Origin of the sequence: Klebsiella sp. C283 (genome assembly GCF_048822555.1) — a bacterium.
In the GTDB taxonomy this organism is placed as follows: Bacteria; Pseudomonadota; Gammaproteobacteria; order Enterobacterales; family Enterobacteriaceae; genus Klebsiella; species Klebsiella quasipneumoniae.
Genome location: NZ_JBMEZS010000015.1, coordinates 1 through 83,634, shown reverse-complemented (window position 1 = coordinate 83,634; position 83,634 = coordinate 1). Strand labels below are relative to the sequence as shown.

At 57.6% G+C, this 83,634-nt stretch carries 76 protein-coding genes, 5 tRNA genes and 1 pseudogene; 61 read left to right on the top strand and 21 right to left on the bottom strand.

Annotated features, from left to right (window positions below):
• The first annotated feature begins 49 nt into the window (after positions 1-49).
• Positions 50-125, top strand: a tRNA-Trp gene (locus ACOI7Z_RS24270).
• Positions 126-233: 108 nt separating this feature from the next.
• Here the strand turns inward: ACOI7Z_RS24270 and hdfR are convergent.
• Entirely contained in the window at positions 234-1,055 is an 822-nt protein-coding gene (hdfR, locus tag ACOI7Z_RS24265; protein ID WP_065883598.1) for an HTH-type transcriptional regulator HdfR, read from the bottom strand.
• 118 nt (positions 1,056-1,173) lie between these two features.
• Here hdfR and ACOI7Z_RS24260 point away from each other — a divergent pair, with 118 nt between their 5' ends.
• A complete protein-coding gene (locus ACOI7Z_RS24260) occupies positions 1,174-1,512 on the top strand; it encodes a DUF413 domain-containing protein (protein ID WP_004886877.1) in 339 nt (112 codons plus the stop codon).
• A gap of 24 nt (positions 1,513-1,536) precedes the next feature.
• Here ACOI7Z_RS24260 and ACOI7Z_RS24255 read toward each other — a convergent pair whose 3' ends face one another.
• Entirely contained in the window at positions 1,537-3,057 is a 1,521-nt protein-coding gene (locus ACOI7Z_RS24255) for a YifB family Mg chelatase-like AAA ATPase (RefSeq protein ID WP_032454493.1), read from the bottom strand.
• A gap of 354 nt (positions 3,058-3,411) precedes the next feature.
• Here ACOI7Z_RS24255 and ilvL point away from each other — a divergent pair, with 354 nt between their 5' ends.
• From ilvL to ilvA, 7 genes are all read left to right on the top strand, one after another.
• A complete protein-coding gene (gene ilvL, locus ACOI7Z_RS24250; RefSeq protein ID WP_001311244.1) occupies positions 3,412-3,510 on the top strand; it encodes an ilv operon leader peptide in 99 nt (32 codons plus the stop codon).
• Positions 3,511-3,594: 84 nt separating this feature from the next.
• Positions 3,595-3,648, top strand: coding sequence for a peptide IlvX (gene ilvX, locus ACOI7Z_RS24245; protein ID WP_201281575.1), 54 nt, complete (start codon positions 3,595-3,597; stop codon positions 3,646-3,648).
• A gap of 2 nt (positions 3,649-3,650) precedes the next feature.
• Positions 3,651-5,297, top strand: coding sequence for an acetolactate synthase 2 catalytic subunit (gene ilvG, locus ACOI7Z_RS24240; protein WP_023291544.1), 1,647 nt, complete (start codon positions 3,651-3,653; stop codon positions 5,295-5,297).
• Complete coding sequence (gene ilvM / locus ACOI7Z_RS24235; protein ID WP_004886870.1) at positions 5,294-5,551, top strand: acetolactate synthase 2 small subunit; 258 nt, start codon at positions 5,294-5,296, stop codon at positions 5,549-5,551. Before ilvG ends, ilvM begins: the two co-directional genes overlap by 4 nt.
• A gap of 16 nt (positions 5,552-5,567) precedes the next feature.
• Positions 5,568-6,497: a branched-chain-amino-acid transaminase gene (gene ilvE / locus ACOI7Z_RS24230; protein WP_002883171.1), complete on the top strand. Its 930-nt coding sequence runs from the start codon at positions 5,568-5,570 to the stop codon at positions 6,495-6,497.
• A 60-nt stretch (positions 6,498-6,557) separates the two neighbouring features.
• Positions 6,558-8,408: a dihydroxy-acid dehydratase gene (gene ilvD / locus ACOI7Z_RS24225; RefSeq protein WP_023291545.1), complete on the top strand. Its 1,851-nt coding sequence runs from the start codon at positions 6,558-6,560 to the stop codon at positions 8,406-8,408.
• 2 nt (positions 8,409-8,410) lie between these two features.
• Positions 8,411-9,955, top strand: a complete 1,545-nt coding sequence (gene ilvA, locus ACOI7Z_RS24220; RefSeq protein WP_017899412.1) for a threonine ammonia-lyase, biosynthetic — start codon at positions 8,411-8,413, stop codon at positions 9,953-9,955.
• Here the strand turns inward: ilvA and ilvY are convergent.
• The gene (gene ilvY, locus ACOI7Z_RS24215) at positions 9,952-10,842 is read right to left on the bottom strand and encodes an HTH-type transcriptional activator IlvY (protein ID WP_012543253.1); all 891 of its coding nucleotides are present in this window, start codon (positions 10,840-10,842) and stop codon (positions 9,952-9,954) included. The genes ilvA and ilvY overlap by 4 nt on opposite strands.
• Before the next feature lie 152 nt (positions 10,843-10,994).
• On the opposite strand from ilvY, the gene ilvC reads away from it, so the two are divergent.
• Positions 10,995-12,470, top strand: coding sequence for a ketol-acid reductoisomerase (ilvC, locus tag ACOI7Z_RS24210; protein ID WP_023291546.1), 1,476 nt, complete (start codon positions 10,995-10,997; stop codon positions 12,468-12,470).
• A 203-nt stretch (positions 12,471-12,673) separates the two neighbouring features.
• On the opposite strand, the gene ppiC (ACOI7Z_RS24205) is transcribed toward ilvC, so the two are convergent.
• Both ppiC (ACOI7Z_RS24205) and ppiC (ACOI7Z_RS24200) read right to left on the bottom strand, forming a co-directional pair.
• Entirely contained in the window at positions 12,674-12,955 is a 282-nt protein-coding gene (gene ppiC, locus ACOI7Z_RS24205) for a peptidylprolyl isomerase PpiC (RefSeq protein ID WP_004886861.1), read from the bottom strand.
• 50 nt (positions 12,956-13,005) lie between these two features.
• Positions 13,006-13,287: a peptidylprolyl isomerase PpiC gene (ppiC, locus tag ACOI7Z_RS24200; protein WP_032454495.1), complete on the bottom strand. Its 282-nt coding sequence runs from the start codon at positions 13,285-13,287 to the stop codon at positions 13,006-13,008.
• 112 nt (positions 13,288-13,399) lie between these two features.
• Between ppiC (ACOI7Z_RS24200) and rep the strand changes: the two genes are divergently transcribed.
• Positions 13,400-15,424, top strand: coding sequence for a DNA helicase Rep (gene rep / locus ACOI7Z_RS24195; RefSeq protein WP_004886858.1), 2,025 nt, complete (start codon positions 13,400-13,402; stop codon positions 15,422-15,424).
• A gap of 51 nt (positions 15,425-15,475) precedes the next feature.
• Here the strand turns inward: rep and gppA are convergent, their stop codons facing one another.
• Together gppA and rhlB are read right to left on the bottom strand one after the other, a co-directional pair.
• Positions 15,476-16,966: a guanosine-5'-triphosphate,3'-diphosphate diphosphatase gene (gppA, locus tag ACOI7Z_RS24190; protein ID WP_023291549.1), complete on the bottom strand. Its 1,491-nt coding sequence runs from the start codon at positions 16,964-16,966 to the stop codon at positions 15,476-15,478.
• Positions 16,967-17,083: 117 nt separating this feature from the next.
• Entirely contained in the window at positions 17,084-18,349 is a 1,266-nt protein-coding gene (rhlB, locus tag ACOI7Z_RS24185; RefSeq protein WP_023291550.1) for an ATP-dependent RNA helicase RhlB, read from the bottom strand.
• Positions 18,350-18,691: 342 nt separating this feature from the next.
• Between rhlB and trxA the strand changes: the two genes are divergently transcribed.
• The 19 genes from trxA to ACOI7Z_RS24090 all read left to right on the top strand — a co-directional run bounded on the left by trxA (position 18,692) and on the right by ACOI7Z_RS24090 (position 35,764).
• Positions 18,692-19,021 (top strand): thioredoxin TrxA, encoded by a 330-nt coding sequence (gene trxA, locus ACOI7Z_RS24180; protein WP_002883224.1) that lies wholly within the window; start codon positions 18,692-18,694, stop codon positions 19,019-19,021.
• 331 nt (positions 19,022-19,352) lie between these two features.
• Positions 19,353-20,612, top strand: a complete 1,260-nt coding sequence (gene rho / locus ACOI7Z_RS24175; protein WP_002883293.1) for a transcription termination factor Rho — start codon at positions 19,353-19,355, stop codon at positions 20,610-20,612.
• A gap of 240 nt (positions 20,613-20,852) precedes the next feature.
• Complete coding sequence (wecA, locus tag ACOI7Z_RS24170; protein ID WP_004886849.1) at positions 20,853-21,956, top strand: UDP-N-acetylglucosamine--undecaprenyl-phosphate N-acetylglucosaminephosphotransferase; 1,104 nt, start codon at positions 20,853-20,855, stop codon at positions 21,954-21,956.
• A gap of 13 nt (positions 21,957-21,969) precedes the next feature.
• Positions 21,970-23,016, top strand: a complete 1,047-nt coding sequence (gene wzzE / locus ACOI7Z_RS24165; RefSeq protein WP_032429045.1) for an ECA polysaccharide chain length modulation protein — start codon at positions 21,970-21,972, stop codon at positions 23,014-23,016.
• 56 nt (positions 23,017-23,072) lie between these two features.
• Positions 23,073-24,203 (top strand): non-hydrolyzing UDP-N-acetylglucosamine 2-epimerase, encoded by a 1,131-nt coding sequence (gene wecB, locus ACOI7Z_RS24160; RefSeq protein ID WP_071997580.1) that lies wholly within the window; start codon positions 23,073-23,075, stop codon positions 24,201-24,203.
• Positions 24,200-25,462, top strand: coding sequence for a UDP-N-acetyl-D-mannosamine dehydrogenase (gene wecC, locus ACOI7Z_RS24155; RefSeq protein ID WP_087849103.1), 1,263 nt, complete (start codon positions 24,200-24,202; stop codon positions 25,460-25,462). Before wecB ends, wecC begins: the two co-directional genes overlap by 4 nt.
• Complete coding sequence (gene rffG, locus ACOI7Z_RS24150; RefSeq protein ID WP_044521750.1) at positions 25,459-26,526, top strand: dTDP-glucose 4,6-dehydratase; 1,068 nt, start codon at positions 25,459-25,461, stop codon at positions 26,524-26,526. The genes wecC and rffG overlap by 4 nt, the downstream gene beginning before the upstream one ends.
• A gap of 18 nt (positions 26,527-26,544) precedes the next feature.
• Complete coding sequence (gene rfbA, locus ACOI7Z_RS24145; protein ID WP_023291555.1) at positions 26,545-27,426, top strand: glucose-1-phosphate thymidylyltransferase RfbA; 882 nt, start codon at positions 26,545-26,547, stop codon at positions 27,424-27,426.
• The gene (rffC, locus tag ACOI7Z_RS24140) at positions 27,404-28,078 is read left to right on the top strand and encodes a dTDP-4-amino-4,6-dideoxy-D-galactose acyltransferase (RefSeq protein WP_023291556.1); all 675 of its coding nucleotides are present in this window, start codon (positions 27,404-27,406) and stop codon (positions 28,076-28,078) included. The genes rfbA and rffC overlap by 23 nt, the downstream gene beginning before the upstream one ends.
• A gap of 4 nt (positions 28,079-28,082) precedes the next feature.
• On the top strand, positions 28,083-29,213 hold the full coding sequence (gene rffA / locus ACOI7Z_RS24135; RefSeq protein WP_044521751.1) for a dTDP-4-amino-4,6-dideoxygalactose transaminase: 1,131 nt from the start codon (positions 28,083-28,085) through the stop codon (positions 29,211-29,213).
• Between the two features lies 1 nt (position 29,214).
• Complete coding sequence (gene wzxE, locus ACOI7Z_RS24130) at positions 29,215-30,465, top strand: lipid III flippase WzxE (RefSeq protein ID WP_048296402.1); 1,251 nt, start codon at positions 29,215-29,217, stop codon at positions 30,463-30,465.
• Positions 30,462-31,538 (top strand): TDP-N-acetylfucosamine:lipid II N-acetylfucosaminyltransferase, encoded by a 1,077-nt coding sequence (locus ACOI7Z_RS24125; RefSeq protein ID WP_048296403.1) that lies wholly within the window; start codon positions 30,462-30,464, stop codon positions 31,536-31,538. The genes wzxE and ACOI7Z_RS24125 overlap by 4 nt, the downstream gene beginning before the upstream one ends.
• Complete coding sequence (gene wzyE / locus ACOI7Z_RS24120) at positions 31,535-32,881, top strand: ECA oligosaccharide polymerase (RefSeq protein WP_086075722.1); 1,347 nt, start codon at positions 31,535-31,537, stop codon at positions 32,879-32,881. Before ACOI7Z_RS24125 ends, wzyE begins: the two co-directional genes overlap by 4 nt.
• 11 nt (positions 32,882-32,892) lie before the next feature.
• On the top strand, positions 32,893-33,633 hold the full coding sequence (gene wecG, locus ACOI7Z_RS24115; protein WP_023291561.1) for a lipopolysaccharide N-acetylmannosaminouronosyltransferase: 741 nt from the start codon (positions 32,893-32,895) through the stop codon (positions 33,631-33,633).
• Positions 33,634-33,839: 206 nt separating this feature from the next.
• Positions 33,840-35,225 carry a bifunctional threonine/serine APC transporter ThrP gene (gene thrP, locus ACOI7Z_RS24110; RefSeq protein WP_086075723.1) on the top strand — a complete coding sequence of 462 codons (1,386 nt, stop codon included), beginning with the start codon at positions 33,840-33,842 and terminating at the stop codon, positions 35,223-35,225.
• 102 nt (positions 35,226-35,327) lie between these two features.
• A tRNA-Arg gene (locus ACOI7Z_RS24105) sits at positions 35,328-35,404 on the top strand.
• Positions 35,405-35,459: 55 nt separating this feature from the next.
• Positions 35,460-35,535: transfer RNA gene (locus tag ACOI7Z_RS24100), tRNA-His, on the top strand.
• Positions 35,536-35,558: 23 nt separating this feature from the next.
• Positions 35,559-35,645 (top strand) — tRNA-Leu (locus ACOI7Z_RS24095).
• A 42-nt stretch (positions 35,646-35,687) separates the two neighbouring features.
• Positions 35,688-35,764, top strand: a tRNA-Pro gene (locus ACOI7Z_RS24090).
• Positions 35,765-36,226: 462 nt separating this feature from the next.
• Here ACOI7Z_RS24090 and hemY read toward each other — a convergent pair.
• Genes hemY through hemC form a run of 4 tightly spaced genes read right to left on the bottom strand, consistent with a single transcriptional unit; the run spans position 36,227 to position 40,308 of the window.
• On the bottom strand, positions 36,227-37,423 hold the full coding sequence (hemY, locus tag ACOI7Z_RS24085) for a protoheme IX biogenesis protein HemY (RefSeq protein WP_023291562.1): 1,197 nt from the start codon (positions 37,421-37,423) through the stop codon (positions 36,227-36,229).
• A gap of 3 nt (positions 37,424-37,426) precedes the next feature.
• Entirely contained in the window at positions 37,427-38,608 is a 1,182-nt protein-coding gene (gene hemX, locus ACOI7Z_RS24080; RefSeq protein ID WP_032454512.1) for a uroporphyrinogen-III C-methyltransferase, read from the bottom strand.
• A gap of 21 nt (positions 38,609-38,629) precedes the next feature.
• Positions 38,630-39,370 (bottom strand): uroporphyrinogen-III synthase, encoded by a 741-nt coding sequence (hemD, locus tag ACOI7Z_RS24075; protein WP_087849102.1) that lies wholly within the window; start codon positions 39,368-39,370, stop codon positions 38,630-38,632.
• Positions 39,367-40,308 carry a hydroxymethylbilane synthase gene (hemC, locus tag ACOI7Z_RS24070; protein WP_065883613.1) on the bottom strand — a complete coding sequence of 314 codons (942 nt, stop codon included), beginning with the start codon at positions 40,306-40,308 and terminating at the stop codon, positions 39,367-39,369. The genes hemD and hemC overlap by 4 nt, the downstream gene beginning before the upstream one ends.
• Positions 40,309-40,666: 358 nt before the next feature.
• Between hemC and cyaA the strand changes: the two genes are divergently transcribed.
• Complete coding sequence (gene cyaA / locus ACOI7Z_RS24065) at positions 40,667-43,219, top strand: class I adenylate cyclase (RefSeq protein ID WP_002883383.1); 2,553 nt, start codon at positions 40,667-40,669, stop codon at positions 43,217-43,219.
• A gap of 148 nt (positions 43,220-43,367) precedes the next feature.
• On the opposite strand, the gene cyaY is transcribed toward cyaA, so the two are convergent.
• The gene (gene cyaY, locus ACOI7Z_RS24060) at positions 43,368-43,688 is read right to left on the bottom strand and encodes an iron donor protein CyaY (RefSeq protein ID WP_023291566.1); all 321 of its coding nucleotides are present in this window, start codon (positions 43,686-43,688) and stop codon (positions 43,368-43,370) included.
• A gap of 138 nt (positions 43,689-43,826) precedes the next feature.
• Between cyaY and lptM the strand changes: the two genes are divergently transcribed.
• The 8 genes from lptM to corA all read left to right on the top strand — a co-directional run bounded on the left by lptM (position 43,827) and on the right by corA (position 50,741).
• Entirely contained in the window at positions 43,827-44,030 is a 204-nt protein-coding gene (lptM, locus tag ACOI7Z_RS24055) for an LPS translocon maturation chaperone LptM (protein WP_004886794.1), read from the top strand.
• A gap of 35 nt (positions 44,031-44,065) precedes the next feature.
• Positions 44,066-44,890, top strand: coding sequence for a diaminopimelate epimerase (gene dapF, locus ACOI7Z_RS24050; protein ID WP_002883394.1), 825 nt, complete (start codon positions 44,066-44,068; stop codon positions 44,888-44,890).
• A complete protein-coding gene (locus tag ACOI7Z_RS24045; RefSeq protein ID WP_048336565.1) occupies positions 44,887-45,594 on the top strand; it encodes a DUF484 domain-containing protein in 708 nt (235 codons plus the stop codon). Before dapF ends, ACOI7Z_RS24045 begins: the two co-directional genes overlap by 4 nt.
• Positions 45,591-46,493 (top strand): tyrosine recombinase XerC, encoded by a 903-nt coding sequence (gene xerC, locus ACOI7Z_RS24040; RefSeq protein ID WP_044521758.1) that lies wholly within the window; start codon positions 45,591-45,593, stop codon positions 46,491-46,493. Before ACOI7Z_RS24045 ends, xerC begins: the two co-directional genes overlap by 4 nt.
• The gene (yigB, locus tag ACOI7Z_RS24035; protein WP_087849101.1) at positions 46,493-47,209 is read left to right on the top strand and encodes a 5-amino-6-(5-phospho-D-ribitylamino)uracil phosphatase YigB; all 717 of its coding nucleotides are present in this window, start codon (positions 46,493-46,495) and stop codon (positions 47,207-47,209) included. Before xerC ends, yigB begins: the two co-directional genes overlap by 1 nt.
• 63 nt (positions 47,210-47,272) lie before the next feature.
• Positions 47,273-49,435, top strand: coding sequence for a DNA helicase II (gene uvrD / locus ACOI7Z_RS24030; protein WP_004886784.1), 2,163 nt, complete (start codon positions 47,273-47,275; stop codon positions 49,433-49,435).
• Positions 49,436-49,583: 148 nt separating this feature from the next.
• The gene (gene ysgD / locus ACOI7Z_RS24025; RefSeq protein ID WP_349815745.1) at positions 49,584-49,640 is read left to right on the top strand and encodes a YsgD/CorL family protein; all 57 of its coding nucleotides are present in this window, start codon (positions 49,584-49,586) and stop codon (positions 49,638-49,640) included.
• A 150-nt stretch (positions 49,641-49,790) separates the two neighbouring features.
• The gene (gene corA, locus ACOI7Z_RS24020) at positions 49,791-50,741 is read left to right on the top strand and encodes a magnesium/cobalt transporter CorA (RefSeq protein ID WP_002883400.1); all 951 of its coding nucleotides are present in this window, start codon (positions 49,791-49,793) and stop codon (positions 50,739-50,741) included.
• Between the two features lie 84 nt (positions 50,742-50,825).
• Here the strand turns inward: corA and rarD are convergent, their stop codons facing one another.
• Together rarD and yigI are read right to left on the bottom strand one after the other, a co-directional pair.
• Positions 50,826-51,722 (bottom strand): EamA family transporter RarD, encoded by an 897-nt coding sequence (rarD, locus tag ACOI7Z_RS24015; protein ID WP_087849100.1) that lies wholly within the window; start codon positions 51,720-51,722, stop codon positions 50,826-50,828.
• A gap of 48 nt (positions 51,723-51,770) precedes the next feature.
• Positions 51,771-52,235: an acyl-CoA thioesterase YigI gene (gene yigI, locus ACOI7Z_RS24010; RefSeq protein WP_087849099.1), complete on the bottom strand. Its 465-nt coding sequence runs from the start codon at positions 52,233-52,235 to the stop codon at positions 51,771-51,773.
• A 152-nt stretch (positions 52,236-52,387) separates the two neighbouring features.
• Here yigI and pldA point away from each other — a divergent pair, with 152 nt between their 5' ends.
• The 3 genes from pldA to rhtC all read left to right on the top strand — a co-directional run bounded on the left by pldA (position 52,388) and on the right by rhtC (position 55,824).
• The gene (gene pldA / locus ACOI7Z_RS24005) at positions 52,388-53,248 is read left to right on the top strand and encodes a phospholipase A (protein ID WP_004886777.1); all 861 of its coding nucleotides are present in this window, start codon (positions 52,388-52,390) and stop codon (positions 53,246-53,248) included.
• A gap of 67 nt (positions 53,249-53,315) precedes the next feature.
• Positions 53,316-55,142 (top strand): ATP-dependent DNA helicase RecQ, encoded by a 1,827-nt coding sequence (gene recQ, locus ACOI7Z_RS24000; RefSeq protein WP_032454515.1) that lies wholly within the window; start codon positions 53,316-53,318, stop codon positions 55,140-55,142.
• 61 nt (positions 55,143-55,203) lie between these two features.
• Positions 55,204-55,824 carry a threonine export protein RhtC gene (gene rhtC, locus ACOI7Z_RS23995; protein WP_023291572.1) on the top strand — a complete coding sequence of 207 codons (621 nt, stop codon included), beginning with the start codon at positions 55,204-55,206 and terminating at the stop codon, positions 55,822-55,824.
• Positions 55,825-55,868: 44 nt separating this feature from the next.
• Here the strand turns inward: rhtC and ACOI7Z_RS23990 are convergent.
• Together ACOI7Z_RS23990 and rhtB are read right to left on the bottom strand one after the other, a co-directional pair.
• A pseudogene (locus ACOI7Z_RS23990) lies at positions 55,869-56,793 on the bottom strand (Rpn family recombination-promoting nuclease/putative transposase).
• 162 nt (positions 56,794-56,955) lie between these two features.
• Positions 56,956-57,576 carry a homoserine/homoserine lactone efflux protein gene (rhtB, locus tag ACOI7Z_RS23985; protein WP_002883411.1) on the bottom strand — a complete coding sequence of 207 codons (621 nt, stop codon included), beginning with the start codon at positions 57,574-57,576 and terminating at the stop codon, positions 56,956-56,958.
• 109 nt (positions 57,577-57,685) lie between these two features.
• Here rhtB and pldB point away from each other — a divergent pair, with 109 nt between their 5' ends.
• The 3 genes from pldB to ACOI7Z_RS23970 all read left to right on the top strand — a co-directional run bounded on the left by pldB (position 57,686) and on the right by ACOI7Z_RS23970 (position 60,511).
• Positions 57,686-58,678: a lysophospholipase L2 gene (gene pldB / locus ACOI7Z_RS23980; RefSeq protein WP_008807942.1), complete on the top strand. Its 993-nt coding sequence runs from the start codon at positions 57,686-57,688 to the stop codon at positions 58,676-58,678.
• A gap of 44 nt (positions 58,679-58,722) precedes the next feature.
• Positions 58,723-59,523, top strand: coding sequence for a sugar/pyridoxal phosphate phosphatase YigL (gene yigL, locus ACOI7Z_RS23975; RefSeq protein ID WP_017899394.1), 801 nt, complete (start codon positions 58,723-58,725; stop codon positions 59,521-59,523).
• An 88-nt stretch (positions 59,524-59,611) separates the two neighbouring features.
• Entirely contained in the window at positions 59,612-60,511 is a 900-nt protein-coding gene (locus tag ACOI7Z_RS23970) for a carboxylate/amino acid/amine transporter (RefSeq protein ID WP_087849097.1), read from the top strand.
• Here ACOI7Z_RS23970 and metR read toward each other — a convergent pair.
• Positions 60,399-61,352 carry an HTH-type transcriptional regulator MetR gene (metR, locus tag ACOI7Z_RS23965; protein ID WP_032454519.1) on the bottom strand — a complete coding sequence of 318 codons (954 nt, stop codon included), beginning with the start codon at positions 61,350-61,352 and terminating at the stop codon, positions 60,399-60,401. The two genes, ACOI7Z_RS23970 and metR, sit on opposite strands and share 113 nt — an antisense overlap.
• A 231-nt stretch (positions 61,353-61,583) precedes the next feature.
• On the opposite strand from metR, the gene metE reads away from it, so the two are divergent.
• Entirely contained in the window at positions 61,584-63,848 is a 2,265-nt protein-coding gene (metE, locus tag ACOI7Z_RS23960; protein WP_072421466.1) for a 5-methyltetrahydropteroyltriglutamate--homocysteine S-methyltransferase, read from the top strand.
• A 59-nt stretch (positions 63,849-63,907) separates the two neighbouring features.
• Here the strand turns inward: metE and ACOI7Z_RS23955 are convergent, their stop codons facing one another.
• Complete coding sequence (locus ACOI7Z_RS23955; protein WP_023291577.1) at positions 63,908-64,720, bottom strand: dienelactone hydrolase family protein; 813 nt, start codon at positions 64,718-64,720, stop codon at positions 63,908-63,910.
• Positions 64,721-64,992: 272 nt separating this feature from the next.
• Between ACOI7Z_RS23955 and udp the strand changes: the two genes are divergently transcribed.
• The 9 genes from udp to tatD all read left to right on the top strand — a co-directional run bounded on the left by udp (position 64,993) and on the right by tatD (position 72,943).
• The gene (udp, locus tag ACOI7Z_RS23950; RefSeq protein ID WP_002883419.1) at positions 64,993-65,754 is read left to right on the top strand and encodes a uridine phosphorylase; all 762 of its coding nucleotides are present in this window, start codon (positions 64,993-64,995) and stop codon (positions 65,752-65,754) included.
• Between the two features lie 132 nt (positions 65,755-65,886).
• Entirely contained in the window at positions 65,887-67,335 is a 1,449-nt protein-coding gene (gene rmuC / locus ACOI7Z_RS23945) for a DNA recombination protein RmuC (RefSeq protein ID WP_087849096.1), read from the top strand.
• A gap of 70 nt (positions 67,336-67,405) precedes the next feature.
• Positions 67,406-68,161 carry a bifunctional demethylmenaquinone methyltransferase/2-methoxy-6-polyprenyl-1,4-benzoquinol methylase UbiE gene (ubiE, locus tag ACOI7Z_RS23940; protein ID WP_023291579.1) on the top strand — a complete coding sequence of 252 codons (756 nt, stop codon included), beginning with the start codon at positions 67,406-67,408 and terminating at the stop codon, positions 68,159-68,161.
• A gap of 13 nt (positions 68,162-68,174) precedes the next feature.
• The gene (gene ubiJ, locus ACOI7Z_RS23935) at positions 68,175-68,780 is read left to right on the top strand and encodes a ubiquinone biosynthesis protein UbiJ (protein WP_087849095.1); all 606 of its coding nucleotides are present in this window, start codon (positions 68,175-68,177) and stop codon (positions 68,778-68,780) included.
• Positions 68,777-70,417, top strand: coding sequence for a ubiquinone biosynthesis regulatory protein kinase UbiB (gene ubiB / locus ACOI7Z_RS23930; protein WP_087849094.1), 1,641 nt, complete (start codon positions 68,777-68,779; stop codon positions 70,415-70,417). Before ubiJ ends, ubiB begins: the two co-directional genes overlap by 4 nt.
• A 129-nt stretch (positions 70,418-70,546) precedes the next feature.
• Positions 70,547-70,798 carry a Sec-independent protein translocase subunit TatA gene (gene tatA, locus ACOI7Z_RS23925; RefSeq protein WP_002883425.1) on the top strand — a complete coding sequence of 84 codons (252 nt, stop codon included), beginning with the start codon at positions 70,547-70,549 and terminating at the stop codon, positions 70,796-70,798.
• Positions 70,799-70,801: 3 nt separating this feature from the next.
• On the top strand, positions 70,802-71,326 hold the full coding sequence (gene tatB, locus ACOI7Z_RS23920; RefSeq protein WP_023291582.1) for a Sec-independent protein translocase protein TatB: 525 nt from the start codon (positions 70,802-70,804) through the stop codon (positions 71,324-71,326).
• Positions 71,327-71,328: 2 nt separating this feature from the next.
• Positions 71,329-72,108, top strand: coding sequence for a Sec-independent protein translocase subunit TatC (gene tatC, locus ACOI7Z_RS23915; protein WP_004886745.1), 780 nt, complete (start codon positions 71,329-71,331; stop codon positions 72,106-72,108).
• Between the two features lie 43 nt (positions 72,109-72,151).
• On the top strand, positions 72,152-72,943 hold the full coding sequence (gene tatD / locus ACOI7Z_RS23910; protein ID WP_032454525.1) for a 3'-5' ssDNA/RNA exonuclease TatD: 792 nt from the start codon (positions 72,152-72,154) through the stop codon (positions 72,941-72,943).
• On the opposite strand, the gene rfaH is transcribed toward tatD, so the two are convergent.
• The gene (gene rfaH / locus ACOI7Z_RS23905; RefSeq protein ID WP_004886742.1) at positions 72,940-73,428 is read right to left on the bottom strand and encodes a transcription/translation regulatory transformer protein RfaH; all 489 of its coding nucleotides are present in this window, start codon (positions 73,426-73,428) and stop codon (positions 72,940-72,942) included. The genes tatD and rfaH overlap by 4 nt on opposite strands.
• 178 nt (positions 73,429-73,606) lie before the next feature.
• Between rfaH and ubiD the strand changes: the two genes are divergently transcribed.
• Both ubiD and fre read left to right on the top strand, forming a co-directional pair.
• Positions 73,607-75,082, top strand: a complete 1,476-nt coding sequence (gene ubiD / locus ACOI7Z_RS23900; RefSeq protein WP_023291584.1) for a 4-hydroxy-3-polyprenylbenzoate decarboxylase — start codon at positions 73,607-73,609, stop codon at positions 75,080-75,082.
• Between the two features lie 49 nt (positions 75,083-75,131).
• Positions 75,132-75,833: an NAD(P)H-flavin reductase gene (fre, locus tag ACOI7Z_RS23895; RefSeq protein ID WP_004886735.1), complete on the top strand. Its 702-nt coding sequence runs from the start codon at positions 75,132-75,134 to the stop codon at positions 75,831-75,833.
• A gap of 193 nt (positions 75,834-76,026) precedes the next feature.
• Here fre and fadA read toward each other — a convergent pair whose 3' ends face one another.
• Both fadA and fadB read right to left on the bottom strand, forming a co-directional pair.
• The gene (gene fadA / locus ACOI7Z_RS23890; protein WP_004886733.1) at positions 76,027-77,190 is read right to left on the bottom strand and encodes an acetyl-CoA C-acyltransferase FadA; all 1,164 of its coding nucleotides are present in this window, start codon (positions 77,188-77,190) and stop codon (positions 76,027-76,029) included.
• A 9-nt stretch (positions 77,191-77,199) separates the two neighbouring features.
• On the bottom strand, positions 77,200-79,389 hold the full coding sequence (gene fadB / locus ACOI7Z_RS23885) for a fatty acid oxidation complex subunit alpha FadB (RefSeq protein ID WP_087849093.1): 2,190 nt from the start codon (positions 79,387-79,389) through the stop codon (positions 77,200-77,202).
• Between the two features lie 191 nt (positions 79,390-79,580).
• Here fadB and pepQ point away from each other — a divergent pair, with 191 nt between their 5' ends.
• From pepQ to hemG, 4 genes are read left to right on the top strand one after another with little or no spacing between them, the layout of a single operon-like run.
• Positions 79,581-80,912 carry a Xaa-Pro dipeptidase gene (gene pepQ, locus ACOI7Z_RS23880; protein WP_087849092.1) on the top strand — a complete coding sequence of 444 codons (1,332 nt, stop codon included), beginning with the start codon at positions 79,581-79,583 and terminating at the stop codon, positions 80,910-80,912.
• Entirely contained in the window at positions 80,912-81,526 is a 615-nt protein-coding gene (locus ACOI7Z_RS23875) for an IMPACT family protein (RefSeq protein ID WP_004886726.1), read from the top strand. Before pepQ ends, ACOI7Z_RS23875 begins: the two co-directional genes overlap by 1 nt.
• Before the next feature lie 39 nt (positions 81,527-81,565).
• Positions 81,566-83,017 (top strand): Trk system potassium transporter TrkH, encoded by a 1,452-nt coding sequence (trkH, locus tag ACOI7Z_RS23870; RefSeq protein ID WP_004886724.1) that lies wholly within the window; start codon positions 81,566-81,568, stop codon positions 83,015-83,017.
• An 11-nt stretch (positions 83,018-83,028) separates the two neighbouring features.
• Positions 83,029-83,571, top strand: a complete 543-nt coding sequence (gene hemG, locus ACOI7Z_RS23865) for a menaquinone-dependent protoporphyrinogen IX dehydrogenase (protein WP_023291587.1) — start codon at positions 83,029-83,031, stop codon at positions 83,569-83,571.
• Positions 83,572-83,634: the final 63 nt, after the last annotated feature.

Genomic DNA, 83,634 nt, shown 5'->3' with positions numbered 1-83,634 from the left:
TTTAACATTAAGCCTGCTCAGATAGCAGGCTTAGTGGTAAGAAAACTTTAGGGGCGTAGTTCAATTGGTAGAGCACCGGTCTCCAAAACCGGGTGTTGGGAGTTCGAGTCTCTCCGCCCCTGCCATTTATAAGAATCCTTTGCTCAGGCAAAGGATTTTTTTTATCTCTACTCTCCATCTGCAATATCCCTGTTCAAAATACCTTGCTTCTCTCCGTCCATGGAGAGTACCGCTTATTTCAGGATAGGGCTTTTCAGGATCTCGTGGATCTGCGCCTGCTTATCGCTATTTTGTAACCAGATCGCATAGAGTGGGCGGGAAAGCGTAGCGCTGTCCATGACCGTATGTAACCCATGCTTCTCTTTGGCCCAGCGAACAGGTAGCCAACAGCAGCCGTTCAGGCGTGATAATTGCTGGTAGATCAATTCAGCTGAAGAGGTAGTGAGCAGCGGAACATCATCGCTTCCTATCAGACCCACTTCGTTTTGCTGAAAATCAGGCCCCCATTCAAGGCGCAAGTAATTCAATTCATTTCTGTTTTTTGCAGGCGATGCGCAATACAAGGCAAGGGTAAAATTACCCAACAGCTGGCTGCTTAATTCATCCATCTTCGGCGATTCGGTGGTGATCAGCAGATCCAACTGGCGTTCATGAAGCTGTTTAACCAGCGACTGCCGCTGTGCGATACGCGCTTCAAACTGGAGATTGTAAGGTGCGCTGTAGAGGGTGCCGAGCCAGCCGTTAAGCATGCATTCCCACAGCGAGGCGCTGGCTCCGATGGAGAATTCATTATGTCGCGAAGAGTGTGCGACCTCCTTGCGCGCAGCCTGCCAGGTATTCATTAACGTTTCGGCGTAAGGCAGGAGCTTTTCTCCGGCCGTCGTCAGGCGAATGTTATTACGATGTCGGGTGAACAGGTTCACACCAAGTTGATTTTCCAGCTGACGAATACGAAAGCTGACCGCTGACTGCGTCAGGTAAAGCGCCTCTGCTGCTCGCCCAAAGTGACGAGTTCTGCTCACTTCCAGGAAAGTCTTGAGCAATTCCGTATCCACACCGTTCTCCACAAAATTATTTGTCGTGATGATTTAAATGTTTTGTTTGACGCTCTGTCAAGCGTAACTAATACTCCGCGCCATAAATAGCTCGGCCAAAGAATCAGGAGCGTGTAGGATGGCGGAAAGCTTTACGACGACTAATCGTTTTTTCGACAATAAAAATTATCCACGCGGGTTCTCCCGTCACGGTGATTTCACCATCAAAGAGGCGCAACTGCTGGAACGTCATGGTTATGCCTTTAACGAACTGGAACTGGGTAAACGCGAACCTGTTACCGATGATGAAAAACAGTTTGTCTCGGTGTGCCGTGGTGAGCGTGAGCCGGTAACGGAAGCAGAACGCGTATGGATTAAGTATATGGCGCGCATCAAGCGGCCGAAGCGTTTCCATACCCTTTCCGGCGGCAAACCGCAGATGGAAGGCGCTGACGATTACACCGAAAGCGATGACTAAGAAAAAAGGGCGTAAGCCCTTTTTTTACGCCATCATTTTCTGCAGATGGTTTAGCATCCGGTCTATCGCCCGATAGCTGAGCGCCTCCTGCAAATGACGGCGTTCAATCTCTTCAGCCTCTGCCAGATCGGCAATGGTTCTCGCCACCTTTAACAGACGCTGCCAGGCTCGAATAGAGAGCCCCAACTGCGTTAGCGTCTGTTCCAGCCAGACAGCGTCCTCCCGCCGTAAGTGGCAGCAGCTCTTCATTTCACGATTCTCAAGATGAGCATTGAGCTTATTTTGCCTGAGCATTTGCCGTTCGCGCGCCGCCAGCACCCGCTGCCGGACCGTTGCGCTAGACTCTTCGCCCTGCGTGCCCTGGCTCAGTATCCCTGGCGGCGGCAGCGGGATCTCTAAGGAGAGATCGAAGCGGTCAAGGAAGGGGCCTGACAGACGTCCCAGATAACGTAATGTCTGCTCAGGCGATGTACGATTATGTTTGCCCTGATAATGCCCTGTCGGGCTTGGGTTCATCGCCGCGATAAGCTGAAAGCGCGCCGGATAGTCAATTTTGGCGCGCGAGCGTGATATGTGGATCTTGCCTGACTCAATGGGTTCGCGCAGCGCATCCAGTACACGCCGCTCAAACTCAGGCAGTTCATCAAGAAACAGCACGCCATTATGGGCCAGGGAAATCTCACCGGGGACCGGTATTGAGCCGCCGCCCACCATCGCTGCCAGCGAGGCGCTATGGTGAGGCGCGCGAAACGGCCTCTGACGCCACCGGGTCTTCGCGGTATGCAGATTGACCAGGCTCTGAATGGCGGTGCTCTCCAGTGCTTCCTGATTGCTTAATGGCGGCAGGAGACCGGGTAGCCGGCTGGCAAGCATGGTTTTCCCGGTGCCGGGCGGGCCTATCAGGAGCAGGTTGTGACCCCCGGCGGCCACAATCTCCAGCGCTCGTTTTCCCTGCTGCTGGCCGATAACATCGCGCAAATCTTCGCCGCGTTCATCAACAATAGGTGCCTCGGCAAGAGGCGGTGAAAGCGATGTCTGCCCCGCGAGAAAAGCGCACACCTCCTGCAGATGGTCGGCGACCAGGCAATCGCTGCCGCCGATCAGGCCGACCTCAGCCGCATTATCAGCGGAGACGACGATACGCCGGCCGGCTTTGATGGCCTCCATTGCGCTGGGGATCGCCCCTGGAACGCCACGTAACCCACCTGTGAGGGCGAGTTCGCCCACAAACTCATAGTGATTCAGTCGCGTCGTATTGAGCTGCTCTGAGGCGACGAGAAGCGCGAGAGCGATAGGCAGATCGTATCGTCCGCCCTCTTTAGGTAGATCCGCTGGCGCCAGGTTAATGGTTATTTTCTTCGCAGGGAAAGCGTAGCCGCTGTTGATCAGGGCGCTACGGACCCGGTCACGGGCCTCTTTCACGGTAGTCTCCGGCAGTCCGACCATAGTCAGGCCGGGCAGACCGTTGCTGAGATGAACCTCGACAGTAATCAATGGCGCTTCGATACCGAGCGCCGCGCGAGTATAGACGATGGCGAGCGACATAAAACCTCCTGTACCAGGCAGGATTATGGCTGACCTGTGGTAAAACGGGAGCGGTAATAGTGAGAATTTAGGACCATAAATCCATACTTTTCGCGCTATATCGTTACATTTAGCCGAAAATGGAATTTCGCTCGCAAAAGAGAGTGGCGTGGGAAAGGCACGCGCAAAAGCGCGCGTCAGGCGAGAGAAAACTGAATTTTTTTCATTTCTCATTTTTTTCATATAAAACAATTATTTTTGTCGAAACTGTTAGGCTGCTCAGCAACGGAGATATAAAAAAATCTTGTGTTTTATGTGATGTCTGTGGTACCTCTTTAGGTATTCCTTCGAACAAGAAGCCAGAAAGTACAGAAAATGACAGCCCTTCTACGAGTGATTAGCCTGGTCGTGATTAGCGTGGTGGTGATTATTATCCCACCGTGCGGGGCTGCACTTGGACGAGGAAAGGCTTAAGAATCAAGCCTTAACGAACTAAGACCCCCGCACCGAAAGGTCCGGGGGTTTTTTTATAACTGAAATAACCTAAGCGAGGAGCAGATGATGACTTTTAGCATAAAATTCTGTTTCTCCCGATTTATGACGGGGAACTAACTATGAATGGCGCGCAGTGGGTGGTACATGCTTTGCGGACACAGGGGGTCGACACCGTTTTTGGCTATCCGGGTGGCGCAATTATGCCGGTTTACGATGCACTGTATGACGGCGGCGTGGAGCACCTGCTGTGCCGGCATGAGCAAGGGGCAGCCATGGCGGCCATTGGTTATGCGCGAGCAACCGGTAAAACCGGAGTGTGTATCGCGACCTCCGGCCCGGGCGCGACCAATCTGATCACCGGCCTGGCGGACGCTTTGCTTGACTCCATCCCCATTGTCGCCATCACCGGCCAGGTGGCCGCGCCCTTCATCGGCACGGATGCGTTTCAGGAAGTAGACGTTCTCGGTTTGTCACTGGCCTGTACTAAGCACAGTTTCCTCGTGCAGTCTCTGGACGAGCTGCCGCGGGTCATTGCTGAAGCTTTCCAGGTGGCAAACTCAGGCCGTCCAGGCCCGGTGCTGGTTGATATCCCTAAGGATATTCAGATGGCGCAGGGCGATCTCGATCCCCATTTCTCTACGGTCGCCGATGAGATGGCATTTCCGCAGGCGGAAGTGGCTCAGGCTCTGCAGATGCTGGCTCAATCGCAGCAACCGATGCTGTATGTTGGCGGCGGGGTCGGCATGGCGCAGGCGGTACCGGCGCTGCGTGAATTTCTCGCCGTAACCCGGATGCCAGCGACCTGCACTCTGAAAGGGCTGGGCGTGGTGGACGCCGATTACCCGTATTATCTCGGCATGCTGGGAATGCACGGCACCAAGGCGGCCAACCTGGCGGTACAGGAGTGCGATCTGCTGATCGCCGTCGGCGCGCGCTTTGACGATCGCGTGACCGGCAAGCTCAATACCTTCGCGCCGCATGCCAAAGTGATCCATATGGACATCGATCCGGCGGAGCTGAACAAGCTGCGCCAGGCGCACATCGGTCTGACCGGCGACCTGAACCGCTTGCTGCCGGCGCTGCAGCAGCCGTTAGCTATCGATGGCTGGCGCGAGCGGAGTGCCGCGCTGCGTGCCGATCACGCCTGGCGTTACGATCATCCCGGTGAGGCAATCTACGCGCCGCTGTTGCTGAAACAGCTTTCCGACCGCAAGCCGGCGGACAGCGTGGTGACAACCGACGTTGGCCAGCATCAGATGTGGTCGGCTCAGCATATGACCTATACCCGCCCGGAAAACTTCATCACCTCCAGCGGCTTAGGCACCATGGGCTTTGGCCTGCCGGCCGCCGTTGGCGCCCAGGTGGCGCGCCCTAACGATACAGTGATCTGTATCTCCGGTGACGGCTCCTTCATGATGAATGTGCAGGAGCTGGGCACCGTTAAACGCAAGCAGTTACCGCTTAAGATCGTATTACTCGACAACCAGCGGTTAGGGATGGTTCGACAATGGCAGCAGCTGTTTTTCCAGGAACGTTATAGCGAAACCACTCTGACTGATAACCCTGATTTCCTCACGCTGGCCAGCGCCTTCGGTATTCCTGGCCAACACATCACCCGTAAAGACCAGGTTGAAGCGGCACTCGACACCATGCTTTCGAGCCAGGGGCCATACCTGCTTCATGTCTCAATCGACGAACTTGAGAATGTCTGGCCGTTGGTGCCGCCCGGCGCCAGTAACTCTGAAATGCTGGAGAAATTATCATGATGCAACATCAGGTCGCTTTACAGGCACGTTTCAACCCGGAAACCTTAGAGCGCGTGCTGCGCGTTGTCCGCCACCGTGGTTTCCAAATCTGCGCAATGAACATGGAAACCGCGGCGGACGCACAGAACATAAATATCGAATTGACCGTTGCCAGCCCGCGGCCCGTCGAATTACTGTTTAGTCAATTAAGCAAACTGGTCGACGTTGCCTGCGTCGAGATCCAGCAACCCACATCACAACAAATCCGCGCCTGAGCGCAAAGGAAGAAAAATGACGACGAAAAAAGCTGATTACATCTGGTTCAATGGCGAGATGGTTCCGTGGGGCGAAGCGAAAGTTCATGTGATGTCCCATGCGCTGCACTATGGCACCTCGGTATTCGAGGGCATCCGTTGCTATGACTCGCACAAAGGCCCGGTGGTGTTCCGTCATCGCGAACATATGCAGCGTCTGCATGATTCAGCCAAAATTTATCGTTTCCCGGTCTCCCAGAGCGTCGACGAACTAATGGAAGCCTGCCGCGAAGTCATTCGCACCAATAATCTGACCAGCGCTTATATCCGCCCGCTGGTGTTTGTTGGCGATGTCGGCATGGGGGTAAACCCGCCTCCGGGTTACAACACTGACGTGATCATCGCGGCGTTCCCGTGGGGAGCCTACCTCGGCGCAGAAGCGCTGGAGCAGGGGATCGATGCAATGGTCTCTTCCTGGAACCGCGCGGCGCCGAACACCATCCCGACGGCGGCGAAAGCCGGCGGCAACTATCTCTCCTCGCTGCTGGTTGGCAGCGAAGCGCGTCGCCATGGCTACCAGGAGGGTATCGCCCTCGATGTTAACGGCTATATCTCGGAAGGCGCAGGCGAAAACCTGTTTGAAGTGAAGGACGGCGTGCTGTTCACCCCGCCGTTTACCTCTTCCGCGCTGCCGGGCATTACCCGCGACGCCATCATCAAGCTGGCGAAAGATCTCGGTATTGAAGTCCGCGAGCAGGTATTGTCCCGTGAATCCCTGTACCTGGCGGATGAAGTCTTCATGTCCGGCACCGCGGCGGAAATCACCCCGGTACGCAGCGTGGATGGCATCCAGGTCGGCGCAGGCCGTCGCGGTCCGGTTACCAAACGCATTCAGGAAGCCTTCTTTGGCCTCTTCACCGGTGAAACAGAAGACAAATGGGGCTGGTTGGATCCGGTAAGTAAGTAATTAAAAATGGGACGGCACGCACCGTCCCATTTAATAAACACAGATGGGAGTAAAAAGAGCATGCCTAAGTACCGTTCCGCCACCACCACACATGGCCGCAATATGGCGGGCGCCCGCGCGTTGTGGCGCGCAACCGGGATGACCGATGCCGATTTCGGCAAACCGATTATCGCCGTCGTTAACTCCTTTACCCAGTTTGTTCCCGGGCACGTGCACCTGCGCGATCTCGGCAAACTGGTTGCCGAGCAGATTGAAGCCGCCGGTGGCGTGGCCAAAGAATTCAACACCATCGCAGTGGATGATGGGATCGCCATGGGCCACGGGGGTATGCTCTATTCACTGCCATCCCGCGAGCTGATTGCCGACTCGGTGGAGTACATGGTTAACGCCCACTGTGCGGATGCGATGGTCTGTATCTCCAACTGCGACAAAATCACCCCGGGGATGTTGATGGCTTCCCTGCGCCTGAACATTCCGGTGATCTTTGTGTCCGGCGGCCCAATGGAAGCCGGGAAAACCAAGCTGTCAGATAAAATCATCAAGCTCGACCTGGTGGATGCGATGATCCAGGGGGCGGATCCGAAAGTGTCCGACGAGCAGAGTAATCAGGTGGAACGCTCCGCCTGTCCGACCTGCGGCTCCTGTTCCGGGATGTTTACCGCCAACTCCATGAACTGCCTGACCGAAGCGCTGGGCCTGTCGCAGCCGGGTAACGGCTCTCTGCTGGCGACCCACGCCGATCGTAAGGAGCTGTTCCTTAACGCCGGGAAACGTATCGTTGAGCTGACCAAACGCTATTACGAGCAGGATGACGCTTCCGCGCTGCCGCGCAATATCGCCAGCAAGGCGGCCTTTGAGAACGCCATGACGCTGGATATCGCCATGGGCGGTTCCACCAACACCGTTCTGCACCTGCTGGCGGCGGCGCAGGAAGCTGAAATCGATTTCACCATGAGCGATATCGATAAGCTCTCCCGCAAAGTGCCGCAGCTGTGTAAGGTGGCGCCGAGCACGCAGAAATACCATATGGAAGATGTGCATCGCGCCGGCGGCGTGCTGGGCATTCTGGGCGAGCTGGACCGCGCCGGGCTGCTGAATCGCGAGGTTAAAAACGTCCTCGGCCTGACGCTGCCGCAGACCCTGGAACAGTACGATGTGATGGTGACTCAGGACGATGCGGTGAAAAAGATGTTCCGCGCCGGCCCGGCGGGCATCCGTACCACCCAGGCGTTCTCGCAAGACTGCCGCTGGGATACGCTGGATGACGATCGCGCCGAAGGCTGTATCCGTTCTCTGGAACACGCTTACAGCAAGGACGGCGGCCTGGCGGTGCTGTACGGCAATTTCGCGGAAAACGGTTGTATCGTGAAAACCGCCGGCGTGGACGACAGCATCCTGAAATTTACCGGTCCGGCGAAAGTATATGAGAGCCAGGATGATGCGGTTGAGGCCATCCTCGGCGGCAAAGTCGTTGAAGGCGACGTCGTGGTGATCCGCTACGAAGGGCCGAAAGGCGGGCCGGGGATGCAGGAGATGCTTTACCCCACCAGCTTCCTGAAGTCGATGGGGCTGGGCAAAGCCTGCGCGCTGATCACCGATGGCCGTTTCTCCGGCGGCACCTCAGGGCTCTCTATCGGTCATGTCTCACCGGAAGCGGCGAGCGGCGGCAACATTGCGCTCATTGAAGATGGCGACATGATCGCGATTGATATTCCGAACCGCAGCATCCAGCTGCAGCTGAGCGATGCGGAAATTGCGGCGCGTCGTGAAGCCCAGGAAGCGCGTGGCGACCAGGCGTGGACGCCGAAGCATCGCCAGCGTCAGGTCTCCTTTGCCCTTCGCGCCTACGCCAGCCTGGCGACCAGCGCTGACAAAGGCGCGGTTCGCGATAAATCGAAACTGGGTGGCTAATCATGGCGGATTCACAACCCCTCTCCGGCGCCCCCGAGGGCGCCGAATACCTGAGAGCAGTGCTGCGCGCGCCGGTTTATGAAGCGGTGCAGAAAACGCCGCTGCAAAAAATGGACAAACTCTCTTCTCGCCTGGATAACGTTATTCTGGTGAAGCGCGAAGATCGCCAACCGGTACACAGCTTTAAGCTGCGCGGCGCCTACGCGATGATGTCCAGCCTGACCGCGGAACAGAAATCCCACGGGGTGATCACCGCCTCGGCGGGCAATCATGCCCAGGGCGTGGCGTTCTCCGCATCGCGGCTGGGCGTTAAGGCGCTGATCGTGATGCCGGTAGCGACCGCCGACATCAAAGTGGATGCCGTTCGCGGCTTTGGCGGCGAAGTGTTGCTGCATGGCGCCAATTTTGACGAAGCGAAGGCGAGAGCGATTGAGCTGGCGCAGCAGCAGGGCTTTACCTGGGTGCCGCCGTTCGATCACCCGATGGTCATCGCCGGTCAGGGGACCCTGGCGCTGGAGCTGCTGCAGCAGGATGCCCACATCGACCGCGTGTTCGTCCCGGTGGGCGGCGGCGGCCTGGCGGCAGGCGTGGCGGTGTTGATCAAGCAACTGATGCCGCAGATTAAAGTGATAGCGGTGGAAGCGGAAGATTCGGCCTGCCTGAAGGCGGCGCTGGATGCCGGTCATCCGGTGGATCTGCCGCGTGTCGGCTTGTTTGCCGAAGGCGTGGCGGTCAAACGCATCGGCGATGAAACCTTCCGTCTGTGCCAGGAGTATCTGGACGACATCATCACCGTCGACAGCGACGCTATTTGCGCGGCGATGAAGGATTTGTTCGAAGATGTGCGGGCGGTGGCAGAGCCTTCCGGCGCCCTGGCGCTGGCGGGGATGAAGAAATATGTCGCCCAGCACAATATTCGCGGCGAGCGACTGGCTCACATTCTGTCCGGGGCCAACGTCAACTTCCACGGTCTGCGCTACGTGTCTGAACGCTGCGAGCTCGGGGAACAGCGCGAAGCGCTGCTGGCGGTGACGATCCCGGAAGAGAAAGGCAGCTTTCTGAAGTTTTGCCAGCTGCTGGGGGGGCGTTCGGTGACCGAGTTCAACTACCGCTTTGCCGATGCCAAAGACGCCTGCATCTTTGTGGGGGTGCGTCTGAGTCGTGGGCTGGAGGAGCGGAAAGAGATCCTCCAGTTACTGAACGATGGCGGCTACAGCGTCGTTGACCTTTCCGATGACGAAATGGCCAAGCTCCATGTGCGCTATATGGTTGGCGGCCGACCGTCCAAAGCGCTGCAGGAGCGGCTGTTCAGCTTCGAATTTCCAGAGTCCCCGGGGGCGCTGCTGAAGTTCCTGCACACCCTTGGCACCCACTGGAATATTTCGCTGTTCCACTACCGTAGCCACGGCACCGACTATGGTCGGGTTTTGGCGGCCTTCGAGCTGGGCGAGCACGAGCCGGACTTTGAAACTCGTCTCAATGAGCTGGGCTATGAATGTCACGATGAGACCCATAACCCGGCATTCCGCTTTTTCCTCGCGGGCTAGTGGTTCGGCAGGATTTTCCAGAAAGCATCAATAAGCGGCTCATGCAGCCGCTTTTTTTGTGCGCAAACGCCGAGCTCGAACGGGGTTTGCTCATCGCTGCGCTCCAGAATCATCACCCTGTTGCGTACCGGCTCCGGACTGTTCTCCAGCACCACCTCCGGCAGCAGCGCCACGCCGCATCCCAGGGCGACCATCGACACCATCGCTTCGTGGCCCCCGACGGTGGCGTAGATCGACGGATTGCTGATTTTATGCCGTCGAAACCACAGCTCGATACGCCGACGTACCGGCCCTTGATCAGCCATGATAAACGGCACTGTCGACCAGTCCGGACGCTCGACGGTCACCTGGTTGCGCACCGGGCAGGGAAGGGCCGGGGCAATTAACACCACGGCGAGGTTCTCCAGCATCGAAAACGCCACCGACCCTGGCAGGGTCTCCGGCTTACCGGCAATCGCCAGGTCGGCTTCGCCGGTGACCACCTTTTCCATGGCGTCGGCGGCGTCGCCGGTCGACAGCTTGATCTCTACCGAGGGATGCGCGGCGCGAAAGCGGTCGAGGATCGGCGGCAGATGGCTATAGGCGGCGGTGACAGAGCAGAAGATGTGCAGCTCGCCGGAGAGCGAAGGGCCCTGCTGATCGATGGCGTGGCGAAGCTGCTGATACTGCAGTAAAGTCTGCTGGGCAAAGGTGCGTAACTCTTCCCCGGCTTCGGTCAGGGTCACCGTGCGATTATCTCGCACGAACAGCGGCTGGCCGAGGTCCTCTTCCAGGCGCTGGATCTGGCGCGAAAGCGTCGACGGGCTGACGTGCATGGCCCGCGCGCTGCGGCCAAAATGGCGGCTTTCCGCCAGATGCAGAAAGGTTTTCAGATCGCGTAAATCCACGGCGCGTACTCCCCGGTTTTGTATTTCATAAAATGCAACGTGACGTTGTGAATATATCAATTTCCGCAATAAAATTCCTGTCATATAGTAAGTTCATTCTCGCAAAAGCGAACCGAACAATAAGCACGACACAACATCACGGAGTTACAGACATGGCTAACTACTTTAATACACTGAACCTGCGCCAGCAGCTGGCACAGCTGGGCAAATGCCGCTTTATGGCGCGCGACGAATTCGCCGATGGCGCAAGCTACCTTCAGGGTAAAAAAGTGGTCATCGTCGGCTGCGGCGCGCAGGGTCTGAACCAGGGTCTGAACATGCGTGACTCCGGCCTGGATATCTCCTATGCGCTGCGCAAAGAAGCGATCGCCGAGAAGCGCGCCTCCTGGCGTAAAGCGACCGAAAACGGTTTTAAAGTCGGCACTTATGAAGAGCTGATCCCACAGGCGGACCTGGTGGTTAACCTGACCCCGGACAAACAGCACTCTGACGTTGTGCGCTCCGTACAGCCGCTGATGAAAGACGGCGCGGCGCTGGGCTACTCCCACGGCTTCAACATCGTGGAAGTGGGCGAGCAGATCCGTAAAGACATCACCGTGGTGATGGTGGCGCCGAAGTGCCCGGGTACCGAAGTACGTGAAGAGTACAAACGCGGTTTCGGCGTACCGACGCTTATCGCGGTACACCCGGAAAACGACCCGAAAGGCGAAGGCATGGCCATTGCGAAAGCATGGGCAGCGGCGACCGGCGGCCACCGTGCGGGTGTCCTGGAATCTTCCTTCGTGGCAGAAGTGAAATCTGACCTGATGGGCGAGCAGACCATCCTCTGCGGCATGCTGCAGGCGGGTTCTCTGCTGTGCTTCGACAAGCTGGTGGCGGAAGGTACCGACCCGGCGTATGCAGAAAAACTGATTCAGTTCGGCTGGGAAACCATCACCGAAGCGCTGAAGCAGGGCGGCATCACCCTGATGATGGATCGCCTCTCTAACCCGGCGAAACTGCGCGCTTATGCGCTCTCCGAGCAGCTGAAAGAGATTATGGCGCCGCTGTTCCAGAAACACATGGACGACATCATTTCCGGCGAATTCTCCTCCGGTATGATGGCGGACTGGGCGAACGACGATAAGAAACTGCTGACCTGGCGTGAAGAGACGGGTAAAACCGCGTTCGAAACCGCGCCGCAGTATGAAGGTAAAATCGGCGAGCAGGAGTACTTCGATAAAGGCGTTCTGATGATCGCGATGGTGAAAGCAGGCGTTGAGCTGGCGTTCGAAACCATGGTCGATTCCGGCATCATCGAAGAGTCCGCTTACTACGAATCACTGCACGAGCTGCCGCTGATCGCCAACACCATCGCCCGTAAGCGTCTGTACGAGATGAACGTGGTTATCTCCGATACCGCTGAATATGGTAACTACCTGTTCTCTTACGCTTGCGTACCGCTGCTGAAAGAGTTCATGACCACCCTGCAGACTGGCGACCTGGGTACGGCGATTGCCGAAGGCGCGGTAGACAACGCCCAGCTGCGTGATGTCAACGAAGCCATCCGCAGCCACCAGATCGAGAAAGTGGGTCACAAACTGCGTGGCTATATGACCGATATGAAGCGTATTGCGGTTGCCGGCTAATTCCTCGCCGTCTTTCGACTGGCCGATGCGTTGGCTACGGTACGTACACCCCAGTCACATAGTAATCTATGTTCCTGGGGATGTACTTCCTGGCCGCCTTCCGGCAAGCCGAAATCCATAGAAGAATGAATTTGTTTAGTAGGCCTGATAAGCGAAGCGCCATCAGGCAAAAACCCGGAGATTAAGATCCCCGGGTTTTTTTATTATTTCCGGTACAGGACTTTGATGATGTGGTAGCCGAACTGGGTATGCAGCGGTCCGGTTGGCTCCAGCACCGGGCAGGAGAAGACTACTTTATCGAACGCCGGGACCATCTGGCCCTGGCGGAATTCACCTAAATCACCGCCGCGTTTGCCTGATGGGCAAATAGAGTGTTTCTTTGCCAGCTTACCGAAGTCGGCGCCGTTTTTAATCTGCTCCAGAAGATCCAGAGCCAGTTTCTCTTCTTTAACAAGAATATGCAGTGCTGCTGCTGTTTTTGCCATGATCGTGCCTTGAATAGGTTGAGATAAATCGGGGCGCAATATACCACGCGTCAGCGGCGATAAAGCACCTTAATGATATGGTAGCCAAACTTGGTTTTTACCGGACCGTAGGGCTTGAGAAGCGGGCAGCTAAAGACCGCCTGATCGAATGGGCCGACCATCGCGCCTTGCTGAAACTCGCCCAGGTCGCCGCCGTTGCGCCCCGACGGGCATTGGGAATAGCGCTTCGCCAGATGATCGAAGCTGACGCCCCGCTCCAGTTTGGCGAGGATCTCCTGGGCCAGTTTTTCTTCTTTGACCAGGATATGCAGGGCTGCTGCGGTCTTTTTCATGGTTCTGCTCTATGGGTTAATCGCGATTTCTTCACTTTACCATCAGTCGGTAAATCTCGGCTCCGCTTTCTGCTACAATCCCCACCCCGTTCGAAGATTGAGCAAGACTCCCATGCGTTTAAACCCTGGCCAACAACAAGCCGTCGAATTTGTAACCGGACCGTGCCTGGTGCTGGCGGGCGCCGGCTCCGGTAAGACCCGCGTGATCACCAATAAAATCGCCCACCTGATCCGCGGCTGCGGCTATCAGGCGCGCCATATCGCGGCCGTGACCTTTACCAACAAAGCCGCGCGCGAGATGAAAGAGCGCGTTGGGCAAACGCTGGGGCGCAAAGAGGCGCGCGGGCTGATGATTTCCACCTTCCACACCCTGGGGCTGGATATCATCAAGCGGGAATATGCCGCGCTGGGCATGAAGTCTAACTTCTCCTTATTCGACGATACCGACCAGGTGGCGTTGCTCAAAGAGCTGACCGAAGGGTTGATCGAAGATGACAAAGTGGTGCTCCAGCAGTTGATCTCGACGATCTCCAACTGGAAAAACGATCTGAAAACCCCGGCCCAGGCCGCCGCGGGTGCGAAAGGCGAACGGGACCGCATATTCGCCCACTGCTATGGACTGTACGATGCGCATATGAAGGCCTGCAATGTCCTCGATTTTGACGATCTGATCCTGCTGCCGACGCTGCTGCTGCAGCGCAACGAGGAGGTGCGCGAACGCTGGCAGAATAAGATCCGCTACCTGCTGGTAGATGAGTATCAGGATACCAACACCAGCCAGTATGAGCTGGTGAAGCTGCTGGTGGGCCAGCGGGCGCGTTTTACCGTGGTAGGCGACGATGACCAGTCGATCTACTCGTGGCGCGGCGCGCGGCCACAGAACCTGGTGCTGCTCAGCCAGGACTTCCCGGCGCTGCAGGTTATCAAGCTTGAGCAGAACTATCGCTCCTCCGGGCGTATTCTGAAAGCCGCTAACATTCTGATCGCCAACAACCCGCACGTTTTTGAAAAGCGTCTGTTTTCCGAACTGGGATACGGCGCTGAGCTGAAAGTGCTCTCCGCCAACAATGAAGATCATGAAGCGGAGCGCGTGGCCGGGGAACTGATCGCCCACCACTTTATTAATAAAACCAATTACAAAGACTATGCGATCCTTTATCGCGGCAATCACCAGTCGCGGGTCTTTGAAAAGATGCTGATGCAGAACCGCATCCCGTACAAAATCTCCGGCGGCACGTCGTTCTTCTCGCGCCCGGAAATTAAAGATCTGCTGGCCTATCTGCGCGTGCTGACCAACCCGGACGACGACAGCGCCTTCCTGCGTATCGTCAACACGCCGAAGCGCGAGATCGGCCCCGCGACGCTGCAAAAGCTCGGTGAGTGGGCGATGGGCCGCAACAAAGGATTGTTCACCGCCAGCTTTGATATGGGTCTTAGCCAGACGCTGACCGGGCGCGGCTATGAATCACTCACCCGCTTCACCCACTGGCTGCGCGAGATCCAGCAACTGGCCGAACGCGAGCCGGTCAACGCCGTGCGCGACTTGATCCGCGGGATTGACTACGAATCCTGGTTGTATGAAACCTCGCCCAGCCCGAAAGCCGCGGAAATGCGCATGAAAAACGTCAACCAGCTGTTCACCTGGATGACCGAGATGCTGGAAGGCAGCGAAATCGATGAGCCGATGACCCTGACGCAGGTGGTCACCCGCTTTACGCTGCGCGACATGATGGAGCGCGGCGAATCGGATGAAGAGCTGGATCAGGTGCAGCTGATGACCCTCCATGCCTCAAAAGGGCTGGAGTTCCCGTATGTTTACCTGGTGGGCATGGAGGAGGGATTGCTCCCGCACCAGAGCAGCATTGATGAAGATAACGTCGATGAAGAGCGCCGGTTAGCCTACGTGGGCATCACCCGTGCGCAGAAAGAGCTGACCTTTACGCTCTGTAAGGAGCGCCGGCAGTATGGTGAGGTGGTGCGCCCGGAACCGAGCCGTTTTCTGCTCGAGCTACCCCAGGACGATCTGATTTGGGAGCAGGCGCGCAAAGTGATTACCGCTGAAGAGCGAATGCATAAAGGACAGGCTAACGTGGCGAACATTCGCGCCATGCTGGCAAAAGCTAAAGAGAAAGGATAGCGATAAGCAGGCCGGGTAAGGCGAAGCCGCCGCCCGGCAATGTTCAGCGTATTACTTCACCTCAAGCATCCAGTGCACATAACTTTGCCACTGGCATTCCTGTTCGATCAGCTCAGCCCCAAGCGGGTGATTATCCAGCCAGTTTTCCGGCAGCGTCAGGGACAGTTTTTCATCATCGGCCACCAGATTGATGGCGGGCAGCAAATCGTCACGCCGCCGGCTGGCAAAGAGTATCGCCAGTCGCAGCAGGCGACAAAGATGTTCGGCAACCCGCGGCGGGACGGCGTTCTGCTGATGAAGCGATGAGAGGTCGATGGCGTTAGTCTGGTTAAGCAGCAGCGTCGCAATCAGCTTCTTCTGCGCTGGGGTAAAGCCGGGCAGGTCGAGATTATTGACCAGATAGGCCGCGTGCTGCGGCGCGCGCTTAAAATCCACGCTCAGGCCAATCTCATGCAACGCACAGGCGCTGAGGAGCAAATCGCGGCTCAGCGGATCCAGTTCCCAGCAGCCGTCCAGCTGGCTGAGCAGGTGGCTGGCAAGACCAGCGACGCGCTGGGCCTGTTCGGTGTCGATCATAAAACGACGCTGAATATTACGCAGAGTGCGGCTGCGGATGTCCTGTTCAACGGAGAGATGCAGCATGCCATACACCAGCCCTTCCCGTAATGCGCCGCCCGCGAGGGTCATACACTGAATATTCAGTTCGCTGAAGATAGCGATAAGGATCGCCAGCCCGCTCGGAAACACCAGCGCTCGCTCAAGGGTTAAGCCTTCGATCTCCAGCTCTTCCAGGCGTCCGCACTGGATGGCGCGCTGTTTAAGCTGCTGGAGTTTGGTCAGGGTGATCCGCTCATCCATCCCCTGCGCCATCATAATTTCCTGCAGCGCCTGAACGGTGCCGGAGGCGCCAACGCATACTTTCCATCCGTGATAGCGCAGCACATCGGCGATGGGCAGTAGCACCTCACGCGCGGCCGCCTCGGCAAGATCGAAATTCTCTTTCGTCAGGCTGCGGTCGGCGAAATAGCGTTCAAGCCAGGTCACACAGCCCATCGACAGGCTAAATAGCGAGGTCGTTTGCGCGCCGGTGCCGGTCACCAGTTCGGTGCTGGCGCCGCCGATATCGACCACCAGACGCTGATCGGCGCCGCCGGTGGTGTGGGCGACACCCTGATAAATCAAGCGCGCTTCTTCTTCACCGCTAATGACCTGTACCGGACTGCCGAGGATCTCCTGCGCTTTCGCCAGAAATTCGCCGGCATTGACGGCAAGACGCAGCGTGGCGGTGGCCACGACGCGGATTTGCGCCGGCGGAATATCCTGCAGGCGTTCGGCAAACAGGCGTAAGCACTGCCAGCCGCGCTCCATCGCTTCTGCGGAGAGCGTGTTGTCGCTATTAAGGCCGGCGGCCAGACGAACTTTGCGCTTAATGCGGCTCAGCGTCTGGATACTGCCAGCCACCTCGCGCACCACCAACATATGGAAACTGTTGGAGCCCAAATCAATGGCGGCATACAGCGAGGTGGAGCTCATGCTCTTCATCGTTCAGAAGGCTCCCTGGTCGACGGGGCGCTTGTGCCCAATCCGTGTAACTGAGCGGGTTGCCGGGGAAACGCGCCCTGGCAGATTCTGAATGATTGAGCGTATAGCATAGAGTTCTTAACCTGAACGACGACGATTGCGCGGTGGACCGCTGCGGCGCGGGCCGTTGCCTGGACGCGCACGGGTCAGGCGCAGCGGCTTAGGCAGGTCGGTCATCAGCGCGTCCGGGTTGTACTTGCTGACCGGAATTGAGTGACCAATATAGGTTTCGATAGCCGGCAGGTTCAGCGCATACTCTTCGCAGGCGAGGCTGATGGAGTGACCGCTGGCGCCAGCGCGACCGGTACGGCCAATGCGGTGAACGTAATCTTCGCAGTCGTCCGGCAGATCGTAGTTAAAGACGTGGGTCACGGCCGGAATGTGCAAGCCACGAGCGGCAACGTCAGTCGCGACCAGAATATCAAGGTCGCCGCGGGTAAATTCTTCGAGAATCCGCAGACGTTTTTTCTGCGCCACGTCGCCGGTCAGCAGACCTACGCGATGGCCGTCGGCGGCGAGATGGCCCCAGATATCTTCACAACGATGCTTGGTATTGGCGAAGACGATGGCGCGATCGGGCCACTCTTCTTCCAGCAGCGTCTGCAGCAGGCGCATTTTTTCTTCGTTGGACGGGTAGAAGAGCTCTTCTTTAATACGGTGGCCCGTTTTCTGTTCCGGCTCGACTTCAACGTACTCGGCGTTGTTCATTTGTTCGAACGCCAGTTCGCGTACGCGATAAGAAAGCGTCGCGGAGAACAGCATGTTCAGACGCTGAGTGGCCGGCGGCATGCGGCGGAACAGCCAGCGGATATCTTTAATAAAGCCGAGATCGTACATGCGATCGGCTTCGTCCAGCACGACGACCTGAATGGCGCCGAGGTTAATGTGGTTTTGCTTCGCGTAATCGATAAGACGACCGGTGGTACCGATCAGAATATCGACGCCGCTTTCCAGCACTTTCAGCTGCTTATCGTAGCCGTCGCCGCCGTAAGCCAGACCCAGCTTCAGACCGGTGGCCTGCGCCAGCGGTTCAGCGTCCGCGTGGATCTGTACCGCCAGTTCACGCGTCGGCGCCATAATCAGCGCGCGCGGCTGGTTAACCTGGCGATCGGCGATAGCCGGGTGAGAGAGAAGATAATGAAACGTCGACGTCAGGAACGCCATCGTTTTACCGGTACCGGTTTGCGCCTGCCCGGCGACATCGCGGCCTTCCAGCGTCAGCGGAAGGGCGAGGGCCTGAATAGGTGTGCAATTATGAAACCCTTTCTTTTCAAGGGCTTCAATGACTGCCGGGTGCAGGGCGAAGTCGGAAAACTTCTGTTCTGTTAAATGTGTTTTGCTCATAGTGTGGTAGAATATCAGCTAACTATTGCATTAAGAAAGCGTATCCGGTGAAATAACGTCAACCTTTCGTTGGCGGTGTACGAAATTATTCAAGGTACGTCTACGGTAACTGAACGAATCCAGGATAGCTTAGACCACTAAGCGAGCCGGGGGCGATAAATCTGCAATATGCAGTGCGCGTTCAGGTGACCCTGGCGTCAAAGGGTGGGTCCATGAGGGATCGCGCCAGTTGGCAGACCAGAGAATTGAGGTATCCTGAAGAATAGCGTGCATAACGTAGCCGCAGCGCGTCGTTGATGGCTACGACACCAACACACCAGGCTTATTCCTGTGGAGTTAAATATGAGCGATAAAATTATTCACCTGACTGACGACAGTTTTGACACGGACGTACTCAAGGCTGACGGGCTGACCCTCGTCGATTTCTGGGCAGAGTGGTGTGGTCCGTGCAAAATGATCGCCCCGATTCTGGATGAGATCGCTGAAGAGTATCAGGGCAAACTGACCGTAGCTAAGCTGAACATCGACCAGAACCCGGGCACCGCGCCGAAGTACGGCATTCGCGGCATCCCAACCCTGCTGCTGTTCAAAAACGGCGAAGTGGCGGCCACCAAAGTCGGCGCACTGTCCAAGGGTCAGCTGAAAGAGTTCCTCGACGCCAACCTGGCGTAAGCGAATTGCTGTTCCGGCGTCCAGATTCCTATTTTTTGCGGAACTCTGGACGCCCGGCTGGAGTCGTGCTAAGTTAATCCACAGACTTCGTTTTAAACATACCTTGTTTGAATCTTGTTTTACCCGAAGCATCCCGCAAAAAACGCGCGTGAAGCTATTAATTCCGGGCTTTTCACTCATTCCGTCTAGTCGTTTCAGTTCTGCGTTCTTTCCTGTGACCAGGCGACGTACAGACACGAGATGAAGGCCGTTAACAGGCATGGAAGTTCCTGCCATACCATTCACAACATTAAGTTCGAGATTTACCCCGAGTTTAAGAACCCACACCACTATGAATCTTACCGAATTAAAGAATACGCCGGTTTCTGAGCTGATTACTCTCGGCGAAAATATGGGGCTGGAAAACCTGGCTCGTATGCGTAAGCAGGATATTATTTTTGCCATCCTCAAGCAGCATTCGAAGAGTGGCGAAGATATCTTTGGCGACGGCGTACTGGAGATACTGCAGGATGGATTTGGATTCCTCCGCTCCGCAGACAGCTCCTACCTCGCCGGCCCTGACGACATCTACGTATCCCCCAGCCAAATCCGCCGTTTCAACCTCCGCACTGGTGACACCATTTCCGGTAAGATTCGTCCTCCGAAAGAGGGTGAGCGTTACTTTGCGCTGCTGAAAGTTAACGAAGTTAACTACGACAAGCCGGAAAACGCCCGTAACAAGATCCTGTTCGAGAACTTAACGCCGCTGCACGCGAATTCTCGTCTGCGTATGGAGCGTGGTAACGGTTCTACCGAAGACTTAACCGCTCGCGTACTGGATCTGGCTTCCCCGATTGGCCGCGGCCAGCGTGGTCTGATCGTCGCGCCGCCGAAAGCCGGTAAAACCATGCTGCTGCAGAACATCGCGCAGAGCATCGCTTACAACCATCCGGACTGCGTGCTGATGGTGCTGCTGATCGACGAACGTCCGGAAGAAGTGACCGAGATGCAGCGTCTGGTGAAAGGTGAAGTGGTTGCTTCCACCTTCGACGAACCGGCATCCCGTCACGTTCAGGTTGCTGAGATGGTTATCGAGAAAGCGAAACGTCTGGTTGAACACAAGAAAGACGTTATCATCCTGCTTGACTCCATTACCCGTCTGGCGCGCGCCTACAACACCGTGGTCCCGGCTTCCGGTAAAGTGCTGACCGGTGGTGTGGACGCCAACGCCCTGCACCGTCCGAAGCGTTTCTTCGGTGCGGCGCGTAACGTCGAAGAGGGCGGCAGCCTGACCATCATCGCCACGGCGCTGATCGACACCGGTTCCAAAATGGATGAAGTTATCTACGAAGAGTTTAAAGGCACCGGTAACATGGAGCTGCACCTCTCTCGTAAGATTGCTGAAAAACGCGTCTTCCCGGCTATCGATTACAACCGTTCCGGTACGCGTAAAGAAGAGCTGCTCACCACTCAGGAAGAGCTGCAGAAAATGTGGATCCTGCGCAAAATTATCCATCCGATGGGTGAGATCGACGCGATGGAATTCCTCATTAATAAACTGGCAATGACTAAGACGAATGATGACTTCTTCGATATGATGAAGCGCTCGTAAGGTAAAAAAAGCCAAAAACGCCACGCCTTTGCGTGGCGTTTTCATTTTGGGATTTGTATGATCCAGAGACAGAGAAAGCGGGACGAAAGTTGTCGTATAATGGCGCCGGACAGCAGGCGGAGACAGCTTTAACAGACTAAAATCTATACAATAAATTTGTAATGTTCTGCTTTTCCCCTTCTGGAGTTGGGGCATCATCGCTATACTTCCCGGATTAACTATGCTGAGAGCACATGCGTTGTGAATTTACTCACTGCTATTACTGAATTAATCAGTATTTTCTTATTCACGACCCTCTTTATTTTTGTCGCGCGGAAAGTGGCAAAAAAGATTGGGTTAGTGGATAAACCAAACTATCGCAAACGGCATCAGGGGTTGATTCCGTTGGTCGGTGGTATCTCAGTTTATGCAGGCATCTGTTTCACCTTCGCCATCGCCGATTATTATATTCCTCACGCCTCGCTGTATCTGGCCTGTGCGGGGGTATTGGTGCTGGTTGGCGCGCTGGACGATCGCTTCGACATCAGCGTGAAAATTCGCGCGGTCATTCAGGCCGCGATCGCCGTGATTATGATGATGGCAGGGAATCTGCATCTGAGTAGTCTGGGCTTTATTTTTGGCTCGTGGGAGCTGGTGCTGGGGCCTTTCGGCTTCTTCCTCACTCTGTTTGCCGTCTGGGCCGCCATCAACGCGTTTAATATGGTCGATGGGATTGACGGCCTGCTCGGCGGCCTGTCATCCGTCTCCTTTGCGGCGACCGGGATCATCCTCTGGTTTGACGGTCAGTACAGCCTGGCGATGTGGTGTTTTGCGATGATCGCCGCCATTCTACCCTATATTCTTCTTAATCTTGGCGCCCTCGGCCGCCGCTATAAAGTTTTTATGGGTGACGCCGGCAGCACCATGATTGGCTTCACCATCATCTGGATCCTGCTGGAAACCACACAAGGTAAAACGCATCCCATCAGCCCGGTCACCGCGCTGTGGATTATCGCTATCCCGTTGATGGATATGGTGGCGATTATGTATCGCCGCCTGCGTAAAGGCATGAGTCCTTTCTCACCGGACCGGCAGCATATTCATCATTTGATCATGCGCGCCGGGTTTACTTCCCGCCAGGCGTTCGTCCTGATCACCCTGGCCGCTGCCCTGCTGGCGCTGGTTGGCGTCGCGGCGGAATATACCCGCATTGTGCCGGAATGGGTGATGTTAATTCTCTTTTTGGTGGCCTTCTTCCTTTATGGCTACTGTATTAAGCGCGCCTGGAAAGTGGCGCGTCTGGTTAAGCGCATCAGACGCAGAATTCGGCGACACAGCGGCAATAATCCGAAACTAACCAAGTAAAGCTGGGGATGTGATGACTCAACCATTACCGGGAGCACAATCAGTGAACGTTGAGAACGAGCTGGATATTCGCGGGCTGTTTCGCGCTTTATGGGCAGGAAAAGGCTGGATAGTCGGCGGTGCTGTACTCTTCGCCGCTATCGTGTTGGTGTACACCTTCTTTGCTCGCCAGGAGTGGAGCGCCACGGCGATCACCGATCGGCCTACTGTCAACATGTTGGGGGGGTACTATTCCCAGCAGCAGTTCTTACGCAATCTGGATATCAAAGCCGACCTGGCCTCGGTGGATCAGCCTTCCGCCATGGATGAAGCGTATAAAGAGTTCATCATGCAGTTGGCCTCCTGGGATACCCGGCGTGATTTCTGGCTGCAAACGGACTACTACAAGCAGCGACAGTCGGGTAATGCTCGAGCCGATGCGGCGATGCTGGATGATTTAATTAACAATATCCAGTTTATGCCAGGCGATGCGGCCAAGAGCGTCAACGACAGCGTCAAACTGACCGCCGAGACCGGGCAGGATGCCAATAATTTGCTGCGCCAGTATGTGGCTTTCGCCAGCCAGCGGGCGGCCGGCCATCTTAACGACGAGCTCAAAGGCGCCTGGGCGGCGCGGACGGTACAAATGAAGGCGCAGGTGAAGCGCCAGGAAGAGGTGGCCGAGGCTATTTTCAACCGCCGGACCCACAGCGTGGAGCAAGCGCTGAAGGTCGCTCAGCAGCATAATATCTCGCGCAGCGAAACGGATGTTCCTGCCGATCAGTTGCCGGATTCAGAGCTATTTTTATTGGGCAGGCCGATGCTGCAGGCCAGACTGGAAAACCTGCAGGCCGTCGGACCGGAATATGACCTCGATTACGACCAGAATCGCGCCATGCTGAGCACGTTGAACGTCGGTCCAACGTTGGATCCGCGTTTTCAGACTTACCGGTATTTGCGAACGCCGGAAGAACCTGTAAAACGCGATAGCCCGCGCCGTGTATTTCTGATGGTGATGTGGGGGATTGTGGGTGCGCTCATCGGCGCAGGCGTGGCGTTATCGCGTCGTCGTGTCCTGTGATTGCGGCCTGTGGTGAAGGGCAAATGACCTTCATCGCCTAATCGAAGAGAATCGATGTGAAAGTACTAACTGTATTTGGCACGAGGCCGGAAGCCATCAAGATGGCTCCTCTGGTCCATGCGCTGGCAAAGGATCCTCATTTTGAGGCGAAAGTATGCGTGACCGCGCAGCATCGGGAGATGCTCGATCAGGTGTTGAAACTATTCTCCATCACCCCGGACTACGATCTCAACATCATGAAGCCGGGGCAGGGGCTCACCGAGATCACCTGCCGTATTCTTGAGGGGCTGAAGCCGGTTCTGGAGTCGTTTAAACCCGACGTGGTGCTGGTGCATGGCGATACCACCACCACGATGGCGGCGAGCCTGGCGGCGTTTTACCAGCGCATACCGGTGGGCCATGTAGAGGCGGGTCTGCGGACCGGCGATTTAAGTTCGCCGTGGCCGGAAGAGGGCAACCGTACGCTGACCGGGCATCTGGCGACGTACCATTTCGCCCCTACGGAAACCTCGCGGCAGAATCTGCTGCGGGAAAACATTGCCGACAGTCGCATCACGGTGACCGGGAATACGGTCATCGATGCCCTATTCTGGGTGCGCGATCGCGTTCTGGGCGATGAAGCGCTACGGGAGACCCTGCTGCAGCGCTATCCTTTCATTAGCCACGGTAAAAAAATGATTCTGGTTACCGGCCATCGGCGGGAAAGCTTTGGGCTCGGCTTTGAGCAGATCTGCCAGGCGCTGGCGGAGATAGCCCATACCCACCCTGAGGTGCAGATTGTCTATCCGGTTCACCTGAATCCTAACGTCAGCGAACCGGTGAACCGTATTCTCGGCCATATCGACAACGTGATGTTGATTGAACCGCAGGACTACCTACCGTTCGTCTGGTTGATGGATCGGGCCTGGCTCATCCTGACCGATTCCGGTGGTATTCAGGAAGAGGCGCCTTCCCTGGGGAAACCGGTGCTGGTCATGCGCGATATGACCGAACGTCCGGAAGCGGTGGCCGCCGGTACCGTCTGTCTGGTGGGCACCGACAGCCAGCGCATCGTGGCGGAAGTCACGCGACTGCTGGAGGATGATGCCGCATACCAGGCGATGAGCCGCGCGCATAATCCTTATGGCGATGGCGAAGCATGTCGTCGAATTTTGTCTGCACTTAAAAATAATCAGGTAACGCTATGAGTTTTTCTACCATTTCAGTGATTGGCCTTGGCTATATCGGGCTGCCAACCGCTGCCGCGTTCGCCTCCCGGCAGAAGCGGGTGGTCGGCGTTGATGTCAATCAACATGCCGTGGAGACCATTAACCGTGGAGAGATTCATATCGTGGAGCCGGATCTGGCGAGCGTGGTGAAGACCGCGGTCGAGCAGGGATATTTAAGCGCCACCACCACCCCGGTGGCAGCGGATGCCTACCTGATTGCCGTGCCGACGCCGTTTAAAGATCGCCACGAGCCGGATATGGTGTTTGTCGAGTCGGCGGCTAAATCCATTGCGCCGACGTTAAAGAAAGGCTCGCTGGTGATCCTCGAGTCCACCTCGCCGGTCGGGTCGACCGAACAGATGGCTGAGTGGCTGGCGGAGATGCGCCCGGACCTCAGCTTTCCCCAGCAGGTGGGTGAAGCGGCGGACGTGAATATCGCCTACTGCCCGGAGCGGGTATTGCCCGGCCAGGTGATGGTCGAGCTGATTAAAAACGACCGCGTTATCGGCGGCATGTCGCCGGTCTGCTCCGCTCGCGCCAGCGAGCTGTATAAAATCTTCCTCGAAGGCGAATGTGTGGTGACCAACTCGCGTACCGCCGAGATGTGCAAGCTGACGGAAAACAGCTTCCGCGACGTCAACATCGCTTTTGCCAACGAGCTGTCGCTGATTTGCGCCGATCAGGCCATTAACGTCTGGGAACTGATCCGCCTGGCGAACCGCCATCCGCGAGTGAATATCCTGCAGCCGGGACCGGGCGTCGGCGGCCACTGTATCGCCGTCGACCCGTGGTTTATCGTGGCGCAAAACCCGCAGCAGGCGCGTCTGATCCGCACGGCCCGTGAGGTCAATGACCACAAGCCGGAATGGGTTATCGAACAGGTGAAGGCGCAGGTAGCTGACTGCCTGAATGCCACCAACAAACGGGCCAGCGAACTGACCATTGCCTGTTTTGGCCTCGCCTTTAAGCCGAATATTGACGACCTGCGCGAAAGCCCGGCAATGGAAATTGCCGCGCAGATTGCCCGCTGGCACAGCGGCACGACGCAGGTAGTTGAGCCCAACATTCACGCGCTGCCGAAGAAACTCGACGGTCTGTGTACGCTGGCGGCCCTCGATGCGGCGCTGGCCAGCGCCGACGTGCTGGTGATGCTGGTCGATCACCATGAATTTAAAGCCGTTAGCGGCGACAGCGTCACCCAGGCGTATATCATCGACACCAAAGGAGTGTGGCGGTGAGAACCATTCTGGTCACCGGCGGCGCGGGCTTCATTGGTTCGGCGGTAGTGCGGGAGATTATCCAGCACACCGCCGATCGCGTGGTGGTGGTGGATAAACTGACCTACGCCGGCAATTTAATGTCGCTGGCGCCGGTGGCGCAGGATGCGCGTTTCGCCTTTGAACAGGTGGATATCTGCGACCGCGGCGAGCTGGACCGTATTTTCGTGCAGTATCAACCGGATACAGTGATGCACCTGGCGGCGGAAAGCCATGTCGATCGGTCGATTGACGGCCCGGCGGCATTTATTGAAACCAATATCGTGGGCACCTATACGCTGCTGGAGGCGGCCCGTAGCTGGTGGAATACGCTGGCTACGGCGCAAAAATCGGCGTTTCGCTTCCATCACATCTCTACCGATGAAGTGTATGGCGATCTGCACGGCAGCGATGATTTCTTTACCGAGACCACGCCCTATGCGCCAAGCAGCCCCTATTCGGCCTCGAAAGCCAGCAGCGACCACCTGGTGCGTGCCTGGCTGCGGACCTATGGCCTGCCGACGCTTATCACCAACTGCTCGAATAATTACGGCCCATATCACTTCCCCGAGAAGCTGATCCCGCTGACCATCCTCAACGCGCTGGCAGGTAAGCCGCTGCCGGTGTATGGCAATGGACAGCAGATCCGCGACTGGCTGTACGTGGAAGATCACGCCAGAGCGCTGTATCTGGTGGCGACCCGCGGCGAACCGGGCGAGACTTACAATATCGGCGGTCATAACGAGCGTAAAAACATCGAGGTGGTGGAAACCATTTGCGAATTGCTCGAAGCGCTGGCGCCGCATAAGCCGCAGGGCGTGGCGCACTATCGCGACCTGATCGCCTTTGTTGCCGATCGCCCGGGCCACGATCTGCGCTATGCCATTGATGCCTCGAAGATCGCCCGTGAGCTGGGCTGGACGCCGGCTGAGACCTTCACTTCCGGTATGCGTAAGACCGTGGCGTGGTATCTGGCGAACGAGACATGGTGGCGCCAGGTTCAGGACGGAAGCTATCAGGGCGAGCGTCTTGGACTGCAAGGCTAATCATCTCTGGGGGTAATGATGAAAGGTATTATTCTGGCGGGGGGGTCCGGAACGCGACTGCATCCCATCACCCGCGGCGTGTCGAAGCAGCTGTTGCCGATCTACGATAAGCCGATGATCTACTACCCGCTGTCGGTATTAATGCTGGCCGGGATCCGTGAGATCCTGATCATCACCACGCCGGACGATCTGCGCGATTTCCAGCGCCTGCTCGGCGATGGCTCAGAGTTTGGCATTGCGCTGCACTATGCCGTACAGCCGACGCCGGATGGTTTAGCCCAGGCGTTTATCATCGGCGAAGCCTTTCTTAACGGCGAACCGGCGTGCCTGGTGTTAGGCGACAACATCTTCTTCGGCCAGAGCTTCAGCCCCAAGCTGCGCAGCGTGGCTGCCCGCACGGAAGGGGCGACGATTTTTGGCTATCAGGTGATGGATCCTGAGCGCTTTGGCGTGGTGGAGTTTGATGACAACTTTCGCGCGCTGTCGCTGGAAGAGAAGCCGAAGCAGCCGAAGTCGAACTGGGCGGTCACCGGTCTCTATTTCTACGATGGCAAGGTGGCGGAGTACGCCAAACGGGTCAAGCCATCCGAGCGCGGCGAACTGGAAATCACCTCCATCAACCAGATGTACCTTGAAGATGGCGCACTGACCGTCGAACTGCTTGGACGCGGCTTTGCGTGGCTGGATACCGGCACCCACGATAGCCTGATCGAGGCCAGCATGTTCGTGCAGACCGTCGAGAAGCGTCAGGGCTTCAAAATCGCCTGTCTGGAAGAGATCGGCTGGCGCAACGGCTGGCTGGACGACGACGGCGTCAAACACGCGGCGAAGCGGTTGGAAAAAACCGGCTACGGCCAATATCTGCTGGATCTGCTCCGTGCCCGTCCGCGCCAGTATTGATCCCCTGGAGTGGGAGAACCGCTTCTTTGCCGTTAACAGCGCCGTCGTTCACTTTGACGAGCATGCGCCGCGGCTGACGCCTGAGGCGCTGGCGGGGTGGTCGCGAGTGCAGGCGAAGGTAGCCGCCAGCGACACCGTCCGGCTCGACGCGCTGCAGCAGCTGGGTTTTCAGCTGGTGGAAGGCGAGGTCGATCTGGCGCTACCGGTGGGCAACCCTGCGGATGCGGGCGCCGACGTCGCCGTGGAGGCGGATATTGCGCCACTGCGCGAGCAGGCGGCGCAGGCCTTTGCGATGAGCCGCTTTCGCGCGCCCTGGTATGCTGCCGACGCCAGCGGCCGTTTCTATGCCCAGTGGATTGAAAATGCGGTGCGCGGCACCTTCGATCATCAGTGCCTGATTTACCGCCATCCAGAGGGCGATATTCGCGCCTTTGTCTCCCTGCGCCAGCTCAATGCCACCGAGGCGCGTATCGGCCTGCTGGCCGGACGCGGCGCCGGGGCGCAGCTGATGCAGGCGGCGCGGTACTGGGCCGCTTCGCGCGGACTTTCTACACTGCGGGTGGCGACCCAGATGGGCAACACCGCCGCGCTTAAACGTTATATTCTCAGCGGTGCTAATGTGGAAAGCACCGCCTACTGGCTATACAGGTGACCCCATGATCCCATTTAACGCGCCGCCGGTGGTTGGAACCGAGCTTGATTACATGCAGTCTGCGATGAACAGCGGCAAGCTGTGCGGCGACGGCGGCTTTACGCGCCGCTGCCAGCAGTGGATGGAGCAGCGTTTTGGCACGGCAAAAGCCCTGCTAACCCCTTCCTGCACGGCTTCGCTGGAGATGGCCGCGCTGCTGCTGGATATCCAGCCGGGCGACGAAGTGATTATGCCCAGCTATACCTTTGTCTCCACCGCCAATGCCTTTGTGCTGCGCGGGGCGAAAATCGTCTTCGTCGATATCCGTCGCGATACGATGAATATCGATGAAACGTTAATCGAAGCCGCTATCACCGATAAAACCCGGGCGATCGTCCCGGTGCACTATGCCGGCGTAGCCTGCGAGATGGATACCATCATGGCCATCGCCGACAAGTACAACCTGTTCGTGGTGGAAGACGCCGCGCAGGGGGTGATGTCCACCTACAAGGGGCGCGCGCTGGGCACCATCGGCCATATCGGCTGCTTCAGCTTCCATGAAACTAAAAACTACACCGCCGGCGGTGAGGGCGGGGCGACGCTTATCAACGATCGCACGCTGGTGGAACGTGCGGAGATCATTCGCGAAAAAGGCACCAACCGCAGCCAGTTCTTTCGTGGCCTGGTGGATAAATATACCTGGCGGGACATTGGCTCCAGCTATCTGATGTCCGACCTGCAGGCCGCCTATCTGTGGGCGCAGCTGGAAGCGGCGGAGCGCATCAACCAGCAGCGTCTGGCGCTGTGGCAGAATTACTATGACGCGCTGCTGCCGCTGGCCCGCGCGGGACGTATTGAACTGCCGACGGTCCCGGCTGACTGCGGGCAAAACGCGCACATGTTCTACATTAAGCTGCGCGATATCGAGGATCGCAGCAGGCTTATCGCCTGGCTGAAAGAGGCGGAGATCCTCGCGGTATTCCATTACATTCCCCTGCACAGCTGTCCGGCAGGCGAACACTTCGGCGAATTCCACGGTGAAGACCGCTATACCACCCAGGAGAGTGAGCGCCTGGTGCGCCTGCCGCTGTTTTACAATCTGTCTGTGGTGAACCAGCGGACGGTGATTAACTCGCTGCTGAGCTACTTCTCCTGATATGTCGTTAGCAAAAGCCTCATTGTGGACGGCGGCCTCGACGCTGGTCAAAATCGGCGCCGGGCTGTTGGTCGTCAAGCTGCTGGCCGTCTCGTTTGGGCCTGCGGGCGTTGGTCAGGCCGGTAACTTCCGGCAACTGGTCACCGTGCTCGGCGTGCTGGCCGGGGCCGGGATATTTAACGGCGTCACGAAGCTGGTGGCTCAGCATCACGACGATCCCCCGCGCCTGAAGCAGGTGGTGGGCACCTCGTCGGCGATGGTGCTTGGCTTTTCCACGCTGCTGGCGCTGGTGTTTTTACTGGCGGCGGCGCCGATAAGCCAGGGGCTGTTCGGTCATACTCATTATCAGAATCTGGTACGGCTGGTGGCGCTGGTGCAGATGGGGATCGCCTGGGCGAACTTCCTGCTGGCGCTGATGAAAGGCTTTCGCGATGCGGCGGGAAACGCCTTCTCGCTGATTGCCGGCAGCCTGATTGGCGTGGCGGCCTATTATGCCTGTTACTACTTCGGTGGTTACCAGGGGGCGCTGCTGGGGCTGGCGTTAGTGCCGGCGCTGGTGGTGATCCCGGCGGGCATCATGCTCTGGCGGCGGGGTAATATTCCGCTGAACGCCCTGCGTCCGCGCTGGGATAACGGTCTGGCGGGACAGCTATCGAAATTTACCCTGATGGCGCTGATAACCTCAGTGACCCTGCCGGTGGCTTATGTGATGATGCGTAATCTGCTGGCGGCGCATTATGGCTGGGAGGCGGTCGGTATCTGGCAGGGGGTGAGCAGTATCTCCGATGCCTATCTGCAGTTTATTACCGCCTCGTTCAGCGTCTATCTCCTGCCGACGCTGTCGCGGCTGAGCGCCAAAACGGATATCACCCGCGAGATAGTCAAGTCGCTGAAATTCGTCCTGCCGGCGGTGGCGGCGGCGAGCCTGACGGTCTGGCTGCTGCGCGATTTTGCCATCTGGCTGCTGTTTTCCGATCGCTTTACCGCGATGCGTGACCTGTTCGCCTGGCAGCTGGTGGGCGACGTTTTAAAAGTAGGCGCTTACGTCTATGGCTATCTGGTGATCGCTAAAGCGTCGCTGCGTTTTTATATTCTGACGGAAATCAGCCAGTTCACGCTGCTGACCGCATTTTCACACTGGCTTATACCGGCGCACGGCGCGGTTGGCGCGGCGCAGGCGTATATGGCCACTTATATTGTTTATTTCGCCCTTTGTAGTGGCGTGTTTTTACTCTGGCGTAAACGGGCATGACAGCACTGATACATGTACTGGGATCGGATATCCCGCATCATAACCAGACCGTACTGCGGTTCTTTAACGACGAACTGGCCGCCGATCCGCAGGCCAGGAGATTTATGGTCGTCGGTGATGAGGCCAGCGTGCGTGATGGGTATCCGGCGCTGGACATCACCTGCTATCCGGGGAAGAAGTCGCTGGCGCAGGCGGTGATTGCGCAAGCCAAAGCCAACCGTCAGCAGCGCTTTTTCTTCCACGGCCAGTTCAATACCGGCCTGTGGCTGGCGCTGTTGAGCGGCGGTATCCGCCCATCGCAGTTTAACTGGCATATCTGGGGGGCGGATCTGTATGAAAACGCGACCAGCCTGAAGTTCCGCCTGTTCTATCCGCTGCGCCGCCTGGCGCAGGGGCGGGTAGGGCGCGTTTTCGCCACCCGCGGCGATCTTAGCTGGTTCGCTAACCGCCATCCGCGCGTTCCGGGCGAACTGCTCTACTTCCCGACCCGTATGGATCCGGCGCTGAATACCCTGGCCGAAAACGCGCCGCGCGGCGACACGCTGACCATTCTGGTGGGCAACTCCGGGGATCGCAGCAATGAACATATTGCCGCGCTGAAGGCTATCCATCAGCAGTTTGGCGATACGGTAAACGTCATCGTGCCGATGGGCTATCCGGCGAATAACGAGGCCTATATCAATGAGGTTCGTGAGGCGGGGGCGGCGCTGTTTAGTCGCGAGCATCTGCAGATCCTCAGCGAGAAGCTTGAGTTTCATGATTATCTGGCGCTGCTGCGCCGCTGCGATCTGGGCTATTTCCTGTTTGCGCGTCAGCAGGGGATCGGCACCTTGTGCCTGTTGATTCAGGCGGGCATTCCCTGCGTGCTCAACCGCGAAAACCCATTCTGGCAGGATATGACCGAGCAGCATGTGCCGGTGCTGTTCACCAGCGATGCGCTGGACGTCAGCGTGGTGCGCGAAGCGCAGCGCCAGCTGGCGAGCGTGGATAAGTCGGGTATCGCTTTCTTCCGGCCGAACTATCTGACGGGCTGGCAGCGGGCGCTACGGTTAGCGGCGGAGGGGCAGGCATGACGTTAATGCAATTTAGCGGGCTGCTGGTGGTCTGGCTGCTGTCGACGCTGTTTATCGCCACCGCCACCTGGTTTGAGTTCCGTCGGGTACGCTTTAACTTCAACGTCTTTTTCTCGTTGCTGTTTCTGCTGACCTTTTTCTTCGGTTTCCCGCTGACAAGTATTCTGGTGTTCCGCTTTGACGTCAACGTGGCGCCGCCGGAGATTTTGCTGCAGACGCTGCTGATCGCGGTGTGCTTCTACGCGATCTACTACGTGACCTATAAAACGCGGCTGCGTCCGGCATCGCGTGAGGTTACGCGTCGGCCGCTGTTTACCATGAACCGGGTGGAAACCCATCTGGCGTGGGGCATACTGATGGGGCTGGCGCTGCTGTGCGTCGGCATCTTCTTCGCCCACAATGGTTTCCTGCTGTTTAAGCTCAACTCCTACAGCCAGATTTTCTCTGCTGAAGTCTCCGGCGTGGCGTTGAAGCGCTTCTTCTACTTCTTTATCCCGGCGATGCTGGTGGTCTATTTCCTGCGCCAGGATTATAAGGCGTGGATTTTCTTCCTCGTCAGCACCGTGGCCTTTGGTCTGCTGACCTACGCTATCGTCGGCGGGACTCGCGCCAATATCATCATCGCCTTCGCCATCTTCCTGTTTATCGGCATTATTCGCGGCTGGATCAGCTTGTGGATGCTGGCTGCGGCGGGCGTGCTGGGCATCGTCGGCATGTTCTGGCTGGCGCTGAAGCGCTACGGGATGAACGTCAGCGGCGACGAAGCGTTTTATACCTTCCTCTATCTCACACGCGATACCTTCTCGCCGTGGGAGAACCTGGCGCTGCTGCTGCAAAACTATGACAAGATCGATTTCCAGGGGCTGGCGCCGATGATCCGCGACTTCTACGTCTTTATCCCCAGCTGGATGTGGCACGGTCGTCCGACGATGGTGCTCAATACCGCCAACTACTTCACCTGGGAAGTGTTAAACAACCATTCGGGGCTGGCGATTTCGCCGACGCTGATTGGCTCGCTGGTGGTGATGGGCGGCGTCTGGTTTGTGCCGCTGGGCGCTGTGGCGGTCGGGTTGATTATTAAATGGTTCGACTGGCTGTATGAGCTCGGCAACCGGGAGAGCAATCGCTATAAAGCGGCAATCCTGCATAGTTTCTGTTTCGGCGCTATCTTCAACATGATAGTGCTGGCGCGCGAGGGGCTGGATTCGTTCGGCTCCCGCGTGGTGTTTTTCCTCGTGATCTTTGGTATCTGCTTGCTGGCGGCGAAACTGCTGTACTGGTTCCTGGATAGCGTGGGACTGATTCATAAGCGCGTAAAACCGCTTTCGCAACCGCAAGTCTGAGAAGGATGGACATGACTGGGACCATTTCCGCGCCGTTGTACCTGTTAAGAGGGCTGCAGCTCATAGGCTGGCGCGATATGCAGCACGCTCTGGATTATTTATATGCCGACGGCGTTCTCCGGGAGGGGACGCTGGTGGCGATTAATGCCGAGAAAATGCTGGCCGTAGAGGATAACCCCGAGGTGCGGGCGCTGATTGAGGCGGCGGAGTTTAAATATGCGGATGGCATCAGCGTGGTACGTTCGCTGCGTAAAAAATATCCGCAGGCCCAGGTGTCCCGCGTGGCGGGAGCCGATCTCTGGGAAGCGTTAATGCAGCGCGCCGGCGCTGAAGGCACTCCGGTGTTTTTGGTCGGCGGTAAACCTGAAGTCCTGGCGCAGACGGCGTCCAGCCTGCGCCAGCGCTGGCAGGTGAATATCGTCGGCAGCCAGGACGGCTATTTTGCGCCTGAGCAACGGCAGGCATTGTTCGAACGCATTCGCGACAGCGGGGCGAAAATCGTCACCGTCGCCATGGGATCCCCGCGTCAGGAGATCTTTATGCGCGACTGTCGGCGCCTGTACCCGCACGCGCTGTATATGGGCGTCGGCGGCACTTACGATGTTTTCACCGGGCACGTTCATCGGGCGCCGAAGTTCTGGCAGGATCTGGGGCTGGAGTGGTTTTACCGCCTGGTTTCCCAGCCGAGCCGGATTAAAAGGCAGGCCCGGCTGCTACGATATTTACGTTGGCATTACACCAATAAACTCTAATATTCCTCTGCATTCTGGCGAGTTTGTGTCCATTTTCTGTTTAATGTCTTTACTCGCCTGATACTTTATTTGCCATTTCCATAAAATTCATTAACCATTCGCAGGCTTCATACGCGCGGGGGGAGACCTGCGCGTCGGCAAGGCTATGAGTTCAGTTAATAACAATAACCGGGAGTACCCGGAATACGGCAAACACAAGAGGATATATGACTGAGAAAAAAGCGGAGCTCCAGCGTGGACTGGAGGCCCGGCATATTGAACTGATCGCCCTTGGGGGGACGATTGGCGTGGGGTTGTTTATGGGGGCGGCCAGTACCCTGAAGTGGGCTGGGCCTTCCGTGCTGCTGGCGTACATTATCGCTGGCCTGTTCGTCTTTTTCATTATGCGCTCAATGGGCGAAATGCTGTTCCTTGAGCCCGTCACCGGCTCCTTCGCAGTGTATGCGCATCGCTATATGAGCCCCTTCTTCGGCTACCTGACCGCCTGGTCGTACTGGTTTATGTGGATGGCGGTGGGCATCTCTGAGATTACCGCCATCGGCGTCTATGTGCAGTTCTGGTTCCCGGAGATGGCGCAGTGGATCCCGGCGTTAATTGCCGTGGGGCTGGTGGCGCTGGCTAACCTCGCGGCGGTCCGGCTGTACGGTGAAATCGAGTTCTGGTTCGCCATGATTAAAGTGACCACCATTATCGTGATGATCGTCGTGGGCCTGGGCGTCATTTTCTTCGGCTTTGGCAACGGCGGCCACTCCATCGGTTTTGGCAACCTGACCGAACATGGCGGCTTCTTTGCCGGCGGCTGGAAGGGCTTCCTGACGGCGCTGTGTATCGTGGTCGCGTCCTATCAGGGCGTGGAGCTCATCGGCATTACCGCTGGTGAAGCGAAAAATCCGCAGGTCACACTGCGCAGCGCGGTGGGCAAAGTGCTGTGGCGGATCCTGATTTTCTACGTCGGCGCGATTTTCGTTATCGTCACCATCTTTCCATGGGATCAAATCGGCTCCAACGGCAGCCCGTTCGTACTGACGTTTGCCAAAATCGGTATTACCGCCGCGGCGGGGATTATCAACTTTGTGGTGCTGACGGCGGCGCTTTCCGGCTGCAACAGCGGGATGTACAGCTGCGGACGTATGCTGTACGCCCTGGCGAAGAACCGTCAGCTGCCGGCGGCGATCGGTAAGGTATCGCGCAACGGCGTTCCGGCCGTCGGCGTGGCGCTGTCTATTCTGATCCTGCTGGTAGGCTCCTGCCTGAATTACATCATTCCTAATCCGCAGCGGGTGTTTGTCTATGTCTATAGCGCCAGCGTCCTGCCGGGGATGGTGCCCTGGTTTGTGATCCTGATTAGTCAGCTGCGTTTCCGTCGCGTACATCAGGCAGCGATAGCCAGCCATCCGTTCCGTTCGCTGCTGTTTCCGTGGGCCAACTATTTCACCATGGCTTTCCTGATCTGCGTGCTGGTCGGGATGGGACTGAATGATGAAACACGGATGTCGCTCTTTGTCGGCATTATTTTCCTTGCTGCCGTTACCCTGATTTATAAGGTGTTTGGCCTCGGAAGGCAGGGGCAAGTCAATAATACGGCTGAATAAGCGCCAAAACGAACAAAGCATGAGCAAACGATAATTTTCTTTTAAAAGGCACTAGACAGCGGGGGAGGAAGTCCGTATTATCCGACCCCGCAACGGCGCTAAGCGCCCGTAGCTCAGCTGGATAGAGCGCTGCCCTCCGGAGGCAGAGGTCTCAGGTTCGAATCCTGTCGGGCGCACCATTAACCCGGTGCTGGAGCTGCGGTGGTTTTAATACCGCGTAAAAGGTTTGCAGTGGTGGCTATAGCTCAGTTGGTAGAGCCCTGGATTGTGATTCCAGTTGTCGTGGGTTCGAATCCCATTAGCCACCCCATTATTTGATAGAGTTGTGAATTTGCGAAGGTGGCGGAATTGGTAGACGCGCTAGCTTCAGGTGTTAGTGTTCTTACGGACGTGGGGGTTCAAGTCCCCCCCCTCGCACCACGACTTTAACGAATTGAACTAAAAATTCAAAAAGCAGTATTTCGGCGAGTAGCGCAGCTTGGTAGCGCAACTGGTTTGGGACCAGTGGGTCGGAGGTTCGAATCCTCTCTCGCCGACCAATTTTGAACCCCGCTTCGGCGGGGTTTTTTGTTTTCTGTGACTTCCTGCCATGACTTATTTCCCTGATCTTGCTGATAAAAAATCTTCTCTTTGCTTAAGAATACGCGTCAGGAAAACTCTCAATTCATCACTGTGGTAGATGCAATTTCCCTGGATCCTGTGCGATAATAATCGGGTAGATGCTCATTCCATCTCTTATGTTCGCCTTGGTGCCTCATAAACTCCGGAATGATGCAGAGCCGTTCTTACGGTGCTTATCGTCCACTGACAGATGTCGCATTTATGCCTCATCAAACACCATGGACATTACGTTGAGTGAAGCACCCAATTTGTTGTCAAACAGACCTGTTTTAACGCCTGCCCTGATTTCAGCGCAGGCGTTTTTTTCTTTCAGGGGGAGCGTCAACGGGAAGGCGGGGGAGAAGGGCTATCGCCCCGCAGGAGGCGACAGCCAGGTGAGGTTATTGCTGAGGGTTATTCTGCAGCGTCAGCAGCAGACCATCGCGGCGCATAGTGGCCGCTTCCTCCGGTTGATGGAGGCGATCCAGAGCATCCGCCAGCCAGGCGTAATCAAAGGCATCCGGACGCTGCTTAAGCGCGGCGCGGAAGGCGATGCTGGCCTCCTGCCATTCGCCGTGCCGCATCAGCGACTGGCCCAGGGTGCTCCACAGCAGAGGACGATCGCCAACGGCTTTGATCTGCTGGCGCAGTACTTTCTCCAGCTGTTCCGGGTTATTGGTCTTCAGGCGCGGGATCGGCATCACCAGACGGTCGTCATACTGTTTCTTCAGACCATCAATAATAATTTGCTGCGCGGTATCGTGATCGTCGCTCTCGATGAGGCGCTCGGCCATCGCCACCTGCAGCGGCACCAGCGCCCGCGTTTTACGGCTCTGGTTGCGCCACCATTCGCGCAGCCCCTCGCTGCCGCCGTCGGCCAGCGCTTTGTCCATCAGGCCAACCCATGCCAGCTGTTCCAGCGCGGCGCGGTGCTCTTCATCGCCGACGTTAGCTTTCGCCATCGACGGAATGATATCCAGCAGCGACTGCCAGGCGCCGGTACGGGTATAAGCCTGTTCGGCGAGGCGCAGCACTTCCGGATGACGCGGGGTGATTTCCAGTAGCTTATCGATGCCATGGCGCGCGGCGTGATTTTCATTGCGCGCCAGCTGCAGGCGAACGCGGGTGATTTCCACCGGGATCAGGTCATCGCCCGCCAGGTCGGTGGCGCGCTCCAGATGCTGGTTAGCCCGCGCTTCATCGCCGCGCTGCTGGGCCGCTTCCGCCGCCAGCAGATAGTTCACCACCGGCTGTTCGGCGTGATCGGCGTTTTTCGCCATCAGCTTCTCAACCTGCTGGTAATCACCTTCGGCCAGCTTAAGCAGCGCCTGCTCGGTTTGCTTACGCGCGCGACGGCGTTTACGGCCGACAAACCAGCCGCGCGTATGCGCCCCGGTGCGGAAAATGCGGCGCAGCAGCCATTCAATGGCGAACAGCACCACCATGGCGAGGATCAGGATGATCACCAGCCCGGTCACGCTGGTCTCGATATTGTAATTATCGGTCTGGATCAGGACGTAGCCCTGATGCCCGGCGATCATCGGGCCAAGCACGATCCCGGCGATCAACAGTGCGAAGAGTAAAAGAATTTTCAGCATGCGTTACTCTCCTTGCGGCGCAGCGGGGGCGGCCGGTGCTGCAGGTGCAGGCGAGGGCGCGCCGCCTGCGGAAACGGCAGGCTGCGCCATCAGATTACGCACCCGGGTCTGCATCAGTTTTTCCAGCAACGCCTGGCTCTGCAGCGTTTCCGGCACCGTCATAGTAATGCTTTGCTGACTGAGCTTATCCACCTCTTCAAGGAAGGCTTTAGTGGTGGCGTCATCGGTATCGTAATAGGCGCGTACCCAGGTCGAGACGTTATCCAGCGACTGTTTCCAGGTCTCTTCCTGATGGCGCGGCACTGCCTGCGCGGCGACCAGCAGGCGAGAGCGAATATTTTCCCGCAGATAGATATCCTGATTCGGCGCCAGCAGCGGGACCGCCGTTTCATCGCGGCGGCGCACGGTGATAAAACTGTCCATAAAATTCTGCCAGCTTTTCTGCAGATTGACGCGCCATTCGCTGATGGAGCTGGAGAGCTCATCGCTATCAGAATCCATCGGCGAATCGTCATCGTTATTATCCGCCAGCCGCAGGTTATCGATTTGGTTCGCCAGCTGATTAACCTTGAGGATCATGCCGTCGTAGTCGACCTGGTTCACCGCGGAGAGGGTGGCGATATCGTCGGTGATCGCCCGGCGGGCGCCGATCAGGCTTGGGTCATTCATGTCGGCGAGGCTGGCGTCGGCGCTTTTCAGCAGCGCGGCGGCGGTGGTGACATCCTGATCGCTCCACAGCTTACGTCCCGCCAGCTTGACGAGGAAGTCGGCCTGGGCCAGCAGCCAGGTTTTGGCGTCGCTACCGGAAATGATCGCCACTTTTTGCTGGACTTCGTCCAGCTGTTTGGCCAGCGTCTCCTGCTGATGTTTGGCTTCGTTTAGCTGCTCGGCCTGCTGTTTGATAATGCCTTCCAGTTCGCTTTTTTGGCTCTCCTGCGCTTTTTGCAGCGCCGCGACCTGGCTTGATAATTCAGAGGTGGTTTCGTTTTGACGCGAGGCCTGCTGTTTGTTCAGGCCATACAGGCCGATACCGGCGGCTATCGCAATGGCGATAGCGATCGCGCTGAGCGCCAGGCTGGTTTTGTTGCCAGCCTTCTTCTTATCAGTGTTCTCTGGCTGTGGTGTGGTCTCCACGGCCTCCCTGGTCTCTTCAACCACGGCGGATTGATTTTGTTGTTCCGTCATTATGGCTTCCAATGTTGAGAGTTATTGTAATGCGCGTAGCAGCGCATCGTTGTCGGCGCTATCGGCAACCTGAATCTCCTGCCAGCCCAGCTCCCGGGCCTGAAGGGCCAGACGTTCGCTGACAACGACAACGCGGCAGTGCAGGAGCCACCGTTCGCGATACCATTGCGGTATTAACGACCATAGCTGCTGCAGCATCTCGCCGCTGGTGACCACCAGCGTGGTGACCCCGCGAGATTGCCAGCGCATCGCTTCTTCTGCGCCATCGTAATGCTTTGCACTACGTTGATAACATTCACAAAATGTGACCCTGGCGCCGCGCTCGGTCAGCGTCGCGCCTAAGAGTTCCCGCCCACCATTGCCGCGTAAGATCAGCGCATTCTTCCCGGCAATGTTTTGTAATTCAGGTAATTGTAGCAAGACTTCGCTAATTTCCCGATCTAACGGGTAATGGATGTGCTGCCCGCTGACCGTATGCAGGGCCAGCGCCGTCGTGCGGCCAATGGCAAAATAACGCGGGGAAGTGGGCCAGGGCATGCCCTGTTGCTTTAGACGGGAATGGGCGAACTCCACCGCATGCTGGGACAGCGCGAACAGCAGATCGTCAGGCCCCAGGCGGGCAAGCGCGTCGCCCAGCGCGGGAAGCTCCCGACCGGGCGTAAATTCTATCAGCGGAAAGCTCCAGGCCACGCGTCCCATGGCCCGCAGACGGCTGACCAGCGCTTCTCCTTGCGGTAGTGGACGAGTGACCAGGATGCTCATCGTGGGGCTTCTCCATCATAAACTGCCGCGAGAATGTCGCGGGCGCCGTTATCCAGGAGCTCTTCCGCCAGCGAGATGCCAAGCGCTTCGGCCTGCTCTGCTGGCCCGCGCCGTTCGCCGCGTACCATCTGCGAACCATCCGGGGCGCCAACCAGCGCCCGCAGCCACAGTTCACCGTCTTTCAGTTCCGCATAGCTACCAATCGGCACCTGACAGCCGCCTTCGAGACGCGTGTTCATCGCCCGCTCGGCGCGCACGCGCACTGCCGTTTCCGTATGGTTGAGAGGCGCTAACAGCCCCTGGGTCCATGCATCGTCGAGACGGCATTCGATGCCCACCGCGCCCTGGCCGACCGCCGGCAGAGATTGCTCAGGCGACAGCGGCTGGCGAATTCGCGCCTCGAGCTGCAGGCGCTTCAGGCCGGCGGCGGCGAGGATGATGGCGTCATACTCGCCGTTATCCAGCTTACTCAGTCGGGTACCGACGTTACCGCGCAGAGAGCGGATCACCAGATCCGGACGGGTGGCGGCCAGCTGGCACTGACGGCGTAAACTTGACGTGCCAACGATGCTGCCGGCCGGGAGTTCATCAATCGAGGCATAGCGATTGGAGACAAACGCGTCGCGCGGATCGTCGCGCTCGCAGATAGTCACCAGCCCCAGCCCCTCCGGGAATTCCACCGGCACATCTTTCATCGAATGAACGGCGATATCGGCGCGCCCTTCGAGCATGGCAAGCTCTAACTCTTTCACAAATAAGCCCTTGCCACCCACCTTTGCCAGGGGAGTATCAAGGATGACATCCCCGCGAGTGACCATCGGCACCAGCTCGACCTTCAGTCCGGGATGCGCTTGTTCCAGGCGCGCTTTAACATATTGCGCCTGCCATAGCGCAAGCGGGCTTTGCCGTGTGGCAATTTTCAAAACTTTGTCTAACATGCTTGTTACCGTCATTGTCGACCACTAACCATCCTAACATTGTTGTCTTACGGATGTTAGTTTTCACGGTTTATGTGGGAGATAGCTCCGGCCCACTCTTTTTTAACCTTTCATGCGCGTGGGCGGTTGCCGGAGGCGTAGTGAGGAATTTACAGGTAATAAACGGTGCTACACTTGTATGTAGCGCATCTTTCTTTACGGTCAATGAGCAAGGTGTTAAATTGATCACGTTTTAAACCATTTGTCTGTCCGCTGCTCTTCACAACCACACCGACGACGAATGGTGACGGTTTTTGTTGAAATACTGAAATCCTCCGTACTATTGTACCTCGGGTTTTTGAACATCAGGCGATATGTCTTGTACCTCTATATTGAGACACTGAAACAGAGACTGGATGCCATCAACCAACTGCGCGTGGATCGCGCGCTTGCTGCCATGGGACCCGCTTTCCAGCAGGTTTACAGTCTACTGCCAACGTTATTACATTATCATCACCCGCTGATGCCGGGTTACCTTGACGGTAACGTTCCCCGTGGCATTTGCCTCTACACGCCTGATGAAACCCAACGCCACTATCTTGAAGAACTGGAACTGCATCGCGGCATGCAGACCCAGGAGCCGCCGAAAGGCGAGCTGCCGATCACCGGCGTCTACTCGATGGGCAGTACCTCCTCCGTCGGCCAGAGCTGTTCTTCCGATCTGGACATCTGGGTATGTCACCAGGCCTGGCTGGATAGCGAAGAGCGCCAGCTGCTGCAGCGAAAATGCAGCCTGCTTGAGAGCTGGGCGGCCTCGCTCGGTGTGGAAGTCAGCTTCTTCCTGATCGACGAAAACCGCTTCCGCCATAACGAAAGCGGCAGCCTCGGCGGCGAAGACTGCGGTTCGACCCAGCATATTTTACTGCTCGATGAGTTCTACCGCACCGCGGTCCGTCTCGCCGGCAAGCGTATTCTGTGGAATATGGTGCCGTGCGATGAAGAAGAGCATTACGACGATTACGTCATGGGGCTGTATGCCCAGGGCGTGCTGACGCCAAACGAGTGGCTCGATCTCGGCGGCCTCAGCTCGCTGTCGGCGGAAGAGTACTTCGGCGCCAGCCTGTGGCAGCTGTATAAGAGTATCGACTCCCCCTATAAAGCGGTGCTGAAAACGCTGCTGCTGGAAGCCTATTCCTGGGAATACCCCAATAACCGCCTGCTGGCGAAAGATATCAAACAGCGCCTGCACGATGGCGAGATCGTCTCCTTCGGCCTCGACCCGTACTGCATGATGCTGGAGCGCGTCACCACCTACCTGCAGGCCATCGAAGATGAAACCCGTCTCGACCTGGTGCGCCGCTGCTTCTATCTGAAAGTGTGTGAAAAACTCAGCCGCGAACGCGCCTGCGTCGGCTGGCGTCGCGAAGTCGTCAGCCAGCTGGTCAACGCGTGGGGCTGGGATGAAAAGCGTCTGATGATGCTCGACAACCGCGCGAACTGGAAAATTGATGAAGTGCGCAAGGCGCACAACGAACTGCTCGATGCGATGATGCAGAGCTATCGTAATCTGATCCGCTTCGCGCGGCGCAATAACCTCAGCGTCTCCGCCAGTCCGCAGGATATTGGCGTGCTGACGCGTAAGCTGTATGCGGCTTTTGAAGCGCTGCCGGGCAAAGTGACGCTGGTGAACCCGCAAATATCGCCGGACCTGTCGGAACCGAATCTGACCTTTATCCACGTGCCGCCGGGTCGCGCCAACCGTACCGGTTGGTATCTGTACAACCGCGCGCCGGATATGGAATCGATCATCAGCCATCAGCCGCTGGAATATAACCGTTATCTTAATAAGCTGGTGGCCTGGGCCTGGTTTAACGGCCTGCTGACCTCACGCACCCGCCTGTTTATTAAGGGCAACGGCATCGTCGATCTGGCGAAGCTGCAGGAGATGGTGGCCGACGTGTCGCACCACTTCCCGCTGCGCCTGCCGGCGCCGACGCCAAAAGCGCTATACAGCCCATGCGAAATTCGCCACCTGGCGATTATCGTCAACCTCGAATATGACCCGACGGCGGCCTTCCGCAATCAGGTGGTGCACTTTGATTTCCGTAAGCTTGATGTTTTCAGCTTCGGCGAAGAGCAAAAATGCCTGATCGGCAGCGTCGACCTGCTGTATCGCAACTCGTGGAACGAAGTGCGTACCCTGCATTTCAACGGCGAGCAGGCGATGATCGAAGCGCTGAAAACGATCCTCGGTAAAATGCATCAGGACGCCGCGCCGCCGGACAGCGTGGAGGTGTTCTGCTATAGCCAGCACTTGCGCGGCCTGATCCGTACCCGCGTACAGCAGATGATCTCCGAGTGCATCGAACTGCGTCTCTCCAGTACCCGGCAGGATACCGGGCGCTTTAAAGCGCTGCGCGTCTCCGGCCAGACCTGGGGGCTGTTCTTCGAGCGTCTCAATGTTTCGGTGCAGAAGCTGGAAAACGCCATTGAATTCTACGGCGCTATCTCGCACAACAAGCTTCACGGCCTGTCGGTGCAGGTGGAAACCAATCACGTTAAGCTGCCGGCGGTTGTGGACGGCTTCGCCAGCGAAGGGATTATTCAGTTCTTCTTTGAAGACGCGGATAACAACGACAGCGGCTTTAACATCTATATTCTCGATGAGAGCAACCGCGCTGAGGTGTATCACCACTGCGAGGGCAGCAAAGAGGAGCTGGTGCGCGACGTCAGCCGCTTCTATTCGTCATCGCACGATCGTTTTACCTACGGCTCCAGCTTTATCAACTTCAACCTGCCGCAGTTCTATCAGATTGTCGAGGTGGATGGGCGCACCCAGGTGATCCCTTTCCGCACTCAGGCGATTGCCGCCGCGATACCCACCAGCCAGGACGTTACCGCCTCGCCGGTGCTGCAGCAGCGCTACTCGTAACGCTTATCGGGGCGACCTTTCCCAGGCCGGGTCAGGCGTCGCGGCTCCGTGCATGCGTTCGTCGCCCGGTGGTACGGGCCTGGGGACTACCTGAGCCGTCGGGTAACCCGGATAAGGCGCGATGCGCCGCCATCCGGGAAACACGTCATTAACGGAATCTCACCGTCTCACCGGCCTGCTGACTTGCCGCCTGCTCCAGCAGATCCCAGAAGGTCTCGCCGCTGCGATCGCAGATCCACTCGTCACCTTTGAGATCGAAATGGTAGCCGCCCTGTTTGGCGGCCAGCCATACCTGGTGCAGCGGCTCCTGACGGTTAATAATGATTTTGCTGCCGTTTTCAAAGCTGATGGTCAGCACACCGCCGTTGATTTCGCAGTCGATGTCGCTATCGCCGTCCCAGTCGTCCAGGCGTTCTTCGATGGTCATCCACAGGCTGTCGGCAAGGCGATGAAATTCACTGTCATTCATGATTCTGTCCCGCATTTTTGAGATTGGCGGCAGTATAGCGCGAAACAAAAGCGCGCGCAGTCAGATGCTAAAGGCTTGCTTTTACGCCTTCTCCTGCGATGATAGAAAGCAGAAAGAATGAATCACGGGCAACTATCAATGAAAAACGTTTTTCCTACGCTTGCCGTTTTGTTTGCGATCTTCAGCCTGACCGGCTGCGGTCTGAAAGGGCCTCTCTATTTCCCGCCGGCTGACAAAACTGCGCCGCCGCCGACAAAACCGGTTAACCCGGGCATTCAGAGCTCAACGCCGGATCGTAACGATCGTGGCGATACCGGTGGTCCGAGCCAGGTCAATTACTAACGATAACGTTCTGTTCCGCGCAACTGGAGTAGATGATGCAGTTCTCTAAAATGCATGGCCTTGGCAACGATTTTATGGTCGTTGACGCGGTAACGCAGAATGTTTTTTTCTCGCCGGAGCTGATTCGCCGCCTGGCGGATCGCCACCTTGGCGTCGGGTTCGATCAGCTGTTAGTGGTGGAGCCGCCCTACGATCCGGATCTGGATTTCCATTACCGGATCTTTAATGCCGACGGCAGCGAAGTGTCGCAGTGCGGCAACGGCGCGCGCTGTTTCGCACGCTTCGTCCGGCTGAAAGGCCTGACCAATAAACGTGACATCCGCGTGAGTACGGCCAACGGCCGTATGGTATTAAGCGTAACGGAAGACGATCTGGTGCGGGTGAACATGGGCGAGCCCAACTTCGAGCCCTCCCAGGTGCCGTTCCGCGCCAACAAAGCGGAAAAGACCTATATCATGCGTGCCGCCGAGCAGACAGTATTGTGCGGCGTGGTATCCATGGGGAACCCGCACTGCGTTATCCAGGTGGATGATGTGGATACGGCGGCGGTGGAAACCCTCGGCCCGGTAATGGAAAGCCATGAGCGTTTCCCGGAACGCGCCAATATCGGCTTTATGCAGGTGGTCGGCCGGTCCCATATCCGTCTGCGCGTCTACGAACGCGGCGCCGGTGAAACTCAGGCCTGCGGCAGCGGCGCTTGCGCCGCGGTGGCGGTGGGGATCCAGCAGGGGCTGCTCGCTGAAACGGTACGTGTGGAATTACCCGGCGGTCGTCTTGATATCGCCTGGAAAGGCCCGGGCCAGCCGCTGTTTATGACCGGCCCGGCGGCCCATGTCTATGATGGATTTATTCATTTATGAAACCAATCGGGGAAGAACAACAGGAGGTCGCCAGCGCATTGAACGATCGCGCCGTGGTGGACTATCTGTTGCAACATCCTGAATTTTTTATTCGTAATGCCGCCCAGGTCGAACACCTCCGCGTCCCGCATCCGGTACGCGGTACGATTTCGCTGGTGGAGTGGCATATGATGCGGGCGCGTAACCATATTCATGTGCTGGAAGAGAATATGTCGCTGCTGATGGAGCAGGCGGTCGCCAATGAAAGCCTGTTCCAGCGCCTGCTGCAGCTGCAAACGCGGCTGGCGGCGGCGGAGAGCTTCGACGATATGCTCAACCGCCTTCACCGCTGGGCGCGCGAGCTGGGGCTGGCGGGCGCCACGGTGCGCCTGTTCCCTGACAGCTGGCGCCTCGGCGCGCCTTCGAAGTTTACCCATCTGGCGTTAAGCCGGCAGGCGTTTGAGCCGATCCGTATTCAACGTCTGGGCCAGGCGCGCCACTACCTTGGGCCGCTCAACGGTCCGGAGCTGCTGGTGGTGCTGCCGGAGGCGAAAGCCATTGGGTCAGTGGCGATGTCGCTGCTGGGCGGCGATAATGCCCCCGGCGTGATGCTCTTTAGCAGCCGCGATGCGCAGCATTATCAGCCAGGACAGGGGACGCAGCTGCTGCAGGAGATTGCCCAGATGCTGCCCGGCCTGCTGGAGCGCTGGATTGAACGCGCATGACCGATTCTCCTCTCTTCTCCGCCGTCTCCCGCTTTCTGCGCCACCTGGGCGTTGAACGCCAGCTCAGCCCGATCACGTTACTGAATTACCAGCGACAGCTGGACGCGCTGATCGCCCTGGCGGATGAGGCGGGTCTGAAAAGCTGGTCGCAGTGCGATGCCGCTCAGGTGCGAAGCTTTGCGGTGCGCAGTCGCCGCGCGGGGTTAGGCCCGGCGAGCCTGGCGCTTCGCCTGTCGGCGCTGCGCAGTTTCTTCGACTGGCTGGTCGGCCAGGGCGAGCTCAGCGCCAACCCGGCGAAAGGGATCGCCGCGCCGAAAATTCCCCGTCACCTGCCGAAAAATATCGATGTCGATGACGTCAATCGGCTGCTGGATATCGATCTCAACGATCCGCTGGCGGTGCGCGACCGGGCGATGCTGGAGGTGATGTACGGCGCGGGGCTGCGTTTATCCGAGCTGGTCAACCTTGATATCAAACATCTCGATCTCGAAAGCGGCGAGGTCTGGGTGATGGGCAAAGGCAGCAAAGAGCGCCGTTTGCCGATCGGTCGCAACGCCGTGATGTGGATTGAGCACTGGCTGGATTTACGCGGCCTGTTCGGTACCGACGACGACGCGCTGTTTTTGTCGAAACTGGGCAAGCGCATTTCGGCGCGCAACGTACAGAAGCGGTTCGCCGAGTGGGGCATTAAGCAGGGGCTGAACAGCCATGTGCATCCGCACAAGCTTCGCCACTCCTTTGCCACTCATATGCTGGAGTCCAGCGGCGATCTGCGCGGTGTGCAGGAGCTGTTGGGGCATGCTAACCTCTCCACCACCCAAATTTATACCCATCTCGACTTTCAACACCTTGCCTCGGTGTACGATGCCGCGCATCCGCGCGCAAAACGGGGGAAATAATGCGTTTTTACCGACCTCTGGGCCAGATTTCCGCGCTGACGTTTGACCTGGACGATACCCTTTATGATAACCGCCCGGTAATTGACCGGACGATGCACGAGTCGCTGGCTTTTGTGCGCAGCTACCATCCGTCGCTCAGCCAGTTCGACGCCCATGAGCTTAATCAGCTGCGCCAGACGCTGCTGGTATCCGAGCCTGAGATCTATCACGACGTGACCGTCTGGCGCCACCGTGCCCTGGAGTTAGGCATGCGTAACGCCGGCCTCTCCGCCGACGCGGCGAAAGCGGGGGCCGATGCGGCGATGGAACACTTCGCCCACTGGCGCAGCCGCGTCGATGTCCCGCAGGAGACCCACGATACGCTGGCGAAGCTGGCGGAGAAGTGGCCGCTGGTGGCGATTACCAACGGCAACGCCCGACCAGAGCTGTTCGGCCTGAGCGACTATTTCCGCTTTGTGCTGCGCGCCGGGCCGGATGGCCGCTCCAAGCCGTTTGCCGACATGTACCATCTGGCGGCGGAGCGCCTGAACTTACCGCTCGGGCATATTCTGCACGTCGGCGATGACCTGACCACTGACGTCGCCGGATCGCTGCGCTGTGGCATGCAGGCATGCTGGATCAAACCGCAAGGCGCGGACCTGATGCACACCGCGGACAGCCGCCTGCTGCCGCATATTGAAATTTCACGGTTGGCATCTCTGACCTCGCTGATATAATCACCAGTCACTCTGTATATATTAACAGGGGTTCGTGGAACCCCTTCTCTTCCGGCGGTGCCAATGGACGTTTCTTACCTGCTCGACAGCCTCAATGACAAACAGCGTGAAGCCGTAGCGGCCTCGCGCACCAACATGCTGGTGCTGGCAGGGGCGGGCAGTGGTAAGACGCGCGTTCTGGTGCACCGTATCGCCTGGCTGCTGAGCGTGGAGAACTGCTCGCCGTATTCTATTATGGCGGTGACCTTTACCAACAAAGCGGCGGCAGAGATGCGCCATCGTATCGGTCAGCTGATGGGCACCACCCAGGGCGGCATGTGGGTGGGCACCTTCCACGGCCTGGCCCACCGCCTGCTGCGCGCGCACCATCTGGACGCCAACCTGCCGCAGGATTTCCAAATCCTCGATAGCGAAGACCAGTTGCGCCTGCTGAAGCGTCTGATTAAGGCGATGAACCTCGATGAGAAGCAGTGGCCGCCGCGTCAGGCGATGTGGTACATCAACAGCCAGAAAGATGAAGGGCTGCGTCCGCATCATATTCAGAGCTACGGCAATCCGGTCGAGCAGACCTGGCAGAAGGTCTATCAGGCCTATCAGGAAGCCTGCGATCGCGCCGGGCTGGTGGACTTCGCCGAACTGCTGCTGCGCGCCCACGAGCTGTGGCTGAATAAGCCGCACATCCTCCAGCACTACCGCGAGCGTTTCACCAACATCCTCGTCGACGAATTCCAGGATACCAACAACATTCAATACGCCTGGATCCGCCTGCTGGCGGGCGATACCGGCAAGGTGATGATCGTCGGCGATGACGATCAGTCGATTTACGGCTGGCGCGGCGCGCAGGTCGAGAATATTCAGCGCTTCCTTAACGATTTTCCCGGTGCGGAAACCATCCGCCTTGAGCAGAACTATCGCTCGACCAGCAACATCCTCAGCGCCGCCAACGCCCTGATTGAAAACAACAACGGTCGCCTGGGCAAGAAGCTTTGGACCGACGGCGCCGACGGCGAGCCGATCTCGCTGTACTGCGCTTTCAACGATCTCGACGAAGCACGCTTCGTGGTGAACCGGATAAAAACCTGGCAGGAGAACGGCGGGGCGCTGGAGCAGTGCGCCATCCTCTATCGCAGCAACGCCCAGTCGCGCGTGCTGGAAGAGGCGCTTCTGCAGGCCAGCATGCCGTACCGCATCTATGGCGGCATGCGCTTCTTCGAGCGCCAGGAAATCAAAGATGCGCTCTCGTACCTGCGTCTGATCGCCAACCGTAACGACGATGCGGCGTTTGAGCGCGTAGTCAATACGCCGACCCGCGGCATCGGCGACCGCACGCTGGACGTGGTGCGCCAGACGTCGCGCGATCGTCAGCTGACGCTGTGGCAGGCCAGCCGCGAGCTGCTGAAAGATAAAGCGCTGGCCGGTCGCGCCGCCAGCGCCTTGCAGCGCTTTATGGAGCTGATTGACGCGCTGGCGCAGGAGACCACCGATATGCCGCTGCACGTCCAGACCGATCGGGTGATTAAAGACTCCGGGCTGCGCGCGATGTACGAGCAGGAGAAAGGCGAGAAGGGCCAGACCCGTATTGAAAACTTAGAGGAGCTGGTGACGGCGACGCGCCAGTTCAGCTACAACGAAGAAGATGAAGATCTGATGCCGCTGCAGGCGTTCCTCTCCCACGCCGCGCTGGAAGCGGGCGAAGGGCAGGCGGACACCTGGCAGGACGCGGTTCAGCTGATGACCCTGCACTCGGCGAAAGGGCTGGAGTTCCCGCAGGTGTTCATCGTCGGCGTCGAAGAGGGGATGTTCCCGAGCCAGATGGCCCTTGATGAAGGCGGCCGCCTGGAAGAAGAGCGTCGTCTGGCCTACGTTGGCGTGACGCGCGCCATGCAGAAGCTGACGCTGACCTACGCGGAAACCCGCCGTCTGTACGGCAAAGAGGTTTACCATCGCCCGTCGCGCTTTATTGGAGAACTGCCGCAGGAGTGCGTAGAAGAGGTGCGTCTGCGGGCCACGGTAAGCCGCCCGGTAAACCATCAGCGATTGGGCGCGCCGATTGCCGAGAGCGATACCGGCTACAAATTAGGCCAGCGCGTACGACATCCGAAGTTCGGCGAAGGCACCATCGTCAACCTCGAAGGCAGCGGCGAGCACAGCCGGCTGCAGGTGGCTTTTCAGGGTCAGGGGATCAAATGGCTGGTAGCGGCTTACGCCCGGCTCGAGGAAGTGTAACTTTAAGAAAAATATCATTATTTTGTAATATTCTGCTACCTTTATACGTTAAGGCGCCTGATTTGCGCTTTCGCGTTCCGTTGCGTGTTGACGCCGATTTTGCGCTGGCGTAACATGCGCGCACGATTACGCTAAGAGGACATTCGCCTTGGACACACCCAGTAGATGCTGGCTCAACTTCCTGTCATTCAGGAACAACTCCTAAGGCTATCCTCTTATGCTGATAGCCTTAGCGGTTGTCAGCGACCTGCCCCATTCCCGTCGCGCTGAGTCAGGCTTAATGGTCTGAAACCCAATTTGTTTCTGTGTGCCCACCGAACTGTCCGATAATTTTTTTGCATTGGGAGTCCCGGTCATGCTGAGCGCATTTCAACTGGAAAACAATCGTTTAACGCGCCTGGAAGCCGATGAGATCAAGCACCTCGCCAGCTCGGTGTGGGTCGATCTGGTCGAGCCTGACGATGATGAGCGAAGCCGCGTGCAGACGGAACTGGGTCAGAACCTGGCGACGCGCCCGGAACTGGAAGATATCGAAGCCTCCGCACGTTTCTTTGAAGATGAAGACGGGTTACATATCCACTCCTTCTTCTTTTTCGAAGATGCCGACGATCACGCGGGTAACTCTACCGTGGCGTTTACTATCCGCGAAGGGCGCCTGTTTACGCTGCGCGAGCGTGAACTGCCGGCTTTTCGCCTCTACCGCATGCGCGTGCGTAACCAGACGCTGGTGGACGGCAACGCTTACGAGCTGTTGTTAGATCTGTTCGAGACCAAAATCGAACAGCTGGCGGATGAGATAGAAAACATCTACAGCGACCTGGAAAAGCTGAGCCGCGTGATTATGGAAGGCCACCAGGGAGATGAGTACGACGAAGCGCTGTCGACGCTGGCGGAACTGGAAGATATCGGCTGGAAGGTCCGCCTCTGTTTGATGGATACCCAGCGCGCGCTGAACTTCCTCGTGCGTAAGGCGCGCCTGCCGGCGGGCCAGCTGGAGCAGGCGCGGGAGATCCTGCGCGATATCGAATCCCTGCTGCCGCACAACGAATCGCTGTTCCAGAAGGTGAACTTCCTGATGCAGGCGGCGATGGGCTTTATCAATATCGAACAGAACCGCATCATTAAGATCTTCTCGGTGGTGTCGGTGGTGTTCCTGCCGCCAACTCTGGTGGCCTCCAGCTACGGAATGAACTTTGAATTTATGCCGGAGCTGCACTGGAGCTTCGGCTACCCGGGGGCGATCGTCTTTATGATGCTGGCCGGCCTGGCGCCGTATCTCTACTTCAAGCGTAAAAACTGGCTGTAGTTGTTGTGCCGGATGCGCTTCGCTTATCCGGCCTGGGTGCTGGACTTTTGTAAGCCGGATAGGGCATAGACGCTATCCGGCAATCTACTGGCTCCGACGCCCCCGTCTTTGCGTATACACTGCATCCATCACGAATATCGCCAGCGCCACCCAGATAAAGCCAAAGGTGACCATTTTATCCTTGCCCGGCACTTCGCCGTAGAACGTCACCGCCAGCAGGAACATCAGCGTTGGGCCGATGTACTGGAAAAAGCCCAGCGTGGAGAGCCGCAGACGCGTTGCCGCCCCGGTGAAGCACAGCAGAGGGATGGTGGTCACCACGCCTGCCGCCATCAGCAGCAGATTGAGCGACCAGGGGTTCTGCCCCATATGGCTGGTGGGGCTGTCGGTGATGCCGAACAGCCAAATCGCCGCCACCGGCAACAGCCACAGCGTTTCCACCAGCATGCCGGTCTGCGTATCGACAGCGATTTTCTTGCGCACCAGACCATAAAAGGCAAAGCTGAAGGCCAGCCCAAGGCCGATAATCGGCAGCGAACCAAAGGTCCAGAGCTGCACCAGTACGCCGCAAAAGGCGAGGATCATCGCCAGCCACTGCAGGCGACGGAAACGTTCGCCAAGGAAAATCATCCCTAACAGAATGTTCACCAGCGGGTTGATAAAGTAGCCGAGACTGGCTTCCAGCATATGGTGGTTATTCACCGCCCAGATGAACAGCAGCCAGTTGCCGCCGACCAGCACCGCAGAGAGCGCCAGCAGGAAGATCTTGCGCGGCGTCTTCAGCAGCTTTTTCACCTGCGGCCACTGGCGGCTGACGCTGATGAGCGCCACCATGAAGAAGAAAGACCAGATCACGCGATGGGTCAGAATTTCATCGGCGGGAACATAGTAGATAAGTTTGAAGTACGCCGGCGCGATACCCCAGATAAAGTAGGCGGCGAGGGCCAGAATAATCCCCAACCGCGTCTGTTTCGCATCCATCGGTAAAATCCATTGCCAAAGAGAGTGATGTTACTCGATTTTGGCCAATCAACCCACCATATAGGTCGCTGTTGCGCTGGCAATATATATCTGCGCTTCGTTATGCAGTTCCACACGGGCTACCGCCACTTTATTGCCGGCGCGCAGCAGGGTGCTGGTCGCGGTAAAACGTTCGCCGCGGCCCGGACGCAGGTAGTCCACGCGCAGGTCGATGGTTCCCATGCGGGAAAGCCGCTGGCGCAGCTCTTCTTCGTTGATAGTGTCATGGCGGGTAAGGGTGCTGCCAACGCAGACCAGCCCTGCGGCGACGTCCAGCGCGGAGGCGATCACTCCGCCATGCAGAATGCTTTGCGCCCAGTTGCCGACCATCATCGGCTGATTATTAAAGCTGAGCTGGGCAAACGCTTTTTCATAGCGCTCCAGTTCGAGGCCGAGGGCGCGGTTAAACGGCATGTGATAGACGAAAATCTCCCCCACCAGTTTCAGAGCTGCTTCGGCAGTAAGTTCAGACATAACACCGGTTCCATTCGTTAATAAAATGTTGATTTTATGCTTCTAAAATATTGATTTCCACTTTCGGAGTGGATTAGGGGGCAGGGGATTAATAAACAGGTAGAATGTCTTCAGGTTAAACAAAAATAAAAACTATTTATCAGGAGACCAGCATGCGTATCTCTTTGGCCTGCCTGGCGGCGCTGTGCGCGCTACCGGCTGGTGTTATGGCGCAGGATGCGTCGGTACACGACAAACCAGCAGTGCGCGGCAGTATTATCGCCAACCTGCTACAGGATCATGATAATCCTTTTCTGCTCTACCCTTATGAAAGCAACTATCTGCTCTACACGTGGACCAGCGATCTCAATAAAGAGGCGATTCGCAGCTATGACTGGGCCGAAAATGCCCGTAAAGATGAAGTGAAGTTTCAGCTGAGCCTCGCCTTCCCGCTGTGGCGCGGCATCCTGGGGGATAATTCGCTGCTCGGCGCGTCCTATACCCAGAAATCCTGGTGGCAGCTCTCCAACAGCAAAGAGTCGGCGCCGTTTCGCGAAACCAACTACGAACCCCAGCTGTTTCTTGGCTTTGCGACCGACTATCAGTTTGCCGGCTGGACGTTGCGCGATATCGAAATGGGATATAACCACGACTCGAATGGCCGTTCCGATCCCACCTCACGCAGCTGGAACCGGCTTTATGCCCGCCTGATGGCGCAAAATGGCAACTGGCTGGTGGAAGTGAAACCCTGGTATGTGGTGGGCAGCACCGATGATAACCCGGACATCACCAAATATATGGGCTATTACCGCCTGAAGGTGGGTTACCAGCTGGGCGAGGCGATCCTCAGCGCGCAGGGGCAATACAACTGGAATACTGGGTACGGCGGGGCGGAACTTGGGGTGAGCTATCCCATCACCAAACATGTTCGCGCTTACACCCAGATCTACAGCGGCTACGGCGAATCGCTTATCGACTACAACTTTAATCAAACGCGCGTCGGCGTCGGGCTAATGCTTAACGATCTGTTTTAATCGTTGCACTCTGGCTCGCAGGCGCTGAAAATAGCGCCTGTTTTCTTTTCAGGCAAATGGGGTCAACGTGGCACAGGCGGAAGTATTAAATCAGGAATCGCTGGCTAAGCAGGTTTTACAAGAGACCTTCGGCTACCAGCAGTTCCGTCCTGGCCAGGAGACGATTATCGAGACGGCGCTCGAGGGCCGTGACTGCCTGGTGGTTATGCCGACCGGTGGCGGCAAGTCGCTGTGTTATCAGGTACCGGCGCTGGTCATGGGCGGCCTGACGGTCGTGGTCTCGCCGCTGATCTCGCTGATGAAAGATCAGGTCGATCAGCTGCTGGCCAATGGCGTGGCGGCGGCCTGTCTGAACTCGACGCAAAGCCGCGAACAGCAGCAGGACGTGATGGCCGGCTGCCGCAGCGGGCAGGTTCGTCTGCTGTATATCGCCCCGGAACGGTTGATGCTCGACAACTTCCTTGAGCATCTGGCGAACTGGAATCTGGCGATGCTGGCGGTGGACGAAGCGCACTGCATCTCTCAGTGGGGCCATGACTTCCGCCCGGAATATGCCGCGCTGGGCCAGCTGCGTCAGCGGATGCCGCAGATCCCGTTTATGGCGTTGACCGCCACCGCCGATGACACCACCCGCCGCGATATCGTCCGTCTGCTGGGACTTAACGATCCGCTGATTCAGGTCAGCAGCTTCGACCGGCCGAACATCCGCTATATGCTGATGGAGAAATTCAAGCCGCTCGACCAGCTGATGCGCTACGTCCAGGATCAGCGAGGCAAATCGGGCATTATCTACTGCAACAGCCGTTCGAAAGTGGAAGATACCGCCGCGCGTCTGCAGAGCCGCGGCATCAGCGCGGCGGCTTACCATGCCGGCCTGGAAAACGACGTGCGCGCCGACGTGCAGGAGAAATTCCAGCGCGACGATCTGCAGATTGTGGTGGCGACAGTGGCCTTTGGGATGGGCATCAACAAGCCGAACGTCCGCTTTGTGGTGCATTTTGATATCCCGCGCAATATTGAATCCTACTATCAGGAGACCGGCCGCGCCGGGCGTGACGGCCTGCCGGCGGAAGCGATGCTGTTTTACGATCCGGCGGACATGGCGTGGCTGCGCCGCTGTCTGGAAGAGAAGCCCGCCGGACCGCTGCAGGATATCGAACGGCATAAGCTGAACGCGATGGGGGCGTTTGCTGAAGCCCAGACCTGTCGTCGTCTGGTGCTGCTGAACTACTTTGGCGAAGGACGCCAGGAGCCGTGCGGTAACTGCGATATCTGTCTTGATCCGCCGAAGCAGTATGATGGCTTAATGGACGCCCGCAAGGCGCTCTCCACTATTTATCGGGTTAACCAGCGCTTCGGGATGGGTTACGTGGTGGAAGTCCTGCGTGGCGCCAACAATCAGCGCATCCGCGAGATGGGCCACGATAAGCTCCCGGTATACGGCATCGGCCGGGAACAGAGTCACGAGCACTGGGTGAGCGTGATCCGCCAACTGATTCACCTTGGGCTGGTGACGCAGAATATCGCCCAGCACTCCGCGCTGCAGCTGACCGAAGCCGCACGCCCGGTGCTGCGCGGCGACGTTCCGCTGCAGCTTGCCGTACCGCGTATCGTGGCGCTGAAGCCGAAGGCGATGCAGAAATCCTTCGGCGGTAATTACGATCGTAAGCTGTTTGCCAAGCTGCGCAAGTTACGTAAAGCGATTGCCGATGAAGAAAACATTCCCCCGTACGTGGTCTTCAACGACGCGACGCTGATTGAGATGGCGGAGCAGTCGCCGCTAACCGCTGGCGAAATGCTCAGCGTCAACGGCGTAGGAACACGTAAACTCGAGCGTTTCGGCAAGCCGTTTATGGCGCTGATCCGGTCGCATGTCGATGGCGACGATGAGTAGTCAGCTGGCTATAAAAGTGCCAGAATAGTTATCCTCTTCATTATTTTCCTGCGAGTTAACTATGCTGATGCTTTTCCTCACCGTGGCGCTGGTGCATATCATTGCGCTAATGAGCCCGGGGCCGGATTTTTTCTTTGTCTCACAAACGGCCATCAGCCGCTCGCGCAGAGAGGCGGTGATGGGCGTACTGGGGATCACCTGCGGCGTGATGATCTGGGCGGGGGTTGCGCTGCTCGGCCTGAACCTGATCCTCGCCAGAATGGCATGGCTGCACAACATCATTATGATCGGCGGTGGCTTGTACCTGTGCTGGATGGGCTATCAGATGTTGCGCGGCGCGTTGAAAAAAGAGGCGGTGTCCCCGGCAGAACCGCAGGTTGAACTGGCCCGCAGCGGACGCAGCTTCCTGAAGGGATTGCTGACCAATCTGGCGAACCCGAAAGCGATTATCTACTTCGGCTCGGTGTTCTCGCTGTTCGTCGGTGACAGCGTTGGCGCCGGCGCGCGCTGGGGCATTTTTCTGCTGATTATCATGGAGACGCTGGCCTGGTTTTTGGTGGTTGCCAGCCTGTTCGCCCTGCCGGGGATGCGCCGCGGCTATCAGCGGATGGCGAAGTGGATCGACGGTATCGCCGGCACGCTGTTTGCGGGCTTCGGCATCCACCTGATAATCTCGCGTTAACCTGGCGCGATGCTCCACCCGGCTTTATCCGGGTGGAGAAAGTGTCAATGGCGAAGCCGTTGTAGCTCGTCTTCAGACAGACCGGTCATTTCCATAATCGCATCGTCATCAATTCCGCGTTTGCGCATCGCTTCGGCAACCTGCAGCAAGGCCTGATGTTTGCCTTCCTTTATACCTTCCTTTATGCCTTGCTGTACGCCTTCCCTGATGCCTTTTTCCATACCTTCTGCGAGCCATGTTTCCGCCAGCGTCATCAGTAATCCTCCATGCTGCGGCACGCGCTGTGCCAGCCCGTATAAGAGTGCCCGAGTATCCTCGGCATCCCCTGCCTGAGCCATATAGTTTACCAATACGGTGATTTGTTGTCCGCTCATCTGCTCCAGCATTAAGAGTTGGGTCAACTTATCCAGCAATTGCGCCATATCGCGCTGGCGGATGTGTTTTTGCACCAGCGTCAGGGCCGCCGTGCTGCATAATGTCGTCGTCGGGGATCACCGTGATATCGACCAGCGGAAACGCCCCGCTATAGAGCTGGCGGGCGGTCTCGGGATCGGCGAAATTATCCAGCCAGCTCATAGACCAGGGATAGGGGCTGCGTCGTCCCTGATAGAAGAGGACCGGAATAACCAGAGGCAGCGTTTTATGGCCGCTCTCCAGATGGCGCTGCATGGCGGCGACGGCATAGCGCATTAAGCGAAAGGCCATCAGTTTATCGGGGGCGCTCTGGTGCTCGATCAGAACATGGACATACCCTTTACCGCGGGTGGTTTCCAGCGAATAGAGAATATCGCTGTAGTAGGGCCTGAGATCGTCTTCAAGAAAGCTGCCGGATTCCAGACGCAGGGTATCCAGTTTGCAGATCGCTGTTAACGACGGTGGCAGGTGGATCTCGATAAAATCGCGCGCTGTCTCTGCCCGCGACAGAAAAGTTTTAAATACCGCATCATGTGGGGTCGCCGTTTCTGCCATCGCCGTTCATCCGTGAATCACGTCTCTGACGGCATCCTGGCACGGCGGGCTCAGCGTCGACAGCGGGCAAAAAGATTAATTTCCCGCTTTGCGCGCCGGCTCGCGCAGAGAGATGGCTTCGCCCGCCAGGCGAACCTCTCTTTGCGAGCGAGATTCCATCATTCAGGCGTGACGGGCGGAGGCGAGCAGCGCCCCAACCAGCATAAACAGTGAACCAAAGACTTTGTTCAGCGCCTTCATCTGCTTTGGCCCCTTAATCCATGCTGAAATGCGCTGTGCGAGGGTTGCATAGCCAATCATCACAATGATATCGACGACGATGGTGGTGACGCCCAGAACGAGATACTGCATCACCTGGGGCTGGTGGGGCAGGATAAACTGTGGAAACAGGGCGGCCAGAAAAACGATGCTTTTAGGATTGGTGAGATTCACGAACACCGCCCGCTGGAACAGTTTGCCGCGGGTCTGCGCCTTCGCCAGCGTATTCAGGTCGATGGCCCCTGCCGCGCGCCATTGCTGGATACCCAGCCAGATCAGGTAGGCTGCGCCGGCCCATTTCAGCACCTCAAAGGCCAGCACCGAGCGGGAGAAGAGAGTGCCGAGGCCGACGCCGACCAGCACGATATGAATGGCCAGCCCGGTCTGCAAACCGGCAATCGACGCCGCCGCGCCGCGGTAACCGTGGTTAATGGAGGTGGTCATGGTATTAATCGCTCCGGAACCCGGGGACAGGCTGAGAATGATTGATGTCAGCAGGTAGGCGAACCACCACTCAATGGTCATGAGAAACTCCCTGATTGTCTGTTTTTATGCCACAATACGCTATTGTGTCAGCATTGTGTGATACACGGCAAAAAAACGATTTTCAGCGGTTAACAGGGGTGTAAACCCGATGTTTGGGCAGAAAAAGGACTGGGAAACACGAGAAAACGCGTTTGCGGCCTTTAGCATGGGGCCGCTGACGGATTTCTGGCGACAGCGCGAAGAGGCTGAATTTAAAGGCGTCGATGATGTACCGGTACGCTTTGTTCGCTTTTGCGCGCAAAATAACGATCGGCTGGTGCTGATTTGCCCCGGGCGCATTGAAAGCTACGTGAAGTATGCTGAAGTGGCCTACGATCTCTTTCACAGCGGCTTTGACGTAATGATCATTGATCATCGCGGCCAGGGACGCTCGGGTCGTCTGCTCTCTGATACCCACCGCGGGCACGTGGTTAACTTCAGCGATTATGTTGATGACCTGGCTGCGCTCTGGCAGCAGCAGGTGGTCCCGGGCCACTGGCGAAAACGGTTTATCCTCGCTCACTCTATGGGCGGGGCGATTGCCACGCTTTTTCTGCAACGCTACCAGGCGCATTGCGATGCCATTGCGCTCTGCGCGCCGATGTTCGGGATTATCATTCGGCTGCCGGACTGGATGGTGCGGCATATTCTCGACTGGGCTGAGGGCCATCAGCGCATTCGCGAAGAGTATGCCATCGGCACCGGACGCTGGCGGGCGCTGCCTTTTGCCGTTAACGTGCTGACGCACAGTCGACAACGCTATCGTCGTAACCTGCGCTTCTATGCCGACGAGCCGCGACTGCAGGTCGGCGGCCCGACCTGGCACTGGGTGCGCGAAGGCATGCTGGCCGGTGACGAAGTGCTGGCGAATGTGGAGAAAGATACGGCCCCGACGCTGCTGCTGCAGGCGGAAGAGGAGCGGGTGGTCGATAATCTGATGCACGACCGCTATTGTGAATTACGGGCCGCCGCCGGCCATCCCTGTGAGGGCGGAAAGCCGCTCGTCATTGAAGGGGCATACCATGAGATCCTTTTTGAAAAGGACGCTATGCGCTCAGTCGCGCTCAATGCCATCGTCGAGTTTTTCAATCGACATACTTAATCCGACGATAACGCTCGTCGCCCTGCTTAGAGGTTAACTTTTTTATGTACCAGGTTGTTGCGTCTGATTTAGACGGCACGCTGCTTTCCCCCGATCATTTCCTGACCCCGTATGCCAAAGAGACGCTGAAGCTGCTTACCGCCCGTGGGATCAATTTCGTCTTCGCCACCGGCCGACACTACATCGACGTCGGACAGATCCGCGATAATCTCGGCATCCGGTCGTACATGATCACCTCTAACGGCGCCCGCGTTCACGATAGCGATGGCCAGCAAATTTTCGCCCATAACCTCGACCGCGATATTGCCGCCGACCTGTTTGAAATCGTGCGCAACGACCCGAAAATCGTCACTAACGTCTATCGGGAAGATGAGTGGTATATGAACCGCCATCGCCCGGAAGAGATGCGCTTTTTCAAAGAGGCGGTGTTTAACTACAAGCTGTATGAGCCGGGCGAACTGGATCCGCAGGGGATCAGCAAGGTGTTCTTTACCTGTGAGGATCACGAACATCTACTGCCGCTTGAGCAGGCGATGAACGCCCGCTGGGGCGATCGCGTGAACGTCAGCTTCTCCACCTTAACCTGCCTGGAGGTGATGGCGGGCGGGGTATCGAAGGGGCATGCGCTGGAGGCGGTGGCGAAAATGCTCGGCTACAGTCTGTCCGATTGCATCGCTTTCGGCGACGGCATGAACGACGCCGAGATGCTGTCGATGGCCGGTAAAGGCTGCATTATGGCCAACGCCCACCAGCGGCTGAAGGATCTGCATCCGGAGCTGGAAGTGATCGGCAGCAACGCCGACGATGCGGTCCCGCACTATCTGCGTAAGCTGTACCTCGACTGAAAAAGATTGACGACTGGCGAATAACTGTCCAGTCGTCAACCTGACTCTTCGCTACAATGCCTGTTCTTTATCCAACGAGACGACCATTGTGGCGCTGTTAATTATCACCACTATCCTGTGGGCCTTTTCTTTCAGCCTGATTGGCGAGTACCTGGCCGGTAGCGTCGACAGCTATTTTTCGGTGCTGATGCGCGTGGGCCTGGCGGCGCTGGTGTTCCTGCCTTTCCTGCGGACGCGCGGCCAGTCTCCGCGCACGATCGTACTCTATATGCTGGTGGGCGCGATGCAGCTTGGCATCATGTACCTGCTGGCCTTTCGCGCCTATCTCTATCTGACGGTCTCGGAATTCCTGCTGTTTACCGTGTTTACCCCGTTGTATATCACGCTGATCTACGATTTGCTCAGCGGACGTAAACTACGCTGGGGCTATCTGCTGAGCGCCGCGCTGGCGGTGCTGGGGGCGGCGATTATCCGTTACGACAAAGTCAGCGATCATTTCTGGACCGGGCTGTTACTGGTGCAGTTGTCAAACCTCTGCTTCGCCATCGGGATGGTGGGTTACAAGCGCCTGATGGAGGTGCGACCGATGCCGCAGCACAATGCCTTTGCCTGGTTCTATGTCGGGGCCTTTATCGTGGCGGTGGCGGCATGGTTTATGCTGGGCAACCCACAGAAGCTGCCGACCACCAGTCTGCAGTGGAGCGTGCTGGTGTGGCTTGGCGTCGTGGCTTCCGGGCTGGGCTACTTTATGTGGAACTATGGCGCCACTCAGGTGGATGCCGGCACGCTGGGGATCATGAATAACGTCCATGTCCCCGCCGGGCTGTTGGTTAACCTTGCCATCTGGCAGGAGCAGCCGCACTGGCCGAGCTTTATTAGCGGAGCGTTGGTGATCCTGGCCTCGCTGTGGGTCCATCGACGCTGGGTCGCTCCGCACTCCGGACAAACGGCAGATGATCGCACGCGTGGTTCCGCGCAGAGCGAATAAACGCTTCGGTGACCGGTTGACGCTGTTCGCCATCGCGAACGGCCGCGTACAGCCGGCTCCATAATCCCTCGCCCAGGGTTTTGGTCACCACCAGACCCTGGCGTTCAAAACTTTCCACCACCCAGTGCGGCAGCGCGGCGATACCCATCCGGGCCGCCACCATCTGGATCAGCAACAGCGTGTTATCGACGCTTTTCAGCTGGGGACTGATGCCGGCCGGCTGCAGGAAATGACGCCAGATGTCGAGGCGTCCGCGCTGCACGGGATAAATCAGCAGCGTTTCCGTGGCCAGATCCTCCGGCGTAATCAGCGTCTTCATGGCTAACGGGTGCTCAGGCGCCAGCACCAGGCGCACCTCATAATCAAACATTGGCGAGTAGTGCAGACCGCTGCGCGGCAGGATATCTGAGGTCATGACCAGATCCAGTTCGCCCTGCTGCAGCGCGGGCTGCGGGTCGAAGGTGACGCCGGAATGGAAGTCGACTTCCACGTGCGGCCAGCGGGCGCGGAAATTCTCCAGCGCCGGCGTGAGCCACTGAATACAGCTGTGGCATTCGATAGCCAGCCGCAGCCGGGTCTGTTGTGGTTCGTTACAGTCCTGCAGGGCGCGAGCGATCTGCGGCAGCACCTGGTTGGCCAGCTGTAAGAGGATCTCCCCTTGAGGAGTAAAACGCAGCGGCTGGCTCTTACGCACAAAGAGACGAAAGCCGAGGCGCTGTTCCAGATCGCTGAACTGGTGAGACAAGGCGGACTGGGTCTGATGCAGGGCAGCCGCTGCGCCCGCCAGTGAACCGCTGTTCCGCAACGCTTGCAGCGTTTTCAGATGTTTAATTTCGATCATGAAAGTCCTTCACTTCGCCATGAGCAATTTGCGCTTGAGGAATATACAGTAACTGCCAATTATGGATGTGTAAACATCTGGATGGCTAAATCCTTTATCTTTCGAATTTATGGTGCGTTGGCTGCACTTCCTCACCCCAGTCACTGACTTCAGTAAGCTCCTGGGGATGAGCAAGTTTGCCGCCTTCCCTAAATCCGAAATCTTTCGGATTGCAATTATGAGGCTCAAAAAATGACAATTATTAACCACACCCTCGGTTTCCCTCGCGTTGGCCTGCGCCGCGAGCTGAAAAAAGCGCAAGAGAGCTACTGGGCGGGCAATGCCACTCGCGAGGAGCTGCTGGCGGTAGGCCGGGAACTGCGCGCCCGTCATTGGGAGCAGCAGAAGCAGGCCGGTATTGACCTGCTGCCGGTGGGCGATTTCGCCTGGTACGACCATGTTCTGACCACCAGCCTGCTGCTTGGCAACGTGCCGGCTCGTCATCAGAACAAAGACGGCTCTGTCGATATCGATACCCTGTTCCGCATTGGCCGCGGCCGCGCTCCCACCGGCGAGCCAGCGGCCGCTGCGGAAATGACCAAGTGGTTCAACACCAACTATCACTACATGGTGCCAGAGTTCGTGAAGGGCCAGCAGTTCAAACTGACCTGGACCCAACTGCTGGATGAAGTGGACGAAGCGCTGGCGCTGGGCCACAAGATCAAGCCCGTGCTGCTGGGGCCGGTGACCTATCTGTGGCTGGGCAAAGTGAAAGGCGAACCGTTTGACCGTTTGAGCCTGCTGAATGACATCCTGCCGGTTTATCAGCAGGTGCTGGCCGAACTGGCGAAGCGCGGCATTGAGTGGGTGCAGATTGATGAACCGGCACTGGTGCTGGAGCTGCCGCCAGCGTGGCTGGAGGCCTTTAAACCGGCTTATGACGCCCTGCAGGGCCAGGTCAAACTGCTGCTGACCACCTATTTTGAAGGCGTTAGCGACAATCTCGCGACCATTGCTGCGCTGCCGGTCCAGGGGCTGCACGTCGATCTGGTCCACGGTAAAGATGATGTCGCCGAACTGCATAATTGTCTGCCTGCCGACTGGCTGCTGTCCGCCGGCCTGATCAACGGGCGTAACGTCTGGCGCGCCGATCTCGCCGAAAAATATGCGCAAATTAAAAACCTCGTCGGTAAGCGCGAGCTGTGGGTCGCGACATCCTGCTCTCTGTTGCACAGCCCGATCGACCTGAGCGTGGAGACGCGCCTTGATGCGGAAGTGAAGAGCTGGTTTGCCTTCGCGCTGCAAAAATGCGGTGAGCTGGCGCTGCTGCGCGATGCGCTGAACAGCGGCGATACCGCGGCGATTACCGAGTGGAGCGCGCCAGTCCATGCCCGTCGCCATTCGACGCGCGTACACAACCCGGCGGTGGAAAAACGGCTGGCGGCGATCACCGCTCAGGACAGCCAGCGCGCCAGCCCCTATGAGGTTCGCGCTCAGGCGCAGCGTCAACGCTTTAACCTGCCGGCGTGGCCGACCACCACTATCGGGTCATTCCCGCAGACGACCGAGATCCGCGGCCTGCGCCTGGACTTCAAAAAGGGCAATCTGGACGCCAGTCATTATCGTACCGGCATTGCGGAACATATTAAGCAGGCGATCGTCGAGCAGGAGCGGTTAGGATTAGACGTACTGGTGCACGGGGAAGCCGAGCGGAACGATATGGTGGAATACTTCGGTGAGCATCTGGACGGTTTCATCTTCACGCAAAACGGCTGGGTGCAGAGTTATGGCTCCCGCTGCGTGAAGCCGCCGGTGGTGATCGGCGACGTCAGCCGTCCACAGGCGATCACCGTCGAATGGGCGAAGTACGCGCAGTCGCTGACCGACAAGCCGGTGAAAGGGATGCTCACTGGACCGGTGACGATTCTGTGCTGGTCCTTCCCGCGGGAAGACGTCAGCCGTGAAACCATCGCGAAACAGATTGCGCTGGCCCTGCGTGATGAAGTGGCGGATCTGGAAGCGGCCGGTATCGGCATCATCCAGATTGATGAGCCTGCTTTGCGCGAAGGGTTACCGCTGAAGCGCAGCGATTGGGATGCCTATCTACAGTGGGGTGTGGAAGCCTTCCGCCTTAACGCCGCGGTGGCCAAAGACGACACTCAGATCCATACCCACATGTGCTATTGCGAGTTCAACGACATCATGGACTCCATCGCCGCGCTGGACGCCGACGTGATCACCATTGAAACCTCGCGTTCAGACATGGAACTGCTGGAGTCGTTCGAAGTGTTCGAGTATCCCAATGAAATCGGGCCGGGGGTATATGATATTCACTCGCCAAACGTACCGAGCGTGGAGTGGATCGAAGCGCTGCTGGAAAAAGCCGCGCAGCGTATCCCGGCGGAGCGGCTGTGGGTCAACCCGGACTGCGGCCTGAAAACCCGGGGCTGGCCGGAGACTCGCGCCGCGCTGGCGAATATGGTGCAAGCGGCGCGTAACCTGCGTCAATCTGCCTGATCGTCACCCGAAAAATCAAAAAGGAGGCATTTGCCTCCTTTTTTTCCTGCTTCGGACGATTACCCTTTTTTACCGCCATATTGAGCAAACCAGTCGAGCATCCGCTGCCAGCCGTCTTTGGCTGACTCTTCGTGATAGCTGGCGCGATAGTCGGCGTTAAAGGCGTGATCGGCTTCAGGATAGACCACGATTTCCGCCGTGGCGTTGGCCGCCCGCAGCGCCTGGCGCATGGTTTCGACGGTGTCCTGGGGAATGCTGGCGTCTTTAGCGCCGTACAGGCCGAGTACCGGGGCGTTGAGATCGACGGCGATATCCACCGGGTGTTTTGGCGAATTCAGCGATTTTTCTCCTACCAGTTTGCCGTACCAGGCTACCGCCGCCTTCAACTGCGGGTTATGGGCAGCATATAGCCAGGTGATACGTCCGCCCCAGCAGAAGCCGGTGATCAGCAGACGATGGGCATCGCCGCCATGGCGCGCCGCCCAGCTGGCGACGTGGTCGAGATCCGCCAGCACCTGCGCGTCCGGCACCTTCGTAACCAGCTCTTTAAACAGGGTCGGGATATCGTGATACTCATTCGGATCGCCCTGACGGAAGTACAATTCAGGCGCGATAGCCAGATAGCCTTCCTGCGCCAGGCGACGACAAAGATCGCGAATATGCTCATGCACGCCGAAGATTTCCTGCACCACGATGACGATCGGCAATGGGCCATCAGCGTTTTTCGGGCGGGCATGGTAAGCCGGCATGTTTTCCCCCTGAGAGGGAATAGAGGTCTCTCCGGCGACAATATGCTCTTCCGGCGTATGAACGGCGGTTGCGGCATGCGGCGAGGCTGCAGGTGCGAATCCAGGTTGCTTGGTGGTGGTCATGGTATTCTCCGTACCCTTATTTATTAGCGCATCAGTAACTATAGACCCTTTACCTTTAGTTCGGGCGGTAATAAAGCACAGTGCCTGAAAGCGGCTATCTTTTGTTCAGTGACGATGAATATAACTTGTTAATGTGATGTTTATCACTATTTACTGAAAAACAACTGCAATCATTATTGTTCTTGGTGACTAACATCACAAAATGTTGCCAGGGGCTTCTGTACAGTACCGTTTTGCTTCTGCTGATAATTCGACCCACAGAGGAGTTTTTTATGTCCAAGTCTGATGTTTTTCATCTCGGCCTCACCAAGAACGATTTACAAGGGGCTACGCTGGCTATCGTCCCTGGCGATCCGGAGCGTGTGGAAAAGATCGCCGCGCTGATGGATAAGCCGGTTAAGCTGGCATCTCACCGCGAATTTACCTCCTGGCGCGCGGAACTGGACGGCAAACCGGTGATCGTCTGCTCCACCGGCATCGGCGGCCCGTCTACGTCTATCGCTGTGGAAGAGCTGGCGCAGCTTGGCGTGCGTACCTTCCTGCGCATTGGCACCACCGGCGCCATTCAGCCGCACATCAACGTTGGCGATGTGCTGGTGACTACCGCTTCCGTTCGTCTGGACGGCGCCAGCCTGCACTTCGCGCCGATGGAATTCCCGGCCGTCGCAGATTTCGCCTGCACCACCGCGCTGGTGGAAGCAGCGAAATCCATTGGCGCCACCACCCATATCGGCGTGACCGCTTCCTCGGATACCTTCTACCCGGGACAGGAGCGTTACGACACCTTCTCCGGCCGCGTAGTGAGCCGCTTCAAAGGCTCCATGGAAGAGTGGCAGGCGATGGGCGTGATGAACTATGAAATGGAATCCGCTACGCTGCTGACCATGTGCGCCAGCCAGGGCCTGCGCGCCGGGATGGTGGCCGGGGTTATCGTTAACCGTACCCAGCAAGAGATCCCTAACGCCGAAACCATGAAGCAAACCGAAAGCCACGCGGTGAAAATCGTCGTGGAAGCGGCGCGCCGTCTGCTGTAATTCAACGCTTTCCCTGTCAGGCCGGATCCTCCGGCCTTTTTTTGCGTCGCCTCTCGCAGGAAATTCCTTTTAAACTGGACGTTTGTACAGCACAATTCTATTTTGTGTCATCAGGTTATCGCAGGGGGCGTCGTGGATCTCTCCATTATTATCAGCGCGGTTATCGCACTGGCTGCTGGATTAATCGTCGGCTGGCTGGCGACCAAAGCGCGCGCCGATCAAATTCGGGCCGATCTTATCGAGGAGCGGCGAGAGCTGGATATTGAGCTGAGCGCCGCCCGTCAGCAGCTGGTACAGGAAGCCCACTGGCATGAAGAGTGCGAGCTGCTGAACAACGAGCTGCGCAGCCTGCGGGATATCAATACCTCGCTGGAGGCCGATCTGCGGGAGGTTACCACCCGGCTCGAATCCACCCAGCTGCATGCGGAAGATAAGATCCGCCAGATGGTGAACAGCGAGCAGCGCCTGAGCGAGCAGTTTGAAAACCTCGCCAACCGCATTTTCGAACACAGCAACCGACGCGTCGATGAGCAAAATCGCCAGAGCCTGCATGGCCTGCTGACCCCGCTGCGCGAACAGCTGGACGGGTTCCGCCGCCAGGTGCAGGAGAGCTTCGGCCAGGAGGCGCGGGAAAGGCACACCCTGGCGCATGAGATCCGCAACCTGCAGCAGCTGAACGCGCAGATGGCGCAGGAGGCGCTGAACCTGACCAAAGCGCTGAAGGGCGATAACAAAACTCAGGGCAACTGGGGGGAAGTGGTTCTCACCCGCGTGCTGGAAGCCTCCGGCCTGCGGGAAGGCTATGAGTACCAGACCCAGGTCAGCATCGAGACCGACAACCGCTCGCGGATGCAGCCGGACGTCATCGTGCGCCTGCCGCAGGGTAAAGACGTGGTTATCGACGCCAAAATGACCCTTGTCGCCTATGAGCGCTATTTCAACGCCGAGGATGACTACACCCGCGAAGTCGCGCTGCAGGAGCACCTTGCCTCGGTGCGTAATCATATTCGCCTGCTGGGACGCAAGGATTATCAGCAACTGCCGGGCCTGCGCTCCCTCGACTATGTGCTGATGTTTATTCCCGTCGAGCCGGCATTCCTGCTGGCCATTGATCGTCAGCCCGAGCTCATTAGCGAGGCGTTGCAAAATAATATTATGCTGGTCAGCCCGACGACGCTGCTGGTGGCCCTGCGCACCATCGCCAATCTGTGGCGTTATGAGCACCAGAGCCGCAACGCGCAGAAGATCGCCGAGCGGGCGGGGCGCCTTTACGACAAAATGCGCCTGTTTGTGGACGATATGTCCACTATCGGCCAGAGTCTGGATAAAGCGCAAGAGAACTATCGCCAGGCGATGAAAAAGCTCGCTTCCGGGCGCGGTAATCTGCTGGCTCAGGCGGAAGCTTTTCGCGGGTTGGGCGTGGAGGTCAAGCGCGGGATTAATCCTGATTTAGTCGAACAAGCCACTGCTCAGGACGATCAATATCGTCTCGAAGAGGAGGATAACCTGCCGGAAAATGACGCATTTTCGCCCGACTCTGCCGAGGCGGTGCGCAGCCGGGAGGCGGCTCCGCCACGCTGAAACGTATGGGAAATGCGCTGAGTCTGATACACTCAGTGAACATTTTCTTGAAAAGCAAGCAGGCATAAAGATGGTTGAGGATTCACAAGAAACGACGCACTTTGGCTTTCAAACGGTCGCTAAAGAGCAGAAAGCGGACATGGTGGCGCATGTATTCCATTCTGTCGCCGCAAAGTATGATGTGATGAATGACTTAATGTCGTTTGGTATCCATCGTTTGTGGAAGCGTTTCACCATCGACTGCAGCGGTGTACGTCGCGGGCAGACCGTGCTGGATCTGGCGGGGGGTACCGGTGATTTGACGGCTAAGTTTTCCCGTCTGGTAGGGGAAACCGGCCGCGTTATGCTTGCTGATATCAATGATTCAATGCTCAAAATGGGCCGCGAAAAGCTGCGCAATATCGGCATCGTGGGTAACGTTGAGTATGTTCAGGCCAACGCGGAAGCCCTGCCGTTTGCTGATAATACCTTTGACTGCATCACCATCTCTTTCGGTCTGCGTAACGTGACCGACAAAGAGAAAGCGCTGCGTTCGATGTACCGCGTGCTGAAGCCGGGCGGACGTCTGCTGGTGTTGGAGTTTTCTAAACCCATTATTGAACCGCTGAGCAAAGCCTACGACGCTTACTCCTTCCATATCCTGCCGAAGGTGGGCGAGCTGGTGGCAAAAGACGGCGACAGCTATCGCTACCTGGCGGAGTCGATCCGTATGCATCCGGACCAGGAATCCCTGAAAGGGATGATGCAGGATGCAGGCTTCGAAAGCGTGGACTACTACAACCTGACGGCAGGTATCGTTGCTTTGCATCGCGGTTACAAGTTCTGACAGGAGGGACGCTATGCCTTTCACACCCCTGGTGACCGCTGGCATTGAAACGGCGCTGAATACTTTCCTCTGGCGCGACAAAGCGCTAAAACCGGCCCGCCAGCGCCTGCTGGGCAAGGTATTGCGGGTACAGCTGCAGGACCTCTCCACGCCCGTGGTGCTGGTGTTCAGCGAACGCCAGGTTGATGTCCTGAGCGCCTGGGAGGGAGAGGCCGACTGCACCGTGATTACCCGGCTCAGCGTACTGCCAAAACTGCGCAACCGTCAGCAGCTCACGGCGCTTATCCGCAGCGGCGAGCTGGAAGTGCAGGGCGATCTGCAGGTGGTGCAGAACATGGTCACCCTGTGCGATCTGGCAGAGTTCGATCCCGCTGAACTGCTGGCGCCTTACACCGGCGACATCGTGGCCGAAGGCGTCGGTAAAGTTCTCCGCGGCGGCGCTCAGTTTTTACTGAAAGGGGCGCAGCGCCAGCAGCGCTATGTCGCGGAAGCGATCACTGAAGAGTGGCGCCTGGCGCCGGGGCCGCTGGAGCTGGCCTGGTTTGCTGAAGAGACGACGGCTATTGAACGCGCGCTGGCCGCACTGGAAAAACGGCTGGAAACGCTGGAGGGCAAATGACGCCAGGAGAATTACGGCGCCTGTATTTCATCGTCCACACTTTTTTGAGCTACGGGCTCGATGAGCTCATCCCCAAAATGCGGATCACGCTGCCGCTGCGTATCTGGCGGCGGATGCTGTTCTGGATACCAAACCGCCATCAGGATCAACCCCTTGGCGCCCGTCTGCGGCTGGCGCTTCAGGAGCTGGGGCCGGTGTGGATTAAATTCGGCCAGATGCTTTCCACGCGGCGGGATCTCTTTCCGCCGCATATTGCCGATCAGCTGGCGCTGTTGCAGGACCGCGTGGCGCCCTTTGACGGGAAGCTCGCGCAGCAGCAGATAGAGAAAGCGATGGGTGGCCTACCGGTGGAGGCCTGGTTTGATGATTTCTCCGTTGAGCCGTTAGCCTCGGCGTCTATCGCCCAGGTGCATACCGCGCGTCTGAAAGAGAACGGCAAAGAGGTGGTGATCAAGGTTATCCGTCCGGATATTTTGCCGATCATTAAAGCGGACATGAAGCTCATCTACCGCCTGGCGCGCTGGGTGCCGCGTCTGCTGCCTGATGGCCGCCGTCTGCGCCCGCAGGAGGTGGTTCGTGAGTATGAAAAAACGCTGCTGGACGAGCTGAACCTGCTGCGGGAATCCGCTAACGCCATTCAGCTGCGGCGTAATTTCGAAGACAGCCCGATGCTGTATGTGCCGGAAGTGTACCCCGACTACTGCAGCGAAAGCATGATGGTGATGGAGCGCATCTACGGCATTCCGGTGTCCGACGTCGAGGCGCTGGAGGCTCAGGGAACCAACCTGCAGCTGCTGGCGGAGCGGGGCGTGCAGGTCTTCTTCACCCAGGTGTTTCGCGACAGTTTTTTCCATGCTGATATGCACCCTGGCAACATATTCGTCAGCTACGAGCACCCGGAAGATCCGCAGTATATCGGCATCGATTGCGGCATTGTCGGCTCGCTGAACAAAGAAGATAAGCGCTATCTGGCGGAAAACTTTATCGCCTTTTTCAACCGCGATTATCGTAAGGTTGCCGAGCTGCACGTCGACTCCGGTTGGGTTCCGCCGGACACTAATGTCGAAGAGTTTGAGTTCGCGATCCGCACGGTCTGCGAGCCCATCTTTGAGAAGCCGCTGGCGGAGATCTCCTTCGGCCACGTGCTGCTTAATCTGTTCAACACCGCGCGGCGCTTCAATATGGAAGTCCAGCCGCAGCTTGTTTTGCTACAGAAGACATTACTTTACGTAGAAGGGGTAGGCCGGCAGCTCTATCCTCAGTTAGACTTGTGGAAAACGGCGAAGCCTTTCCTTGAGTCGTGGATCAAAGATCAGGTCGGTATTCCGGCGCTGGTGCGCGCGTTTAAAGACAAAGCGCCGTTCTGGATCGAAAGAATGCCTGAAATACCTGAGCTGGTGTATCAGAGCCTGCAGCAGAGCAAACAGCTGCAGACCAGCGTCGATACTATCGTGCGGGATATGCATGTGCGTCATGTGCGCCAGGGCCAATCCCGTTATCTGTTTGGTATAGGCGCGGTTTTATTGCTCAGTGGTACGCTGCTCTTTATCCATCGCCCTGAGTGGGGAATGATGCCCGGCTGGCTGATGGCCGGCGGTGTCGTGACCTGGCTGATTGGCTGGCGAAAAACCCGCTGATCGGTTCGCCACTTCATGACGCAGGCTTATTTGCGCAAAATCATGCCGGTGGCCTGACGGCGAGGCGGCTGGCAGGATGGCGTGTATAATGCGTCCACATAATTCATCATCTGTCATAGGGGAACGTGTATGGGTGGTATCAGTATTTGGCAGTTATTAATTGTTGTCGTCATCGTAGTTCTGCTATTCGGGACGAAGAAGCTGAGCTCACTGGGGTCAGACTTAGGGGCATCCATCAAAGGCTTTAAAAAAGCCATGAGTGATGATGATAAACCCGAAAAGTCGGCGCCAGACGCAGATTTCACGGCGAAAACTATCGCCGACAAACAGGATGATGCAAAAAAAGACGAGACAAAACGCCACGACAAAGAGCAGGTGTAACTCGTGTTCGATATTGGTTTTAGTGAACTACTGCTGGTGTTTGTAATTGGCCTCATTGTTCTGGGGCCACAGCGGCTTCCCGTCGCGGTTAAAACGGTGGTTGGCTGGATCCGTACGCTACGGTCGCTGGCGACCACGGTGCAGAATGAGCTGGCTCAGGAGCTAAAACTGCAGGAGTTCCAGGAGAGCCTCAAGAAGGTGGAAAAGGCCAGCCTGAATAACCTGACGCCGGAGCTGAAAGCCTCTATGGACGAGCTGCGCGAGGCCGCGGAATCGATGAAGCGCTCCTATAGCGCCCACGATCCGGAAAAGGCCAGCGACGAAGCGAATACCATCCATAATCCGGTGGTGAAAGGCAGCGAAGCGCAGCGGCAGGACGTCACGCCGGCGACGGCCGAACATCAGGCCAGCGCTCCGGTTCATGCGCCGGAGCCCGTGGCCGACGAGCAACCCGCTTCACCGGCAGAGAAAACATCCGCTACGGCGGCTGCCCCCCATTCTTCCCCCGCATCGAGTGATAAACCGTAAACATGGGCGTAGACGATACACAACCGCTAATTTCGCATCTGATTGAGCTGCGCAAGCGTCTGCTCAACAGCATCATTGCTATCCTGGTGATCTTCCTGGCGCTGGTCTATTTCGCCAATGATATCTATCAGCTGGTCTCGGCCCCGCTTATCAGCAAGATGCCGGTAGGCGCGACGATGATCGCCACCGATGTCGCTTCACCTTTCTTTACGCCGATAAAGCTGACCTTTATGGTGTCGGTGATCCTGTCGGTGCCGATTATTCTGTATCAGGTATGGGCCTTCGTCGCGCCGGCGCTGTATAAGCACGAGCGCCGGCTGGTGGTGCCCTTGCTGGTCTCCAGCACGCTGCTGTTCTATATCGGCATGGCTTTCGCGTATTTTGTCGTGTTTCCGCTGGCGTTCGGCTTTCTGACCCATGCTGCCCCGGAGGGGGTGCTGGTCTCGACCGATATCCGCAGCTATCTCGACTTCGTGATGGCGCTGTTTATGGCGTTCGGGGTCTCTTTTGAGGTGCCGGTCGCCATTGTGCTGCTCTGCTGGATGGGCGTCACTACGCCGGAAGAGCTGCGCAAAAAACGGCCGTATGTGCTGGTGGGCGCCTTCGTGGTGGGCATGCTGCTGACGCCGCCGGACGTGTTCTCGCAGACGCTGCTGGCCATTCCGATGTACTGTCTGTTTGAAGTCGGGGTGTTCTTCGCCCGCTTCTACACCGGGAAGCGCCTGACGCGCGATGACGATGCCGCGGCCGAAGCTGAAGCCGCTGAGCACAGAGAAGAGTAATACCGCCAACCGCCCGTCAGGGCGGTTGTTATATGGAGCGATCATGTTTGATATCGGCGTTAATCTGACCAGTTCACAGTTTGCTCGCGACCATGATGAGGTGGTGGCGCGCGCCCGGTCGGCGGGGGTCCACGGCATGCTGCTGACCGGCACAAATTTGCCGGAGAGCCAGCAGGCGCAGAGAATGGCGAGCCATTACGCCGGCTGCTGGTCCACGGCGGGGGTTCATCCCCATGACGGCAGCAGCTGGACGCCAGCGGTCGCCGAGGCGATTTATGTCCTTGCCCGCGAGCCGCAGGTGGTGGCGATAGGGGAATGTGGTCTGGATTTTAATCGTAATTTCTCCACGCCGCAGGAGCAGGAGGCGGCATTCAGCGCCCAACTGGCGCTGGCCGCCGAGCTGTCGATGCCGGTGTTTTTACACTGCCGCGACGCCCACGACCGGTTTCTGACGCTACTTAAACCCTGGCTTGGGAAGATCCCGGGCGCGGTGCTGCACTGCTTTACCGGCAGCCGCAGCGAGGTGCAGGAATGTCTGGATCTGGGGCTGTTTATCGGCATTACCGGTTGGGTGTGCGATGAGCGGCGCGGGCTCGAGCTGCGAGAGCTACTGCCGGCGATCCCGGCGGAACGTCTGCTGCTGGAGACCGATGCGCCCTATCTGCTGCCGCGCGACCTCAAGCCGAAACCCGCCTCGCGTCGTAACGAGCCCGCGTATTTGCCGCATATCCTGGCCAGCGTCGCGGCCTGGCGCGGCGAGGAGGCGCAGTGGCTTGAGGCGCAAACGGACGCAAACGTTAGGGCGCTGTTTGGCGTAGACGTTATCGGCGCTTAGATTTTCTGGAAATCGGTGTTTTTAACGCTCTGCAGGACTTGCTTATTCAGCAGGTTTAACAGCAACATAGAGCGTGCTTCACCGTCCGGCTCGGTAAATATAGCCTGTAAGCCTTCGAACGCGCCGTCGGTGATCAGTACGCTATCGCCCTCATGCGGCGTTTCCGGGTCGGTGATGCCTTCCGGTTTATAGATAGAGAGCTGATGGATGACCGCCGAGGGGACGATAGCGGGTAGGGCGCCAAAGCGCACGAAGTTGTTAACCCCGCGGGTGGCGCTGATGGTGGTGGTATGAATCACCTCTGGATCGAACTCAATAAACAGGTAGTTCGGGAACAGCGGTTCGCTGACCATGGTGCGTTTACCGCGAATGATTTTTTCCAGCGCAATCGTCGGCATCAGGCAGTTAACTGACTGACGTTCCAGATGTTCCTGGGCTCGTTGTAGCTGCCCACGTTTGCAATACAGTAAGTACCAGGCTTGCATAATGACTCATTCCACTTCTAATAACGGCAAGCATAACAAATGGCTGGTGTAATCGCGAAAGCCATTATAATTGAAATCCAAATTTCAGCGTTCTTTCACGCTAATTTAACAAAATTACAGCATCTCGCCGTTGAACACCGTATAATTAGCCGCCTGTAGAGAGGTCAATAACACTTTCATGAAATATCACGATCTTCGCGACTTTCTGACACTCCTGGAACAACAGGGCGAACTAAAACGTATCACTCTGCCGGTCGATCCCCACCTGGAAATCACCGAAATTGCCGACCGCACCCTGCGCGCTGGCGGTCCGGCGTTGCTGTTTGAGAATCCGAAAGGCTATACCATGCCGGTGCTGTGCAACCTGTTCGGCACGCCGCGGCGCGTGGCGCTGGGAATGGGTCAGGAGGACGTCAGTTCGCTGCGCGAGGTGGGTAAGCTGTTAGCCTTTCTGAAAGAGCCTGAGCCGCCCAAAGGTTTCCGCGATCTGTTTGATAAGCTGCCGCAGTTTAAGCAAGTGCTGAATATGCCGACCAAACGTCTGCGCGGCGCCCCCTGCCAGCAAAAAATCATCCAGGGCGATGACGTCGACCTGAGGAAAATCCCGATTATGACCTGCTGGCCGGACGATGCCGCGCCGCTGATCACCTGGGGGCTGACGGTGACCCGCGGGCCGCACAAAGAGCGGCAGAACCTGGGGATTTATCGCCAGCAGCTGATTGGCAAAAACAAACTGATTATGCGCTGGCTGTCTCATCGCGGCGGCGCACTGGATTTCCAGGAGTGGAGCGCGGCGCGTCCGGGCGAACGCTTCCCGGTTTCTGTGGCGCTCGGCGCCGACCCAGCGACCATTCTTGGCGCGGTGACCCCGGTGCCGGATACGTTGTCGGAATATGCCTTTGCCGGGCTGCTGCGCGGTACCAAAACCGAAGTGGTGAAATGCGTCTCGAACGATCTTGAAGTGCCTGCCAGCGCAGAGATTGTGCTGGAAGGTTATATCGAGGCCGGGGAGATGGCGCCGGAAGGTCCGTATGGCGACCATACCGGCTACTACAATGAAGTAGACCAGTTTCCGGTGTTTACGGTCACCCATATTACCCAACGTGAAGACGCGATTTATCATTCGACCTATACCGGCCGTCCGCCGGATGAGCCTGCGGTGCTGGGCGTGGCGCTGAATGAAGTCTTCGTCCCGATCCTGCAAAAACAGTTTCCGGAAATCGTCGATTTCTATCTGCCGCCGGAAGGGTGCTCCTACCGCCTGGCGGTGGTGACGATGAAAAAACAGTATGCAGGCCATGCCAAGCGCGTGATGATGGGCGTCTGGTCGTTCCTGCGCCAGTTTATGTACACCAAATTCGTGATTGTCTGCGATGACGATGTCAACGCCCGCGACTGGAACGATGTGATTTGGGCGATCACTACCCGTATGGACCCGGCTCGTGATACGGTACTGGTAGAGAATACGCCAATTGATTATCTGGATTTTGCCTCGCCGGTTTCCGGCCTGGGTTCAAAAATGGGGCTGGATGCCACCAATAAATGGCCTGGCGAAACCCAGCGTGAATGGGGTCGCCCAATCAAAAAAGATCCTGCCGTCACGGCGCGCATTGACGCCATCTGGGATGATCTGGCCATCTTTAAACAACAGTAAGCGGGGCTAACGCCGCTGTTTTGCTCTATATACCCGACAGAGGGGACGCATGACAACCTTAAGCTGTAAAGTGACCTCGGTGGAGGCGATTACCGATACCGTGTATCGTGTTCGATTAGTACCGGAAGCGGCATTCTCTTTCCGCGCTGGCCAGTATCTGATGGTGGTAATGGATGAGCGCGACAAACGCCCATTCTCCATGGCCTCCACGCCGGCGGAACAGGAATTTATCGAACTGCATATCGGCGCCTCGGAGCTCAATCTGTACGCGATGGCGGTCATGGATCGCATCCTGAAAGAGCGCGAAATTGAGGTTGATATCCCGCATGGCGAAGCCTGGCTGCGTGAAGATGAAGACCGCCCGCTGATTTTGATTGCCGGCGGCACCGGCTTCTCTTATGTGCGTTCTATTCTGCTGACCGCGCTGTCACGCAATCCTCAGCGCGATATCGCGATTTACTGGGGCGGCCGCGAGACCAAACATCTGTACGATCTGGCTGAGCTGGAAGCCTTGAGCGTCAAACATCCGAATCTGCGCATTGAGCCGGTGGTTGAGCAGCCGGAAGAGGGCTGGCGTGGGCGTTCCGGCACCGTGCTGACCGCGGTGCTGCAGGATTACGGTACCCTGGCCGATCACGATATCTATATTGCCGGGCGTTTTGAGATGGCCAAGATTGCTCGCGACCTGTTCTGCAACGAACGCGGCGCGCGCGAAGATCGCCTGTTTGGCGACGCGTTTGCCTTTATCTGATATCTGCAAATAAAAAACCCGCCCCTGACAGGCGGGAAGAACGGCAACTAAACTGTCTCTCTTCGCCAATGACGTCATAACTGCGTCGGCTGCGCTCGCTCACCCGAATCACTTACTTCAGTAAGCTCATCGGGGTTCGCTCGCTTGCCGCCTTGTTCTGACGCCATTGGCTGTGAGATACCCTTTTGTAAATTTACACCCGCTCAAACACGGTGGCGATCCCTTGTCCCAGGCCAATGCACATGGTGGCGAGGCCGAACTGGGCATCTTTACGCTCCATCTGATTGATCAACGTAGTGCTAATACGCGCCCCGGAACAACCGAGCGGATGACCGAGCGCGATCGCCCCGCCGTTAAGGTTGATCTTCTCATCGATCTGCTCCATCAGGCCCAGATCTTTAATGCACGGCAGGATCTGCGCGGCAAAGGCCTCATTCATTTCAAAGACGTCGATATCGCTGGTGGATAAGCCCGCTTTTTTCAGCGCCAGCTTCGAGGCGGGAACCGGGCCATAGCCCATAATGGACGGGTCGCAGCCGACCACCGCCATCGAACGGACGCGGGCGCGTGGCTTCAGCCCCAGTTCGCGGGCGCGACTTTCGCTCATCAGCAGCATCGCCGCCGCGCCATCGGAAAGGGCGGAAGAGGTACCCGCCGTTACCGTACCGGTCACCGGGTCAAACGCCGGCCTCAGGGTAGACAGCGTCTCGACGGTGGTTTCCGGGCGGATCACTTCGTCATAGTTAAAGGACTTCAGTACGCCATCGGCATCGTGGCCGCCGGTGGGGATAATCTCGGCTTTGAATGCGCCGGACTGGGTCGCAGCCCAGGCGCGGGCGTGGGAGCGCGCGGCGAACTGATCCTGCATTTCCCGGCTAATGCCGTGCAGACGCGCCAGCATTTCAGCGGTCAGCCCCATCATCCCTGCCGCCTTCGCCACGTTGCGACTCAGGCCCGGGTGGAAATCGACGCCGTGGCTCATCGGCACATGGCCCATGTGCTCCACGCCGCCAATCAGGCAAACGCTGGCATCGCCGGTCATGATCATGCGTGCGGCATCGTGCAGCGCCTGCATGGAAGAACCGCACAGACGGTTAACCGTGTTTGCCGGTACCGAATGCGGGATCTCCGCCAGCAGCGCCGCGTTACGGGCGATGTTAAAACCCTGCTCGAGGGTTTGCTGTACGCAGCCCCAGTAGATATCGTCTATCGCGCTTGCCTCAAGCGACGGGTTGCGCGACAGCAGGCTACGCATCAGGTGCGCGGAGAGGTCTTCCGCGCGCACGTGGCGAAATGCGCCGCCCTTTGAACGGCCCATCGGGGTGCGAATAGCATCGACAATGACAACCTGTTCCATTGTGACTCCTTAAGCCGTTTTCAGAGCGCCAACCGGACGGGCTGGCTCTACCTGGGGATAATACGCTTCGTTATGGCGCGCTTTGTCACGCAGACCGGCAGGGACTTCATACAGCGGCCCAAGGTGCTGGTACTGCTGCGCCATATCGAGATACTTCGCGCTGCCGATGGTATCCAGCCAGCGGAAGGCGCCGCCGTGGAACGGAGGGAAGCCGAGGCCGTATACCAGCGCCATATCCGCTTCCGCCGGGCTGGCGATAATGCCTTCTTCCAGGCAGCGGACGACTTCGTTAACCATCGGGATCATCATGCGGGCGATAATCTCTTCATCGCTGAAATCGCGCTTCGGCTGGCTGACGTCGGCCAGCAGGCTGTCGACGGCGGCATCTTCTTCTTTCTTCGGCTTACCTTTGCTGTCGTCTTTATAGCGCCAGAAGCCGAGGCCGTTCTTCTGGCCGAAACGGTTGGCGTCAAACAGGGCGTCGATGGCGTCGCGATAATCTTTCTGCATCCGCTGCGGGAATCCCGCCGCCATGACCGCCTGAGCATGGTGCGCGGTGTCGATGCCGACCACGTCCAGCAGATAGGCCGGGCCCATCGGCCAGCCAAACTGTTTCTCCATCACTTTGTCGACTTTGCGGAAATCCGCCCCGTCGCGCAGCAGCTGGCTGAAGCCGGCGAAGTAGGGGAACAGCACGCGGTTGACGAAGAAACCGGGACAATCATTGACCACGATTGGCGTCTTGCCCATTTTGCTGGCCCAGGCGACGACTTTGGCAATGGTCTTATCCGAGGTTTTTTCGCCGCGGATCACTTCTACCAGCGGCATGCGATGCACCGGGTTAAAGAAGTGCATGCCGCAGAAGTTTTCCGGGCGCTGCAGAACGCTGGCCAGCTCGCTGATGGGGATCGTTGAGGTGTTGGACGCCAGCACGCTATCCGGGCGGATTTTATCTTCCGTTTCCGCCAGCACCGCTTTCTTCACTTTCGGGTTTTCCACCACCGCTTCAACGACCACGTCCACGCGATCAAAACCGCTATACTCCAGCGTCGGCTGAATGGTGCTTATTACTCCGGCCAGCTTCAGACCGTCGATTTTGCCGCGTTCCAGCTGTTTATTCAGTAGCTTCGCCGCTTCGGTCATGCCGAGCGTCAGCGATTTATCGTTGATATCCTTCATGATGACCGGCACGCCTTTCCACGCCGACTGATAAGCGATGCCGCCGCCCATAATGCCCGCGCCCAGGACGGCGGCCTGCTTCGGCGTTTCGACATCTTTGGTCAGTTTTTTCGCTTTCGCTTTGACGTACTGGTCGTTGAGGAAGATACCGACCAGCGCGCGGGCCTCATTGGTATGAGCCAGCGGGACAAAGCTTTTATTTTCCAGCACCAGGGCCTCTTCACGACCAAGACGCGCGGCGGCTTCAATGGTTTTCACCGCGGTGATCGGCGCCGGATAATGCTTCCCGGCGGTTTGCGCGACCATGGCTTTGGCGATGGTGAAACTCATCGTCGCTTCAATTTTGCTGAGCTTCAGCGGCTCCAGCTTCGGTTGACGTTTCGCTTTCCAGTCCAGGTCGCCCTGAATCGCCTGGCGCAGGATCGCCAGCGCGCCGTCGCGCAGTTTGTCGGCAGCAACTACGCCATCCACCAGGCCGATTTTCAGCGCTTGCTCGGCACCGACATCTTTCCCGGCAGCAATGATCTCCAGCGCGCTGTCGGCGCCGAGCAGGCGCGGCAAACGGACTGAGCCGCCGAAGCCTGGCATAATGCCGAGTTTGGTTTCCGGCAGACCAATGCGCAGATCCGGCGTCGCCAGGCGGTAATCGGTCGCCAGGACGCATTCACAACCACCGCCCAGCGCGTAACCGTTGACGGCGGAGACGGTGGGGACCGGAAGATCTTCCAGACGGTTGAAGACGCTGTTAGCAAAATGCAGCCATTGGCTTAACTGCTCCTCAGGGACCAGGAACAGTGAGAGGAATTCCGTAATATCCGCGCCGACGATAAACGCCGCTTTTTCAGAGCGCAGCATCAGGCCTTTAAGATCGTTTTGTTTTTCCAGTACGTCCAGCGCATGACCGAGGCTGGCTACGGTTGCGGTATCAAGCTTGTTGACCGAACCTGGGGCATCGAACACCAGTTCGGCGATGCCATCTTCCAGCCAGTCGAGGTACAGGGTGTCGCCTTTGTAGAGCATGTCAGTCTCCTGAATCCAGCAATATGATCTGGTCATACCAGATGAAACGGAGTGTGGAATTTATGTTAAAGAATTGCAAATTACTCTTTAAATAATTGCTGGTCGGATCACATCCGGTGGAAATCACCCGCACGCAGGTCGATGTGCTAAGATGCGGAGTATCACGATCCCATAAAAGCAAAGGACAAAAGATGGAATCCCTGGCCGCGCTCTATAAAAATCATATTGTTACCCTACAAGAACGTACCCGCGACGTCCTGTCCCGTTTTCAGATGGATGCTCTGCTGATTCACTCCGGCGAGCTGGTTAACGTCTTCCTTGATGACCATCCGTACCCGTTCAAGGTCAATCCGCAGTTCAAAGCCTGGGTGCCGGTGACTCAGGTGCCTAACTGCTGGTTGCTGGTGGACGGTGTGAATAAACCGAAGCTGTGGTTCTATCTGCCGGTTGATTACTGGCATAACGTTGAGCCGCTGCCGACCTCGTTCTGGACCGAAGAGGTCGATGTGGTCGCGCTGCCGAAGGCCGATGGCATCGGCAGCCAACTGCCTGCCGCTCGCGGAAATATTGGTTATATCGGGCCGGTGCCGGAGCGCGCGCTGGGTCTGGGAATCGCCGCGGATAAGATCAACCCGAAAGGGGTTATCGATTATCTGCATTACTACCGGGCTTACAAAACCGATTACGAGCTGGCCTGTATGCGTGAAGCGCAGAAGTCGGCGGTGAATGGTCATCGTGCGGCCTATGAAGCTTTCCAGTCCGGGATGAGCGAATTCGATATCAATCAGGCCTATCTTACCGCAACCGGTCACCGCGATACCGACGTGCCTTACAGCAACATCGTGGCGCTGAACGAGCATGCTTCTGTCCTGCACTACACCAAACTGGACCACCGAGCTCCGGCGGAAATGCGCAGCTTCCTGCTCGACGCCGGTGCGGAATATAACGGCTATGCTGCGGATCTGACGCGGACCTGGGCGGCACACGGCGATAACGATTTCGCCCATTTGATTAAAGACGTTAACGACGAGCAGCTGGCGCTGATTAGCACCATGAAAGCCGGGACTCGCTACGTCGATTACCATATCCAGTTCCACCAGCGTATTGCGAAACTGCTGCGTAAACACCAGTTAGTCACTGACATGAGCGAAGAGGCGATGGTGGAAAACGATCTGACCGGGCCATTTATGCCGCACGGGATTGGTCATCCGCTGGGTCTGCAGGTGCATGATGTTGCTGGCTTTATGCAAGACGACGCCGGTACGCATCTGGCGGCGCCAGCGAAATACCCGTATCTGCGCTGCACCCGTATTATCGAGCCGCGTATGGTGTTGACCATTGAACCCGGCATCTACTTTATCGAGTCGTTACTGGCGCCGTGGCGTGAAGGCCCGTTCAGCAAACACTTCAACTGGCAAAAAATTGACGCCATGAAGCCATTCGGCGGGATCCGTATCGAAGATAACGTGGTGGTTCACGAAAACAGTATCGAAAACATGACGCGCGATCTGAAGCTGGCCTAATGGAGAGCTGGTTAATCCCGGCGGCGCCCGTTTCCGTCGTTGAGGAGATCAAAAAGAGCCGTTTTATCACGCTGTTGGCGCATACCGACGGCGTGGCGGCGGCGAAAGCCTTTGTCGAGTCCGTCAGAGCGGATCACCCTGATGCCCGTCACCACTGCGTGGCGTGGGTCGCCGGACCGCCTGATGATTCGCAACAGCTTGGGTTTTCTGATGATGGCGAACCGGCGGGAACGGCGGGTAAACCGATGCTGGCGCAGCTGATGGGAAGCGGCGTCGGCGAGATAACCGCTGTCGTCGTGCGTTACTACGGTGGTATCCTGCTGGGCACCGGCGGCCTGGTGAAAGCCTATGGCGGCGGTGTTCATCAGGCGCTGGCGCAGTTGACGACACTGCGCAAGACGCCGTTAACGGCATATACTTTGCAATGTGAATATGGGCAACTGGCCGGCGTCGAAGCGCTGCTCGCCCAATTTTCCGGCAACGTCGTTGAAAGCGAATATCTGGCGTCGGTTCGGCTGCGCGTGGCGCTTCCCCAGGCTGAAGTGGCGGCTTTTTCAGCAAAACTGGCTGATTTTAGTCGCGGTTCATTGCAATTGCTGAAGATTAACGAATAATCCCCTCTGTTTTTTTGCCTATCAAAGGAAGCGCCAGAGATGCATTTTCGCGCCATAACCCGAATCGTTGGACTACTGGTCATCTTGTTTTCGGGGACGATGATCGTCCCGGGATTAGTGGCCCTGATATATCGCGATGGCGCGGGACGGGCCTTCACTCAAACTTTTTTTGTCGCTCTGGCGATCGGCTCCATGCTGTGGTGGCCGAACCGTAAGCAAAAGGGCGAACTGAAATCCCGTGAAGGATTTCTGATCGTGGTGCTGTTCTGGACCGTGCTGGGTAGCGTAGGGGCCTTGCCCTTTATTTTCGCCGAACAGCCGAACCTGACGGTGACGGATGCCTTCTTCGAGTCATTTTCCGGCCTGACGACGACCGGGGCGACCACCCTGGTGGGGCTGGACTCGCTCCCGCACGCTATCCTCTTTTACCGGCAGATGCTGCAGTGGTTCGGCGGCATGGGGATCATTGTGTTGGCGGTGGCGATTCTGCCTATCCTCGGCGTCGGGGGGATGCAGCTCTACCGTGCGGAAATGCCCGGCCCGCTGAAAGATAACAAGATGCGCCCGCGCATCGCCGAGACGGCAAAGACATTGTGGCTCATCTATGTGTTACTGACGGTCGCCTGCGCATTGGCGCTCTGGTTTGCCGGTATGCCGGCCTTCGATGCGATAGGGCACAGCTTCGCCACCATCGCCATCGGCGGTTTCTCGACTCACGATGCCAGCGTCGGCTATTTCAACAGCCCGATGATCAACTCCATCATTGCCATCTTCCTGCTGATCTCCGGCTGTAACTACGGTCTGCATTTTTCGTTGTTGAGCGGACGCAGCCTGAAGGTGTACTGGCGCGACCCTGAGTTTCGAATGTTCATTGGCGTCCAGTTGACGCTGGTCATCGTCTGTACGCTGGTGCTATGGCTTCATAACGTGTACGGCTCGGTGCTGACGACGCTGAATCAGGCGTTTTTCCAGGTGGTGTCGATGGCGACCACCGCGGGATTCACCACCGATAGCATTGCGCGCTGGCCGCTGTTCCTGCCGGTGCTTCTGCTGTGCTCCGCATTTATCGGCGGCTGCGCAGGCTCCACGGGCGGTGGCTTAAAGGTTATCCGTATCCTGTTGCTGTTCAAGCAGGGCAACCGTGAGCTTAAGCGTCTGGTTCACCCGAATGCGGTGTATAGCATTAAATTAGGTAACCGCGCGCTGCCGGAACGTATTCTGGAAGCGGTATGGGGATTCTTCTCCGCCTATGCGCTGGTTTTTATCATTAGTATGCTGGCTATTATCGCCACCGGGGTGGATGACTTCTCCGCTTTCGCCTCCGTGGTGGCGACATTGAACAACCTCGGGCCTGGGCTCGGCGTCGTCGCGGACAACTTTGCCACCATGAACCCGGTCGCGAAATGGATCCTGATTGCTAATATGCTGTTTGGTCGTCTGGAAGTGTTCACCTTACTGGTGCTCTTTACTCCCACTTTCTGGCGCGAATAACAGGAGTGCTCGTGAAAACTTTAATTCTCTTTTCCACCCGCGACGGGCAGACACGTGAAATCGCTTCGTTTCTCGCCTCTGAGCTTAAAGAGCTGGGTATCGATGCGGACACCCTGAATCTGAACCGTACCGATGACGTGGAATGGCATCATTATGATCGCGTGGTGATTGGCGCGTCGATTCGCTACGGACACTTTCATCCGGCGGTGGACCGCTTTGTGAAAAAGCACCTTGCAGCATTGCAGGCGCTGCCGGGGGCATTCTTTTCGGTGAACCTGGTTGCGCGCAAACCCGAGAAGCGCACGCCGCAGACCAACAGCTATACGCGCAAGTTTCTGCTCAACTCGCCGTGGCAGCCGCAGAGCTGCGCGGTGTTTGCCGGGGCGCTACGTTACCCGCGTTACCGCTGGTACGATCGGTTTATGATCCGCCTGATTATGAAAATGACCGGGGGCGAAACGGATACCCGTAAAGAAGTGGTCTATACCGACTGGCAACAGGTCTCCCGATTTGCCCGAGAAATCGCGCAAATGATCCGCAAACAGGGCGTTTAAACAGCGTCTTGATGGAAAAGCGAGCGAACGAAAAGTTTTTTTGCATTTCCCCTTGTCACCTCG

Bases quoted from the DNA above. Each gene is read 5' to 3' on its own strand.
- wzyE (WP_086075722.1), top strand. From the start codon at position 31,535: ATGACGTTAATGCAATTTAGCGGGCTGCTGGTGGTCTGGCTGCTGTCG.
- rffA (WP_044521751.1), top strand. From the start codon at position 28,083: ATGATCCCATTTAACGCGCCGCCGGTGGTTGGAACCGAGCTTGATTAC.
- ubiB (WP_087849094.1), top strand. From the start codon at position 68,777: ATGACGCCAGGAGAATTACGGCGCCTGTATTTCATCGTCCACACTTTT.
- ACOI7Z_RS24255 (WP_032454493.1), bottom strand. From the start codon at position 3,057: ATGTCGCTCGCCATCGTCTATACTCGCGCGGCGCTCGGTATCGAAGCG.
- metE (WP_072421466.1), top strand. From the start codon at position 61,584: ATGACAATTATTAACCACACCCTCGGTTTCCCTCGCGTTGGCCTGCGC.
- ubiD (WP_023291584.1), top strand. From the start codon at position 73,607: ATGAAATATCACGATCTTCGCGACTTTCTGACACTCCTGGAACAACAG.
- tatC (WP_004886745.1), top strand. From the start codon at position 71,329: ATGGGCGTAGACGATACACAACCGCTAATTTCGCATCTGATTGAGCTG.
- wzxE (WP_048296402.1), top strand. From the start codon at position 29,215: ATGTCGTTAGCAAAAGCCTCATTGTGGACGGCGGCCTCGACGCTGGTC.
- ACOI7Z_RS24125 (WP_048296403.1), top strand. From the start codon at position 30,462: ATGACAGCACTGATACATGTACTGGGATCGGATATCCCGCATCATAAC.
- rep (WP_004886858.1), top strand. From the start codon at position 13,400: ATGCGTTTAAACCCTGGCCAACAACAAGCCGTCGAATTTGTAACCGGA.
- corA (WP_002883400.1), top strand. From the start codon at position 49,791: ATGCTGAGCGCATTTCAACTGGAAAACAATCGTTTAACGCGCCTGGAA.
- fre (WP_004886735.1), top strand. From the start codon at position 75,132: ATGACAACCTTAAGCTGTAAAGTGACCTCGGTGGAGGCGATTACCGAT.
- yigB (WP_087849101.1), top strand. From the start codon at position 46,493: ATGCGTTTTTACCGACCTCTGGGCCAGATTTCCGCGCTGACGTTTGAC.
- ACOI7Z_RS24260 (WP_004886877.1), top strand. From the start codon at position 1,174: ATGGCGGAAAGCTTTACGACGACTAATCGTTTTTTCGACAATAAAAAT.
- ilvG (WP_023291544.1), top strand. From the start codon at position 3,651: ATGAATGGCGCGCAGTGGGTGGTACATGCTTTGCGGACACAGGGGGTC.
- rho (WP_002883293.1), top strand. From the start codon at position 19,353: ATGAATCTTACCGAATTAAAGAATACGCCGGTTTCTGAGCTGATTACT.
- ilvL (WP_001311244.1), top strand. From the start codon at position 3,412: ATGACAGCCCTTCTACGAGTGATTAGCCTGGTCGTGATTAGCGTGGTG.
- ilvC (WP_023291546.1), top strand. From the start codon at position 10,995: ATGGCTAACTACTTTAATACACTGAACCTGCGCCAGCAGCTGGCACAG.
- ubiJ (WP_087849095.1), top strand. From the start codon at position 68,175: ATGCCTTTCACACCCCTGGTGACCGCTGGCATTGAAACGGCGCTGAAT.
- fadA (WP_004886733.1), bottom strand. From the start codon at position 77,190: ATGGAACAGGTTGTCATTGTCGATGCTATTCGCACCCCGATGGGCCGT.
- rhlB (WP_023291550.1), bottom strand. From the start codon at position 18,349: ATGAGCAAAACACATTTAACAGAACAGAAGTTTTCCGACTTCGCCCTG.
- hemD (WP_087849102.1), bottom strand. From the start codon at position 39,370: ATGAGCATCCTGGTCACTCGTCCACTACCGCAAGGAGAAGCGCTGGTC.
- fadB (WP_087849093.1), bottom strand. From the start codon at position 79,389: ATGCTCTACAAAGGCGACACCCTGTACCTCGACTGGCTGGAAGATGGC.
- hemY (WP_023291562.1), bottom strand. From the start codon at position 37,423: ATGCTGAAAATTCTTTTACTCTTCGCACTGTTGATCGCCGGGATCGTG.
- ilvD (WP_023291545.1), top strand. From the start codon at position 6,558: ATGCCTAAGTACCGTTCCGCCACCACCACACATGGCCGCAATATGGCG.
- rhtC (WP_023291572.1), top strand. From the start codon at position 55,204: ATGCTGATGCTTTTCCTCACCGTGGCGCTGGTGCATATCATTGCGCTA.
- pldB (WP_008807942.1), top strand. From the start codon at position 57,686: ATGTTTGGGCAGAAAAAGGACTGGGAAACACGAGAAAACGCGTTTGCG.
- udp (WP_002883419.1), top strand. From the start codon at position 64,993: ATGTCCAAGTCTGATGTTTTTCATCTCGGCCTCACCAAGAACGATTTA.
- gppA (WP_023291549.1), bottom strand. From the start codon at position 16,966: ATGAAGAGCATGAGCTCCACCTCGCTGTATGCCGCCATTGATTTGGGC.
- trxA (WP_002883224.1), top strand. From the start codon at position 18,692: ATGAGCGATAAAATTATTCACCTGACTGACGACAGTTTTGACACGGAC.
- dapF (WP_002883394.1), top strand. From the start codon at position 44,066: ATGCAGTTCTCTAAAATGCATGGCCTTGGCAACGATTTTATGGTCGTT.
- ACOI7Z_RS24045 (WP_048336565.1), top strand. From the start codon at position 44,887: ATGAAACCAATCGGGGAAGAACAACAGGAGGTCGCCAGCGCATTGAAC.
- ppiC (WP_004886861.1), bottom strand. From the start codon at position 12,955: ATGGCAAAAACAGCAGCAGCACTGCATATTCTTGTTAAAGAAGAGAAA.
- ACOI7Z_RS23875 (WP_004886726.1), top strand. From the start codon at position 80,912: ATGGAGAGCTGGTTAATCCCGGCGGCGCCCGTTTCCGTCGTTGAGGAG.
- yigL (WP_017899394.1), top strand. From the start codon at position 58,723: ATGTACCAGGTTGTTGCGTCTGATTTAGACGGCACGCTGCTTTCCCCC.
- pepQ (WP_087849092.1), top strand. From the start codon at position 79,581: ATGGAATCCCTGGCCGCGCTCTATAAAAATCATATTGTTACCCTACAA.
- wecG (WP_023291561.1), top strand. From the start codon at position 32,893: ATGACTGGGACCATTTCCGCGCCGTTGTACCTGTTAAGAGGGCTGCAG.
- metR (WP_032454519.1), bottom strand. From the start codon at position 61,352: ATGATCGAAATTAAACATCTGAAAACGCTGCAAGCGTTGCGGAACAGC.
- rfbA (WP_023291555.1), top strand. From the start codon at position 26,545: ATGAAAGGTATTATTCTGGCGGGGGGGTCCGGAACGCGACTGCATCCC.
- ilvA (WP_017899412.1), top strand. From the start codon at position 8,411: ATGGCGGATTCACAACCCCTCTCCGGCGCCCCCGAGGGCGCCGAATAC.
- rfaH (WP_004886742.1), bottom strand. From the start codon at position 73,428: ATGCAAGCCTGGTACTTACTGTATTGCAAACGTGGGCAGCTACAACGA.
- lptM (WP_004886794.1), top strand. From the start codon at position 43,827: ATGAAAAACGTTTTTCCTACGCTTGCCGTTTTGTTTGCGATCTTCAGC.
- cyaY (WP_023291566.1), bottom strand. From the start codon at position 43,688: ATGAATGACAGTGAATTTCATCGCCTTGCCGACAGCCTGTGGATGACC.
- wzzE (WP_032429045.1), top strand. From the start codon at position 21,970: ATGACTCAACCATTACCGGGAGCACAATCAGTGAACGTTGAGAACGAG.
- rhtB (WP_002883411.1), bottom strand. From the start codon at position 57,576: ATGACCATTGAGTGGTGGTTCGCCTACCTGCTGACATCAATCATTCTC.
- thrP (WP_086075723.1), top strand. From the start codon at position 33,840: ATGACTGAGAAAAAAGCGGAGCTCCAGCGTGGACTGGAGGCCCGGCAT.
- ilvE (WP_002883171.1), top strand. From the start codon at position 5,568: ATGACGACGAAAAAAGCTGATTACATCTGGTTCAATGGCGAGATGGTT.
- xerC (WP_044521758.1), top strand. From the start codon at position 45,591: ATGACCGATTCTCCTCTCTTCTCCGCCGTCTCCCGCTTTCTGCGCCAC.
- trkH (WP_004886724.1), top strand. From the start codon at position 81,566: ATGCATTTTCGCGCCATAACCCGAATCGTTGGACTACTGGTCATCTTG.
- pldA (WP_004886777.1), top strand. From the start codon at position 52,388: ATGCGTATCTCTTTGGCCTGCCTGGCGGCGCTGTGCGCGCTACCGGCT.
- wecC (WP_087849103.1), top strand. From the start codon at position 24,200: ATGAGTTTTTCTACCATTTCAGTGATTGGCCTTGGCTATATCGGGCTG.
- tatD (WP_032454525.1), top strand. From the start codon at position 72,152: ATGTTTGATATCGGCGTTAATCTGACCAGTTCACAGTTTGCTCGCGAC.
- ppiC (WP_032454495.1), bottom strand. From the start codon at position 13,287: ATGAAAAAGACCGCAGCAGCCCTGCATATCCTGGTCAAAGAAGAAAAA.
- tatA (WP_002883425.1), top strand. From the start codon at position 70,547: ATGGGTGGTATCAGTATTTGGCAGTTATTAATTGTTGTCGTCATCGTA.
- rarD (WP_087849100.1), bottom strand. From the start codon at position 51,722: ATGGATGCGAAACAGACGCGGTTGGGGATTATTCTGGCCCTCGCCGCC.
- yigI (WP_087849099.1), bottom strand. From the start codon at position 52,235: ATGTCTGAACTTACTGCCGAAGCAGCTCTGAAACTGGTGGGGGAGATT.
- uvrD (WP_004886784.1), top strand. From the start codon at position 47,273: ATGGACGTTTCTTACCTGCTCGACAGCCTCAATGACAAACAGCGTGAA.
- ACOI7Z_RS23955 (WP_023291577.1), bottom strand. From the start codon at position 64,720: ATGACCACCACCAAGCAACCTGGATTCGCACCTGCAGCCTCGCCGCAT.
- ubiE (WP_023291579.1), top strand. From the start codon at position 67,406: ATGGTTGAGGATTCACAAGAAACGACGCACTTTGGCTTTCAAACGGTC.
- hemC (WP_065883613.1), bottom strand. From the start codon at position 40,308: ATGTTAGACAAAGTTTTGAAAATTGCCACACGGCAAAGCCCGCTTGCG.
- ilvM (WP_004886870.1), top strand. From the start codon at position 5,294: ATGATGCAACATCAGGTCGCTTTACAGGCACGTTTCAACCCGGAAACC.
- hemX (WP_032454512.1), bottom strand. From the start codon at position 38,608: ATGACGGAACAACAAAATCAATCCGCCGTGGTTGAAGAGACCAGGGAG.